Origin of the sequence: Marinobacter litoralis (assembly GCF_016427555.1) — a bacterium.
Lineage (GTDB): Bacteria > Pseudomonadota > Gammaproteobacteria > Pseudomonadales > Oleiphilaceae > Marinobacter > Marinobacter litoralis_A.
Window position 1 is genome coordinate 230,687 of the sequence record NZ_JAELVS010000003.1, and the last position, 115,343, is coordinate 346,029.

Sequence of the window (115,343 nt, forward strand, 5' to 3'; positions counted from 1 at the left end):
GAACACCCTTAACTTTCGCCAGATCTTTCAATCGATCGGCCGCTACCGGCGCTGCCAAAACCGACAGCAGCGTAAAAAATACACAAAGTTTGCGGATCATAACGGCCACCACTCACTGTTGAAGAAGCGGGCCAGCCAGCCCATCTGATTGGCTTGATCGAAGTCGCCCGTGCCACCATAGGCAAACCGTGCATCCGCAATTCGGTTTGAGGCCACGGTATTATCCGGGGCGATATCCTGCGGACGAACCATACCGGTCAGGCGGATATACTCATCCCCATTGGTCAGCGACAGCCACTTCTCGCCACGGATGCGCAGCACTCCGTTGGGCAACACTTCGGTTACCGTTACCGTGATGCTCCCTGCCAGGCTATTACTTTGGTCCGCCTCGGCGGCGCCCTGGAAATCCCGCTCAAGATTGGCTGAAGCATTCAGGCCAATGTTGTTCTTACCAAAGAGATTCGGCTCCGGCAGGCTTAGCTCCTGATCTTTGGTGATCTTGGTTTCAGCATTTTTGCTGGCGCGAGTGGACTCTTCCAGCAAAACCGTCAACACGTCGCCGACATTCAATGCTTTCGTATCACCGTAAATGTTGTAGTTTCGGGACACCTGATAGATAGAACCGGAATCCGGATCACGCTGCATCATCGCCTGGGCGCGCACAGGCGCATAAGCCGGATCATCCGGCACAGCACGGGGGCGGGTCATGGCGGTACAACCCTGCAGAATGACGAGGCCTCCCACCAATACCAGTGTGGCCACACGCTTTGCTGTCCAGGTTTGATGGTTGCGTTTCATAACTTACCCAATATTGTTGGTAATGAACTGAAGCATTTGGTCTGTGGTGGAAACCACCTTGGAGTTCATTTCGTAAGCTCGCTGAGTGGTGATCATGTTGACCAACTCTTCCACCACTTCCACGTTCGAAGACTCAACAGTGCCTTGCTCGATGGTGCCAATTCCCGCCAGCCCCGGCTCACCTTCCTGAGGATCGCCACTGGCATTGGTTTCCTTGAACAGGTTGTTACCAATCGCCTGCAACCCTTGCGGGTTGATAAAGTTCACCAACGTAATCTGACCAAGATTGACCGGTGCGGCTTGGTCGTCAGTCACCGCGGTAACCGTGCCATCACGACCGATAGTTACATTGGTGGTGTCTTCCGGCACGTTGATGTTTGGCTCCAGCGGATAACCATCTGGCGTTACCACATCGCCATCGGAATTCAACTGGAACTGGCCGTCCCGGGTGTAAGCAATCTGGCCATCAGGCATGGCGATCTGGAAGAAACCGCGACCGTTCACCGCCATATCCAGCGGTTGCTCGGTAATCTGCAGATTGCCTTGGCTGAACTGTTTTGCCGTACCGACCACTCGTACACCCGTACCCAGCTGCAGGCCGGACGGCAGTTCGGTATTCTCGGTGCTCATGCCACCGGGCTGCCGGTTGATCTGATACAGCAGATCCTGAAACACCGCGCGGTCCCGCTTGAACCCGGTGGTGTTTACGTTTGCCAGGTTGTTGGAGATGGTGGACAGGTTGGTGTCCTGTGCGCTTAACCCGGTTTTACTGACCCATAGTGCTGGATGCATGTTTTTACTCCTTACCTAGCCGGCTGCGAAGGCGGCCATTATTTGCCGCTTAATGCCGGCCGGTGATGCTTAATTCAGCGTTATCAGAGGTTCTGCAACAGCCGTGCCGTCGCCTCGGAATTCTCGTTCGCGGTGGACATGACTTTCACCTGCATTTCGTACTGGCGAGAAAGCTGCAAGTTCGAGATCATCTCTTCCACCGCATTCACGTTGGAACTTTCCAGAAAGCCGGTGGCAACGCGCATGTTTGCGTCTGCAGGTTCAACTCCACCAATGCCTTGCCCCGGCTTGCGGCGAATAAATCCATCCAAACCTTTCTCCAAAGAATCCGCCGGCGGGTTCACCAGTTTAAGGCGATCAACCTCTACTAACTGGTCTGGCGGCCCACCCACGGGAACAACGGAAACCGTGCCGTCAGCTCCGATCAACAGATCATCAAACGGCGGCAATGCAACCGGGCCGCCATTGCCCAGCATCAACTCGCCACTGGGCATTCGAACCAGACCGTTCACATCGACCTGAAGACTGCCACTGCGGGTGAAGACTTCTTCGCCTTGGTTGTTCTGAACCGCCAGCCAACCGTCGCCTTCAACCGCGACATCGAGCTTTCGGCCGGTATCCATTAAAGCGCCAGCGGATAGATCAGTACCCGGGCGCTCCGTCATTGCATAGGCACGGGTGGGATGATGCTCACCAAACACCGGCATGCTGCGGGCCTGAGCAAAATCCTTCTTGAACCCCGTGGTGTTCACGTTAGCGAGGTTATTAGCGTGGGCACGCTGGGCCAGCATGTTCTGCTTGGCGCCAGACATTCCAATGTAGAGGGCTTTGTCCATGGGCAAACTCCTGCCGGAATTTTGACTGTTTCCAGTCTTCCTGCAGGAGTCATGCCATGTTTACACGGAAGGGTTAGCGGAGGTTGATGATGGTCTGGGTGACCGCATCCGAGGTTTCAATGGTCTTGGCGTTCGCCTGATAGTTGCGCTGGGCAATGATCAAATTGACGAGTTCTGCCGAAAGATCAACGTTGGATTCTTCAACCGAACTTGCCTTGATTGAACCCAGGGTTCCGGTATCCGGAGCGCCGATGACGGGCTGGCCAGATTCGAACGATTCAACCCAGGTGGTATCGCCTACGGGCGACAGACCATTGGTATTATTAAAGGCTGCCAGCGCAACCTGCCCCAACGACTTGGACTGGCCATTAGTGTAACGGGCAAAAATTACCCCTTCACCCGACACATCCAGCCCCGACAAGCGTCCAGTTGTGTAGCCGTTTTGCCGCTGGTCATTCACACCAAAAGATGCACCGTACTGAGTAGCTGAACTCAAATCGATGACGAACGCCGAGCTTTGCAAGGGTTCAGGTATCGGACTCACGACATCGTCCGGATTAAGCGGCACTCCCGCCGCCCCATTTGGCTCACCGTTAGGGTCTTTCGGCACCCAGTCCGTGACAATAATTTCGCCAGTATTCCCGACTCGTCCGGCACCATTGCCTGCACTGATAGACTCCAGCTGGCCATCTTGGTTAAACGTTGCGGTATACGGACTGTTTCCGGTTCCACCGACAAACTCTCCATCCACCTGCAGATATATCGACCACTGGCTTTCCCCCACGCCGGTGCGGGACGATGGCTCTTTTACAAAAAATTGGGTCATCTCGTGAGTGTTGCCCAAGCTGTCATAGATCTTTGTCGAAGTGGCGTGGTTGTATGTGCGCTGGTCTATGGGGTTGAAGGCATTGATTTTATCAACGGGAACGTTAAACGCATTATTGATATCGGCCGAAGCATTATCCAATCCGGCGACATCGCCATCAGTAATCACAAACACTGTCCCGGGGTAATCGACAGGTGCGCCGTTATCGTAAGACACCCTAAGCGTTTCGCCACCGCTATGCTGAATCCGAAGCTCCCCACCCGTGTACGACGCTGATATCGAAGTATCATCTATACTGTCTATTCGGGCCGCCAATTCAGAAAGATCTGTAACCCCTGTCAAATCAATTGCCCGCTCTGGCGGAGTATCGCCAACCACTTCAAGCGTAAACGACTCGAAGTCAGTGATGACTGGACTGCCAAGATTCGCAGAAGTCGATGCAGAAGCCGACACACCCGGCGCTGCAGCCAATTCTTCTGCGACCGAGCGCGCAGAAACGCCAGACGCGAATGGGCCAACAGGATAGTCTGGCGAACCGTCTGAATATTGAAATGCAAAACTTTGGTTTTCGAAATCAGCAGGAGCCAAACCGTTCCAGTTTCGCACAGTACTTGCCAACACCGGCTGCCGCGAATCAAGGTTCAAATCCGTGACCAGATTCGTGGTTCTTCGCGGCGCAAGGTTTCCGGTCTCAATCGCCAGATCCCCACGTACACCAGACAGATTCCCGTCATCATCCGCCGTGTAACCCTGCACCTTCATGTTCTGGTTATTCACCACGAATCCATCTTTATCAATCCCGAACTGGCCAGCGCGGGAGTAACGGGTTTCGCCGTTATTGCTCAGAATGAAGAAACCGTCACCGCTGATGGCCATGTCCAGCCCACTATCGGTGAAGCTGATATTGCCTTGGCCAAACGATTGCTTTACGTCCTGCACCCGAACACCGTCGCCGATCGGGTTCGTTCCGCCACTCAAAAAGCCGTTCGCGTACAAGTCGCCGAACTGCACTTTACTGCCTTTGAAGCCGACGGTACTGGCGTTAGCAATGTTGTTGCCGGTTACATCCAGATCCACCGATGCGGCCCGCAGACCACTTAATCCTGTATTAAATGCCATGACTTATACCTCCTGGTCCGACACCGGTTCAGTTAATTTGTTTGACGTCAGACAGAGCAATCGAGCCCATGCCAGCAAGATTCAATGTGATAGAGCCGCCATTGTTCAGAGACACACTGTCTACGTTCGCACTGACCATGGTGCCTAACTGTTGCGGTCCGGACGGATAACTACCCTGTGCAACAATCTGGTACGGGCCGGGCGGCAAGGCATTGCCGTTGCCGTCTTGACCATCCCAACGGAAAGACACCACACCAGCCTGGCTGCTACCCATATCAATCTGCCGAACAAGCTCGCCTGACTGGTTCATAACCGACAACCGCAATCCACCTGTGGAAGCAGGAACTTCAATCGTGCCGGTCACTTCGCCCTCTGCGCCCAGAATGCCAACACTGGAGGGCACAAGAACGGTCTTACCCACCATGGCCGACGCCTGCAGCGCCTGACTAGAGCGGAACTGGCCGGCCACTTCGCCTACAGTGCCAGTCAGATTCTGCATTTCTTCCAAAGAACTGAACTGAGCCAGCTGAGAAATGAAATCACCGTTGTCCTGCGGCTCCAGCGGGTTCTGATTTTTCATCTGCGCCAGCATCAACTCCATGAAGGCATCCTTACCTAGCTCGCTGCCTCCCTGAGCCTTACTGTCTTGCTGAACTCGATACTGGCTCAGCACATCGGCGGCAGACGCGGTATTTACTGCACTCATCACTTTCTCCTCGCCCTATTACTGCTGACCCAGCGTCAAGATACGCTGCATCATGGATTTCGCGGTGTTCATCACATCGACATTCATCTGAAAGCTACGCGATGACGACATCATGTCTGCCATTTCTTCAACCACGTTGACGTTCGGGTAAAACACGTAACCGTCTTCGTTTGCGGCCGGATGATTAGGCTCATACCGCATTTGCAGCTCGGCGTCGCTTTCTACGATGCCTTCAACCCGAACGCCAGCACCCGCGCCTTCTTGCGGGTTGGTACCGAAGGCTTGTTGCTCCGGGTTCAGCATGGACTGCTGAATTGCCGCAAACACCGGCTTACGCGCGCGGTAGGTGCCTTCGGTGCTGGAACTGGCGGTTTCGGCATTAGCGATGTTCGAGGCGGTCGTGTTCAGCCGCAGGGACTGCGCGGTCATGCCGGAACCCGCGATGTCGAATATGTTACCCAGTGACATGACTGTCTCCTTCAATCAAAAATGGCTGCGGCTTACTCGCCTTTCAGGGCTTTGGTCAGCCCTGAAAACTTGCTGCTGAGAAACTGAAAGCTGGCTTGGTAGTCCATGGCATTGCGCATAAAGCGAGTTTGTTCCTGCTGCGCATCCACGGTATTACCATCAACCGAGGGTTGGTGAGGCGTGCGGTACAACAATTCACCATCGGCCCCGGTACCTGAGGCATCCATGTGCGTACTGTGGGTGGTGGTCATCTGAACACCGCTCATTTCATTCTGCGCTTTCTGCATCATGGCTCGGAAGTCAATGTCCCGCGCTTTGTAGCCCGGGGTGTCCGCATTTGCCAGGTTATTTGCCAGCACTTCTGCACGCTTGACCCGGCCTTGGAGTGCCTGCTCATGAATACCCAATGCGCTATCGAATGAAATTGCCATCACTGCCTCCAGAAAATCTGCACCGGCTTAGTGATTACTCAGTGATTGCCGGTTTTGCGTTCTGATAGTGACAAAGCAAACGGAATGCCAAAAAAGAAAAAGCCTGCAGAAATGCAGGCTTCAAGGGGTATTAAACGGTAATCGGCTAACGATTGAACCGGCAATTCGGGTGGGAATGAGAAACAGGCGGCAAGCTGTTTCCTCACCTTGCCACCTTACGTTCACACACTCCAGGGCCGGAATGCTTCAGGCCCTGTCCACTCCTCAACAAATTCCCCGCTCGACGGCCGTGGAACGGGAGGCTTGCGGGAAGACACGGTGCCGGTATAAAGAAAACCTGTAATGATCTCATCCTCTGCCAAACCCAACCCTTCCCGTATTACGGGATCATACGCAAACGCACCCGAGCGCCACATGATGCCGTAACCGGCATCAGAGAGCGCCAGCGACAGGAACGACATTCCGGATGCCGCAGACATAATCTGTTCGACATCCGGTACTTTTTTATGCGGCTTTGGCGAGGCAATACCCACGATCACCATCGGCGCACGGAGCGGCGCTTTTCTGGCATTTTCGCGGGCCTTATCAGTGGCATCTACACAACCGGAGCGCGCGAACAGTTCTCCAAGCGCAGCCAATGCTTCGCCTTCGATAACGAGATACCGCCAAGGGCGCAGCAACGCATGGTCTGGCGCACGAGCCGCGCACTGTAGCGCCAGATCAACCACATCGCGGGGCGGAGCCGGAGCCTCTAGTCGAGGTTCCGACGAGCGCTCCATAAGAAACCGGGTAATAGAACTCATATACTCTCGCTATTCATACAAGTGTGTGCAAAATCGTCGTTTCTGTTGACCTGGGTTAATTGTGGGTAATACGTAATACTGTTAACCTTTAGTCGCAGATACTACCAATAAAAACTTTTGGCACTCATCATGAGCCACACTCAACTAAACCACAGCGCTGACAAACAGGACGTGATTACGTTCAGCGTGGCCGTATGGGTGCGCCGGTAAGATGATGAGTGCTCCGGCAGAGCTTCGCAACGTTTCCGCCAGCTCCGGAAAGGTTTTGTTAAACGATGCCTACGATAACACAGTCGTTATTCCTCCCATGCCGGACTACAGTGGGCGCATTCTGGCTTACGCGTCGTCCTCGGTCATCACGGTGACTGGCGTTATTCAGGGCATTTTTCCGCAATGGTTTTTATGGTTGGTGGCAATCGCCATGGTTTGGCCGCACCTGGCCCACGTAATCACCCGGCGTACCTTCCTGAGAAACTCACCCCGCATCCGCCAAAAAATGCTTTTGCTGGACTGTGTGTTTGGTGGCGCACTGATCGGCGCGATCGGATTGGTTGCCATTCCTTCCACCGCCATCGTTTTAATGATGATGTTCAGCTGCCTGATTGTCGGCGGTGTACGCCAATGGCTGTTTGGCACCGCATTAACCGGCGCCTCTCTTGCTGCGTCCATCGCCATTCACGGCACCGCGGACAACCTGCAAGCCCCGCTTATGACCAGTGTTGTAGCCGTGCTCGCAACCGGCATTTACATCTGCGTGACCGCGTATTACTCCCACGTTCAGGCTAGAGCTCTGCTCTATGCAAAAACCCAAATCCAGAATCAGCGAGAGCAATCCATTGCACTCTCTCATAAGCTGTCAAAATATCTCTCACCACAGGTGTGGCAATCCATCTTTACCGGCGAACGCGATGTTCGGTTGGAAACCCAGCGTAAAAAACTGGCGGTATTTTTCTCCGACATCAAAGGCTTTACCGAGCTGTCTGAAGAGATGGAGCCCGAAGCGCTTACCGAGCTACTGAATCACTACTTTAATGAAATGTCGCAAGTCGCGCTGCGCTATGGTGGCACCATCGACAAGTTTGTGGGCGACTCCATCATGGTATTTTTCGGCGACCCGACCAGTCGCGGCCAGCGCGAAGACGCGTTTGCCTGCGTATCGATGGCCATCGACATGCGCAAACACATGAAGATCATGCGGCAGAAATGGCGCAGCCAGGGTATTAAAACCCCACTGGAAATACGCATGGGCATCAGCACCGGCTACACCACCGTCGGTAACTTCGGCGCCGAAAACCGTATGGATTACACCATTATTGGCAAGGAAGTGAATCTGGCCAGCCGGCTTGAGTCACTGGCCGAGGCTGGCGAGATTCTGATTTCCTACGAGACTTTTTCGCTGATCAAAGACCGCATCATGTGCCGGGACAAAGGCGAAATTACCGTAAAAGGCTTTGGTAAACCGGTGCCGATTTACGAGGTGGTCGATTTCCGCCGCGACATGGGGCCAAACCGAAGCTTCCTCGAGCACGAACACAGTGGCTTTGCCATGTATCTGGATTCGGACAAGATTACCGAACGTGAGCGCAGAGCGATTCTGACCGCGCTCGAAGATGCTGCCGATCGCCTTCGCCAGGAAGACGACGCGGACTGACCTACCTATTGGCGCACCAACCTCGGGCCCAGGCCATCCTCGGGACGGGTACTCCGCCAAGGATTGATATCCAACCCACCTCTGCGGGTATACCGGGCACACACCATTAAATCTGTTGGCTTACAGCGCGCCATCAGATCTATAAACACGGTTTCTACACAGTGCTCGTGGAAGTCCTGCTTCTGGCGGAAGCTCACGATGTACCGTAACAGCCCTGCCCAGTCGATAGCCGGGCCGGTATAACGGATGAAAATTGTCGCCCAATCTGGCTGGCCCGTCACCGGGCAATTGCTCTTCAGCAAATGGGAGCACAGCCCCTCAGACACTTCTGAACCACTCGCTATCAGGGAATCCGGCGCGTATTCATACACAACGTCTTCCACGACCTCGTCGTCTATCAACTCATAGGCGTTTGGCCGACCCACCGCCTCGGCGGTTTCATCGACACTGCGCATCTGCACATGAACGGCACCGCCACATACTTTCGAGAGATCTTGCGTAATCGTCTCAGCCACCTGAGATTCAGATGAAAATACATGCTGATTCAGGGAGTTGAGATACAGTTTTAAGGATTTACTCTCAACAATCGAGGGTGACGCAGCCGGGAAACGAATCTCCGCCCAGGCCACAGCCGGAATACCACCGGGGCGCAACCAGGACAGCTCCCATGCCTGCCACATGTCTTCACCAAACCAGGGCCAACGCCCATCCTCTAGGCCAATGCGTCTCCGATTCTCTTCCCGGGCCACTGGAAACAACAACGAGGGATCATACTGATCCGGGTAGTCGCTGGATTTGCCCAGCGGAGCATTATCAAGTGCCATGAGTATTACCGGAGCCCAAATTAGTGACGAATGCCTTTGCCACGCGCCAGCATGCGCAGCGCAATGGCCGAGAGCAGAACAATAAAGACCACAATCATACCAAGCGAAGCGAATGGATTGACATCCGAAACACCCAGTATGCCGTAGCGAAAACCGTTCACCATGTACAGAATCGGGTTAGCCAACGACACGTTCTGCCAAAAGGTAGGCAACAAATCGATGCTGTAAAACACCCCGCCAAGGTAGGTTAAAGGTGTAAGCACAAACGTTGGCACAATCGAGATGTCATCAAACTTGGTGGCCAGCATGGCATTGATAAAGCCACCAAGGGAGAACAGCGCCGAGGTCAGGAACACGGTAATGATCACCATCGGCAGGTTATGAATTGCAAGCTGGGTGAAGGCCAGCGACAACAGGGTTACGATCAGCCCGATAATCAGGCCTCGTGACATACCGCCAACAACATAGCCGGCCAGAATCGTCCAGTTTGGCACCGGCGACACCAACAGCTCCTCAATGCTGCGCTGGAACTTCATCGAGAAAAATGACGACACCACGTTGGCATATGAGTTGGTAATGACTGCCATCATGATCAACCCGGGGACAATAAACTGCATATAGTCAAAGCCGCCCATATCGCCAATGCGAGAGCCGATCAAACTGCCGAAAATGATGAAATACAGCGTCATGGTGACAGCAGGTGGCAGCAGGGTCTGCGGCCAGATCCGGGTAAACCGTCGAATTTCTCGCAGAACGATGGTCTGAAACGCGGTCCACAATGCCAGAGGTGTCATTTCGCACCCTCCTTCGCCTTTTTTGCGTCCGCGGCATTCTCTTCCACCATCCGCACAAACAACTCTTCCAGGCGATTGGCCTTGGTTCGCATGCTGCTTACCTTAATATCGTGTTTTTCCAGCTCTTTGAACAGTGCGTTCAGCCCCTGCCCTTTTGCCACCTCAACTTCCAGCGCACCGTCACCGTTAATCACGCAATTGAAGCCGTCCAGCTCCGGTGCGGTATCCAGCGCTTGTTCGGTATCCAGAACAAAAGCCTCAACACTCAGCTGCTGAAGCAACTCACGCTTGCTTGTGTGGCGGATGATCTCGCCATGATCAATGATGGCGATATTCCGGCACAAAGCTTCCGCTTCTTCCAAGTAGTGGGTGGTCAGGATAATGGTGGTGCCCAGCCGGTTGATCTCTTCGAGGAACTGCCACATGGAGCGGCGGAGCTCGATATCGACGCCAGCCGTAGGCTCATCCAGAATCAACAACCGGGGCTCATGCACCAGTGCCCGTGCGATCATAAGGCGCCGCTTCATGCCACCAGACAACATTCGGGCGGGCGTCTCTCGCTTGTCCCACAGCCCCAGTTTTTTCAGATACTTCTCTGCAGACGCGCGTGCCTTCTTCAGGGGAATCCCGTAGTAACCCGCCTGAGTGGTAACAATATCAAACACCTTTTCGAACTGATTGAAATTGAATTCCTGAGGCACCACACCGAGATTAAGCTTTGCATCTGACAACTCGGTATCAATATCCTTCCCGAATACACGCACCTTGCCCGCAGACTTGTTCACCAGCGAAGAGACAATCCCCAGAGTGGTCGATTTGCCTGCGCCATTGGGCCCCAGCAATGCAAAAAAATCCCCCTCAGCGACCTGAAGATCGATTCCTTTAAGGGCATAAAAGCCATCGCCATACCGTTTCTCAAGTTCTTCAATTTCCAATGCATAGGTCATAAATGGAACCGTTGTTAATGAATGCACCGCACAAACGGAAAATATGTAGTGCGCTATGTGATTGAGGCATTCCGCCAAATTTCAAGCCGGTGCGCGACATTCATCCGCCGCGCAGGAAACATCCAAACTGCGACAGGTTTCCCGATATAGACGAACGGCCCTCCTTATAATGCCGTTACAACAACTTACAAAGCCTGTCACTACCTCTGGTTAATCAGGTGACCGCGAAGGGATTGTACGACATACCATGGAACTCGTTCATCTGCGCCATCTACTACTGACACTCTCCACGGCCGTTCTGCTGTCCGCATGCTCTGACGGAGGCGGCTCCGGTTCTGACGACACCCTCACCGGTCAAATCCAAAGCCACGGCATAGGCGGCCTGACGTACACCACCAACTCCCGCCAAAACACCACCGATGCCCAAGGCAGGTTTGAGTACTACCCCGGTGAAACCCTGTCACTGAAAGTCGGTGAGCTCCCTATCGCGCAAAATGTGCCAGCAAAAGCATTTGTCAGTTTTCTGGACTTTCAACCCGAGCTTCGTGACGCGCTGAAAACGGCCAAGGTAGACAGCCAAAATCTCAGCAATCACGCGATCACCGAGTCTTCGCTGCTCACCAACCAGGAACTGCTCAACCGCACTCGCTTTTTAATGGCACTGAACTGGACCGAGGTCATTCAAGACGGCAAAGGTATCGACATCCGCCCCCGGGTGATCAATCAGCTTAACGCCGCTATCAACAATCCGGACCTCCCCTCGGAAGTAGATTTTTCTATACCCGGCACCGAGTTTGAAGCACCAGAATCTGCCGCAAACCAGTTGTTGGCCAGCATCTGTTTTTATGAAGAAGGCGACCGGTTGTGCGAACAACCACCGACGCTAGCAGACATTGAAAATGCGCCAGAAAGGCCCGAGAACGACGAGGCGATAAACCCTGATACAACCTACAAGCAGGACCTCAAATCATTGCGAGAGCGTATATTACAATCCGTTCGAAGCATCGAAGACATCGATACCCAGGGTGCCAAGGAATATCTAACTAAAGAGTTAGCAGGCATTACCAATGCAATCGGCAGACAATACTATCTTTCTGGCCATGTGGCCTCACACCCGGCAAGCGACACCGCTTTAAAAAACATCTCGATTCGAAAAGTAGGCGGTGATATTGCCCTTGCAAAGAACGGCGTTGAAGCAATAAGTACGCGCCCTCAAAACGTTGCCGTTCATACCTGGAGCTGGCAAGAAGCGAACGCTGAATATTTCGTAGACGGTGCCGCTGGTGGGGAGTCGGAAATCCTGATCAACTTCAAACCGGAAAAAGACTATCGCTGGATTCGAAAGTCGCTGCGGGTTCTTGTTACCGAGTAAAAATCTTGCCGAGCGACCAGCGGGGCTCGTTGGTCGCATCCAGAGCCATTAGGTCCAGCCCCGCCGTACCGTGCGGCAGACACTCCCGGACCGCCAGAACTTCACCTTGCGTTTTCGCTTCGTTATGAACAGCAAGATCAACCACCTTGCCGCTTTTCAACGAGCTTTTCCCGCTCGGCTGCAACACCATAACGCTGGGCCAGAGCCGCCGCTCGGAACTGTGCGATACAACCGCTCCGCGGCTACCATCGCTCAGTTCAACCAAGGTCCCTGCGGGGTATACGCCGACAGCCTGGATAAACGCCTCGACCAAATCTTTCTGGAATTCGATATTACGTAACTCGTAGAGCAATCCCACAGCCTTTGCCGGTGTCATGGGTTCTTGCTCCCCTCGGGGCGCGATTAATGACTCGAAGAACTCGGCAATGCCTGCCACCTTTGCCAGCAAGGGAATCTTTTCGCCACCCAACCCCAATGGGAATCCGGAGCCGTTATGGCGCTCTCGGTGTCCCTGGACGACGCTAAGCACAGCTTTGGATACGCCACACGGCTTCAAAACCTCAACGCCCCGCTGTACATACGTCTTGAATATTTCGAAATCGTCCGCAGACAAGTGCTGCTCGTGCTCGACAATCCCGGCTGGCAATGTGGTTTTACCAACCTGAGACAACAAACAGCCTGTGCCCAGGTGGTGTAAAAGCCCCTCGTTCAGTCCGAGTTGACGCCCCACGACCAAGGCCCATACCGATGTATTCAAGGCATGGCGATATACAAAGTCATCGTATTGACGGGTTCGGCTTAACCACAACAGCGCACTGGGCTGCCGACAGACGCTTTTCACCATTTTCTTGGTGACGTCCGCGACCAGCCGGGTATCTACACCCCCCTCCGAACGAACCGAGCCGAACATTCTATCAAGCGCAATCTCGGCATCACCCAACAGTTTTCTGGATGTCCTGATTTCTTTTTTCAGGGTGGTCGTGACTCTGTGGTGAACCGGTTCACGAATGCTCAGCGGCGGTAACTCGATCTCTTCTCGCCCCTTGGCCCTTTGCCTTGCGCGCGCTCGGAACCCCACCACATGCGGCACATCCACACCCGCCGAGTCTCGGGTTTCCGGCTCGTCAACCATCACCCATTTACAGTGGGAGACGAGCGCTCGCACGTCTTGTTGAGAGCGAATGTAAAAACCCTGAATCGGGAAAGGAGTTTCATGCCACGGTCGATCCAGATCTGACACGAACATGCCGATCTCCAGATCATGAACCGCTAGCTTTCGTTGCTGAACCCCCACCGCTTTCCCCTCAGATACAGATGTCTCAGAGTACTTAGTGTGGCATGTCGGTGCATAGCTACCATTACCATTTTGTAGAGAACGGTCACGAAAACCGGCTCAACGGTAACTCTGCACGACAATTTGCAACGGATTGTAGGGATGAGACTCAATGCTCAAACAGGAAACCCACTGGATCAATCTGCTTTACACACCGATTCATCAAACTCTGGCAAGCGGGCGCTGAGCGAGCCACGAGGGACTTTGCGTGCGTATACTGTATAGGCTACTGATGAAGCGCGAAGGTAATCCATATTCACCACCTCACCACCTTTTGACACTTCGGGGGCTATCGGCCGGCACGACACAGATAACCGGAACTTCGCGCCGATATCCGCGATGCGTTCCACGGAATCTGGCCCAACCACCTGCATACAGGCTGTTTCGCTGACTGGACCGTTCTTGACCACGTTCTTATCCTGGCTTTCGTCGCCGCACGCCCGAACACCCGCGCCACAACTGCCAGCCTGCTCATGACTGTCGTCAGCAAGCCGCCAGACCCGATCACTACACTGGGTTTCAATCTTCATGGTGGTCGATTGGTCGCGCATGAAGGACCACCCGGGGTAGTCTGCGGTCTGCCACGACACTCTTATCTGGCGTGACTCTCCCGACGAAGTCTCACCGGGGAACATAGCGTAATGGGTGTAATAACTGGCACATCCCTGGAGCCCAAGAAACAAAAAACCAATACCAAACAGCTTTGTACGAGCGCTATTCATAGACAACATGAAAACAAGCCTTCCCAAGCACATGAATTCTTCCTTTTCCGGCAAGCGTAGGGCTACTCACTGTCTAACGCGAATTGCAGCCCGTACCCGTCGTCGGTCTTTCGTACCACGACCATATTCAATATTGGCGCAGGTACCGGCAAACCCTGCACCTGCACAATCACTTTGTCCCCCAACTCGGGCGCAAAGGAAGCGTCTTCCAGTGCAATGAAAATTCCACCATCGGAAATATCACGGGTGGGGAAAACATGCTCACCCAACTCTTCGTGGATGACCTTTACTCTTGCACTCATCGCCGTGCGACAGTGTTCCCTGCGATCAGCTGTGGACATTCGGGGATCCCTAAGAAGTAACGTCTTTTTATAGTGTTAAGAAGCATACCATCATTTTTATAACAATATGCCAAGAGAGTTGTTGACTCAGAACGCACCATGAATGAGAATGCTTGTCGTTTTGATATGCCGTTGATACCCAATCACAGCACGCATTTACAAACAGCAAAATTAAAGGAAAGCACACATGCGAATGAAACTAGCCGCAACCGCCGCAATGGCACTCGCAGCCATGCCGCTCAGCGCTTCAGCCGATGGCGAAGTTAACATTTATTCTTATCGCCAAGCATACCTGCTCGAACCTTTGCTGAACGCGTTCACTGAAGAAACCGGTATTGAAGCCAACGTCGTTTTTGCCAAGCAAGGCCTGGCAGAACGCCTTGAGCGCGAAGGCCGCAACAGCCCAGCTGACGTTGTGATGACCGTAGACATCTCACGCATCAACGAGCTGGTTGAAAGAGACCTGGTCCAGGGTATCGAAACAGATACTTTGTCCGAAAACATTCCTGAAAACCTGCGTCACCCTGAAGGAAAATGGTACGCCCTGACTACCCGTGGCCGTCTGATCTTCGCCTCCAAAGACCGAGTTAAAGAAGGCGAGATCACCAGCTACGAAGAGCTGGCCGATCCTAAGTGGGAAGATCGCATCTGCACCCGCAGTGGTAAGCACCCTTACAACATTGCCCTGATTTCTTCCATGATCGCTCATCACGGCGAAGCAGAAACCGAAGCGTGGCTGAAAGGCGTTAAAAACAATCTCGCTCGCAAGCCACAGGGCGGCGACCGCGATCAGATCAAGGCGATTGCTGAGGGCGAGTGCGACCTGTCCATCGGCAACAGCTACTACTACGGCAACATGTTGAAAGATGAAAACCAGCGCCCAATTGCTGAACAGGTGAACCTGGTCTTCCCGAACGCTGAAGGTCGCGGCACACACGTAAACATCAGTGGAATCTCGCTGACCAAGAGCGCCCCGAACAAAGACAACGCCATTAAACTGATGGAGTTCTTGTCGTCGCCAGAAGCCCAGCGCATCTACGCTGAAGCCAACACCGAGTACCCGGCTAACCCAGAGGTGAAGCCAACCGGTATGGTTGCAGAGTGGGGCGAAATCAACCCGGACGACCTGTCGCTGCAGGAAATTGCTGAAAACCGCAATGCAGCTGTCAAACTGGTCGATCGAGTCGACTACGACAGCTAAGTATCGTCGTTCATTCAGATGATGCGGAAGGGTGCATGTTTAATGCACCCTTTTTTCGTTATTGACGCTCAACAAGATGACTGGAGTCATTGCAGGGAGCCTACTCAGTAACTAAAATCGCAACACTTCTCATCACCACTTTCAAAGACAGGAACGCCATGACTGAGGTTGTTAGCAGTGCCGACCCAGGGCTATCACAACCCCTATTGGCAAAACGCACCTCAAAACGCTGGCTTTTAAGCGCCATCATCACTACCGCGATTGTCGCGCTACCTGTTCTTGCCGTTATTTTTCTCGCCCTGTTTCCCGAAGAAAATATCTGGCCGCACTTGATCAGCACCACCCTGCCCCGCTACCTCACCACCACAATTCAGCTCATGATAGGCGTTGGCGCACTGACATTGATCATCGGCCTGTCAACCGCGTGGGCGGTTACCATGTGCGACTTTCCGGGCAGAAAGTTTTTCGAGTGGGCGTTACTGCTGCCCTTCGCCGTGCCGGCCTATGTAATCGCCTACGTGTACACCAGCTTGCTCGACTACGCAGGACCGGTCCAAAGAGCACTACGCGAGTGGTTTGGCTGGCAAAATGCCAGCGAATATTGGTTTCCTGAGATCCGCAGCCTGGAAGGCGCAACGCTGATGATCGGGCTAGTGCTTTACCCCTATGTGTACCTCTTGGGGCGTGCTGCGTTCCTGGAGCAATCACCGTCACTTTTTGCCGTCAGCCGCAGCCTTGGTCACTCCGCTTTGAGTACATTCTTTAAAGTGGTGCTGCCCATCGCGCGACCGGCCATCGCCGTTGGTCTTTCGCTGGTTTTGATGGAAACGCTGAATGATTTTGGCACGGTTGATTTCTTCGCAGTACAAACACTCACCCGCGGCCTGTTCGATACCTGGATGAACCTCGGCAACCTTGGCGGCGCGGCGCAAATTGCGACCACCATGCTCATCTTCGTCGTGATCCTTGTAACCTTGGAACGATACTCACGCCGCCGGCAGCAGCAGTTTGCCGCGCGGGATAACCGGGACCCGATCCGCCGCTTCAGCATGTCGTTTCCCCGCCAGATGATCTGTGTGGTGGTTTGCGCCATACCGTTGATCTTCGGCTTTCTGATTCCCGGCGCCACACTTGGTTACTACGCCTGGGAATACTTCGACGTCAGCTGGAACCCAAATTTCGTGCGCAACACTCTGAACAGCCTGTTCCTTTCAGGAACAGCCGCATTAACCACCCTGATCATCGGTGTCACGCTCGCATACAGTCGGCGCCTTCATAACACCAAAGGCATGAAAGTCTTAATGCGCTTGTCCAGTCTCGGGTACGCGATGCCAGGAGCGGTGCTTGCTGTTGGCGTGATCGTTCCACTTGCCGGTTTCGACAACTGGCTCGATTCGTTGATGCGGGATTACCTGGGCGTTAGTACCGGCCTGCTCCTGAGCGGCTCAGCGTTCGCCCTGGTGTTCGCTTACACGGTGCGATTCCTGGCGGTATCCGCCGGTAGTGTCGAAAGCGCCTTGCAAAAAATCACGCCCAGCATGGATATGGCGTCGCGTTCACTGGGCCACAGCCCCGGCAAAACACTGCTCAACGTTCACCTGCCTATGCTACGCGGGACCCTGTTGACCGCCGCACTCGTTGTTTTCGTAGACTGCATGAAGGAACTGCCAGCGACATTGATTCTAAGACCCTTCAACTACGAAACTCTGGCAACTTATGTATACCAGTTTGCCTCTGATGAGCAGCTTTACCACAGCGCCCTGCCCGCTTTGATTATTGTGCTGGCAGGCATTATCCCGATCATCCTGATGAGCCGGTCCATTTCAAACTCCCGCGCCATGAGCTGACCCCCAACCTCTCACCAGACACAAAAAAGGCCCGACATTGTCGGGCCTTCCTGATTAAGTGCTTGGCCGGGAACTTACTGCCAAATCACCTTCTGCTTCTGGGCATACCAACCATCAACTTTCGCCTGGTAGGCATCTTCAACCACATTACGCTTAAGCTTGAGCGTTGGAGTCAGGAAGCTGTTCTCAATCGACCACTCATCGCTGACAACGGTGATGAAAGCCAATTGCTCGTGAGGATCAACCGTCTTGTTGACCTGCTCGATCAGGCTCTTGAAGCTCTCTTCGATCTCCGCACGGAAGGCCGCATCGGCGGATTTAGGGCGAATCTCTTCGGACAACACCACCAGAGCGTGCGGCTGAGTCTGGTTTGCGCCAGACACACACACCATCTCGATCGCGTCGTGAGACATCAAGCTGTTTTCGATGGGCGCCGGAGCGATGTACTTGCCTTTGCTGGTCTTAAAGATTTCCTTGATTCGACCGGTCAGCTTCAAGCGACCCATCTCATCAATTTCACCCTTATCACCCGTCCGAAGGAAACCGTCTTCAGTGAAGGCTTCGGCGGTTTTCTCTTCGTCTTTGTAATAGCCCATCATCGTAGCCGGGCTCTTCACCAGAATCTCGCCGATTTCGCTGATCTTGGTTTCAACACCGGGCAATGCCTCACCAACATATCCGGTGCGAGTGCGGCCCGGCTTATTCATGTGAGAATAGGCAAAGTTTTCAGACATGCCGTAACCTTCAAGCAGCTCCAGGCCAAGGTTGCGATACCAGTCCAGAACGTCGTGAGACAAAGGTGCAGACCCGGAACCGGCCAGCTTCACTTTGCTCAAACCAAGCCCTTTGAGCACTTTCTTCTTGATAACCTTGTTGAGCAGCGGCACTTTGAGCAAACGCTCCAGCTTCTTCTTTGGAAGCTTCTGCAGAACACCGTGCTGGAACTTCACCCACAGACGAGGCACCGACAGGAACAAGGTCGGCTCGGCTCGCTGCAGATCGGCAACAAACGTATCAAGGGATTCTGCAAAGTACAGCTCGAAACCGGCATACAAAGAACCCAACTCTACGAAGGTGCGCTCGAATACGTGAGCCAAAGGCAGGTAGGACAACATCCGCTCGTTCGGCCCCACCCCAAGAGTTTGCGTACCACCAACAGCAGCAAATGCCATGTTCTCGAAGCTAAGCATGACCCCCTTCGGACGACCGGTACTGCCGGAGGTGTAGACAATCGTAGCCAGTTCACTGGCTTCGCGCTGCGGCTTGCCTTCCAGCGGCGGGTACTTGGCAACAATATCGTCCCAGGTTTCAAAATTATTAGACGGGCTAAGCGGGTAAGAAATACAACGCACGGAGTCTGGCACGCCAGGCTTCATCATTTCCCAGTCGTCCAGCTTACCAACAAACAACACGTCACATTCTGCGTGGCCAAGAATGTAGTTAACGGTGTCGGCGTTCAGCGTTGGATACAACGGCACTGAAATATGCCCGGCCAACCAAATTGCCCAATCGGTCATTACCCAATGAGCACAATTCTTGGAAATCAAGCCGATTCGGCTCTTTTCCGGCAAGTTGAGAGATTTCAGGTACGCCGCCATCCGACGAGCTTCGTCGATCGCGCGCCCCCACGTATATTCAACAACCTGACCGTTTCCGATTGGCTGTGTCATGTAGAGTGCGCTGGCGTTCGTGGCCTCCCAGTGGTAGACCATATCGAGTGGGAGTTTCTGGTTGGAGTCCATGGATCTTCCTGTCTTTTCTTTATAGTTGGATGACTTGCGTATTATTAGACTTTAGTCGTGCTTTGCAACATGTGAGTGTATATCCAAATGTTATGAATACGAAACCTTTTCAATTCATCAGAGCTTTGCCACTTTAAACCCGAAAACTGTCGATAGTCACTACCCTCAATGCCGTAAGCCTGTGTTAAACTGGCCAACTTTGAGTTTTCAACCCTGCACACAAGGGAAAACAACCCCAAAAACCGGAGATGGGCATATGGCCAAAAAGACCCTGCGCACCCTGCTTGCCGCGTCCTTGCTGGCGGCTGCGAGCCTGGTACAGGCTGAAGACACCCGCGTTGTAGCCATCACGCAAATTGTTGAACATCCTGCTCTAGACGCTGCTCACCAAGGCGTAAAAGACGAACTTGCCGAGCACGGATATGTCGACGGCGAAAACCTGCGCCTCATGCACGAGAGTGCTCAGGGCAACTCCGCCATCGCGACCCAGATCGCCCGTAAATTTGTGGGTGAAAGCCCGGATGTGATCGTCGCCATCGCGACACCTTCCGCTCAAACCGTTGCAGCCGCTGCACGCAAGACCCCTGTCGTGTTTTCGGCGGTAACGGATCCAGTTGTCGCCAAGCTGGTTAAAAGCTGGGAAGAGCCAGGCGCGAACATCACAGGTGTCAGCGACATGCTTCCCATTGAGAAGCACATCGACCTGCTTCAGCGCGTTATGCCGGATGCCAAGAAAATCGGTACCGTTTACAATCCCGGCGAAGCCAACGCAGTTGCTCTGATCGAGCTTCTGGAAGAGCGTCTCGCAGCCCGCGGGCTGGAGCTGGTTAAAGGTGCCGCCACCAAAACATCAGAAGTACTGGGCGCAGCTCGTTCTCTGGTTGGAAAAGCTGACGCGATTTATCTGACCACCGATAATACCGTTATCAGCGCAGCAGAAGCCGTGGTCTCTGTGGGTGAGCGCTCTGACATTCCGGTATTTGCTGCCGATACAGCGACCGTCTCCCGAGGTGCTGTAGCCGCACTTGGCTTTGATTATTACAAGCACGGCCGTCAGACCGGTGCCATGGTTGTTCGCATCCTGGAAGGTGCAGAGACAGCCAACATGCCTGTAGAAACCATGGAAGAACTCGACCTGTTTGTGAACCCGGCCGCCGGAGAGCGCATGGGTATCACACTGTCTGATGATGTTATCAAGGACGCCAAAGAAGTCGTCAACAGCGACAAATAATGCCTGACCAACACGGGCGAGCCTCACAAGGGCCCGCCCGTTTTCTTTCTCGGTGACTTATTACCCATGTTAAGCGAAATCGCATTCTACGGTGCTCTTGAAACCGGCCTCATCTACGGCCTGGTTGCCTTTGGTATCTATCTTTCTTTCCGTGTTCTGGATTTTCCGGATCTAACAGTCGACGGCAGCTTTCCTTTAGGTGCTGCCGTGGCGGCTGTTCTCATTATTTCTGGCTGGAACCCGTGGCTGGCTACCGGTATGGCTGTCATCGCAGGCATGGCGGCTGGTGCCGTAACCGCCATTTTGAATGTTAAACTCAACATTCTGAACCTGCTCGCCTCCATCCTGACCATGATCGCACTCTATTCCGTTAACCTGCGCATCATGGGCCGACCAAACCTGGCACTACTGACCGAAGACACAGTGTTGACCCCGTGGTACGACATTGAGTTTCTCGAATTCCATCAGGTATCGGTTGTACTGTTTGCTATTGTTGTCATCGTCTCACTCATACTCCTGTGGCGATTCATGAAGTCTGAAACCGGTCTTGCGATGCGCGCAACCGGCGCCAATGCACGCATGGCTCGCGCCCAAGGGATAGCAACCGGTGGCATGATCATTTTCGGTGTTGCGCTTTCAAACGGTCTGGTGGGTCTTGCAGGCGCACTGTTCGCCCAGAGCCAAGGTGCCGCTGACGTCACCATGGGCGTGGGCGTGATCGTTATCGGGCTAGCATCTCTTATCGGTGGCGAGGCTGTTATTACGCCCTCATCGGTGATGCGGGCACTGATTGCCTGCGTCATTGGCGCGATCATTTACCGGCTGGCCATCGCCTTCGCGCTGAATGCTGATGTACTCGGGCTTCAGGCGCAGGATCTCAACCTGATCACTGCCGTTCTGGTAACCCTGGCGATTGTGTTGCCGGGCGTGCGCACCAACCTTACAAACCGCTTTAGCCGCAAGAAAGCCTGAGGAGGCCCTATGATCAGCGCAACCGATCTTAAGCTCACCTTTGGCAAGGGAACGCCTCTGGAGAATCCCGCCTTGCGAGGCATGAGCCTGACCGTGAATCAGGGCGAATTTGTGACCGTAATCGGCAGTAACGGTGCCGGTAAATCGACATTCCTGAATGCCCTGTCCGGCGAGGTAATGGTCGATAGCGGTAAAATCGTCGTCGACAATCTGGATGTGACCAAGCTACCCACCCACAAACGGGCTGGCCGCGTGGCACGCGTATTTCAGGACCCGCTGGCCGGCACCTGCGAAGGTTTAAGCATTGAAGAAAACCTGGCACTTGCTATCAAACGCGGCCAACGCCGTGGCCTGACCAGCGCCGTCAAACGCCAATACCTTGCTCAGTTCCGGGAGAGCCTGTCCACACTGAAGCTGGGCTTGGAAAATCGACTTGGCGACAAGATGGGATTGTTGTCAGGCGGCCAACGTCAGGCCGTTAGCCTGCTGATGGCAAGCCTAACCCCCTCTTCTATCCTGCTGCTGGACGAGCACACCGCCGCGCTGGACCCGAAAACGGCAGCATTCGTGCTGGAGTTAACCACCAAGATCATTGAAGAGCAGAAGCTGACCGCCTTGATGGTAACTCACAGCATGAAACAGGCGCTGGAGGTGGGTACTCGCACCGTAATGCTGCACCAAGGCCAGGTGGTGTTCGACATTAAAGGTAAAGAACGTGAAGGCCTGGAAGTAAAAGACCTCCTCGAGTTGTTCGAAAAACAACGGGGAATCACCGTGGATGACGACAGCCTGTTACTAGGCTGATAAAGAACGGGAGCCTGAATGGCTCCCGTTCTTACATCGGCCGATGCCGGAAATTAATGGCCATAAATCAGCATTGACGTATTACTGATGGTCAGATCATCCAAAGCAAGCGAGCCGATTGAGGTTCCCCCAACAATCACACCACCTATCCGCACATCAGCTTCAAACGTTTGCAAGTCAAGAGCGAGGCTCTGCGCACCCCGCGAGTTTGCGGCCTTGTAGATATCCAGTTCGACAGGGGCAAACACTCTTAGCGGCTGAGGCGCCTGCAAATCATAATCTGCACCGGTTAATTCAAAATCCCGTATACCCAACGCCAGGAAAGGTACATCGAAATCCATATCGTCAATAGCGATATCTGTTTTAAAGTTCAGCGTGTCTGTCGCGGTATCAATGCGAATCGTACCGGAGCCGATCAACGCATCCATGTTGAAGTTATCGAGAATGACCGTGGAACCGCCGCTACCGGTCAGGTTCCAAGCGCCCGTGGACACTCTGAAATCCACCGCATTGAAGGCAAGAGGCAGCAAATTGATGATGGCATCGCCATCGCGCGCCACATCAATATTGACCCGGACGTTATCCAAACGATCCGTGGCCGCCCCGTTCATATTCAGCCCCATATCTGAAAACATATCCGTACGATTGGCACCCCCAACGAATATATCGTTGACCTCCAGCGATCCTTCATCGGTATAGATAAAACGGTCGATATTCAGCTTCGTCTCAAGCTCGATGGTTACACCGGCCTGCCCGGTGATATTTCCCATCGAAGCCTCATCCAGCGGCTGAACGCCGGTACCTGCAAAAGCCAGCGTCGGCGCTCCGCTCACGAACAGCGCTAATAATGTTGGTTTCAGGCCTTTCATTATTTTTTTCCTTGTATAGTATTAGCCAATTCCTATGGGCCACTGCAGACTTACGACACCACCACTCCAGTTTACCGATACGTCGCTATACAAGACGTGCAATGCTCACATATTCCTCAACTTGTTCAGTTATAAATCAGCGCATGGATTCGCGGAAATCGGCCGATTTTTTACAGAGCAAGCCACCAGCACAGGCCCCGCATGGTGTTGCGAACTTTCAAGTGTTTTTTCATTGAATTTCTTTGCTCGCGCCCCTCGATTCATAGGTTATCCCTTATTCACAAAACACTATATCCTGTTATACTCATCGAAAATTAACCCATATATAGGGTTATAGACGAGAAGACAGTTATTAAAAAAGCAGAGGGTGGCAATGAACGCTAAGGCACAGGCAGTGATCACAACGATTCCCATGCAGGAAGCTTCGCTCGACATCTGGGCCAGCAAATATCAGCTGAAAACCAAGACCGGCGAGTCCGTCGATAAAGACATTAATGCAACCTACGAGCGGGTCGCCAAAGCCCTGGCTGAAGTGGAAAAAAAGAATGTACGCGACAAGTACATGAAGGAATTCTTGTGGGCTCTGCAGAACGGTGCAATTCCCGCTGGCCGGATCACGTCGAATGCGGGTGCCGAAGCACACAAACCGGCGACCTCGACTATTAACTGCACGGTTTCCGGCAACATCCATGACTCCATGAACGATATTCTGGAGAAAAACCACGAAGCCGGCCTAACCCTCAAGGCGGGCTGTGGTATTGGTTATGAGTTTTCCACTCTGCGTCCCCGTGGTGCCTACGTGGCTGGCGCTGGTGCAACAACCTCTGGCCCGCTTTCGTTCATGGATATCTTTGATCGCATGTGCTTCACCGTCTCCTCTGCCGGCGGTCGTCGCGGTGCGCAAATGGCCACCTTTGACGTTCACCACCCGGACGTCATCGAGTTTATTCAAGCCAAGCGCGAAGACGGTCGCTTGCGTCAGTTCAACCTGTCACTGCTGATCACCGAGGATTTCATCGAAGCCGTGCGCAATGGCGCCGATTGGCACCTGTCGTTCCCGGTCAGCCAGAAAGAAGTCGAGCAAGAAGAGCTCGACCTGACCGACACCAGCAAATTCCTCTACCGCGATTTCCCGGTGCAGGACAGCTATGTAGTTAACGATGAAGGCAAAGTGGCCTGCCGCATCTATAAAACGGTAAAGGCCCAGTTCATCTGGGACACCATCATGACCAGCACCTATGACTATGCCGAGCCAGGATTCATCCTGATCGACAAGGTCAACCAGATGAACAACAACTGGTTCTGCGAAGACATTCGTGCCACCAACCCTTGTGGTGAACAGCCTCTCCCTCCTTACGGAAGCTGCCTGCTGGGCTCTGTAAACCTTACTAAGTTCGTGGACTACCCGTTCACTGACAAAGCCAGCTTCAACTACGAAAAGTACCGCAAGGTTGTAGGCACCTTCACCCGCATGCTCGACAACGTAGTAGAAATCAACGGCCTGCCGCTGGAAGAGCAGCGCCATGAGATCACCTACAAGCGCCGTCACGGCATGGGCATTTTGGGGCTGGGCTCCACGCTTGCCATGCTACGCATGCCCTACGGTTCCGATGAGTCCGTCGCCTTTACCGAAGAAGTGGTTCGCGAGATGGCCGTTGAAGGCTGGCGCCAGTCCTTGGCGCTTGCGGAAGAAAAAGGCGCAGCTCCCATCATGGACGACGAGTTTGAAGTAACGCCAAAGATGCTGTCCAAATGCCCTGAACTGGCGAAAGACGGCCACAAAGTTGGCGACAAGCTGAAAGGTAAAGTACTGCACGCCAAATACAGCCGCTACATGCAGAAGATTGGCGAAGTTGAACCGGAGCTGATTGAAAAGCTGGCAGAGAAAGGCGGGCGATTCACTCACCATACTTCGATCGCGCCTACTGGAACCATCAGCCTGTCGTTGGCTAACAACGCCAGTAACGGTATTGAACCGAGCTTCTCGCACCATTACGCTCGAAACATCATCCGTGAAGGCCGCAAGACCAAAGAGAAAGTGGATGTTTTCTCGTTCGAGTTGCTGGCATACCGTCATCTGGTAAATCCGGGTGCCATGCCGTTCTCCGCTGACGAAGACAAAAAACTGCCAAGCTACTTCACGACATCCGACGATGTCACGCCGAAGCAGCACGTAGACATCCAGGCCGCCGCGCAGAAATGGGTAGATTCCTCCATTTCCAAAACCGCGAACGTGCCTCAAGATTTCGCATATCAGGACTTCAAGGGCATTTATCTGTACGCCTACGATCAAGGCTTGAAAGGTTGCACCACCTTCCGTTTCAACCCGGAAGCCTTCCAGGGCGTACTGGTTAAAGAGAAAGACCTAGAAAACACTCTGTACGAGTTTACCCTGGACGACGGCAGCAAAGTCACCTTGAAGGGCAATGAACAGGTAGAATACGACGGTGAAATTCATACGGCCGCAAACCTGTTTGACGCGCTCAAAGAAGGCACTTACGGCAAGTATTGATCCCGGAACCCGACAGATAGGACAACGAAAATGACAGTTAAAATCAGCAACCAGATTGTCGGCTACCGAGTGAAAAAAGCCGACACAGAAGCCAGCACCGAAAGCCCGGCCGCCGCGCAGCCGGATACCAAGCCCGTTCAGATGAACGAATACATCGAGCGGCCTGACTTCTTGCTGGGCACCACCTACAAGATCAAACCGCCGGTGGCGGAGCACGCGATGTACATTACGATCAATGACATCCTGCTGAACGAAGACACCGACCATGAAAGCCGCCAGCCGTACGAAGTGTTCATCAACTCCAAGTCGATGGAACACTTCCAGTGGGTTATCGCGCTGACCCGGGTTATCTCGGCAGTCTTCCGCAAAGGCGGGGATCTTACCTTCCTCGTTGAGGAACTTCGCAGCGTTTACGATCCCAATGGTGGTTACTTCAAGAAAGGCGGTGTGTTCATGCCGTCGCTGGTGGCCGAAATTGGCGCCGTCATCGAGAAACACCTGAAGGCCATCGGTCTTTTGGAAAGCGACGAGATGAGCGAAACTACCAAGCGCATTCTGGCTGAAAAACGTGCTGAATTTGAAGCATCACACAGCACGGCCACTAACGATGACACCAGCAGCGATTACCCTGCCAACGCCACTATGTGCGGCAAGTGCAGCACCAAAGCGGTTATTGTCATGGACGGATGCGCAACGTGCTTGTCTTGTGGTGACAGCAAGTGTGGCTGAGTTGACTCCAGCACAATAATGAAAGCCCGGTTACGTGAGTTGCCGGGCTTTTTGTTTGTTGGTGAACATGCCCCCTCCCTACCCATTCTTGACGGTACACAGTCATGGCAAAATCCCTAGCGCTCACCTCTCTTCTTGCGGTTTTGGCAGGCCTGATCGCTTTTCAGTATTACATTACCTCGGTGCCAAGCCTCAGCGACCCGATCACCGCCACAAACGCCCACTACGCTGATAACGAAAATTCGTTACTGGTTTCCATGACCGGAAGTGACGGCCAAACATTCACATTCGGACTGCGTGGCGAAATCATCGATAAACCGGACGAGGCCGCCCTATTCTTCATCAGCTATCCCGAGTTTGTCCCCTACGTATACTGGCCAGGTTTACGCAGTAACGACGAAAAGCGTGTGGCAAATCTACTAGGCCGCTGGGCCCAGAGCCTCGATAACCCGGCAGCCGTCGAGGCCCGCTTTGTCCAGGCAGAGCAAACGAACACTACCCCGGATGCGGATGCCGCGGCGTATCAAATCTACTCGGTGTTGCAGAGCAGGAACTGACGCCTCGCCCAAAGGCTGGATTTTCCCGCAGTTGTCGGTATGCTTCAAAGAGCGGTCAACGACTTGGCCATCAACCTGCTTTCTCACACAGGTGGATACTGAAACGATATGACTACAGCCCCTTCGATCACCATTCGCAAATATCGAATTAAAGACCTGAGCCCGGTGGTTCGTCTGTTTACGGATTCTGTTCACGAGCTGACGGCAGCTGCTTACGACGAAACCCAGCGTTATGCGTGGGCCTCACGAACTCCAAACCTGGACACTTGGCAAGACCGTTTGGCCACACTGGAAACTCTCGTCGCCGAGGACGGCGATGCGCTTGCCGGCTTTATCTCGTATGAACCAAGCGGCGCAATCGATCTAGTCTTTACCGGCCCCAACTACGCCCGCCAAGGCATTGCATCGGCGCTTTACCAGGAAGCCGAACAGCAGCTCCTGGCCAAAGGCGTTAAAGAACTGGAAACCGAAGCCAGCGTTATTGCCCGCCCGTTCTTTGAAAAACACGGGTTTGAAGTCCTCGAAGAACAGCACGTCACCATGAAGGGGACTCAGTTCCTGCGCTTCAAAATGCGCAAAGAACTGCAGGGCTGAGAAAGTGATGTACTATGGCATTGCTCACAGCGCCCTGGGTTGGGCGCTTGTGGTTTGGAGCGATCGAGGCCTGCTTTCAGTCGATTTGAGCGATCAAAAGGAGCCGCTCGATAGCTTGATAGCAGAGCGTTTTCCTTCTCAAGCAATATCACCGGCAGACGAGCAAGACACGGTGTTGCTGACAAACATTATTACGGTGCTGGAAGATCCGGAAACCCCGCTCGACCTTCCGTTAGCTTTAGAGGGCACCGCCTTTCAAAAAAAGGTCTGGCAAGCTCTTCAGGGCATTCCCCCGGGACAAACAATCACCTATTCGGAGTTGGCAATCCATCTGGGCAAACCGAAAGCCGTACGCGCGGTGGCAAATGCCTGTGGGGCAAATCAATTGGCCGTCATAGTACCCTGCCACCGTGTTGTCCGGTCGGATGGCGGATTAGGTGGCTACCGCTGGGGTATCGAACGCAAAAAAGCTTTGCTCAATCGCGAAGCGAAGCTGGCAGCCATCGTTTCTTAGCCTTGTCGAGCAGGTGTCGAACATCGTTATTCCATGGGTGGAAGTTAGGGCTGTAGTAACGCAGATACGAAGGAATCATCTTGCGGAAGATTCCCGGCTTTACCCACATATACTTCAGCGCGGCCGCCCAGGATTTGAGGTTGGCGAGCTCACCCTCTTCTCTCATCAACTGAACCAAATGCAGTGAAGTGTAAAAAGGAAACATCACACTCACATACATCATCTCAGTCACGCGAACGAACTCGCTGCCACCCACCGACCGGTACACGTCGAACGCGACGGCTTTATGCTCTGACTCTTCAATCGCGTGCCAGGCCCAAACCGGCGCAATACGAGGATCCATTTCCTCCAGCGCGTCGAATTTGAGCAAAAACTCTTCCGCCATCATCGCGGTGAAGTGTTCGACCGCGACCGTATGCGCCAATTGCCGCTCAGGACTCAGGTTCTTTCGCATCCAATCCATGAACCACTGGATTTCACGTTCGATGCGGGCCAGGCCCACCCCTTTTTCCTCCAGGCAGCCATTCATCAATTTGTGCTCTTTCGAATGATGGGCTTCCTGGCCAATAAAGGCACGAATCGACTGCTGCAGTTCCGGATCTGAAATCTGATCCTGATAATAACGCACCGAATCGATAAAGAAGCGCTCGCCCGGAGGGAAGCTGGCCGACAACGCAGCCAACAAGAGTGTCTTGGCCGGATCGTTATCCCACCAATATTTCGGCAAGTCCTCAGACAACTCGAAATCCGGACTGCGAACCACCGGTTGAAAACCTTTCGGCGTCAACGACCGATAAACTTTCTTTCCGGCAGCCTTAACGGTGTTCGTGGCCATGTTCATAACAAACCTCCAGCCCTAATCCAGTTGACTTACTCTCAGGCTAGTCCTCCTGATACCTATAGGGCAGGTGTAAAGAGGCCAATTTCGTCTCATGACTATGGCAATTACCGGCTAAACTCACTGAAGACCTATGATTCAAGGAGGCATCATGAGCACCGCCGATGAACTGCAAACTACCATCAACGATCTGATCCACCCCGACAAAGGCATACTTGCGGCGGACGAAAGCGCGCCCACCATCGCCAAACGATTTTCAGCTATTGGCGTGCAATCAACGGAAGCGTCCCGGCGGGAGTACCGGAGTCTAATCTTCTCAACGCCCGATCTCGGCGAGCACATCAGTGGCGTTATTCTGTTTGAAGAAACCTTAGGCCAATTGAGTCTTGATGATGTGCCGATACCAAAACTGCTTGAGTCCCGAGGCATCGTGCCCGGTATAAAAGTGGATGCGGGTAAAGGCCCTTTAGTGAATGCACCTGGCGATGAAATAACCTTCGGGTTAGACGGGCTGGGTTCCCGGCTGGAACACTACAAGGCACTCGGTGCCCGCTTTGCCAAGTGGCGAAGTGTCTTTCATGTGTCGGATACCCTGCCCTCCCATCAGGCCATTGAAGCCAATGCCGAAGTTTTGGCTCGCTACGCCGCGGAGTGCCAGGCGCTGGGCATTGTGCCCATTGTCGAGCCCGAAGTATTGATCGATGGCGACCACCCGATCGAGCGAACGGCGGAGGTGAGTGAAAACGTCCTGAACAGGGTTTTTGGTGCTTTGCACCGGCATCATGTCCGGTATGAGTGGATGGTACTGAAACCCAGTATGGTGACACCCGGCAAAGATGCGGATAAAGCGTCACCCGAACAAATCGCAGCGGCCACTCTTCGTGTGTTTCGACGCTCCGTGCCGGCTGCTGTGCCCGGCATCATGTTTCTATCGGGCGGGCAATCACCGGAAGAATCGACAGCCAACCTCAATGCGATGAATAGCTTGGGATCACAACCGTGGGAGTTAAGTTTTTCTTATGGTCGGGCACTGCAGGAGCCCGCCCAGAAAGCCTGGGCTGGCGAACGAAGTAACGCAGAGAAAACCCAGGCCGCTCTCAAAAAACGCGCACATCTGAACGGCTTGGCGCGCTCCGGGAGCTATTCGCCGGCACTCGAACACGAAGACTGACACGGATTGCCTCAGGCAGCGGCTGTGTCTCCAGTGGGCGCAGTGGCCGCCTGACTAAGGCAGTCCAACATAGGCGCCACGTCACGCAGTTTGCGTGCATCCGGCCAGAGCAATTCCGCTTCCGGGAAGCCTTGTCTCAAAAAGTTAAGCCACTGTTTAATGCGGCCGGTAACGAACCGGTCTTCCAAGCGGGTCTGCAAAGCCTCGGCATATTCTCGCACCAGAGCCACGGCTTCGGGCCAGGTCATTGGCTCCAATGATTCTCCGCGCTGGGACGCTTTGATTTGGGCTGCCAAGTCCGGACGGGCAATCAAGCCGCGGCCAATCATCACATCCTCGCAGCCTGAGACTTCACGGCAACGCCAGTAGTCATCAACAGTCCAGATTTCACCGTTAGCAATCACATGGCTGTTGACCGCTTCTCGCACCTTGGCAATCTCTTCCCAGTAGGCCGGTGGTTTATAACCATCCACCTTGCTACGGGCATGAATGACAATTTCCGATGCGCCGGCCGCCTCCAGAGCTTGCCCGCAGGCAACGCCCATGGACCGGTCGTCGTACCCCAAGCGCATCTTGGCGGTAACGGGAATATCGGCAGGAACGGCTTTACGAACGCCAGCGGCAATCTCGTACATCAGCTCCGGCTCTCGCATCAGCACACAACCACCTTTGTGCCGATTCACGGTTTTCGCGGGGCAACCGAAGTTGATATCGACCTGTGTAGCCCCCAATTCAGCAGCTTTCGCACCATGTCGCCCCATCATTTCGGGGTCTGACCCCAATAGCTGAACCGCTACCGGAACACCCGCCTGAGTCAGGGATTGATTATGCAGCTCCGGAGCGTACTTGTAGAAAATACGAGGTGGCAACATGCCCTGAGTCACACGAACAAATTCGGTAACACACCGGTCAATGCCACCGACCTTGGTCAGGGTTTCGCGGATGGGTGCATCGACCAGCCCTTCCATCGGGGCAAGGATGATTCGCATGAAAACTCCAGAGGCAATATAAGGACGTTCGGAATAAGACTGCTCAGAAAGCAAGCGGAGGGGATTGTAAGGAATTTACCTGAAAGTTGATAGCAGGATACTCCCCTATCGGAGCATCCTGCCGGCTGGTGTCGGTTTAACCCTGCAGATCAAATCGATCGGCATTCATAACCTTGGCCCAAGCCCGGACAAAATCATTTACAAATTTCTGCTGATTGTCATCCTGGGCGTATACCTCAGCGTACGAACGTAGAATGGAGTTAGAACCGAACACCAGGTCAACCCGTGTCGCAGTCCATTTCACCTCACCGGTTTTGCGGTCGCGAATCTCATAGAGATTACTGCCAACCGATTTCCACGTATAAGCCATGTCGGTCAGGTGAACGAAAAAGTCGTTGCTCAAGACCCCGACACGATCCGTCAATACCCCCGCACCACTATCTCCGTGATTGGTACCGAGCATGCGCATCCCGCCAATCAACACCGTCATTTCTGGCGCCGTCAGACCCATCAATTGCGCACGATCCAGCATCAGTTCCTCGGGCTTGACCGCGTAATCTTTCTTCAACCAGTTCCGGAATGCATCCGCCACCGGCTCTAGTGGCTCGAAAGATTCTGCGTCGGTCATTTCATCCGTCGCATCGCCCCGCCCTTTCAGGAAGGGTACGCGGACCGTGTAACCGGCCGCCTTGGCCGCGCGCTCGATACCGACACTCCCGCCCAACACAATCACATCGGCGATACTGGCTCCGGTATCCGCAGAGATCTGCTCATAAACCTTGAGCACTTTCGACAAACGGTCCGGTTCGTTGCCCTCCCAACGGTTCTGGGGAGCCAAGCGAATCCGCGCACCGTTCGCGCCACCGCGCAAGTCGGAGCCTCGGAAGGTGCGTGCGCTGTCCCAGGCCGTGCTGACCATCTCACCAATGCTCAAATCACTTGCCGCTAGCTGCTGTTTAACGACTTCTTCACTGTAATCGAGGTTTCCGGCTGGTACTGGATCCTGCCAAATCAGCTCTTCAGCAGGCACATCGGGGCCTATGTAACGGCTTTTCGGCCCTAAATCTCGATGCGTCAATTTGAACCAAGCCCTGGCAAAGGTATCGCGGAAATACTCGGGATCTGCCATAAACTTCTCGCAGATCGCGCGATACTTGGGATCCATTTTCATCGCCATATCGGCATCGGTCATAATCGGATTGTGACGCACCGACGGATCGCTGGCATCGACCGGTTTATCCTCTTCCTTAATATCGATGGGTTCCCACTGCCAGGCACCGGCCGGGCTCTTTTTCAGCTCCCACTCGTAACCAAACAGTAGCTTGAAGTACCCCATATCGAATTGGGTCGGGTTCGTGGTCCAAGCGCCTTCAATACCAGAGCTTACCGCGCGACTGGCCAGACCGTTCATATTCGGGTTGTCCCAACCGAGCCCTTGATGTTCAAGATCAGCCGCCTCTGGATCAACTCCCAACACCGAGGCATCACCATTACCATGACACTTACCCACGGTGTGCCCGCCTGCTGTCAACGCCGCCGTTTCCTCATCGTTCATCGCCATCCGGGCAAAGGTTTCGCGTACTTGTTCTCCAGTCTTCAGCGGGTCGGGTTGGCCGTTCACACCCTCTGGGTTCACATAAATCAGTCCCATTTGCACAGCAGCCAATGGATTTTCCATGCTGTCTGGCTTGCTGATGTCTTCATAGCGCTCATCAGACGGAGCCAACCACTCTTTCTCTGAGCCCCAATAGACGTCTTTTTCCGGATGCCAGATGTCCTCACGGCCGAAGGAGAAACCGTAAGACGGCAGCCCCATCGATTCATAAGCGACGGTGCCGGCAAGTACCAATAAATCGGCCCAACTTATTTTGTTGCCATACTTTTTCTTGATCGGCCACAGCAAGCGGCGCGCTTTGTCGAGACTGACGTTATCGGGCCAGGAGCTTAACGGTGCAAAACGCTGATTACCGCTGCTTGCGCCTCCACGGCCATCGGCCAGGCGATAGGTTCCCGCTGCGTGCCAGGACATCCGGATCATCAGCCCCCCGTAGTGGCCCCAATCCGCAGGCCACCATTCCTGGCTTTGCGTCATCAGATCGTGCAGGTCTTTTTTGATACCGTCGAAGTCGAGTGTTTTTACCTCTTCCCGGTAATTGAAGTCGTCGCCCATCGGATTCGTTTTTTGGTCATGCTGATGCAAAATATCCAGATTCAATCCCTCGGGCCACCAGTCCATCACATTACGACTTGCGGTCGAGTTTGCACCATGCATCACTGGACACTTGGCACCCGGGTTATTCTGAGCCATATACTTCTCCTTCACTGCATTGTTTCGTGAAATTGGCTTTGATCCTGATTACCGGAGCAGCCATGGATCGTACGCTTATTGAGCCATCGCATAGTTCTGCCAGTAATCAAACATCACACTGGAGACATCGCCCCAAATCGGAAGCTGACGAATCTTTGGTATTTGCATAGCTTCACCCCCGACTCCAGTTTAGACCAAGTCAGAGTACACACAGCCAGACAATATGAACAATTAATTCAGAATAGAAAAGCCAAAGCTTTTAGCTATCAATCGAGCACAAATTCAAGAAAAGGGCATTACAGCCTTTCAATAGAGGAGAACTTTCCGGAGTCGTCAAACAGAATACGAAAACTGCCTCGTACTCCGTCACGAAGGTAGAACTTGGAGAGAATACGCGCCGGGAAGCGGACGGTACGCCCGTCCCGGCTCGTAGCGTGAACATCGGTCGCTACGCCCTGGTAGAACTTGATCCATTCCTCAGGGCTGATGGCGATGTCCACAGTAATTTGCTGCATTCAGCTACTAACTCAGTTAGCCAGTTCAAGCAGCAAACGGTTCAAGCGGCTCACATACGAGCCTGGGTCTTTCAGCTGTTCACCGCTGGCCAGTGTGGCTTGATCGAACAACACCGCCGATAGCTCGGCAAAACGCTCTTCGCCCTGCTCACTTTCCAAACGCTGAACCAGCGGGTGATCCACATTGATTTCGAAGATCGGCTTGCTGTCCGGTACCGCCTGGCCAGCTGCTTCCATGATCTTCTTCATCTGTGCGCCCATGTCGAACTCACCGGTCACCAAGCAAGCCGGGGAATCGGTCAGGCGGTTGGTTACCCGCACTTCCTGAACACTGTCTTCCAGAGCCTTCTTGATGCGCTCCGTCAGCTCTTTGTGCTCTTTCGCTGCTTCTTCCTGTTGCTTCTTATCTTCCTCGGTTTCTACTTCACCCAAGTCGAGATCACCACGAGCAACATCCTGGAACTGCTTGCTGTCGTATTCGTTGAGGTAACCCATCATCCACTCGTCGATACGGTCAGACAGGATCAATACCTCAATGCCCTTCTTGCGGAAAACTTCAAGATGCGGGCTACTCTTGGCGGCTACGAAGTTATCAGCGGTGATGTAGTAGATCTTTTTCTGACCTTCCTTCATCCGGCTGATGTAGTCATCCAAAGACACGTTCTGGGTTTCTTCGCCGGTGTGGGTAGAGGCAAAGCGCAGCAGCCCGGCAATCTTCTCTTTGTTGCTGAAGTCTTCAGCCGGGCCTTCTTTCAGCACCGTACCGAATTCATTCCAGAAGCTCTGGTACTCGTCAGCATCTTTCTTGGCCAGCTTGGACAGCATATCCAGCACACGCTTGGTCATGGCGGTGCGAATGCTTTCAACAGTGCTGTCGTTCTGCAAAATTTCACGGGATACGTTCAGAGACAGATCGTTGGAATCGATCACACCCTTGGTGAAGCGCAGATACAGCGGCAGGAACTGCTCGGCGTCGTCCATGATGAACACACGCTGCACGTACAGCTTCAGGCCACGCGGCGCCTCACGGTTGTACAGGTCAAACGGTGCACGTTTGGGGATGTACAGCAGGCTGGTGTAGTCCAGCTTGCCTTCCACTTTGTTGTGGGACCACGTCAGCGGATCTTCAAAGTCGTGGGCGATGTGCTTGTAGAATTCTTTGTACTCTTCGTCCTTGATCTCGGTACGCGGCAGAGTCCACAGAGCGGTCGCATCGTTGATGGTTTCGTCTTCGCCCTTCTTGTCCTCTTCCTCGCTCTCCGACTTCATAACAACGGGGAAGGAGATGTGGTCAGAGTATTTCTTAACCAGACTGCGCAGCTTCCAGCCATCGGCAAATTCGGTGGCATCGGGCTTCAGGTGCAGGACAATCTCGGTGCCACGCTTTTCGCGGCTAACCGGCTCAATCGTAAACTCACCGTCGCCTTTAGACGACCAATGTACACCCTCTTCAACCGGAGTGCCCGCGCGGCGGGTAAATACATCAACTTTGTCAGCAACGATAAAGGCAGAATAGAAACCTACACCAAACTGGCCAATCAGCGCGCTGTCTTTCTTTTCATCACCGGACAACTGCTTGAGGAATTCCGCGGTGCCCGAACGTGCGATGGTGCCCAGGTTGGCAATCACGTCATCACGGTTCATGCCGATACCGTTATCAGTCAGGGTGATGGTGCCGGCATCTTTGTCGTAGTCCAGACGGATTTTCAGATCCGAATCGCCTTCAAACAAGGCGTCGTCTTTCAGGGCGGCAAAGCGCAGTTTGTCTTCGGCGTCTGATGCGTTGGAAATCAGCTCACGAAGGAAGATTTCCTTATTGGAATACAGAGAGTGGATCATCAGCTGAAGCAGCTGCTTCACTTCAGTCTGGAATCCCAGGGTCTCTTTATTGGTTTCTACCGTCATGTTTTTTCTCGTCTCCTGCTCGTTACTTAGGAGGAGTGGCGGGGTCAGCTGGTGTCTTCCAAAACACGCTGTGGATACGTCCATGTACGCTCTGCTTCGCCATCCATGGCTACGCAAGGTTTTGGAAGACACCAGCTGACCCCGCCACCCAACTATGGAATTGGGTTCCGGTTCAGCACAGTGTCGGAGCGAGCGGCCGGTATGGCTTTCTGGAACCGTGCGGAGCCATGGATGGCGGAGCCCGAGCCGAACAAGGACGTCTCGAGGCGTGTTTCAGAAAGCCATACCGGCCGCTCGCTTACACCATTACTAAGAATCTGAACTCAGAGATGGGGCTAAGCCGAGGCATTTCAACCCCGGCAAAAGCAAAATCAGTCTTCGAGCAGGAAGTGGGCGCGAGCGGTGGCAATGGGCTGGGAACGGGACTTTTGCCAGGCGGTAATCATCACATTAGCAACCCGGTTACCCTGACGGGTCAGGTGGCATTCTGCGTAGGTTTCGCGATTGAGACCCGCTCGCAGATAATCCAGAGAAAAGTCGATAATCCTGGGCATGCGCAAAGTATCTTGCGACATCATCAGGTAGATGGCGGCGGACATTTCCATGAACCCACCAATCACACCCCCATGAATCGCCGGCAAAATGGGATTGCCCAGATTTTCTTCTTTTACCGGAAGGCGAAAGATCAAATCATCCCCGAACCGATCACACTGCAACCCGATCCACTTCGCATAGGGAACGCTGTCCAGCATGCGGGAAAAATCACCGGTTTGCTGGGTGTATTTCAAAATCTCCGGACTGGTCATTCCTCGCCTCCGGTAATCAGGTCACGATACGATTTCGGGCTGGCTTCTTTACCGATGCGCATGAACGTGCCCACACAGTTCGCGATAATTTCGCCGCCTTCCTGATAGGCAACACAACGGGTAAAGATGATGTTACGGGTTACCTTGTAGGTTTCAGCACGGGCGAACACCGGCTTTCTCGGTTCCGCAGGGCGCATGTAATCCACGCGCAAATCCAGAGTTGGGCACAATTCAAACTCATCCAGTGCGCAAATCATCACCGAGCCAGACGTGGTGTCCATCAGCGTGGTAATCGCGCCACCGTGAATCACACCGGTATCGGGGTTGCCAATGATCTGATCACTGTAAGGCAGCTCCATAACCAGATAACCATCACCCACCTCTTTCGGTGCCAGGCCCAACGCTTTCGCCTGGTTCAAGGTACTTAAAAACCGGGTGACCCGGTCGATTCGGGTTTCATCATTCATTCAGGAAGGTCCAGCAGATCAGTTTTTCGGTTTTGCAGTCGCATTTTTCGGAGCCGGCCGGGCTTCGTTGAACACTTTGCCGTCTCGAAGCGCGCTTAAAGCATCAGAATGGAATTCGCGGCGATACAACACGATCACCACCAGAGTTGAAGCCGCAATAAACACCAAGGGGTGGATGAAGCCAACAATGACCGCCAGCGCGTAATAGTAAGAACGAAGCCCCAGGTTGAAGGCATCGCCCGCCAGATTACAGATGTGCCCGGCATTACGGGCAAAATCTTCACGCGCCGCCGGGCTGGTTTTACTGTCGCTGGCCAACGGAGCACTACCGATCATCACGGCAACAAAATTGTACATCCGCATAGCCCAGGTAAATTTAAAGAAGGCATAAACGAACACCACCAGCAACACAACAAGCCTCAACTCCCACACTTCGCGAGTGGGTGCAAAGCTGAAAGGCATGGTAGAGAACACCTCCATGGCCTCACTGGTATACCCCAGTGCAGTAAGAAGCCCCGCCAGAATCAAAAGGCAGCTGGACGCAAAAAAAGCGCCGTTTCGTTCAAGGTTTCCAACCGCCGATGTGTCTGCGATACGGTTTTCACGTTTGAGCATCACCCGCATCCAATCTTCACGGTACAGATCGAGCGAATTCGACAAACAGGAGTGAGTGACGGCTCTTTTTTTCGAGTACCAGGTATAGCCACCCCAACAAACCAGGAACCAGAGCAACGCCAGAAGGTCTAGGTAATGTGTCATTGACTAATCGGTATCCAGGCCAGCAGATATGCGGTTAAAACGTTTCCATATAATACGGTAAGCCGACTTGGCGAGCCACCTTATAGCAACCGCTTATGCATCATACGGCCGCGATTGTGCTATAAACTTCGGTCTTATCACCGGTTTTTAGCTGAGAATAATCAAACATACGCAATATGAAGGAGCCATGCGTGAAATCAGGAATCTTGCCCGGTCTGCTCATTGTTCTGGCCATGCTCTCGACCCTCACCGGATGCGCCGTCAATCCGGTAACCGGCGAGCGCCAATTGGCGCTGATCCCCGAAAGCCAGGAGTTGTCTTTGGGGGCTGAACAGTACGTACCAACCCAGCAAACTCAGGGTGGGCGCTTCTATCTGGACCCCGAGCTCACCGTGTATGTGCGTGAGGTGGGTATGAAGATGGCCCGGGTAAGCGACCGGCCCGACCTACCATACGAATTCGTCGTGCTGAACAGTAGCGTACCCAATGCCTGGGCCCTGCCTGGCGGCAAGATCGCAATCAACCGTGGTCTGCTGGCGAAGCTGGATGATGAAGCTCAGCTGGCTTCTGTACTGGGCCATGAGATCGTTCACGCTGCTGCGCGGCACAGCGTGCAACGCATGCAGCAAGGCATGTTGATCAGCGCCGGCATGGCGGGTATCGGCATGGCCATCTCCGACAATGAATGGGCAGGTCTGATCATGGGGGGAGCGGCTGTCGGTGCTCAACTGGCTTTGGCGCAATATGGCCAGGGAGATGAACTGGAATCCGATGCCTACGGGATAAAGTACATGAAAGCCGCCGGTTACGACCCACAAGCAGCCGTTGAACTGCAGGAGCTGTTCTTGTCGTTATCCGAGGGCAACCAAACCAGCTGGCTGAACGGTCTGTTTGCCAGCCATCCCCCCTCGGCGAAGCGGGTACAAGCCAATCAGGAACTCGTGCAGAAAATCGGCGCAGGGGGCTATCGGGGGGCTGAGACCTATCAGCGCAGGATCTCGATGATCAAGAAGCTCCAGCCCGCCTATGACGCACACGACAAAGCCATGAAGCTGGCGGCCGAAGACAAGATGAGCGAAGCGCTGGCCTCGATCAACAAGGCCATCAAAATTGAGCCGCGGGAAGCCATGTTTTTTGCTTTGCGTGGGCGCATCTATAAAAGTCAGGACCAACTTAAGAAGGCCCGTGCCGACTTCGATAAAGCCGTATCTTTGTACCCGGAAATGTTTCAATACCAACTTCACAACGGCTTGAACGAATTGGCTCTGAACAATCTGAGCAAAGCCCGAACTCACCTGGAACGCGCAAACGAAGTGGTACCAACGTCCATTGCTTATCTTCGCTTGGGCGACATATCCAAACTGCAGGGGCGCCGCGATGAAGCCATACGCTACTATTCGACAGCGGCCGAAGCGGGTGGAGACATCGGCGAGGAAGCCAAACGCAAATTGGCCGCAATGACCAACTGAGCAACCGCAAATCAGCTGCAAAAACCGGAGGTTAACCACCTCCGGTTTTTTTATGGGCGCCCTCATTGCCCGTTTGACGCGATACACCCGTCAATGATTACATTGACTTCTAGAGCAATAACTCTAAAAATCGGATAACCCAATAACAAACGGACAACCAACATGCTCTCAAAACGAATGCAGCCGCTGACATCCCAAGCGCGGCGATCCTATGTCGAGTTAATGTTCCAAGTCATGGGCCGCGCATTGCAAGCGATTAGCGAAGTGGACGAGGTAGCACGCGACGAGATCAAGCGCCTGCCCGATGGTTTTCTCTTTGAGATGCAGGTTATGCCTGCCGGCCCAAAGCTGATCGTGGAGCACACGGGCGATGGTCGCCTTCGTTTTCTTGGCGATGAGGCACCGCGGCCTATAGACCTGTCTATTCAGTTCAAACACATCGCACACGCGTTTCTGGTGTTGTCATTCCAGGAAAAAACATCCGTAGCGTTTGCAAACGACCGCATGCTGGTGGATGGCGATGTTAGCCTCGCCATCCGTATGACGCGGGTTCTGAACCGTTTGGAAGCGTTTATCCTGCCCAAGCTGGTTGCGGAACGCGCGGTGAAGGAATACCCGGACCACATCAATTTTCCGAATAAACTCATCAGCGCTGCCCGTATTTACCTGAGAGTAGCCACCAACCTTGTCGAGACAGCGAGAGCATAATGACCAACAAATATTACGAGTTCTTCTGCCCGGTAAAAGTGATCGCAGGCAAAGCCGCCTTGGAACACATTCCGTTTGAACTGACCAGCCTGGCCGCAAAGCGCCCGATGATCATCACCGACAAAGGCGTGCGAGCAGCCGGCCTGCTCGACCCGGTCATCGCTGCGTGCGAAGAAAGCGGCCTGGACATTGTTTCGATTTACGATGACGTTCCGCCGGATTCGTCAACAACCGTGGTGGCCACAATCGCCAAGGTTTATCGCAAGGAAAAATGCGATTCGATCATCGCTGTAGGCGGTGGGTCTGCCATCGACACCGGCAAAGCCGTGAATATTCTGGTTTCAGAAGGTGGTGACGACATCGCCGAATACAGTGGTGCAGGCATCCTAAAACACCCGCTGAAGCCCTTTTTCGTGGTTCCAACCACCGCAGGTACGGGTTCGGAAGTCACTTCTGTGGCCGTTATCACCGATGAAAAACGAGGCGTAAAGCTGCCCTACTCGTCGCCATTCCTGCTGCCGAATGCCGCCATTATCGACCCCCGAATGACCCTAACGTTGCCGCCGCACATCACCGCGGCCACGGCGATGGACGCACTTACCCACGCCACGGAAGCTTTCACGTGCATGGGCAAGAACCCGTTGAGCGACGCTTACGCAACGGCCGCGGTTAAAAAGGTCAGCCAGTCACTGCTGAAAGTGATGGACACCCCCAAAGACGAAGAAGGTCGTCTCGATCTGGCCCAAGCCTCTACCATGGCCGGCATCGCCTTCTCCAATTCAATGGTTGGCCTTGTTCACGCACTTGGGCACGCCACCGGCGCGATTGTTCACCTGCCACACGGGCTGTGCATGAGTTTGTACCTGCCCTACGTGCTGGAGTTCAATCTGGAAAGCATTCGCGAGCCTCTGGGCGAGTTGTTGCTCCATCTGGAAGGCCCCGAAGTGTATTCGGCAACGCCGGCAGCCCGTCGCGCCGAAGCCAGCATTTCCTCTATTCGCAAGCTTCGCGATGAACTCTACAAGCGCTGTAAGCTGCCACGAACCTTGAAGGAAACCGAGAAAGTCACCGAGGATCAACTGGAAGCCATTGCCACAATGGCTTTGGACGACGGCTCGATCATGTTCAACCCGAAAGAAGTGTCGCTTGACGATGCGATGACGATCCTGCGTAGAGCCTGGGCTTAACCCCCCCCTCGATAATAAATTGCTACCCGGCAGCAGTCGGGTAGCAATTTGCTACATAAACAGCATTTCACATCCACCATTAAAAAGGTACTATTCTGTTAGCATTCCGCCTCGGTGTAAGCTGGAAAGCTTTTTAATAGCTTCATCTACCCGGCCGTCAGGGTTTCTTCCATGTATTTTGAACGCATCTGCACACTTCGCGTTTTAGCCAAACTCCTGGCCTTTTCGCTTGTACTTTCGACCGCCGGCGCCAGCGCTTCTGAAAGCGTTGCTGAGTCTCCAAAAACTTTCCGTCTCAACGTCTCTCCTCACGGATACCCTCCCTATCTGATTGTTGATAATGACCAGCCGTCTGGCATCCTATGGGACGTAATGGAAACCATTGCCCCGCGCTTGGGCTACCAGCTGATACCCAGAAAAATTCCGCGAAAACGGGTAGACGGCATGCTGATGGACGGTTACATCGACGGCACGCTGAGAGCTATTGAATGGACAGAAAACCCCGAAAATTTTCTGTTCACTCAAGCGGTGGTAAATGTCGAAGAAGTACTGTTCGTCGAGCAGGATTCAAAAATCGTATTCTCGCACCCCTCCGATCTGTTCGGGCACACCGTCGTTGCGCATTTAGGGTATAAATATCCGCTTCTTGCTCCTTACTTCGAGCAAAATAAAATCAAACGATTCAACGTGTCCAACGACAAAGATCTGTTCCGGTATGTCTTGTTGGGGGACCGCTTTGACGCAGCCTTGGCCGACCGACTGGTAGGCCAATGGATCTTGCGCAACGAGGGGCTTTCGAACCGGTTACGGGCTTCAACGGTCAATATCAGCGAATATGGTTACCGCCTGATGCTCCGAAAGGATTGGACGGATTTCGCGCAAGGCTTCAACCGCGAACTGTCGGCCATGCGCGAGAATGGCGAACTGGACGCCATTCTCGCGAATTACCGTTAACTGCAAGGCAAGGAAGCATCACTCCAACCGACGCAGAAGCAGCATCGGTGAAACGCTCAAGACCGGACGCAACTGCCAGCGACCGAACATCGCCAATAACAAGGCGCTAACAGCCGGAACGGTTAATACCACCTGCCAGTGCCAGCGAAACTCGCCTTCAAACGCACGTGCCTGGAGCGCATAAACCGCGGTCTCAGCGGCCAGAACACCCAGCACTCCCGCAAAAATGCCCAGCAAGGCAAACTCGAGCATCGTGCTTCGTACCAACAACAACTGTTGGCCGCCCAAAGTTCGCAACAAAGCACCTTCCCGCTGCCGATCACGAAGCGTCGCATTCACGACCGCAGCCATGACCACCAGCGCTGCCGCAAGAATCAAAGCCAGTATCGCTTCGATGGCTTGTGTTACTTGCTGAACAATCTCCTGAATACGCTTGATGATGTGATCAATCTCCAAGACCGACACCGTCGGGTAGTCACGGGAAAACTCGTTCAACATGAGCTTGTTGCTTTCATCCAGATGAAAGCTGGTGATCCATGTGGCGGGCATGTCGGCCAGTCCGCCACCCGGTGGAAACGCCATGTAAAAGTTGGGTTTCATGCTATCCCATTGAACACTTCGTATGCTGGCGACCGGCTCCGTGACTTTCTCGGAGCCAATGGTGAACGTTAATTGGTCCCCCAGCTTTAAGCCCAGTTTGCTGGCTAATTCGGCTTCAACCGACACACCCTTCGCATTGTCGCCCGCGAACCAGTCGCCTTCGAGAATCCGGTTATCGGCGGGAAGCTGCTCCATCCAGGTCAGGTTTAATTCCCGGTTGAGGGCATTGATTCGTTCATCCTTACTCACGGTTTCTTTGACGGGCTGCCCATTGAGTTCCGTCAGCCGCCCCCGAACCATCGGGTAAACCGTGTCCAAGGGCACACCTCGTTCGGCCCAAAAGGCTTCAACCGATGCGACATCGTCGGGCGCAATGTTGATCAGAAAGTGATTGGGCGTATCTTCCGGCAACTGTGCTTGCCAGTCCTCCAACAGTGATGAACGGACCAACACCAAAGTGGCAGCCAGCATCAGGGTCAGCGCAAACACAGCCATTTGCGACATGCTGGCCTGACGATGCCGATACAGCCCGACAAGGGCGAGGCGCCATGCGTTTCCACCTCCGCGTATTCGGCGCAGCACGGATACCATCAGCCATCCTACGAGCGCCAGCACCGTTAACAGGATCGCCAAACCACCCAGTAACGAAACCACTAGGGAGAGCTCGCCAGCGTAAAACCAAACCAAGCCAAAAACCGCGACCAGCGCGATAAGGATATCGGGCAGCACTTCCCTTCCGGTTTCACCCGGCTGAGCCCGCAACACTCTCATGGCCGGGACATTTTTCAGGCGGCGAATGGGAGGATAGGCGAACGCAAATAACGAAATCAGGGCGGTCAATAACGCCGGAGTGAGTGCCTCGGGGGCCAGGTAAAGATCAATCGGGCGTTCCAGCAAGTCGCTCAACATGCGTACAAGCAACCAAAACAGAGGCAATGCAACCGTCAGCCCGCCCGCGATACCGATGACGCCCCACACCGCCAGGCGGCGCAAGTACAACCGGCCAATGCCCGCACCTGTTAGCCCCAAGGTTTTTAGCAGTGCAACGGTATCGCGCTGAGAAAGTGCATACTGGCGGCTCGCCACCGCAACCGCTACAGCCGCCAGCAACACCGCGAGACTGCCACCCAGCAGCAGGAAGCGCTCGGCACGCTCCAATGAGCGTGAGAACGTTTCACCATCCCGCACGCCTTCCCACTCGTGACTGGGCTGTAATTGCGGCTCCAGCCACTGGTAATAGTTCTCAAGCAGACGCTCATCGCCGGCAAACAGGTAAACGAACTCCACCCGGCTACCTTCCTGCAGCACACCGGTCGCCGCTACATCATCCACGTGCATCATCACTCGCGGCGCCAGGGACGACAGCCGGAAACCACCATCCGGCTCACGAATCAGCAAATTCGAAACGGTCAGTTTAAGATTCCCGAGTTCCAGGCTGTCGCCAATCTCGAGCTCCAATAACTTAAGCAACCTCGGGTTGATCCAAATCTCTCCCGGCCTTGGCCCCGCATCAACCGTCATTCGTGAAGATTGCGCGTTTGCCTGCACGTCGATGTCGCCCCGCAGCGGATATTCGTCGCTAACGGCTTTCACCGAAACCAGCTGGAATCCGCTTTCGCCGAACACCATGGTTGAGAACTTGATCATCTGCCCGGTTTCCAGGCCTCGGCTTTGCGCCTCATCGATCCACCCCGCTGGCACCGGCTTCCCGTTCTCTGCTTCAAGCTGGCGGTCTGCCGCTAAAAATGAGCTGGCGGAAGACACCAAGGTTCGCTGAAGCTGGTTTGCGAAGAGCGCAATGGTCGCGACCGTTGCCACGGCAATCATCAGGGCAACCAACACAACCCGAACATCCCGCTCGCGCCAGTCTCGACTTACGGACATTAATTTTTTTGCGGCAGCCATCAGTCAGCCGACTCCCGAGCGGCATTGGGCTCGCTCAAAACACCGGCCTCGATATGAAACGTACGATTACAGCGAGCGGCCAGTTTTTCATCATGGGTCACCATGACAAGGGTGGCCCCCTGTTCCCGGTTCAAATCCATCAGCAAATCGGAAACCGATTGGCCGGTTCGGTTGTCCAAATTCCCTGTGGGCTCATCCGCGAACAGAATACTGGGTTCGGAGGCGAAAGCGCGGGCGATGGCTACGCGTTGTTGCTCCCCTCCTGATAGCTGCCTCGGGGTATGGTTCAGGCGCTCGCCCAATCCGACGCGTTCAAGCAATTCCCGAGCGCGTTGATGAGGCGCTTCTATTCCAGCCAGCTCAAGGGGTAACATGACGTTCTCCAACGCACTTAGCGCCGGAAGCAATTGAAAAGACTGAAAAACAAAGCCGACTCGCCGTGCGCGAAGCTTTGCACGTTCGTCTTCGGTAAGGCGACTGATCACGGCACCATCCAGTTCGACGGTGCCTTCGCTTGGGGTATCCAGCCCTGCCAGCAGGCCCAGCAGGGTGGTCTTGCCGGAACCGGAACGACCGACAATGGCTACGGATTCACCGCGATTGATTTCCAGGTTTACGCCCTGCAAGATCGTCAGCGTATCGGTTTCCAGACTGACTTGGTGGGTCAATCCGGTTACTCGCAGCATGGGGCTAGGTTCTTTTTTTGTCAGATCCGTCATTTGATTCACGGTTGCTCCGTTAGCTGGCGTTCAATGTTTTCGTTTTTAAGGGTACACGAATCTATTATGCATAAGGCACTTACGTTCGTTTGGTCGTTTTTTCTCTTTGTCGGTTTCATGCTGTCCTCGCCCGCCATGGCGAATCAGTCCACGTTGCTGGTTGTTGGCGACAGTTTGAGTGCCGCTTACGGGGTTCCTTCCGAGACCGCTTGGGTGGCTCTGCTGCGTGACCGCCTGGAGCGTGAGGGGCTGCCGTGGCGGGTGGTTAATGCCAGCATCAGCGGCGAGACAACAGATGGCGGTTTGCGCCGGTTGCCTCGTTTGCTGGAGCAGAATGAGCCGGAGGTTGTGATCATTGAGTTAGGCGGTAATGATGGCCTGCGCGGGTTTCCTCCGAATGTGATTGAGTCGAATTTGGCCCGGATGATTGAGCTGACGTTGAACGCTGACGCAACGCCAATCCTTGTCGGTATGCAGATTCCGCCGAATTACGGTCAGCGTTATACGCAGATGTTTTCCGATATCTTTCCAGCGTTGTCTGACCGCTATGAGCTGGGGTTGGTTCCGTTCTTTTTGGAGGGAATCTACGATCAGGAGGGGTTGATGCAGGGGGATGGCATTCATCCTACTGAGGAGGCCCAGCCTTTGTTGCTGGAGAATATTTGGCCTGAGCTGAAGCCTTTGATTCAGTGAACGCCTTGGCCACGGCCTGTACTTTCGTGCAGGTCGGCTGAGCACGGTATCCTCTCCTGAAACCGCTACAAGCACATCCGTGTGCGCTTCTCTTCGGCCATCCATGGCCTACGACATTTCAGGAGAGGATACCGTGCTCACCCGCCCCGAAATTTTGCGAAGGACGCTGACATAACGCTCTACACGCCCTGGTTAAGAAAAGTTTCCGACGAAATCCAACACCCGCCTTTCCGACCAGTAGTAGCCATCTTTTGCATGCTCAACAAAGCCAACGTGGCCGCCCCACCGGGGCGCTTCAACTTTCACGTACCGGCCTAATACCTTTTTCGATTCCGGGTAGCATGCGGCAGACAAGAACGGGTCGTCGGCGGCGTTGACCATCAGTGCCGGCACTCGAATGTCTTTTAAGCGGTATAACGCTGAACATTGGGCCCAGTAGTCTTTTGCGTCTTTAAAACCGTGCAGTGGCGCTGTGTATCGGTTGTCGAACTGGTGAAAGTTTCGGATCTTTTTGAAGTCGCTGATATCAATCAATTCGGGAAAGCGTTCAGCTTTCTCCTGCATCTTTCCGTATAAATCGTTCAGGAATCTCTGCATGTAGATCTTTCGGCTTGGCAAGGCCAGCATGTCGGCACTGCCGGCCAGGTCTGCCGGTACTGAGTAGGTCACAGCGCCACTAATTCGGCTGTCGAGCTGTTCGCTTTGCTGGCCCAGGTACAGCAAGGTGAGGTTGCCGCCCATGCTGAAACCGGATAAGAACAGGTTTTTATAACTTTCACCCAGCGCTCGGGTGACGACGGTGTGGAGGTCTTCGGTGGCGCCGCTGTGGTAGAACCTAGGTTGGTGGTTCATGTTTCCGCCGCAGGAGCGGAAGTTCCAGGCGAGTACGTCCCAGCCTTCGGCCATGAGCGCTTTGGCCAGGCCCAGCACGTAGGGCCTGCGGCTGTGGCCTTCCAGTCCGTGTGAGATCACGGCGATCCGGTCGCTGTTTTGACGGTACCAATCCAGGTGCAGTTCGTCGTTATCCGGAGTGGCTAGCACTTCCGTTTGGGGCGCGGGTATTTTCACGTTTCGAAACAGGGTGGGCCATATAGACTGCACGTGCCCGTTACGTAACCAAACCGGGGGCCGATACGGATACTGCATCCGTCTGTGCAAATTTTGACCTTTTAATTCAGGGGGTTGACGAACCAAATCAAAGTCCTTAATATGCGCCGCACATTGATGCTGTTCCCCGATAGCTCAGTTGGTAGAGCAACGGACTGTTAATCCGTTTGTCGCTGGTTCGAGCCCAGCTCGGGGAGCCACTTCTTTTTAAAAGCCGCTGATTGTTTCAATCAGCGGCTTTTTTCTTTCTACGTCAAAGCACTTCTTTCCGCTGCATGAATTCTTTCAGAACCTGGTACAGGGTGAAGCCATCCTGCACGCCAATGAGTTCTCGAATGGAATGCATCGCAAACTGCGGCACCCCGATATCCAGCGTGGTTACACCCAGGCTTGCAGCGGTCAGTGGCCCGATGGTGCTTCCACACCCCATGTCACTGCGTACTACGAAGGTTTGGTGCGGCAACCCAAGCTCATCGCTGATGTGGCGATACAAGGCAGCAGAGCGGCTGTTGGTTGCATAACGCTGGTTGTGGTTTACCTTGATCACTGGCCCCTGATTCAGTATCGGCCCGTGATTTTCGTCGTGCTTGTCCATGAAGTTGGGGTGAATGCCGTGCGCATTGTCGGCGGAGATCATCATGGACCGGGCAATCGCCCTGCCCTTTCCGGCGCCGCACCAGCGCTCCAATACATCACCCAGAAACGACCCTTGTGCGCCCTCGGCAGACACACTGCCGACTTCTTCGTGATCGTTGCACACCAACAACGCAGGCTCGTCACCCGAGGTGTCGAGAAGCGATTGCAGCCCGATGTAACAACTCAGAAGATTGTCCAGGCGGGCGGAGGCCAGAAAGTCTTCTCGCAGGCCGACCAAGGATGCATCCTGGGCATCGTAAAAGCTGAGCTCGTACCCTAACACCTTACCGGCTTTCAGGCCGGCCTCACTGGCAATCTGCTCTTTCAGCAAGTCATCGAATGTTTCCGCCCCGGATGATTGCATCAGGATGGGTGGAAGGTCCGTCTGGGCGTTGACCGAGCGGTTGCTGTTGGCTTCTCGGTCGAGATGAATCGCCAGGCTCGGGATGATGGCCACCGGCTTTTTGAAATCGACCAAAACATCTTTAACGTTTCCGTCTTCATCCAGCACGGTTACCCGGCCTGCCAACGAGAGGTCACGGTCAAACCATGGGTTCAGCAGCACACCGCCGTACACTTCAACACCTAGCTGCAAATACCCTTTGCGGCGCACTTCAGGATTAGGCTTTACTTTCAGGCAGGGACTGTCGGTATGCGCGCCCACCATTCGGATACCAGCGTTCTCCGCGCCGTTTTTACCGGTACGAAACGCAATGATGGATGAGCCATTGCGAATCGCGTAATAGCTTTTGCCTTGCTCCAGCGCCCATTCGTCGCGTTCATCCAGCTGTTCGAAACCAGACGCATCAAGGCGCTCTTTCATCACATTGACTGCATGCCAAGGCGTGGGCGAGGCATTCAGAAACTGCAACAAGTCGTTATTAAATTCAGTGTGTTCCATGATCTTCCTGATTGCATGATAATGGCCGCTACAGTATGGCATGAAGCCGCTGACTCGCCTACAGGCTAGCGGCTTGTCCGTATTAGCAACCCAACGATTCAACCCGGAGTTCACTGTGTCGATACCTCGTTTTTTGGACATCGAATACTGCCAAACCGACGATGCTCTCTTCCCGACAGCCATTGCATGGTCTTTGGAAGACGGGCAGATGAAATCGGTGGTCATCGCTCCCGATGAAGCCTGGATCCCGGATGGCGCTGATTTGGGCGACATCGATCTGTTCTACCTCGAGGAGCAAGGTGTACCCATTCTTGAGCTGGTCCGGGAGCTTCACGAAGATTTGCCCGGCCAGACCGTTTACGTTGACGGGATCGATCCCGATGAAACTCTGGCTGACCTTATTTTCGAAGCGGTCAAGCAAGAAGCACCTTTTGAAATTGCGCCAATCGCTGATCTGGTTACGGACTTAGACGCAGGCACATTGGAAGACCGCCGGCGTGAGTTGATGTTTGAAGAAGGGCTGGAACCCCAGCTTCCGGAAAACGGCGTTTACGCGCTGCTGTTGATCGCCCGCGAGTCCGGACTATTGGACGACCTACTCAGCTGAGTGTCAGAGGCGGCGAACTGTGACCGGTGTCTGCGTAACAGGGCGTTACACAAGGCAGAATCTGGCGTCAGCACCGTTACTGACAGGAAGCCAGATAATAATGAATAAGGTCGCAACCCGTTTCCTCACCGCCAGCACGATGTCCTTGTGCCTGTTTTCCGGAGCTACACAGGCTCAGGAAACACCCCGCTCAGACAAGCACTACGTGGGCCTGCTCGCGACCACCATTGAGCACCGCTCTATCGGTGAAATCTCCAAAGAAGATGCCTGGAGCCAAGCCGGTACTCTGGTGATTGGTGGTCACCTGAACGACCTCATTCATGCCGAAGTTCGTTTGGGCGGTGGCTATAAAGATGCCGAGATCAATAGCGATTTCACACTTGCCATCGATTATTACGGCAGCTGGTATATGGGGCTGCACTATCCAGTCGGCGAGCTGGGCAATGTATATGCGCAGGCCGGTTTTACCCACATCAGCGGTGAAGCCACATTGGAAAACCCGGACGAACGCCAAAACCGGCAGTTTCAGAAGTTTGGTGACGACTATCCGAGCAGCAGCTTCAGTTTCAGCTGGATAGCGGGTATCGATTTCGAGTTAATCGATAACATGTATCTGGTACTGGAAGGCGGGAAGTTGTTCGAAGATACCGATACCAGCGCGAATGCCTTCCAGTTTTCTTCGGGGATTCGTTACGAGTTCTAACTCCTTGCTAAACGAAGGCTGCGCAAAGGTTCGGTGAGGCAGGCGAGGGCCGCTTCCCTGAAATGTCGTAGGCCATGGATGGCCGAAGAGAAGCGCACATGGATGTGCTTGTAGCGGTTTCAGGGAAGCGGCCCTCGCCTGCCTCTTCCCCCCTCAAACTCAGACCTTGTGCTGAATATGCCAACACTGGTGAATCTTCTGATTCCGCTGGAAATCCTTATCCAAAGTGCTCGCCGTCACCTCTTTCACATCAAACTCCGCAGCCAGATCGTCATCCAGCTTAAACTTCCGGAAATTGTTGGAGAAAATCAGCAGACCATCGGAGGACAACCGCTCCATGCACTGGCGAACCATCACACCATGATCCCGCTGTATGTCCAATACACCCGCCATACGGGCTGAGTTGGAGAAGGTCGGCGGGTCCATGAAGATCAGGTCAAAGGTTTGGTTCGCCGTGCGCTTGTCTGCCAACCACGCCAGGCAGTCAGCCTGCTCAACCACGTGCTTACGCGGGTCTGCGCCGTTCAGGGACAGGTTGTCCATCGCCCAGTTTACGTAGGTTTTCGACATATCCAGACTCAGTGAACGACTGGCACCGCCTACAGCGGCATGTACCGTTGCCGCGCCGGTGTAGCAGAACAAGTTCAGGAACCGCTGACCTTGCGCATGTTGCTGAATCCAATGGCGCACAGGACGGTGATCCAGGAACAAACCGGTATCGAGATAGTCTTTCAGGTTAACCTTCAGCGTGCAGTTGTGTTCTTGCACATTGAAGTATTCGCCAGTTGCCGCTTGCTTCTCATATTGCTTGGTACCGGTCTGACGCTGGCGCTGTTTGCAGACCATGTCCTTCGGGTCGATATCCAGCACGTCCGGAATGATCGCCAAAGCTTCAGCCAAGCGCTCCCGGGCGGCTCTTTCATCGATCGATTTCGGCGCCAGATATTCCTGAACGTGCACCCTGCCTTCATAAATATCGATCGCCAGCGCGTATTCGGGCATATCGGCATCGTACAGGCGGTAGCAGCCAATATTCTGCTTTCTGACCCATTGCCCGATGGACTTCATGTTCTTCTTCAAGCGGTTCCGAAGCATTTCCGCCCGCTCCGCATTGACGATTCGCGGAACCACTTGGCCAGCGGCTGCTGGATCTCGCGGGGTTCTTGCGTTTTCAGTATTCACTTCAAACAACAGCAATTGCGCCGGCAATTTTCCGTTAAAGAGTTTGTATTGCTTGAAGCTTCTAAGTCCCACAGACTTACCGAATTCCGGCGCGCCGGTGAACACACCCAGGCGCCATCCAGCCAGTTCACGCAGCGACACTTCGCCCAGGCTTTGGTAAAGCGCCGCAAGCACATTCCGCTCACTCAAACGCTCACCGTATGGGGGGTTCGTCAAAATCAGGCCCGTCTCCGCCCAGTCGTCGTGGCGCGCAAAGTCGCTCAACGAGCGTGGTTCAACCATTACGATACCTTCAAGTCCCGCCCGCTGAACGTTTCTCTGGGCGGTATCCAATACCCGGCTGTCCTGATCAAACCCGGCGAATGCGGGCACACGGCCCTGCTTCCCTTCGTGTGCACGGCGCTCCGCCTCTTGGCGAATGCCCAGCCACAGCTCGGGCTGGTGACCGGGCCACTTTTCGAACCCGAAACGCTCCTGGCGACGGCCCGGCGCAATATCCAGCGCCATCAAAGCGGCTTCGATCAACAGCGTGCCGGAACCACACATCGGATCGACAAAATCTCCGCCTGCTTCGGCGATCTCAGGCCAGCCAGCTCGCAACAGAACGGCGGCGGCCAGGTTCTCTTTTAAGGGGGCCAAGCCCTGCTCTGTACGATAGCCCCGCATATGAAGGCTGTGACCACTGAGATCAATGCCAACCGCCAAACGGCCACGGTTGAGCCGAGCCGAAATGGTCACATCCGGGTCTTTCTGGGCCACCGCCGGCCTTGGTGCACCAGCGCCACGAATGCTGTCTACGATCCCGTCTTTAACTTTCTGAGCGCCGAATTGGGTGTTTCTGAGCGCTTCATTCTGACCAAGAAAATTCACCCGGAAGCTGCCACCCGCAGGAATATGAGCCTGCCAATCCATTCTCACGATGCCGTCGTAGAGTTCTTCCGCACTGCGAGCGTCCACCTCATCGATATGCAGGATCACCCTGTTGGCCAGCCGGGACCACATACAAGCCCGATATCCGGCTTCCAGCTCACCCTCAACCCAGACACCCGCTGGTGCATTGCGCACAAGTGTGAGACCAAAAGCCTCCAACTCATCACCCAGGAGATACTCAACGCCCTTCGGGCAGGTTACAAAAAAGACATACTTGGACAAAATCAACTCCTGGTTTTCGAGATAAAGCTGGTAAGCCGCTGGATTCGCAGCGAAAGCAAAAATGGCCTGCCATCAATAGTTCACAAAACTATAAAAAAGCATTCATATAGACGAAATCGTTAGTGTACTTCTCGGCAAGGTTCGTCTTACCTTGTACCTGACGCGTCGTTCTGGAAGCAACATTTAAAGCTTCCATCAACAGGATCCTGACTGCTCTGACCCAAGCTGGCAATAGTGGGTTGTCCCGGATGGGCACCAACGCCATGGTCACTGCAGATGTGTACACGCTTGTTCTGTTAATCCATAGTGAGGAACGGCATGAAAAGACAGAAGAGAGACGTTTACGCTCGTGCATTCAAGCGAGGATACCTCGCTGGCGTGTCCGGAAAATCCAAAGACAGCTGCCCAGTCGATCAACCAGAAGCGCGCCAGGAATGGTTGAACGGGTGGCGAGAAGGCCGCACAGATAACTGGGAGGGCATGACCGGCGTTTCCGGCATCCACAAGTTAGCCAACGTAACTGCAACGTAATTGCGGTGTTGGCCGATCTCAGTTAGCTAGATCTGTTTTTTTTCACACTTTACCACGACAATTTGACGCAGTATTCCGAGCAACCAAAACGAGGCCACCCGCCTCGTACCATGCGAAGAAGCGCCACGGGGTTCATTTCCCGCAAAGGGCCCGCTAAGCGGGCCCTACCATTTTATGCCTGCCGCGCTTTACGAACAGCCTCTACCGCATCACCAATCAGCTTCGGCCCTTTATAGATAAACCCGGTGTAGATTTGCACCAGTTTAGCGCCCGCCCGGATTTTCTCAGCGGCACTCTCGGCATCTGTGATTCCACCCACTCCGATGATGGGGATACGGTCGCCCAGTTCCGCGTACAGTCCTGCGATCACTCTGACCGACGATTCACGCACCGGCGCCCCACTCAAACCACCAGCCTCTTGCTCGTGCTCATGGCCTTTAACCGCATCCCGGCTAATGGTCGTGTTGGTTGCAATCACGCCATCCAGCCCAGACTCCAGAAGCGCCGAAGCCACAAACCGCACACCTTCATCATCCATGTCCGGAGCAATCTTCACCGCTATCGGCACGTAACGTCCGCTCGATTGATGACGGCGCGTTTGCTCGTCTTTGATTGCGTGCAACAACTGTTTTAACGAATCACCGAACTGAAGGTCGCGCAGGCCTGGCGTGTTGGGTGACGACACATTCACCGTAATGTAATCCGCGTAGTCATAAACCGCTGCAATCCCCTTGCGATAGTCAGACTCAGACTGCTCGTTGGGCGTGTCTTTGTTTTTGCCGACGTTGATTCCAAGAATACCGTTGTAGCGCCGATTCCGAACATTGCCAATCAAATGCTCGAGGCCTTCGTTATTGAAGCCCATCCGGTTAATAATGGCCTGGTGCTCCGGCAACCGAAACATCCGCGGTGTCGGGTTACCCGGTTGCGCTAACGGCGTGACAGTTCCCACTTCGATGAACCCGAACCCCAAAGCTCCCAATGCGTCCAAATGGTCCGCATTTTTGTCGAGCCCGGCAGCAAGGCCTACCGGATTTGGGAAGTCCAGCCCCATCACATTGATCGGGCATGGATCGGGTTGGCGTGTGAACAGGTACAGCGCGCCCACTTTCTTGGCAACGTCAAGGCCCTTCAAGGCCACGTTGTGTGCCTGTTCTGGCGGTAACCGAAACAACAGATTTCTAAGAACGGGGTACATCAGAAAACTCCTTGCAAGCGGTGGCAGGAGTATACCGGAAGTTTTCCACACCATCTCCCCGAACCGGCAAATGTCGCCAAAAGCCGCATGCTGTCGAGGCTTCCGAGGTTTTCCACGAAATCTGTGGATAACTCTGTTGATAAGCGCGGGGCAAACGTTTCCAAGCCTTGATTACTGCGCCAGCCTACAAATTGATCATTTTTTGACCAGCATTTTAATCCTTTATTTTCAACTAGTTACAAATATTGAAATAGGAATTGACTAAAAGCGTAACCTAATGGTAGCTAACGATACATATTTCAATGTGTGCATAAAACAGAAGGACATTTCGAGTTTTGCAAGCCCTTTTTTTAATTTTTGGGGCTATACTGGCGCCAAGCATTGCTATGGAGCCCACGCGAATGGATACCACTTCAATAGGCCAGCCGAACCCTGAGCGCGACCTCGAAGCCGAAAAGCACGCGGCCTCCAAAGTCACTCTCATTGGCATGGTCCTCGACGGCTTTCTCGGGCTGATCAAAGTTATCGCCGGTATCCTGTTCCACTCCCATGCCTTGGTGGTCGATGGCATTCACTCGTTTACAGATGTTGCATCAGACTGGGTGGTGCTTATCGTTATGCGCTTGTCGCGCAAAGGTCCCGATGACGACCACCCTTACGGCCATCAACGAATAGAAACCCTCGGCACACTGGTATTGGGAAGTTTATTGATCGCCGTAGGGGCTGCGCTGGCTTGGGAAAACATACTGCGCTTGGTAGAGCAGGAAGAGCTTTACGTACCGGGGTGGCCAGTACTGGTTGCGGCAACCGTCTCGGTGTTGAGCAAAGAATGGATTTTCCGCTATACCCGGCACGTTGGTCTCGCTATTCGTTCCGATTTAATCGTCGCCAATGCCTGGCACAGCCGCACCGACGCTATTTCATCGGTGGTCGTGTTGCTTTCAACCGCCGGAGCAATGCTCGGGGTGGTCTGGCTTGACACAGTCGCGGCGGTCGCCGTCGCGATCATCATTATCCACATCGGCTGGAAATTCACCTGGGACAGCGTCAAAGAACTGATCGATACCGGCTTATCCAAAGAAGATACCGAAAAACTCCGCGCCATCGCCCTGGCAACGCCCGGCGTTAGAAATGTCCATGAATTGCGAAGCCGACGCATGGGCCAGGACATTCTGCTCGATATTGATCTGGTGGTACGCCCTGAAATCAGCGTCTCCGAAGGCCATCAAATCGGCCTCAAGGTCGTGACTAATATGCGCGAAGCGGTCGACAACATCCAGGACATCAACTTTCACATTGATGCCGAGAACGACGAGGCGATCCCCTCATTAAATGAACCGGGACTGCCATCAAGGGAAGAAATACGTTCGCTACTTACCGAAGCCTTGGGTGAGCTGCCGCCCCATAGCCGGCTGGGGCTACACTACCTGGAAAAAAAGGTTCATCTTGAGATCTTTCTGGACGAAGAACAGCCCGTTCCCGAGCTGACCCCGCAAGGGGTTCAGACCGCTCTTTCGAATGCGCCCTGGCTGGGCAGTGTCCGGATTTGGATGGCGGCCGAATCCGGGTAAAGTTCCTACCGACGCCGCTTTGCTTCCATACGGGACAGGAATTCCTGCATGACCAATGTATAGAGTTCGCCCCCGAGAAACTTGTCCTCAACCCCGGAATCGATACTGGGGTTATCGTTCACCTCGATCACCGCAACCCGGTTGCCGGCCTGTTTGATATCGACGCCATAGAGACCGTTCCCAATCAGGCGAGTCGCATTCAGAGCAGCTTGAATGACATTTCTGGGCACCTCATAGGTCGGCATCGTCTCGAAATCGCCACTTTCAACCGCGGCACCGCCATGCTGATAAATTTGCCAATGCCCTTTCACCATCATGTACTTGCAAGCATAGATTGCACGGCCTCCCAATACGCCTATACGCCAGTCGTAGTCGGTATAGAAATACTCTTGGGCCAACACCAATGCTGACTGCCTGAACAATTCTTTCAAACCAGCTTTTAACTCCGCTTCATCTTTGGCTTTGGCGACACCGCGCGAGAACGCGCCATCGGGAATTTTTATGACCACCGGGAAGCCTAATTCACTTACTACCTGCTCGGCCGCATCCGTCTGGCCTTTGGAAAGAATCAGCGTCTTGGGTGTCGGTACTTTGTTGTTTTTCAGCAAGTCCGCGAGGAACACTTTATTGGTGCAGCGCAGAATAGACACGGGATCATCGATCACCACCAAACCTTCGGCCTCCGCCTTTCGCGCAAAGCGGTAGGTGTGATGATCAATCGCTGTGGTTTCCCGAATAAACAAGCCATCGAATTCCGGAAGCCGCATATAGTCCCGGCGAGTAATTCGTTCAACATTAATACCCAGTTTACGCCCTGCACTCTCGAACCTTTTAAGCGCAGCTTCATCGCTCGGCGGCATTTCCTCATCAGGATTGACTAACATGGCAAGATCAAAACGATAGTGCCGACGGGTTTTCGGTTTGCGCCACACCATGCTGCTAAACCGATCCAAAGCTGCGGCAAACAGATCCTGCTCGCGGTCACTCAGATCCGCGGGGCAAGCCGGCTTCATGGATTCGATTTGCCACTGCTTTCGATGACGGAATACCACTTCGAGAATGGGACAAGGTAAACGCTCAAACAGAGCACGAGCGGCGGGCTTGAGCTCTGCATGTTCGGCCTGTCCAAAGTACGTGCGCACCCGAACTTCGTGGGTCGCCGCCCGCTCATCTGTCGCCGGATCGATCTCCTGAGCTTCGTTTTCCAGCCACTGAATAACACTGGAGTCCAACTCTCCGAGCTCAAGGGAAAACAAGCCTTTCCGCCCCAGATCGTTCAACGTCATTACAGACGGCACCACGTGGTGCCCCCGGGCTTCCGCCAACAAAGAACAGTAATAACCCCGGCTCAGATACCGGGCACTCTGGCACAGGTTGATTACCCGCACCCGGCTGTTAGAAGGAGCGGCAAATTTCAGGTACTGCTCAAAGGTGAGCACATCTTCACTCGGATAGTAGGGTGCCCAATCTTTCTCACGATCCACAACAATCAACAAACGGGACATAGCAGGCTTTCCTCCCTGAAGGTTCAGCCGGATAATTAGCGCAACAATACGCCGCTGCAGGGTCCCCCACAATCATCCATTGATGAGTGCTTTTACGCATCCTTCCGCGCTACCCGATGCCCCCTGTCTCTACCATAATAGCTGCAGAGGGAGCCCTTCTGGCCTCCCGGTCTTTTGTGCGCCCCGGGACACAACCATCATGCAAGATGTACTGCTAAGACAAGCCGTCGCAGGCGACCTGAAAAACCTTGTCGAGCTTGAAAACCGTTGCTTTACCGAAGACCGTATTTCCCGGCGGAGTTTCCGGCGTTTTCTGGAAGTACCCCGAGACCGACTGATCGTTGCGGAGCTGGGTTCCGATCTGGCGGGCTACTGCCTGGTTCTGATGAATGCCGCGACCCGTCTCGCCAGAATCTATTCCATTGCGGTTTCTCCGAATGCCCGGGGAAAAGGTGTCGGAGAAAAACTGATCAAAGCGGCAGAAAAAGAAGCGTCCGATGCCGACCGCATTATCATGCGTCTTGAGGTGCGGGAAGATAACACCGGTGCCATCAACCTCTATCGACGCCTGGGTTACCGACAGTTCGGCACATACCGCGATTACTATGAAGATCATGGCACCGCGCTGCGATTTGAGCGACGTATTCTTTACTACGAGCCTGCCCGGGAGATTCTACCGGTGCCTTATTACCCGCAGACTACCGAATTTACCTGCGGTCCATCGGCGCTGATGATGGCTCTGTCGGCGCTGGATGAGCGTCAGCCGTTAACCACCCTTGAAGAGCTGAAAATCTGGCGCGAAGCCACCATGATTTTCATGCTCTCGGGTCATGGTGGCTGTGGCCCCCACGGCCTCGCACTGTCCGCCTGGAACCGCGGCTTTCAAGCCAGCGCCTGGATCAGTCAGGAGGGCGCTCTGTTCAAAGACACCGTACGTAACGACGATAAAAAGCGGGTACTGGAACTGGTGCATGAGGGGTTTCTGCACGACATAGGGCAAACCGGCATCCAGATTCACCACAACCCGCTAACGCTAGAGGCGATGGAAGATGCCCTACTCAGAGGCGAGATACCGGTCATTCTCATCAGCACCTGGCAACTGAACCGTAGCCGAGTACCTCACTGGGTGACTGTTTGCGCCATCGATGAGGATTTCGTGTATCTGCACGACCCGGAGATCGACATAGAGGAAGGCGAAACTGTGGCCGACAAGCAATATTTACCAATCGACAAACGGGTGTTTAGCAAGATCTCGCGTTACGGCCGCAACCAGCCGCTGCAAGCAGCGGTGATTGTCGGCCCGCCAAGAGCATAATCAACCATTGCGGATAGCAGCTTCCTTCAATTCGGATATCCGGTCCCGCAAACGGGCTGCTGCTTCAAAATCCAGGTCAGCGGCGGCCTTGTACATCTCGTCTTCGAGTATCGCCACTTCTTTAAGAAGCTCCTGCGGTGACCGTTTGCCGGCTGCAACCCGATAATCTTCCGCCTGCTCTGCCGCTTTCTGGCCGGGCCGTTCAGGTTTGCGGCGACCACGCCCTGCACCGGGAGCCCCCTCCATTATGTCGGCGATTTTCTTGGTGAGACCCGTCGGGGTAATGCCATGCTCTTCGTTATGAGCCTGCTGCTTGGCACGGCGACGTTCGGTTTCACCCAAAGCCCGCTGCATCGAGCCGGTAATCCTGTCGCCATACAGAATGGCTTTGCCGTTCACGTTCCGAGCTGCGCGGCCGATGGTCTGAATCAACGAGCGCTCGCTGCGCAGGAAGCCCTCTTTATCAGCATCCAGAATCGCCACCAGTGATACCTCGGGCATATCCAGCCCTTCTCGCAACAGGTTGATGCCAACCAGCACATCGAACTCACCCCTTCGCAGATCACGGATAATTTCGACCCGCTCCACCGTATCAATGTCCGAATGCAGATAACGCACACGAATATCGTGCTCCATCAGGAAGTCGGTTAAATCCTCCGCCATCCGTTTGGTTAGCGTGGTGACCAGAACACGCTCCTTTTCCTCGACACGCGCGTGAATCTCCGAGAGCAGGTCGTCCACCTGGGTAGACGCAGGACGAACCTCAATCTCCGGATCCAGCAACCCGGTCGGCCGAACTACCTGCTCTACCACCTGCCCGGCGTGTTCAGCTTCGTAATTACCGGGTGTCGCCGACACGAAGATCATCTGTGGCGCAATCCGCTCCCACTCTTCGAAACGCATGGGCCGGTTGTCCAGTGCCGATGGCAGACGGAAACCATATTCAACCAAAGTTTCTTTGCGCGAGCGGTCGCCTTTGTACATGGCCCCGATTTGCGAAATCGTCACGTGAGATTCGTCCACCACCAACAACGCGTTCGGTGGCAGGTAATCGAACAATGTGGGTGGTGGTGCGCCCGGATCCCGCCCCGACAGATAACGGGAATAGTTTTCGATGCCGTTGCAGTAGCCCAGTTCCAGCATCATCTCAATATCGTAACGGGTTCGCTCTTCTAACCGCTGCGCTTCAACCAAGCGATGGTTGTCACGCAATTGCTTCAACCGCTCATCCAGTTCCACTTTAATGTTTTCAACCGCATCCAGAACTTTCTGGCGTGGCGTGACATAGTGAGACTTGGGGTAGATGGTTACGCGTGGCACCCGACGCAGCACTTCACCGGTCAGTGGGTCGAAATAACTTAACTGCTCGACCTCATCGTCGAACAATTCAATTCGAATGGCCTCGCGTTCGGATTCGGCCGGGAAAACATCAATCACATCACCGCGAACCCGGTAATTGGCGCGATGAAATTCCACGTCGTTCCGGGTGTACTGCAGCTCGGCCAAGCGCCGAAGGATGTCCCGCTGCTCAACCGGATCACCCCGATCCAAATGCAGCATCATCTTCATGTAGGATTCGGGGTCACCCAAGCCATAGATTGACGACACGGAAGCAACGATGATTGCATCCGGCCGCTCCAACAGCGCCTTGGTCGCCGACAAGCGCATCTGTTCGATATGCTCGTTAATAGACGCATCTTTCTCGATAAACGTATCGGAAGAAGGTACGTAGGCTTCTGGCTGATAATAATCGTAGTACGAAACGAAATACTCCACCGCGTTGTCCGGGAAGAATTCTTTGAATTCACCGTACAACTGGGCTGCCAGGGTTTTGTTATGCGCCATCACAATGGTTGGCCGCTGAACTTCCTGAATCACATTGGCAATCGTGAAGGTTTTTCCCGAGCCAGTAACACCCAGCAAGGTCTGATGGGCCAGGCCAGAATGGATACCGTCTACAAGCCCGGCAATGGCCGTGGGCTGGTCCCCGGCTGGCTGATAAGGCGAATCGACACGAAAAACACCCTCTTTCGAGGCACGAGTTGATTGACTAGCCATAATTGGCGAAGAACCTCCAGTCGTCAGTGGCAACCATCACGGCTACTACTTACAAGAAATTTAGCGATACCGTCGCTTCATGATACCATCAGCCCGATCGACGGCCGTGTAAAATACAGCCGGGGCATCGAACTCCCCTTGCTACCACGCCGGTCGCAGCCCATAAGACGCAGCTTTAAGGAGCTCAAGTTTGGACCTTCAACTTTCCAGCCGTGTACAGGCTATCAAGCCATCCCCAACCCTCGCCGTTACCAACAAAGCAGCCGAGCTTCGCGCTGCTGGCCAAGACATTATTGGCTTGGGTGCCGGCGAGCCGGACTTCGACACCCCAGAGCACATCAAACAGGCCGCTATTGAAGCCATTACCAACGGTCAGACCAAGTACACCGCCGTTGATGGTACGCCTGCTCTGAAAAAAGCGATCATTGCGAAGTTCAAACGCGACAACGGACTGGAATACGAAGCCAACCAGATTCTGGTATCCAGTGGCGGCAAGCAAAGCTTTTTCAACCTGGCACTGGCCATTTTGAATCCGGGCGACGAAGCCATTATCCCTGCTCCTTACTGGGTATCTTACCCGGACATGGTGCTGGTTGCAGAGGGTAAGCCGGTTATCATCGAGACATCCGTCAATACCCGCTTCAAGATCACCCCGGAGCAGCTGGAAAACGCGATCACCGATCGTACCCGTCTGTTCGTGATCAACAGCCCGTCCAACCCGAGCGGCATGGCATACTCGATGGAGGAGCTGAAGGCGATTGGTGAAGTTCTGAAGAAGCACCCCAACATCATGATCGCCACCGACGACATGTATGAGCCGATCCTGTGGACCGGCAAGCCGTTCTGCAACATCGTGAACGCTTGCCCTGAACTGTACGAGCGCACCTTCGTGCTGAACGGTGTTTCCAAAGCCTACTCCATGACAGGCTGGCGCATCGGTTATGCAGCAGGACCGGCGAAGATCATCGGCGCCATGAAGAAGATTCAGTCCCAGAGCACCTCTAACCCCTGCTCGATCTCTCAGGCAGCCGCTACCGCCGCTCTCGACGGTGATCAGGCCTGCGTAGGCGAGATGGTTAAGTCGTTCAAAAAACGTCACGACTGGCTGGTTGATGCCTTGAACAAGCTGCCGGGTGTTGAGTGCCCTTACGGCGACGGCACCTTCTATGTGTTCCCAAGCTTCCAGGGCGCAATCGATGCAACCGACGGCGTAAGCACAGACGTTGAGTTCGCTGAAAAACTTCTGAGCGAAGCCGGTGTTGCGTTGGTTCCTGGCTCCGCGTTCGGTAGCCCGGGCCACATGCGGTTGAGCTTTGCGACCAGTATGGACAACCTCGAGAAGGCAATTGAGCGTTTGCAGAAAGCTCTTGGCTAATTTTTTTAGCTAAGGGGTTGACGAGGCGGTAAGGTCACACTAATATACGCGCCTCGTCACATGACGATGTTCCCCGATAGCTCAGTTGGTAGAGCAACGGACTGTTAATCCGTTTGTCGCTGGTTCGAGCCCAGCTCGGGGAGCCACTATTTCGAAAGCCCGCTAGTTCTATGAATTAGCGGGCTTTTTTGTGGGCACTTGTTTTACCTGACGCTTTCGGAGATTGCGGATCAACACCTGACCCCAGCTTGTCTGTTTGGGTGGAATGGCGTGGTGGAACCCTTCTTCCAAAAACCGCTCCTTCGGCACGTCCATGTGACGCTTCTGCTCCGCCATCCATGGCTCCGCACATTTTTGGAAGAAGGGTTCCACCACACCGATCAGGCTGCATCAGAGTATCCGAAAAGGCTAAAGCCAGCTCAGGATTAAATATCAAAACCAGAATCAAATCGCTATACGACGACCACTCCAAAGGTTGAACGCCGAGGATGGAGGCCGCTCCCGAAAATTTCGGAGGCCATGGATGGCCGGAGAGAAGCGCACATGGATGTGCTCGTAGCGGTTTTCGGGAGCGGCCTCCATCCTTGGCGCCACACCCAAAATAAAAGGCTAGAATCGGAAACGAACCAGCCGCCGCAGTTTAAGCGCCTTGCACCTCAGCATGAATCGCCTCAAGCGCCGCCAGCGGGTCGTCAGCCTTGGTAATCGGGCGACCAATAACCAGGTAGTCAGAACCCGCTTTCAGGGCATCTGTGGGGGTCATGATACGTTGCTGATCGCCCTTATCAGCAGTCAACGGGCGAATGCCCGGAGTGATGAGCTGGAAATCAGCACCCTGCTCTGCTTTCAGGCGCGGCGCTTCCTGCGCGGAGCACACTACGCCATCCAATCCACAATTCCTGGTTAGCGCTGCGAGGCGCGACACCTGCACTTCCGGCAAATCGGTAATACCGATACCCGACAAGTCATCGCCTGACATACTGGTCAGAACCGTAACAGCGATCAGCAACGGCTTATCCGCACCAAACGACTCCAGACGCTCTCGACAGGCGACCATCATCTTCTCGCCACCTGACGCATGAACATTCACCATCCACACACCAAGGTCCGCTGCGGCAGCAACGGCCGACGAGGTAGTGTTCGGAATATCGTGGAACTTCAGATCCAGAAAGACATCAAAGCCACGGTTCTGCAGCGCCTTAACCAGCTCCGGGCCGGAGCGGGTAAACAACTCTTTGCCAACCTTCAAACGACACTTGCCCGGATCGAGCTGATCAACAAGCGCAAGCGCCGGATCCTGAGAGGGAAAGTCTAAAGCTACAATGATTTTCGGGTCGTTGGGGTTTTGCACGTTCGATTTTCCCAGTCAGTAAATTAAAACGTTATTCGGCTTCCACACCTTGAATCGGCCTCACAGTTTCCCACTGCTTACAACTCGGGCACAACCAATGCAGCTGCTGGCCATCGAAGCCACAATTCACACAACGATAGATCGGACGGTTAGCCAGTATCAGATGACCAATACGACTCACCAGACGCCCCTCGTCGGTCGTCATCCCCTTCTCGTAGCCCGCAAGCTCAACAAGCCGCAAAAGGCCTCGCATTGAAGGGCGGACCTCCAGCTCCTGACGCAACAGATCAATCGCTGCCGGGCGACTGGAAGAGCGCTCCACTGATTCTACCAGTGCAAGCAACAAACTGGTGCTCGGATGTTGCTCGTAGAGCTTTTTCAGTTTCTTGAACAAACGCCCCACATCACCATGGTCACGCTCGAGCTGCATCAACCGATCGACGGCCTCGGGGCCAAATTGAGGGTTTTGTTCAAATACCTTCAGTCCCTGCTTACTGGCTTCACGATAATTGCCTTGGCGAACCTGAAGCTTCATCAACAACAGAGTGGCCCGCACACATGAAGGATCGTATTCCAAGGCTTCTCGGAACAACTTCTTTGCGGTCCAGCGATCGTCATCTTTGAGCGCCAAATCAGCCAGCTCACAGGTAATGTAGGCAAGTGTTTTGAACATAACCGGATCGGATTCTGTTCGGGTCAAGGTTTTTGCCACCTGCCCGGCTTTCTCCCATTCCTTCTCCTGCTGATACAGCTCGATGAGCTCACTGGCAGCCCGGCGCCCGTAATCACGATCTCCCATTAACTCCTGAAACAAAGCCTCAGCCCTGTCTAACAAACCGGCTCCCAGATAATCCATGGCCAGCTCTAGGGTTACTTTCGGAGTATAACGAGCGGGCAACTCGGGGCGAGCAAGTAGATTCTGGTGAATCAATGTGGCGCGGTCGGTTTCGCCTTTATTGCGAAAATGACTGCCAATGGATAAATGAAGGCTGACCGTGTCTTTGTTAACCGGCAAAGACTGCACAAAGTTTTCAACGGCTTGGTCAGAATAATTGGTAAAGAGGAATTGCAGACGATCTTTAACGGAGTCTACGTCAGATATGGTTTTACGCGAACGGCGGTAGGAAGCGCCATACCGACCCACTAACCAGCCAGCGGCAACAGCAACCGTTAGAAGCAGCCAGTTGAACACTAATTCCATTAAAGTGCCTGGTCGTTATCAGCCCTGGATTTTTCTAGCGCCTGCTCCGTACGTTCAAGCCGCTTTTTGAGGTTGCGGCGTGATACTGAAGAGCGGAAAGAGCCGATCAACATCAACAAAACGCCGACCAATGCACCCAACACAAAAGACAAGATAATCCAGACTGCGACACCGTGTGGCTGAGTTTCGAACAGCAGGAAATTAAGAGACACCGCCATCTGATTATTCAACGAGAACACCAGAGCAACGACTATCAGAATTACAACCAAGACAATTAAGAGAATCTTCTGTAGTGCTGCCATCTCGTACACGCTCCAGACGGGAAATTTTCGATCTTATGTTGCTGAAAGATTCACGTGCGTCAGGATCAGAATCCTTTCTTCAAGCTATCGTTAACCTGCTCTCGAAGCTCTTTCCCGGGCTTGAAATGCGGAACATATTTCGCAGGCAACTGCACCGCCTCTCCGGTTTTTGGATTTCGGCCAACACGCGCTTCGCGGTGATGTAAAGAAAAGCTGCCAAACCCTCGAATCTCGATACGCTGACCATCCGCCAACGCCTGAGACATGTGTTCAATAATGGTCTTAACCGCCAGCTCAACATCCTTTACCGAGAGCTGCGTCTGTTTTGATGCTACCAGTTCAACCAGTTCGGACTTCGTCATGAGGCACTTTCCTCTGTCATTATTATTCCGCACTTAAATGCTGGATTCCAATGACTCTAGTTTAGCCAAACCAGAAAAAAACACAAAAAAAACGGGCTCTTAGAGCCCGTTTTTTTCACTACCAACCAGACAATTAGTCTTTGTTGGCGTTTTGCTGCTGCATCTGTTCCTTGATCAGGTCACCGATAGTGGTGGCGCCTGAGGTTTCTGCAGCCTTACTGCGTACGCTATCCAGAGCCTGCTTGTCGTCTTCTACGTCTTTAGACTTAACAGACAGGTTGATCACGCGGTTCTTGCGATCGATGCTGATGATCTTCGCTTCTACTTCTTCGCCTTCTTTCAGAACGTTACGCGCATCTTCAACGCGGTCACGGCTGATTTCGGAGGCCTTCAGTACCGCTTCAACTTCTTCGTTCAGGGCAATAGTAGCGCCTTTTGCGTCTACTGCAGAAACAGTACCCTTAACGATGGACCCTTTGTCGTTCAGCTGTACAAATTCGGCGAACGGATCGCTTTCCAGCTGCTTGATACCCAGGGAGATACGCTCACGCTCTGGATCAACAGACAGGATAACGGTTTCAACTTCGTCGCCCTTCTTGTATTCGCGAACGGCTTCTTCACCGGTTTCGTTCCAGCTGATGTCAGACAGGTGAACCAGACCGTCGATTCCGCCATCCAGACCGATGAAGATACCGAAGTCAGTGATTGACTTGATCTTACCGGAGATGCGATCGCCTTTGTTGAAGTTGCCAGAGAAGTCTTCCCAAGGGTTAGACACACACTGCTTGATACCCAGGGAAATACGACGACGCTCTTCGTCGATATCCAGGATCATCACTTCAACTTCGTCACCTACCTGAACAACCTTGGACGGGTGGATGTTCTTGTTGGTCCAATCCATTTCGGAAACGTGAACCAGGCCTTCAACACCCTCTTCCAGCTCAGCGAAGCAGCCGTAGTCGGTCAGGTTGGTTACACGAGCCGTTACACGAGCGCTTTCTGGGTAACGAGCCTTGATATCTACCCAAGGATCTTCGCCCAACTGCTTCAGACCCAGAGAAACACGGTTACGCTCACGGTCGAACTTCAGGACCTTAACATTGATTTCGTCGCCCACATTCACGATTTCGCTCGGGTGCTTGATGCGTTTCCAAGCCATATCAGTGATGTGCAGCAGGCCGTCAACACCGCCCAGATCTACGAACGCGCCGTAGTCGGTCAGGTTCTTGACGATACCTTTGATTTCCAGACCTTCGGTCAGGGTTTCCAGCAGAGCTTCACGCTGCTCGCTGTTTTCAGCTTCCAGAACGGCGCGGCGAGAAACAACCACGTTGTTACGCTTCTGGTCCAGCTTGATAACCTTGAACTCAAGTTCTTTGTTTTCCAGGTGCGCAGTGTCGCGAACCGGACGAACGTCTACCAGAGAACCCGGCAAGAAGGCACGGATACCAGCCAGATCAACAGTGAAACCACCTTTGACCTTGCCGTTGATGATACCTTTAACCACTTCTTCAGCTTCGAAGGACTTCTCGAGAACCTTCCAAGCTTCGGCGCGCTTCGCCTTCTCACGAGACAGACGGGTTTCACCGAAACCGTCTTCAACAGCGTCGAGAGCTACGTCGACTACGTCGCCGATTTGAACTTCCAACTCGCCTTTTTCGTTGAGGAACTGGGAGGCGGGGATAACGCCTTCGGACTTCAGTCCAGCGTTAACGGTGACCCAGTCGCTATCAACATCAACAACGGTTCCCTGAACAATGGAACCTGGCTGCATGTCGATTTCTTTTAAACTTTCTTCGAATAAATCCGCAAAGCTCTCGCTCATTATGTGCCCTATATGATCAACGCAAGTATGCTCCGTGCCGCCAGCAACACGGTCTGTTAATGATTTCCGGATTCAGCCTGTGGCTGGCAATATTCCGCTGACTCCGGCATTCCAACGACAAAAAGGTGTAGTCAGGCCTGACCTGCTGCGGCCATACACCTGTCTAACACCTCTTCTATACTCAAACCTGTAGAATCAATGACTTGCGCATCATCCGCAGGCTTAAGAGGGGCCGCTGACCGGTTCATATCCCGATCGTCACGTACCCGAATCTCGTCTAAAACGGCGTCAATAGTAACATCGACCCCGGCGTCCTTCAACTGATTATAGCGGCGCCGCGCGCGCTCTTCGGCACTCGCGGTCAGGAAAATTTTCACTGGTGCATCGGGAAAAACAACCGTTCCCATGTCTCGCCCGTCCGCGACTACTCCGGGCGCTTTCTGGAAATCCCTTTGGCGCTGCAAGAGTGCATCCCGAACCGGCTGCATAACGGCCACTTTTGACGCGTTGTTGCCGCATGTTTCGGTACGGATTTCGGACGTGACATCCTGCCCGGACAAAAGCACTCGCACCGGCTGGCCAACTTCTCCCGGCTCAAATTCCACGTCCAGAGTGGCCGCCACTTCAACCAGACCTGGCTCATCATCCAGAGCCACCCCCTGCCGGGTTGCCGCCAGAGCGGTCAGGCGGTACAAAGCACCACTATCAAGCAAGTGCCACCCTAGTTTGCGAGCCAACATCTGGGTAATCGTTCCTTTACCCGCACCACCAGGGCCGTCCACTGTAATGACCGGGGCCTTGCTGTCTGCCATTAAGAAGCACCTTCTGTTCTGATATTGAAACCTGTCTGTTTGGCCAGCTCAACGAAGTCCGGGAACGAGGTTGTTACGTTCGAACAATCGTTAATGGTAATTGGCCCGGTTGCCCGCAAAGAGGCCACCGCGAATGACATCGAAATACGGTGGTCTTCATGACTCTCGACCGTACCAGAGCCGATCGTCTGGCCACCCTCAATAATAATCCCGTCCGGGGTAACGGTTGTTTCAACACCGAGCTCGGCCAGCCCGTCAGCCATCACCTGGATGCGATCACTCTCTTTGACCCGCAACTCTTCAGCACCACGAAGCACAGTGCGGCCTTTGGCGCAGGTCGCTGCGACAAACAGAACCGGGAATTCATCGATGGCCAGCGGCACCTGATCTTCGGGAATTTCAATACCGTGCAACTCAGCCGAGCGCACTCGCAGATCAGCCACTGGCTCGCCGCCAATAACCCGCTCTTCGAGAATTTCAATATTCGCACCCATCTGGCACAAAATATTGATGACACCTACGCGTGTCGGGTTCATGCCCACGTGGCGCAGTGTCAGATCCGAGTCCGGTGCGATGGAGGCCGCTACCAGGAAGAATGCCGCGGATGAAATATCAGCAGGCACATCAATAACTCCGGCTTCGAGCTTACCGCCACCAACCACTTTTGCGGTTGCGCCATCACGCTGCACGTCATAACCAAAACCTTGCAGCATGCGCTCGGTGTGGTCACGGGTAGGCGCCGGCTCCGTCACTGAGGTGACGCCGTTCGCGTAGAGCCCCGCCAACAACAGGCATGATTTCACCTGCGCACTGGCAACAGGCATATCGTAGTGAATGCCGTTCAGCGATTGCCCGCCTTTGATCTTCAATGGCGGACGACCGCCTTCCGCCGTGTCGATTACGGCCCCCATGGAGCGCAGCGGGTCGGCAACCCGCCCCATCGGGCGCTTAGACAAACTGGTGTCACCAGAAAGCTCGGAATCGAAGGGCTGTGCTGCTAGCAATCCAGCAAACAATCGCATGCCAGTGCCGGAATTGCCCAAATACAGAGGCCCGCGTGGTGCCTGCAAGCCATGCAGCCCAACACCGTGAATCCGGACCAAACCATTCTCCGGACCTTCAATGGTTACACCCATATCGCGGAATGCCTGCAGGGTGGCAAGACTGTCTTCGCCTTCAAGAAAGCCTTTTACCTCTGTCACGCCTTCGGCCAGAGCTCCCAGCATGATGGAGCGGTGTGAAATGGATTTATCTCCCGGCACACGGATGTCACCGCGGACAGATCCTCCCGGCTGCATTTGAAAGACAACTTGCTGATTACTGTTATTAGTCACGTACGCCTGCCCTGAAAGCATCTTTGTAAAATGTTCGCGCGCCGCCTTGGCGCGACTGAAAACCCGAAGCAAAGTAGCCCCATCGCCTTCGGCAATGGCGCCCCGGAGCTCACCCAAATCGTGGGTAAAATGGTCAATCACGCGCAGCACTGCATCGCGATTTGACAAGAAAATGTCGTGCCACATCACGGGATCACTGGCAGCAATTCGAGTGAAATCCCGAAAACCTCCGGCAGCGTACCGAAAGATATCCAGATTCTCATCTTCGCCGGCCAACGTATCCACCAGCGAGAAGGCTATCAGGTGCGGCAGATGACTGGTCGCCGCCAGCACTTCATCATGGTACGCCACCGACATGGTCAGCACCGTGGCTCCCGCGCCTTCCCAAAGCCGTGTCAGACGCGCCAGACACGCTGAATCGGTATTATCCGCCGGAGTCAGGATCACTTTATGATTGGCAAAAAGATCGGGGTTAGCCGCCCGGATGCCACTCTTTTCCGAGCCGGCAATGGGGTGTCCCGGAATGATGTTCGGTGGAATCGCACCAAAAACTGCTTCTACGTCGGCGGCAAAACTGGTTTTCGTGCTGCCCACGTCTGTCAGCACCGCATCTTTACTCAACCAGGGTTTGATCTGTTCCAACACACCGCGCGTGGCTCGCACAGGCACCGCCAGAACCACCAGGTCACTCCCCTCAACAGCCGATTGTAAGCTGATCGCGGCCTGATCGATCACGCCCAGCTCTTCACCCAACTCAAGCTCATCGGCGCGCTGGTCGAACCCGACCACATAATCAGCCAGCTGATGCTTGCGAATCGCACTGGCAAGAGAACCACCAATCAGCCCAAGCCCGATAATGGCTACCCGTTGAAAAGAAGGCGTGCTCCCACTCACGTTAGCGCCCTTCCCGAACGGTCTGTAAAGCGCCAGACAGCGCTTCCAGAAAACGCTCGTTTTCTTCGGGAAGTCCTACAGATACACGCAAGTGATTGGGCATACCGTAACCTGCAACCGGACGAACAATGACGCCGCTCCGCAGCAATGCCTGATAAACCTCAGCCGCCTGCTCACCCACATCGACCGCTATAAAATTACCAACCGATGGAATGAACGGTACATCCAACTGTTCAAAGCCCGCAGCGAGCTGACGTAAACCGGCTTCATTCACAGCGCGCGAACGGCTTAGATATTCATCATCTTCAAGCACGGCAGCGGCCGCAGCCAAGGCAATAGAGTTAACGTTGAACGGCTGGCGCACCCGGTTAAGCACATCCGCGATAGCAGGCGAACTAAAGGCGTAACCCACTCGCATCGCCGCCAGCCCCCAGGCTTTCGAGAAGGTGCGGCAAACGACGAGGTTGGGGAAACGCTCAAGAAGCTGAACTCCGTCAGCGTAATCACCTCCCGCCAGGTACTCGCAGTAGGCTTCATCCAGAACAACAAGAACGCGCTCCGGAATGCGCTGCAAAAACCCTTCAATGGCATCGGCCGTGTGAACCGTACCGGTGGGGTTGTTAGGATTGGCAACAAAGATCAGTTTGGTGTGTTCATTAACCGCTTCCGCCATGGCATCAAGGTCGTGCCCCCAAGCTTTGGCTGGAACCGACACGCCGGTGGCACCAATCGCCTGAGTCACTATCGGGTAAACCGCGAAGGCATACTGGGAGAACACCACTTCATCACCCGGCCCGGCAAAGCAACGGGCAATTACTTCCAGAACATCATTGGAGCCGTTGCCCAGAGTAATCTGATTCATCGCAACGCCAAACCGGCTCACCAGAGCCTGCTTTAGCGCAAAGCCGTTCCCGTCCGGATACAAGCAAGATTCATCAAGAGCCTTGCGAGCCGCTGCCATGGCCTTCTCACTCGGGCCCAGAGGGTTCTCGTTACTTGCCAGCTTAATGATCTCTTCCGGGTTCAGCCCGAGCTCTCGCGCCAGTTCTTCGATCGGCTTTCCGGGCTGATACGGAGACAGAGCCTGAACACCTTTTACCGCAAGACTCTGATAATCCACTGACATTCAACTTTCCTCCGGGTTAATGCAATCTGAACTTAAAGCACGCCAATCGGGTAAGAACCCAAGCGCTTCAATTCCACGGCTTCTTCATCAATCTCGGCCAACACTTTGCGAGCAAGCCCGTCGTCCATGTGCCCTTCAAAATCGATGTAAAACACATAGGCCCATGTGCCGCTTGGCGATGGACGCGTTTCGATACGGGTCAGACTGATGCCTTCCCGATGGAAGGGCTCCAGCAGCTGATACAAGGCACCCGGCTTGTTGCGCATGGACACCAGAATGGAGGATTTATCCTGACCGCTGGCCTCAACCTCTTCCCGCCCGATAATCAGGAACCGGGTGGTGTTGTCCGGGCGATCTTCGATGCTGCTTGCCAACACTTCCAAACCGTAAAGTTCCGCAGCCATATCACCTGCGATCGCCGCCGAACCGGGCTCTTCCGAAGCACGGCGCGCGGCTTCTGCATTACTCGACACGGTAATACGTTCGATCCCGGCGCGGTGAGAATCCAACCACTGCCGGCACTGAGCAAACGACTGCTGGTGAGAGTATATACGGGTGATTTCCTGATCTTTGAACTGAGGCGATACCATCAGATGATGATGGATTCGAAGTTGCACCTCACCACAAATTTTCAGCGGCGAAGACATGAACATATCAAGGGTGTGGTTCACCATACCCTCGGTTGAATTCTCCACTGGCACCACACCGTAATGAGCGGAGCCGGATTCAACTTCGCGGAATACTTCATCAATCGCCGGCATCGGCACGCTGATAACCGAATGGCCAAAATGCTTGAGCGCTGCCGCCTGTGTGAACGTACCAAGCGGCCCCAGAAACGCGATATGCATCGGCTTTTCCAGCGCCAGACACGCCGACATAATTTCCCGAAACAGTCGCGCCATTTCCTCAGCCGGCAATGGCCCCGGATTCTCTTCTTTTATCCGGCGCAGCACCTGAGCTTCCCGCTCCGGGCGGTAGAAAAACACATCTTGTCCGGGATTGGCCGCCATTTTTACATGGGCGACTTCCTGCGCGCAGGCGGCTCTGGCGCTGATCAGTTTCATGATCTGCTGATCAAGGCTGTCGATTTCGTCCCGAAGTTCGCTCAGGCGGGCCTTCTCGTCGGTCATGATCAGCCCCGCTCCTTCTCGAATTCCGCCATGTACTCAATCAACGCATCCACGCCGGCTTCCGGCATGGCGTTGTACAAACTGGCACGCATACCGCCAACGGAGCGATGACCAGCAAGGTTGAGCAAGCCGCGGGCATTTGCCCCCTTGAGGAACTCACCGTTCAGGGCATCGTCACCCAAGGTAAACGGAATATTCATCCAGGAACGGAAACGCCGGTCAATCGGGTTGGCGTAAAAGTCACTGTCATCAATAAAGCCGTACAGTTTGCTGGCTTTACGGGCGTTGATCTCACCCATCGCCTGAACACCACCCTGTTCTTTCAGCCACTTGAATACCAATCCTGCCAGATACCAGGAATAAGTGGCCGGGGTGTTGTACATCGAACCGTTATCCGCGATGACCTGGTAATTCATCATTGTCGGCGTTTCTTTGCGGGCTTTACCCAGCAGGTCCTTCCGAACAATCACAACAACCAGGCCGGATGGGCCGATGTTCTTCTGAGCACCAGCGTAAATCAGGCCGAACTTCGAAACATCCAGCGGACGCGACAGAATCGTGGAGGACATATCCGCCACCAAAGGAACGGAACCACTGTCCGGTACGAAGTCGTATTCCAGGCCGCCAATGGTTTCATTGGGCGTGTAATGCAGGTACGCCGCATCGGCAGACGTTGCCCAGCTGGACTGATCCGGAATGGTGGTAAACCCGCTGTCTTCCGAGCTCGCCGCCACATTGATATTGCCGAAGCGCTTGGCTTCCGCAATGGCTTTTTTGGACCAGATACCGGTGCTTACGTAATCTGCAGTAGCGTTCTCACCCAGCAAGTTCAGCGGGATGCTGGCAAACTGACTGGAGGCGCCACCTTGCATGAACAACACGGCGTAATCATCTGAAATGCCTGCCAGTTCTCGCAGATCCTTCTCGGCGGTTTCCGCAATGGAGACAAACTCGTCACTGCGATGGCTCATTTCCATCACCGACATACCGGTGCCGCGCCAATTCAACAGCTCAGTTTCTGCCTGTTTCAGCACGGCTTCCGGCAATGTCGCCGGGCCGGCACAGAAGTTAAACGCCCTACTCATTCTTCAGTTTCCTCGCCTGCGGCACCTTCATCGGCACCTGACTCTGTATTCCCTTCTACGCTTGCGGTGGCTTCATCCTCGTCATCGGATTCCGCAATACGCTCAACACCGACTAGCCGCTCGTCTTCCTGCGCCAAACGAATCAAACGCACACCCTGCGTGTTCCGGCTGAGAATAGAAACCTCATCGGTGCGGGTACGCACCAGCGTGCCCTTGTCAGAGATCAGCATCATCTCGTCGCCTTCGAACAACTGAAGCGCCGTCACCAGGTTACCGTTACGCTCAGAACACTGCATGGCAATAACGCCCTGACTGCCACGGCTGTAGGCCGGGAACTCGTCGATGGCGGTCCGCTTACCGTAACCGTGCTCACTGGCCGTCAACAACACGCCGCCTTCCTGAGGAATAATCAGCGACACCACCTGATGACCTTCCGGCATTTTGATACCGCGAACACCACGGGCGGTCCGGCTCATCGGGCGAACCTGCTCTTCGTTGAAACGCACCGCTTTACCTGCCGAGGAGAACAGCATCACTTCGGCATCGCCGTTGGTGATGGCGGCACCAATCAGGGTATCGCCTTCGTCCAGATTCAGCGCAATCAAACCGCTGCTACGTGGGCGGGAGAAGTTCGGCAGAGGCGTCTTCTTGACGACACCCGCAGAGGTCGCCATCAATACAAACTGGTCTTCCGGATAGTCTCGTACCGGCAGGAACGTGGTAATCCGCTCATCCTCGTCCAACGGCAAAATATTCACCATCGGGCGGCCACGGGAGCCTCGGCTGCCACGAGGAATCTCAAACACACGCAGCCAGTACACCTTGCCACGGTTGGAGAAGCACAAAATGGTGTCGTGGGAGTTCGCCACCAAGAGCTTCTCGATAAAGTCTTCGTCTTTCATCGCCGTTGCGGCTTTGCCGCGGCCACCACGACGCTGGGCCTGATAGTCTTCTACCGCCTGGGTTTTGGCGTAGCCGGTGTGAGAAATGGTTACCACCAGGTCTTCTTCATCAATCAGGTCGGCAATGGTCAAATCACGCTGTGAACTGGTGATTTCAGTACGGCGCTCGTCACCGAATTCGGCAACAACGGCTTCCAGCTCTTCACGGATAACCGACATCAAACGCTCAGGATCGCCAAGAATGTCCAGCAGATCCGCGATCTTCTCCAGAATTTCTTTGTACTCGTTCTGAAGCTTTTCGGTTTCCAGACCGGTCAGACGGTGCAGACGCATGTCCAGAATCGCCTGAGTCTGCTCAGGAGACATGTAATACAGACCGTCACGCAGACCGTAGATTTCTGGCAGGTCATCTGGGCGGCACGCGTCCTGACCGGCGCGTTCCAGCATGGCCAATACATCACCAGGCGCCCAGCCACGACTCATCAACTTCTCTTTCGCCTCAACCGAAGTCGGAGAGGCTTTGATCAATTCGATCATCTCGTCGATGTTGGCCAGAGCGACCGTCAAACCTTCCAGAATATGACCGCGCTCACGGGCTTTACGCAGCTCGAAGATGGTCCGGCGTGTCACCACTTCGCGGCGATGGCGCACGAACGCATCCAGCATTTCTTTCAGGTTCAGTGTCTTGGGTTCGCCATTGATCAGAGCAACCATGTTGATACCAAACACGGTCTGGAGCTGAGTCTGGGCAAAGAGGTTGTTCACCACGACTTCCGGGTTTTCGCCGCGGCGAAGCTCAATAACAACCCGGATACCTTCCTTGTTGGACTCGTCACGCAACTCGGTGATGCCCTCAAGGCGCTTCTCTTTAACCAGCTCCGCAATCTTCTCGATCAGACGCGATTTATTTAGCTGATAAGGCAGCTCAGTGATGATGATGGCATCACGCTTGGTCTTGGCATCGTGCTCTACTTCGTGACGGGCACGAATGTAAATTCGGCCGCGGCCCGTGCGATAGGCTTCAACAATGCCCGCACGGCCATTGATAATGCCGTGAGTCGGGAAATCCGGGCCCGGGATGTGCTCCATCAACTCATCGACGGTCAGATCCGGGTTTTCAATCAAGGCCAGACAGCCATTGACCACTTCACTCAAGTTGTGTGGCGGGATATTAGTTGCCATACCCACAGCAATACCGGAAGAGCCGTTCACCAGCAGGTTCGGCACTCGGGTTGGCATTACTTCCGGGATACGCTCAGAACCGTCGTAGTTATCAACGAAATCGACCGTTTCTTTCTCGAGATCCGCCAACAGTGAATGCGCCACCTTTTCCATGCGGATTTCGGTGTAACGCATGGCGGCCGCGTTGTCGCCGTCAATGGAACCGAAGTTACCCTGACCATCCACCAGCGGGTACCGGAGCGAGAACGGCTGCGCCATACGAACAATGGTGTCGTAGACAGCAGAGTCACCGTGTGGGTGATACTTACCGATCACATCACCTACCACACGGGCAGATTTCTTGTACGCCTTGTTCCAGTCATTGCCCAATTCGGACATGGCGAACAGCACCCTACGATGCACAGGCTTGAGGCCATCCCTTACATCCGGCAATGCTCGACCTACAATTACACTCATGGCGTAATCGAGGTAGGACTGTTTCAACTCGTCTTCAATATTGACCGGCAGGATCTCTTTGGCTAAATCACCCATCGAGAAAGGTTCCTTTGCGTTATCTGGAAGTCGTCTCGGAGCCGTGTCCCGGCTCCGTCTTTATTCTTCAACAAGCCGCTCAGCATACCACAGACCTGACTGGGCCGGGGCAGCAGCAACGGGTTAATCAAACACTACCGTCTTGTTTTCGAAGGTAATCACGCGATCTTCAATATGAGAGCGAAGCCCCCGCGCCAAAACGTTCTTTTCAACGTCCTTACCCAGGCGGACCATGTCTTCAATCGAATCTCTGTGGCTGATACGAATCACGTCTTGCTCAATGATCGGGCCTTCATCCAGATCCTGAGTCACGTAATGGCAGGTCGCTCCGATCAGTTTCACACCGCGGCTGTACGCCTGGTGGTAAGGGCGCGCTCCAGCGAAAGACGGCAAGAAGCTATGGTGGATGTTAATCACCTTGCCGGCGTATTTTTCACACAAATCGGCTGGCAGTATTTGCATGTATCGTGCGAGCACGACCACATCGGCTTCATACTTATCGAGCAGCTCTTCGATGTGCTCGAACGCCTCGGCCTTATTCTCTTTGCTCACCGGGACGTGGTGATAAGGAATATCGTGCCATTCCACCATGCGCCGCAAATCGTCGTGGTTAGAGATAACAGCCGCCATTTCGGCGTTCAACTCTTTGCTGTGCCAGCGATGAAGCAGGTCCGCCAAACAATGGGACTCTTTACTGCACATCAGCACCACACGCTTCGGACGCGCCGAATCGGCAATGTGCCAACGCATATTGAACTCACGGGCAATCGGCTCAAACGCGGCGCGGAATTGATCCAGGCCGAACGGAATTGATTCGGCTTTAATCTGATGTCTCATGAAGAACCAGCCAGACTGAGTGTCTGAGTGATGACTCGCCTCGGTAATCCAGCCGTTATAGGTGGACAGAAAATTACTCACCTTGGCAACAATTCCCGTCCTGTCCGGACAGGAAATAACAAGACGATAGGTATGCTCCATTAAGCCATTCCTTAACTAGAATCCGGGGAAAGCGAATGCGTTAGAAAACCACCAGCGATGACGCACGAGGAACTATCAACACGCACCTATAAAAATGACCAGCTATGATAGCGTATATGACCGCCAGAAACGAGGATTCCCCATGCACGACACTTACCCCAGCCTCAACATCAAACTCCGCTCCAGGCTCCTGTGGAGCCTGACAGCATCCATTGTGCTCAGTTTGCTGTCATTTTCATCGTTCGCCAGCAATCAGGCGATTCTCGAAGGCGAGCGATTTCACCCTAACCAGGGCAAGCAGGGTATGGTGGCCACCAGCCATACCCTTGCAACCGACGTGGCGCTTGAGGTTTTGAAAAATGGCGGCAATGCCGTGGACGCGGCAGTCACCGCCGGTTTTGCGCTTGCCGTCACCCAACCGCGATCCGGCAATATCGGCGGTGGCGGATTCTTGCTGTACTCACCCGGAGACGGCAAAGCCCCGGAAGCCATTGATTATCGGGAAACCGCGCCCGCCGCGGCGACAGAAACCATGTTTCAGGACAGCGACGGTAACGTGGTGAAAGAGCGCAGTCGTTTCAGCCATCTTGCAGCGGGCGTACCCGGCACGGTCGCGGGTCTGGCGCTCGCGTTGGAACGCCATGGCACAATTTCACTGAGTGAAGCACTGGCGCCAGCCATTCGCTTGGCGAAAGACGGATTTATCGTGCCACATCGATTCACGATTGGCCTGGAGCGAGCCGGCAACCGGCTGAAACGCTGGCCGGCCACAAAAGCCACTTTTTACAAAGACGATGGTTCAGCGCCCCAACCCGGCGACCGGTTCAAACAACCCGAGCTGGCGGCCACCCTGCAGCGCATTGCCGATCAGGGCATCAAAGGCTTTTATGAGGGCGAAACGGCGCGTCTGATCGTTGAAGAAATGGAACGCAACGAGGGCCTGATCACGCTTGAAGACCTGAAAAACTACCGACCAGCCATCCGCCAGCCCGTACACGGCACCTACCGCGGGTACGATATCTTCTCGATGTCGCCACCCTCCTCCGGCGGCACCCACATTGTGCAGATTCTGAACATTCTGGAAGATTTTCCGATCGGTGACATGGGCCACAATTCCGCGGCCACCATTCATCACATGGCCGAAGCCATGAAACTGGCCTATGCAGACCGGGCCCAATACCTTGGCGACACCGATTTCGTTGACGTCCCTCTTAAAGGGCTCACCAGCAAGGAATACGCTTCGGAACTGCGAAAAACCATCTCACCGGACAAAGCCCGGCCTTCCAGCGACATCGGGCATGGTAAGCCTGCGGACTGGGAAAGCCCGGAAACCACACACTTTTCGGTTGTGGACCGGTGGGGCAACGCCGTATCGAACACCTACACCATTAACTTCAGTTACGGCTCCGGCATTACCGTAGCGGGTGCGGGATTTCTGCTAAACAACGAAATGGATGATTTCAGCGCCAAACCAGGCGTGCCGAATGCCTACGGTCTGATCGGCGGTGAAGCCAATAAGGTGGAACCGGGGAAACGCATGCTCAGTTCCATGTCGCCCACCATCGTTCGCAAAGGCAACAAGAACCATTTGGTGACCGGCAGCCCCGGCGGTTCTCGGATCATCACCACAACCCTGCAAGTGCTGATGAACGTGATCGATCACAAGATGAATATCCAGACCGCCGTGAACGCACCGCGCATTCATCACCAGTGGTTTCCGGATGAAATCCGTATCGAGCAAGGCATCAGTCCGGACACCATCAGCCTACTTGAAGCCAAAGGCCACACGGTGACAACCAACACCGCCATGGGCGCCATTCAAAGCATCATGATTGGCGAAGACGGCACGCTCTATGGCGGCGCGGATGCCCGGCGCAGCACGTCTTCTGCCAAAGGCTTCTAAGAGCGCGGTTAGCTGCTTTCGTTATTCACCGGACTCAAGCTTATCTTGAGTTCGGTGTTCGAAATCGCTGGCGTCGTGGCGCTCATGCAGCTGAGACGACAAATCGCCCCAAGCCTTATTGACCATCCGCCCCCGCCTTACCGCGGGGCGCTTCGCCACTTCTTCCGCCCAACGCACAACATTGGTGTAAGTGTGGGCTTCCAGAAATTCAGCCGCTTCGTACACCATGTTTTTCACCAGTGCGCCATACCATGGCCAGATCGCCATGTCGGCAATACTGTATTCATCGCCAGCAATATAACGATTGTCCGCCAGCTGACGATCCAATACGTCCAACTGCCGCTTCACCTCCATCGTGTAACGGTTGATGGGGTACTCATACTTTTCCGGAGCATACGCATAGAAGTGGCCAAAACCGCCACCCAGGAACGGTGCGCTGCCCATCTGCCAGAACAGCCAATTGAGAGTTTCGGCTCGCTGGGCAGGATCTTTCGACAAGAAGCGTCCGAACTTCTCGGCCAGATACAACAAAATAGAGCCAGATTCAAAGACCCGAACGGCCGGGTCAGCACTGCGGTCCATCAACGCCGGAATTTTGGAGTTTGGATTCACGCCCACGAAACCACTACTGAACTGATCGCCCTCCATGATGTTGATGATCCACGCATCGTATTCGGCTTCCTGTATTCCCAGCTCAAGCAACTCCTCGAACATGATGGTTGCTTTCACCCCGTTCGGGGTCGCCAGAGAATACAGCTGAAAAGGATGCTCCCCCACGGGCAATTCTTTGTCATGGGTGGGGCCGGCAACCGGACGGTTAATATTCGAAAACTTACTTTCACCTTCCTGGTGCCACTTCCACACTTTTGGCGGGGTGTAGGTAGGATCGCTCATCAAAAACTCCTGCAATTGATAAAGATGCATTCACCGTAACAGCAACCGACAAGACTCGCCATAATCTGTGCATTACCCATTACGGCGGTTATAAACCATACTGACAATCTTGCACCACCGGTTATACGTATAACAAAAACCAGAGGTACAGCCCGTGTCTGAGGATTCCGTTTTCATCGGCAAAGGCAACCACACTCAACGCCTACTGCTGCGTCGCGCCAATCGTCACGGCCTGATTGCTGGCGCCACCGGCACAGGCAAAACAGTGACCTTACAGATTCTTGCCGAAGGCTTCTCTGCTCAAGGCGTGCCGGTGTTTATGGCAGATGTGAAAGGCGACCTATCCGGCATTTCTCAAGCGGGAACCACCAAACCGTTCCTAACCAAACGCGCGGAACAGGTGGGGCTTGAACCCTACACCTTCGAAGGTTTCCCGACAGTATTCTGGGATGTTTTGGGCAAACAGGGCCACCCCATGCGAGCGACTATTTCCGATATGGGGCCCTTGCTGCTGTCACGCCTGCTCGAACTTAACGACACTCAGGAAGGCGTCATCAATATTGCCTTCAAACTGGCCGATGATCACGGCATGGCCTTGCTGGACCTGAAAGATCTTCGGGCGCTGATGGCGTTTGTGGCGGAACAATCCAAGGAGCTTTCTGCGCTCTACGGGAACGTCAGCAAAGCCTCCGTCGGCGCGATACAACGTCGCTTGTTACAACTTGAACAACAAGGCGGCGATCTTTTTTTTGGGGAGCCCGCACTGGAGCTGGCTGATCTGATGCGTTGCGATTCGGCCGGGCGCGGACACATCAATTTGTTGGTGGCCAATCAATTGATTGAACGGCCAAGACTGTATGCCACCATCCTGCTCTGGCTGCTGGCAGAACTGTTCGAAGAGTTGCCCGAAGTCGGAGACCCCGACAAACCGAAGCTAATATTCTTTTTCGATGAAGCCCACCTGCTGTTTAACGATGCCCCCAAGGCATTACTACAGAAAGTCGAACAGGTGGTCCGCCTGATACGCTCCAAAGGCGTTGGCGTCTATTTTGTTTCCCAGAATCCCACCGACATCCCCGACAAAATACTGGGGCAACTCGGCAATCGGGTGCAGCACGCATTGCGGGCGTTTACCTCACGCGACCAAAAGGCCGTTCGAGCCGCCGCCTCCACCTTCCGGAAAAACCCGAATCTGGACACTGAGAAAGTCATTACTGAACTGGGCGTTGGCGAAGCACTTGTGTCTACCCTTGACGACAAAGGCACACCCTCAATGGTGGATCAAACACTGATCCGTCCGCCCTCTTCTCGTCTGGGACCAGCGACAGCCAAAGAGCGAAAAACCATCCTCGATACGAGTGAATTTGGCGCACGCTACAATGAAGTGATTGATCGGGATTCTGCGTTCGAAAAGCTGCAAAGGCGCGCTGAAGAGGCAGCGAAGGAAGCCGAGCAAGCCTCCGTTGCTAAAGAAAGAGTCTACGAAGCACCAGCGAAGGCAAGCAAAAAGCCGGCACCCAAGCGACGCTCATCCCGCCAGAGCGTATTCGAAACCCTGGCGAAAAGCATTGCCCGCACTATGGGCCGTGAAATGACGCGAGGTTTTTTGAGAGGGCTGTTAGGCTCACTCTTTAAGGGGCGTTAAAGCGCGCTGCAGCTCTCGATAATATCGCCAGAGCTTCCGCCCGCCCGATGCTTAAGCAAAAGACCTTCAGAGTCTGGACCGGAGCCCTTCACCCACCACTCTACGCCGCCACCAACGTATCGCGCGCCACTGGCAGAGGCTGCGATGTCCATATCGTAGCGAGTCCCCTGGTAGTAGACGGCGGCGGAGTCTGGAGCCTCATAGTTAACCGCTACCCTTTCGCCGCTCTCACACTCGTATCTCTTGGCGAACGCATCACCTTGCTGAAAACCTGAACAGGCTGAGAGCAAAAACACCGATGACAACGCAACTGAAACAAAAAACTTCATTCAGAACTCCATTTTCGATAATCAGACCGCAGCGGCACAGCAACTACTATTTATGGCTATGGCGCTGCTCGTAACGCTGAGCTGCAAGCAACCCGGCAGCTCTTCCGTGCCTTCGATAATAGCTTTTCCCACAGAGATTCTGCTGGTGCCAATACGCTTTCATTAGCAAAGCATGATCAGGAAGCCAGAATCGATCCGCAATTTCCTCTGTTTCGGGCACGGAACCGACATCCACATCCGACACAACAATGCCAGGCCCCTCGCTTGTCCTGCGCTGGGCCAGAACCTGACCCCGCCCATCGACGATCTGGGTACACCCGACATAATGCGTCTCATAAGGCACCGAAGCTGAAAAGCCTGGGGCCAGCATGAACCCACCCGAAAACGCCCCACAGTGGGAGGCCTGAACAACCGGGGCTCCAATACGCCTGGCCAACTCGCTTGGGGCTTGCTCCGACAGGTACCGGTTATACTGCCCTAACGCCGCCAGTCCACGGTTTACCAGCCTGCCCCAATTCGCTGGCAGGGTCCACCAGTGAGTGCCACTCATGACTAAACCAACCCGGTCCTTCAAGCGTTTGGCGGTTTGATGTCGAATCAATTCCCAACAGACTGCCGCACCTACACCACCCAAAGCTGTTTGAAATACACCGTCATCCTTACCAGGGCCATAGAATGCGTTCTCCCACATGGTGGGCAAATCTTTATCATGAGTATGCATCTGCCCATCAGGCTCGACGAAGTAATAACGGTTATATATTTCCTCGTCCTCAGCAATCAACATGGAACCACCAATCCAGCAGCCATACTGCTTCGCCAGACTCACGAGCAAATCTACCGCCTCATTGTCAGGAGGCAAAACGGCATCGTGCACACGCTGGTCAAAAGCGATACGCGATGTAAAGAATTCAGGAAGCGCCACTACGTCAGCCCCTGCCGTCAAGGCCTCTTTGGCAAGCTGTTCAACGCGCTCCAGATTCACAGACACATCGCCAAGTTCCGCTTCAAGCTGAACTGCCGCAATGCGCCGTGTCGCGTTCTGCATTACTTTTTTCATGAATTTTCACCAGAAAGTGTGCAAGATTTAACCCCACCATCCCGAAGCCTTCTTCCCCACAACAAACAACACAGCAAGCACAGCCAACACACTGAGAGCCGCGGCAGGATAGGCCAGACTTTCGGGAACGCCAACCGCCCACACTAGCGTAAATACCAAACCTTGGAATGCCTCAACGGGCCACTGATGCACAGGCAGGTTCGAACTCGCAGTGAACAAGAAAATAAGGCCGATCAAACCAAGAATGGACGAGCAAATACCGAAGAGAATCGATCGGTTCATTCGGGGGCTACCGCAAAGAAGAAGGGTCATGACCGAGGCTAACATACCGGGTGTTGTTATATGTTAAATCTCCGTAAGCGCAGCCGAAGTTGTTTCTCCGTTTCAATGACAGCCAAAAGCATGATGCCCACACATACAATAATGACACCGTCCCGAAAAGGAACCGCGACAGTTTCAAACAACGATTGCAGAGGTGGCAGATACGTAATGGCGAATTGGGCAAGAGTGACAACGATCACTGTCGCCCAGACCACCTTCGTTCCTCTGATAGCTTTCCAGGTCAGCGAAGTGCCGAAAATATTGCGGATGAAAAACAGATGGAACACCTCCATCACTACCAGCGTATTGAGCGCGACGGTACGCGCTAATTCAACGGAATAGCCCTGATCCATTGCGTAGGCATACATGCCAAACACGCCCCCCAGAAACAGGGCTGACACAAACACAATATGCCACGCAAGCTCCCCCGTCAGTAGCGCCTCGTTTCTGGAGCGCGGTGGCCGGCGCATACTGTTGGCTTCGCACGGCTCGAACGCAAGCGCCATACCAAGCGTGACCGAGGTAATCAGGTTGATCCAAAGAATCTGTATCGGAGTAATCGGGAGCGTCATCCCAAACAGCAATGCCACAACAATGGTCATGGCCTCCCCGGCATTGGTCGGTAAGGTCCAACTTATAACCTTTTTGATATTATCGTAAACCGTTCGCCCTTCCCTGACTGCGGCCACGATGGTCGCGAAATTGTCATCCGCCAGAACGAACTCAGACGCTTCTTTGGCTGCCTCACTGCCTTTTAGGCCCATTGCGATACCCGCATCCGCGCGCTTGAGCGCAGGGGCGTCATTCACGCCATCCCCAGTCATGGCAACGGTCATACCCTGTGATTGCAAGGCCATCACCAAACGTAACTTGTGCTCCGGGCTGGTGCGGGCAAATACATCCACATCCAGAACGGCCTCGGCGAGCGCGCGCTCATCCATGCCATCAAGCTCGCGCCCGGTTAACACCCTATCGGGATTCTGCAATCCGACTTGCTTTCCGATAGCGGCGGCTGTTCCCTTGTGGTCCCCGGTGACCATCTTCACGCGGATGCCTGCACCCTGACTCTCTGCAATGGCAGACACGGCCTCGGGGCGCGGCGGGTCAATCAGTCCCACCAATCCAATCAGCGTCAGCCCCTGCTTTACGTCTGAAAATTCCAGAACCGTGTGTTCCGGCGCCACCGGTTGTACGGCAAACGCCAGCACCCGCTGCCCCAGAGCCGCGATTTCCCCGGCCATCGTATCCCAATAGGTTGCATCGAGTGGCTCCGCACTACCGCCAACCTTGCGCTGCTGGCTACACATCGACAATATCTGTTCAGGCGCGCCCTTCACGGAGACATAGGCCCGATTGTCATGGTTGTGTTCAAGCGTGGCCATGAAACGGTGCTTGGCATCAAAGGGAATCACATCGGTGCGGGTCCAGCCAGAAAACTTCTTATGGAAATCGATGCCAATCTTGCCAGACAGCGCCAGCAAAGCGCCTTCCATGGGATCGCCCTCTACCACCCAGGTACCGTCTCTGTGTTGCAGCGACGCGTCGTTACACAGCGCTGATACACGTCCAAGCTCGCACAAGGCCTCATGTTCCTGAGCGTTTACGGAGACATCGTTAAGTTTGATATTCCCCTTGGGCTCATACCCAACGCCCTCGAGCGAGAAAACCTCCGAGCTTGTTACCACCGAAGCGACCATCATCTCATTTCGAGTCAAGGTGCCGGTCTTATCGGTACAGATGACCGATATCGACCCCAACGTCTCAATAACCGGCAAGCGACGAACAATCGCATTACGCCGCGCCATTGCCTGAACTCCAACCGCCAGTGCGATGGTCAAAACCGCGGGCAAACCTTCAGGAATGGCGGCGACGAAAAGACCGACCACAGCCATAAACATGACCGAGAAATCGAAATGCTGGACGAAGTAACCGAACATCAAAAGCGCTGCAGCAACAAGCACGATCAGTGCTGTGAGCCAGCGGGAAAACACGTTCATTTGCCGAATCAACGGGGTTGTCAGCACCTCCACCGACGACAGCAAACCACTGATACGACCGATTTCGGTATTCGAGCCCGTGGCGACCACCACTCCCTGCCCCAAACCACTGGTGACGAGCGTCCCGCTGTACGCCATACAGGTTCTGTCTCCAAGGGGCGCGGCAGCACTAACGGCCTGGATGCATTTTTCAACCGGGACAGACTCTCCGGTGAGAATCGATTCCTGAATTTGAAGTGCGTTCACGTCCAAGAGGCGCAGGTCGGCGGGCACCTTGTCGCCAGCTTCCAACAAAACAATATCACCGGGTACCAGCGCTTCGCCTTCCACCGAGCAGCGAACGCCTTCGCGCAGCACCGATGCCTTCAAGGCCAACATCCGGCGAAGGGCACCCATCGCTTTTTCCGCCTTGCCCTCCTGAAAAAAACCGATCCCCGCATTGGCAACCACAACCGCCAGTATTACCAGTGTATCGGCCAGGTGCCCCAAAGCTGCGGTAATCGCAGCGGCTCCGAGCAAAACGTAAATGAGGATATTGTTGAAGTGGGACGAAAAGCGAATTAGCAGGCTTCGTTTCGCTGCTTCCGGAAGCCGATTTGGCCCGTATAGACGAAAGCGCTTTGCCACCTCTTCGGATGACAGGCCGTGTGTATTGGCTTCCAGAGCGTCAATCGCGCTCTCCGGTCCCCGTTCATGCCACGCGCTCTGTGCGTCCATGGCATCAAATCTCTACACGCATCATTTTCTCGCGCCCATTCACCGAACTTAGATTCAGTTTATAGCCACCGCTTGGCTTCGGCTATGACCGTTTCCATTCTTTTTTGGAGTGGTCTGTGGCGAAGGGAGCAAAGATAAAGCGTCTCCCTCACCGGCTGGGCCAGTTGATGGACCTTGATGAGATCCTGCCTCGGGAAAGCCTCAACCGCATGAGCCGGCAACACGGTAAAACCCAACCCTCGGCTCACCGGCTCGAGGATCAAACCAATCTGATTTGAAAACCCCTTCTTCGTGAACAAGTTACTGTGCTGAAATTCGCGGTAGTTCGCGCCAAGTAGCAGGTTAGCGTGATGACTGCCATCCGGATGGTCGATAAAACCAAGCGCCATCAACGTTTCCCACTCCGGGTGTTCAGTGGCTGCAGGCGTGACCAAAAGCAGGGACTCCTCAGCAACGGGCGTACAATCGACCTCGGGCAGTGTGGATTTTGCGGTCATGAACCCGATATCTACATCAGAACCTGCGATTGCGTGTTCCACATCGGTGTTAGGCGCAAACCGGTAATCGATGATGAGCTTCGGGTGTTTCTGCTGCAAAGTCAGCAGTTGAGGATATACCTTAAGCCCTACGCTACCCGGCGACATAATCCGGATGCTGCCCTCGTAAGGTGGATCCTCGGCGGCTACTTGTTCCAAATTCGACAAAGCGAGAAGAACACTCTGAGCTTCTTTATATAGCCGTTCACCGGCACCCGACAGCGAAAACTGCTTGCCTTGCCGCAACAGCAATTCTGTGCCGAGCTGCTCCTCTAATTTGCGCACGTGCTGACTCACCCCTGACTGGGTCATATGGAGACGCTCCGCCGTGCGAGTGAAATGTCCCTCCTCGGCGAGCGTGCAAAAACTGCGCAACCAATGAACGTTAATCATCACAAACCCTAATCAAAATAATGACAAAGGATAATTTTACGTTATCAAGAAGGCTATGTAACCTATTCTCAAGTTCACAATAGGAGCACAAGCAATGAGCAACGTTTACCCAAGAAACTTTTCACACATCGGGATATCCGTACCGGATCTTGAGCAGGCCGTTAAGTTCTACACGGACGTTCTGGGCTGGTACCTGATTATGAAACCGACCGAGATCGAAGAAGACGACAGTGCCATTGGCGAGATGTGTACGGAAGTGTTCGGCAAAGGCTGGGGAAGTTTCCGGATCGCCCACCTGTCTACCGGCGATCGAATTGGTGTTGAGCTATTTCAGTTCAGAAATCAAACCAATCCTGAAGATAACTTTGAGTATTGGAAGACCGGCATTTTCCACTTCTGCGTACAAGATCCGAACGTAGAAGAGCTCGCAGAACGCATCGTGGACGCTGGTGGCAAACGACGCATGGAGAAACCACGCTACTACTATCCGGGCGAAAAGCCCTACCGCATGATCTATATGGAAGATCCGTTCGGCAACATTCTGGAAATCTATAGCCACAGCTATGAGCTGATCTACAGTGAGGGCGCGTACTGACTCGCTGCCCCGCAGGGAATCTGGAGCGGCCAGCGTCGGCCGCTCCAGAACAAACCCTTTATGGTGCGTCGATCAGCGTTCCCTCCAGCAGCGGAAGCTGCACGGTCCCTGACACATTTACAAAGGGAACCAGCGCATCCCGCGACCAGCTGGCCGGGTACTGTAAATGGTATCCGGTTACCAACAACGCCAACTCGTCACCGGGCGCCAAAGATTCAGCTACACCGACCAACTGAATAACAGCGTCATTTTTCAAACCACGAACCGGCATCACCTGGTCGTCAATCAGATCCCAGCGACTCTCGCCTTCCGCACGCTTACCCAATCCGACAAACACAATCGGATCGCAGCCCGGAGCGTAGGGGCCCAACTCGCTGTCACACGACGTTTTACCCGCAAGATCCGACATCGTCAGCTGCATGGTCGGTATGCCGCCCAATACCCCACCGTCTTCGCCAACTTTACCCAGGAATAGAGCTTGAGGAGGCTGAGTTACGGTGGCAGCGGCCTCGTATCCGGATGCTACAGGTTGATCCGACGCAAACGCCCGCTCAACAGCATAGCGCCCTGTCAGCAACTGATCTTCACTGGCTGGCGCAGGGAAGCTGTCCATGGGAACCAACACCGACTGATCATCCTCGAGCGACAAACACACGTTGGTTTCGGTGCCATTAAAGTAACCGGCAAGTGGCTTGCCCTGCAGATGGTGCTCCAGCCAGTTCAGCGTGGCATCGGCAATCGAAATGCTGCCACAATGAAACTTGCCAGCGGCTCCCTGAAAGCCCGGAATTTCAAGCAAGCCCGCGGCTGGATCAATGTAAGTGCCCGGCTGCGCATCGTCCGGTGCCTCGACGGGAAGCACGTGCCCCGTCTGGTGAGTGAGCAATCGAATATCGCCGTCCGTTTGTGCCGACAAGCATGAGAAGTTGCGCCACGCTTCATTGAAGTTAAACAGCGTATCTTTCATGCCCTGAGTCAACAACACATCAACGTTATTGAAGGGGGTCGGTGGAACATCGAAGGCCGGTGGATTCATTTGGTAGGAAACCAGATCCGTATCCTCTGACACAGATAACGCGGTGCCCGCGCAGCGATAAGCCGGGCTGTGGTAATAGACGAAGTCCAGGCCTGCCTCTGGGAAACGGTTCAAGGAGGCCCCCTGTGCCAGAACCTCTTTCATGATCGGATCCAAGCCGCTGTTTCCATTACGGTATGAGCCACTCTCACCAATCCCCACCAGCACCAGATCCCACCCCGTCTTTATCACGTCACCGGGATTCAGGCTATAACGCAGATCATTCCACGTCATATCCGGCACCAAGGCATCGAGCCGCTGTTTCGGATCCAGACCATGAAGCAGGAATTGGAAGCCGCCGCCGTAACTGCCGCCGATAGCACCCGCCACCAGATTTGGATTCAACGCTTCGGGAAGGTCGGCCTCGTTTCGAAATTGCAGGTAATCCAGATTAGCTTCCGCCCAGTCAAGAATCTGCACCAGGTCTTGCCCCTCAAATTCCGGATCCATGACCCTCACAGTTCCCGTACTTTGCCCAAACCCCCGTTGGTCGATGGAGATGACTGCAAAGCCCGCTTCGCGGTAACTAGCGAAGCCATCGGTGCTGCGCGATCCACCGAAACCGTGTCCTTGCAAAACGAGCGGATGCCCAGCTTCGCAGTCTATTCCACCCGCAGGCTCAAGTACCTGGAAGGTAATGGTTTCATTGCTGGCAGAGCTAAGAGAAACCGAATAACTTCGCCCGCCTTCACGGGGCGATCCCTCAGCGCAGGAAACTAAAACGGGGTTAGGTAGTTTGCACTGCGGTGCCTGGCTATTGCCGGGGTTTTCGCAGGCCTGATCGGCGGAATTTCGCTGTTCTGTGGCTTGATCGGAACCGCCACTTCCCGAACCGGAATCGATACAGCCGGTGACAGCGAATGCTAAAGCGATGGGCGCCAACGCAAAGCGAGCAGAAAGAAATGAGAAACGGGAGGGCATCGATTGTTCTCCTTATTGTGTTTTGAAAACCCAATAAGGAGCACGTAGCGCAGACAAACTCGTTCCGCTACACAGAAACAAAGGCCCAACATGACATTATGACGCCACGTTCATTAATTATAAAACGGTGGTCGCACGAGTGCGTTCAGACACCCGCCAACCACCGGCTTGTGTGCTACTTGACCGTGATGGTGATTTTGTCGGAGACCACAGGCGTGCTATGAGGCACGTGGGCATGGTTACCCAATAATAACTGCAAGGTATGAGTACCGGGGGCAAGTTCGATTTCGGTTTCCGTCTGGCCGCCGCCAAAGTGCTTGATCTTATCGGTGGCTGGCAACGGCTTACTCAAATCAGCCGGCACGTCGGTATCAATCAAAAGGTGATGATGCCCGGTATTTTTCTTATCAACACCGGCCGGCGCAACGCCCATATTGCGAAGACCAAAAACCACTTTAATGGTTTGCCCAACCGTGGCCCCATCGGTGGGCTGAACAAAATACACTTCCGCGTTGTCCGGAGCTTCCGACATCATGCTTCCCGCGAAAGTCATCATCGGTGCAACCAGCAAAGCCGACAACAAAGTCATTGTGCTTTTCTTCATGCTGCCCTCCCCTATCTCCGATTATTAACCGCTGCGTGATACAGACCACACAGTCTGACTGACAACATAACAAGGCTAGACCAAGATCAGCACCACTGCCTCCCCAAAGGCAAGTTACTCTGGATCAGCCAATAAAGCGTCAGTTTTGGCGGCCATAATAAAATCATTCCGGTGCAGTCCGCCGATAGCGTGGGTCCACCAGCTGACCGTCACTTTGCCGTACTCCAGAAGAATCGCAGGATGGTGGTTTTCCGCCTCAGCCAGATCACCTACTTGATTAGCGAATGCCTGAGCCTGGGCGAAGTTTTTGAACTTAAAAACCTTTTTGAGCTTCTCTTCGCTCTGTGCATCCACAAGGCGCCAGTCCGGGACTTTCCCGCACAAAAGCTCCTTCTCATCGCCGGTCACCGTGGGCGCACCTTTACGGCACGCCTCGCAGTGTTGCTCAGCCAATTCACTCATCGCTGCTCTCCCTAAATGTCGTTCGCTTATCGGTTCGCGATCGCGTAACCAATTCCCGCGCACACGGCAGCAACCTGTGCCGCATTGCACTGATCAGGTGTCGCTCTTGGGCTGTCGGGATAAACCTCGGTTGTGGTCCGGTATGGGGCGTTCGTGATACCTGCACACAACCCGAGCTGTTGAAGCGGATACTGGATAACACCGCGCGAAGCGACAGGCGAGCCGAAGATCTCCCCTTTATCATCAGCAGGTGCGATATGCGTTACCTGCTCCACCGCTTCTATGATGGCCTGCTGAAATTCCGGCTGCGGATTTTCACTATCATCGACCAAATAGAAACCGTCTGGTATGTCGCCCGGCTCAAACGACTTACCGTCCCGGGCAGCCAGTGCGGGGCGAAACTCGGTTTCATCGGTATCCGTGGTTTCGTGCAAGTCCATATGCAACAGCGCACGATTGCGGATGGGCGTTACCAATCGCATAAGAGCTGCCGATTCCCCCGCGGGGCTGTTTTCGTGGAAAGAGCGGTTGGGATCGATCGCGTCTGCGTTCCAGCGATGGATACGCTCGTATGCCCAAGGGCTGACACACGGTGCAACCAAAAGGTTCACACGATCCGCGTAATCCGAGGCATACTGCTCAACGAACTGCAGTGCGCCATGCACACCGCTGGTTTCATAGCCATGCACCCCGCCCGTAATCAGCACAATCGGCAGATCGTCATTCCAGTCGCGACTGCGAATCGCCATCAGCGGATAGCGATCAGAGCCATACTCCAAACACCCATATTCTTCTACGTCAAAATCCGGTTTCAGGCGTTCGATAACGCTCAACACTTCGGATTCATAGCTGCGCTGCCGGGACTGTTGTGACAACCACTCAGTGCGCTCTGCGGCCCCCCACGCGGTGCCGGGTATGCCGATTGGGTAGGGGCTGGGAGCGGTGTTCATAATACGGTTCTCCAGAAATGTGCGGAACATGCGGATATTCTAGCATTTGCGATCCAGCCTGAGCCCCCATCCCAATCACAGCGCCGGGCTCATGAACACTCCACCAGAGTTTGGGGTTTAAGTAGCGGCAATGCTAATATCGCAGCGCAGGCGGAAACCGTGGCTCTGCGCTGTGGAATGCTCATTTCACAGGTCATTATCAACCGGGACGGGCCGGCTCTTCAGTTGTCAAAGGGCCAAGAAAAGCCCTATGGAGTTTCTGTTGATATCACTCAGCCCCATTAAACGTCGTCTTCTTTACGTCGCACTGTTCGAATTTTTCGGCATCCTGTTCAGTACGGTCATTCTTATGGCCCTAAGTAAGGGTGATGCACACGAGTCATTACCCGTAGCGATCATCGTTTCCAGCGCAGCCGTCATCTGGAACTTCATCTACAACACCGGCTTCGAGTTTTGGGAAGTGCGCAGACAGATTACCGTCCGCACTTTTGCAATACGCTGTATGCACGCAACGGGCTTTGAGGTGGGCTTATTCATCATTTGCCTGCCACTTTACATGTATTGGTACGATGTCGGGCTCTGGACCGCCGCAACCATGGAGGCTGCGATTTTGATCTTTTTCTTGGTCTACACCTTCATTTTTACCCTGATGTTTGATCAAGTATTTACTCGTCATTCAAGCGAGGAAAAGCGCGATTCAAGTCGCAGGAGGCGACCGCCGGCTCCATCCTCAAGCAACCATAGCGCACCTTCAGGCCCGACTTCTACCTCTCGGATACGCGCACCCATGGCGAAACGCTCGGCTTCTTCAGCCTCCTGACCGTTGATTCGGATTCGTAACAGAGACTCTGACCGCAGGCCGCCGATAAAGGCCTGGCCCTGCCACTCAGGAAACATAGCACCGTCGTATAGAGCCAGGCCAGAAGGGGCCACCGTTGGCACCCAGTAGATCGCCGGCGCTTTGAACTCAGGGCGCGTGTCATGATCGGGAATGGGAAAGCCGGAGTAATGATCCCCCCAGGAAACCAAAGGCCAACCGTAATTCTCGCCGGCCACTGTCAGGTTCAACTCGTCGCCGTGCCTGGGGCCCATTTCGTGGGTCCAAAGCTGCCCCTGTTTGTCGAATGCAATGCCGAGTACATTGCGATGCCCGAGCGACCAAAAGGATTTTGCGAGCTCGCCTTGATCCTGAAACGGATTATCCTTTGGAATGGAGCCGTCCGGGTTAATCCGGATCACCTTGCCCAGGTTCTGATCCCAATGCTGAGCCGGCTCGAGTTTTTGCCGGTCACCCGAGGTGATAAACAAATGCCCTTCAGGCCTAAATGCCAGCCGGTGGGAGTAATGCCCTGCGCCAGAAACCTTCGGAGTCTGGCGCCAGATAACCTGGAGATTTTCGAGAGATGGTGGGTCTGCCGCGATATTCAGCTCGGCTCGAGCAACCACGGCTCCTTTTTTCCGCCAGGAACCCTGCTCTGCATACGACAGATAAATCCAGTGGTTATCCGGATAACTCGGATGAAGAACAACGTCCCCCAAGCCACCCTGGCCGCCATAGGCCACCTCTGGCATGCCTTGAACCGCCAATTTACTGCGATCTTCCAAGCGAACCAGATACAGCGTTCCTGATTTTTCAGTGACAAGGAGCTGTCCATTCGGGAGAAAGGTCATGGCCCAAGGTTCATCAAATTCGCCATAGCTTTCAGCGATAAGAGTCGAACCTGAATTACCGTGAACCAAGTTTTCCACTCGCTTGCCGTAGGTGTTGCCGCACAACCCAACGCCGATAAGGAATAGGCATAAGATGACTTGCGATGTTTTCATCATTCGCCCCACGTCAGCAGCAAGCATTTATCCAGAGTATAGGCTAAAGCGCACCCCGCATCGCACACGCAGTTGACCCAAGCTGTCAGACTTAAACCCTCAACTTGAACCAGGAAAAAACCGACCGGGCTGGTGCCGGGCGCACCTTCCGCTATTATCAAGATAGGATCCCGTTTAAGGCGAATTTGCTGTGGGACTGTCGATCAAAAAATCGGAATTTACCGAAGAAGAGTTTGAACAATTTTCTGCAAAGGTCCGAACGGACCTGACAGCACTCTCTTGCCTTCTAGAACGACCGGGCTTTGGCGAAGGCGAGAGCTCGATTGGCGCCGAGGTAGAGTTCTACATCGTCAACTCTGACCTGCACGTTCAACCCATTAACACTGAAATCGCCGCCAGCGTTCAAGATCCCCAACTGACGCTAGAGCTAAACCGATTCAATCTCGAATACAACCTCAGCCCCCAAGCCTTCAAAGGCACTCCATTTACCAAAACGGAGCAAGAACTGCTCGCTGCCATCCAACGCATCGATGAGCACGCCGCGCCATTAGGTGGGAAATTGGTACCGATCGGCATTTTGCCCACGCTCCGCCCGTCCGATACCGGACCGGACGCGATGACAGACGAACCCCGCTACCACGTCCTATCCAAAGCGCTGGTGAAGCAGCGAGGGGAACCATTCAGCATCCATATTCGTGGCGAAGATGCTATCAACGTAACAACCGACGACGTCACCATGGAAGGGGCGAACACCTCCTTCCAGCTACACTGGCGTGTTCCGGCTCATCGTTTTGCCGATTATTTCAATGCCGTCCAACTGGTGACGCCGATAGCCTTGGCTCTGGCCTGCAACTCGCCCAGTCTGTTTGGCCACGGCCTCTGGGACGAGACCCGCATTGCTCTGTTCAAGCAATCCATTGATAGCCGTTCCTCCAGTTTTAAATCCTGGCGCCATCCACCCAGGGTCTATTTCGGCAGCGGTTGGGCACGCAGCGCCTGGGAATTATTTGCGGCTTCCGCCTCACTGTATCCCCCCATCATCCCCCTGATGTCAGAGGAAGATCCTATGGCTGTGCTGGCTCGAGGCGAGGTGCCGAAACTGGCCGAACTGCGCCTGCACCATGGCACCACCTGGCCTTGGAACCGGGCCATCTTTGATCCCTCAGAGGGTGGCCATCTGCGCATCGAGCTTCGCTTCATGCCCGCTGGCCCGACACCAGTGGACATGTGTGCAAACGGGTTGTTCGTGATTGGGGCTGCACTAGCCGTTCTCGAGGACATTCATCATCTGACGTCGATCCTTCCGTTCAACTACGCCGAGCACAATTTCTACCGTGCCGCAAAATATGGCCTGGACGCAGACATCGTTTGGCCGCACAAAGATCAGGTTCAGCTGCAGGCTTCCCCCCTGTTAACGGTGGCCCGTGAGCTCTTGTCGCGCGCCCGGGAAGAATTGAAAAAAACAGCGGTAGACGAGACCGAAATCACCCTCTTACTGGGAATTATCGAAGGCCGAGTTGTAAATGCCATGACGGGCGCCCAATGGCAGCGCCACATTACCGATTCCTTCCTAAAAACCCTGAGCCCCGATGAGGCGTTCCGAAGCATGCTGTCGCTTTACATGACCAACCAAAATAAAAACACGCCGGTCCATGAATGGTCCCTGTCACCATGAGCAAATCAAACCTGCTTGATTATTTGAATGACCCATCTCCCCGAACGCTGGGGCGCTCTCCACTAGAGTGGCTGGACCGATTACACCGGCCCACAGTTATTCATGTTGCCGGTCGTGACCGCTCTCGGACCCGTGCCATGGCCACACTGCTTCACGGAAATGAGCCTTCGGGTCTGTTTGCGCTTCACCGGTGGCTGCTTGAGCAGCACACGCCTAGAGTCAACATGCTGTTCCTTTTGGGAGGCGTCTATCCCGCAAAGCGGCCGCCCACACTGTCGTACCGTCAGCTACCTAACGGTCGAGATCTGAACCGGTGCTTCCAAAAACCCTTTAAGGGTATAGAGGGAGCGATTGCCGAGGCCCTTCTGGCCGAACTTCACAAGGCCCAACCCGAGTGCCTGCTAGACGTGCACAACACTTCAGGCACAGGGCCGGCCTTTGCGGTAACCATCACGAATGATGCTGCTCATCAAGCCCTGGCATCACTGTTTACCGATCGGCTCATCATGACGGACCTTCGCTTGGGAGCACTGATGGAATATTCGGAACAGGAGGTTCCCACGATTACCATCGAGTGTGGAGGGTCCCAGGATGAACAGGCTCACCAGCTCGCGTACGAGGGGCTCGTGCGCTACACCTCGAAACCAGACGTGTTGTCACTGGACAATGCGGATTGGAACGTCGCAGTACTGCGCAATCCCATTCGGGTGGAGCTAGCCTCTGACGCAACCATAGAGTATCGCATGGAGCCCAGCGGTCAGGCCGACCTTACGTTTCCGCCAGACATCGAACGGCGCAATTTCGGAACTGTTTCACCGGATGAACCCCTAGGATGGGTTGGGCAGAAAGATTTGGGTATGCTCACCGCGATCGGCCATAACCGGACCGAGAATATGGAAAAAGTCCTGAAGATAAAGAACGGGAAAATTTACCCCGTCCAGGCCATCAAACTCTTTATGATCACCACCAACCCGATAATTGCAAAGAGTGACTGCCTGTTCTACGCCGTCAAAGAAACTGGCGAACCCATTTTCTGAGAGTTAACGAGTAAAGCTGCGATCCAGTAAATTACTGATGATGTGCTTTCGGACGGAACTGGCTCATATGCCCAGCATATACATTAGGCTTATAATGGGGCTCGAAGCCAGACCCAGTCTACGTTTAAATTCAAAGCCCCGGGCCGATTACTGTGAACTCTCTTCAGCGAAGAAAAAACCAAGGCAAACCTGTTCGCAAGAATCTGCACCCGAGAAACCTGCACAACCAAGGCTACGATTTCCCGGCCCTGATAAAAAAGCACCCGGCGCTAGAAGCTCATGTAAAACCGAACGCTCACGGTAACCTATCCATCGACTTCGCAGACCCGTTGGCGGTAAAAACCCTCAACGCCGCGCTATTAAACCGATACTACAACATTGCCAACTGGGATATTCCAGAGGGAGCGCTCTGCCCTCCCATACCGGGCAGAGCGGACTACATCCATCACGTGGCTGATTTGCCGGGATTAGAAAGCCCAAGCATCAGGATGCTCGACATCGGAACCGGGGCGAACGGAATCTACCCGCTACTGGCCTGCCAAATATACGATTGGCAGTGTGTCGGTAGTGACATCAACCCTCAGTCACTGGAAAACGTTGCCAGGATCATCGCCAATAATCCCGCGCTCAAAAGCCGTTTCACGTTGCGTAGACAGCCTGATAGAAACCATATTTTCGAAGGGATTATTCAGCCTGGGGAGTTCTTTGACGTAAGCGTATGCAACCCACCTTTTCATGCCTCGCTCGATGAAGCAGTCAAAGGTAGCCAGCGTAAACTCAAGAACCTTGCCCGTAGTCGCGGCGAGCAGAAAGGACAAAGCAAATCCCCTACCTTGAACTTTGGGGGCCTGGGTGCAGAGCTTTGGTGCAAGGGAGGCGAGCAGCTGTTTCTCAAAAAGCTCATCAAAGAAAGCCAAGCGTATTCAAGCCAATGCCGCTGGTTTACCAGTCTGGTCTCCAAAGCCGACAACGTTAAGCCCGCAAAAAAGTGGATCCTCAAGCTCGGCGCGGTTGATATTCGCGAGATAGAGATGAAACAGGGAAACAAGGTTACACGGGTGCTGGCCTGGACATTCATCTAAGCCCAGCCAGAGACATGAAGATCAAAATCGGTAGCTAAGCTCGATCATGTGGAAATCCGCCCCGGTGGTATCTGATCCATTAACGCTGGCGTCGGAATAATGCAGGAAGCGATACCCCAGCCCCAGATTTCTAAAAAGCGGAAAAGTGACGCCCGAGGTCAAGGCAAACTGAAAAGGCCCACCAAAATCCTGGGTACCAAAACGCCACCTGCTGAACAAAGCACCTCCTGCGCCCAGGTCCAGGACAAAACGACCGTTCTCACTGCCTAACGTCAATTCCGGAATGAGCGACACAACAAGCGCATTTTTGCCCGCTCCCCGCAAAAGTCCCCCGCTCGCCATCAAGCGGCTACCTACCCCCCAGCCTGACGCGAAATAGCTTTGCCAGGGTAAAGGGAACACTGCCGACACATCGTATTCCTTAAAGTCTTCCGGTGCGTCTTCTCCAAGCAAGGTTTTCTCTGAAACCCGTGCACGCACACTGAGACTCTGCAACTCCAGATCTCCAGCATAGCTCGGGGCTGAATGAAGTAACCAGCAGATGACCAATGGCAGCACGAAACGAAAGAAATGGCGACAAGAAACCATTGCTGGCAGCCCCCGCTGAGTATGAATAAGGGTTGTGCCTCACGCCCTATACAGACGTTTGTTATTGCTTAGTTTCCAGCTTGGCTTTTGCAGCCATATAGTCGGGTGTGCGCCCCACATCTTCGTAAATGGGATTACCCTCTTCAACGCGAATCACCTTATCGCCAGCCACATAGGGCATTTGCTCTTCTATTTGCAGCAACGCGGTGCTGATTATGTTAGCAAGCAAATCACCGGCAGGTAATTTATAAGTCTCGGCAAGTGCTTCAACCTTAATCAGGTCTGTCTTATTCAGAACAACCTTGGTACTGACCTGCTCTTTGACATGGGTTGAACGTAGCTCCCAATCATCGAGCATCTTCTTGATCAAGCGGCTGGTCATATTGGACTCCTGTTCGATTTATAAGAAACCTTTGATTGAGTCAGGGTTTTCCAAGGAATCAGGACGTACCGTGCTTACTCGAGCATAAACACAGCCCCCTGAGATAGTCAAACGCTGACCAGAGGCAAATCTGAAGTTCTCAGTGCTATCAACAAAACATTTTAGAACAAAACAATCGCACCACTTTGTTGAAATTCTACCCTCTTAAGAATACTGTATATATAAACAGTATTGAGAGAATTTCCCCATGAGCGAATTGCTGAGCAGCCTTCTTCAAGATGCCCGCGTTTGGCAGGGCCACCAGCATAAGAAGACCACCCAGCCTGCGGAACCAACAGGATACCAGTCCCTGGACAATCAACTCGGCGGGCTTGGCTGGCCTAAGGGCGCATTGAGTGAATGTTTGCTGGATAGCTGCGGTATTGGCGAACTGCATCTTGTGTTGCCACTCATGCAGCGAGTGTCCAATGAAGGTAAGACCATCTTCTGGCTGAACCCGCCGCACACGCCCTATGCGCCGGCTTTGGCCCGGGAGGGGGTTAATCTGGATCATGTGGTAATGGTCACAACTCAAGATCAGAACGACTTTTTGTGGACGCTCGAAAACTGCCTTCGTTCACCGGTTACCGGGTTGGTTTTAGCCTGGCCGGGCACGCTGGCCAGCCGCGATGTTCGCCGGTTGCAGTTAGCCTCGGAAGCCGGCGGTAATGTGTGTGTGCTTTTTCGTAGCCGCCGCCATGTTGAACAAAATTCTCCGGCCGCATTACGGCTGGAGCTTGTTCCGGATGAGCACCAGAAACTCAAGATCAACATCATAAAGCGCCGAGGCAGCTGGCCCGGCCAGCGCTGCTCTCTGGCCATCGGGCACCGAGCCAACCTTGCCAGCCAGGATTCCACCCGCGTGATTCAAGGGCCTTGGGCTGAGGCTGTTCGGTAAACTTATGCTTTGGTTATATCTGCACTTCCCTCACCTGTTGCTGGACCACATCCAACGTAATCAAGATGCGACGGGCGCTCTTGTGATTGTGGATGGCTCAGGACAAGCCGTTACGCAAGCCTGTGCCACTGCTCAGGAATTAGGCGTTGAGGTAGGCATGCGCCTGAAAACCGCACTTGGCCTGGCGCCTGACCTGCACATTATGCAAGCCAACCCGAAGCAGGAAGTCTGGCTTCTTGAAGACCAGGCGCGCTGGCTATATCACTACGCTGCACACATCACCCTGGCGCCACCCGATGGTCTTTGGGCTGAAGTCAGTAGTCTGCAAAAATTGTATGGTGGGCTCCCCGCCATCTGGCAAACCCTGGAACAAGCGTTAACCGAGCGCCAGCTCACCGCCTGGATCGCCATCGGCCACACGCCACAGACCGCTCGCTTGTTGGCGCTCACGGGCAAAGGCGAATGTACTGATGACAAAGGCCGCATCATGACGGCACTAGGCAACCTGCCGCTGCAGGCCGCTGGTTTCGATAAGAAGGCCTGCTCTCGCCTGCAACGATTGGGGCTGAGCACGCTCGCGGATGTATTCGCCCTACCCGCTCCTGAGTTAGCTCGGAGGCTATCACCCGAACTACTCAGCACGGTGCAGAAAATTCAGGGAACCCGCGCAGACCCGAAAACACCTTGGCAGCCACCTCATACATTCCGACATCGGGCGGATTTCATTCAGGAGGTGGAGCATACTCAAGGACTCTTATTTTCATTGCAGCGAATTCTGTCAGAACTGGAGGAAGACCTCTGCTGGCGCCAGCAAGATACCGACACCCTTCAGATCTCACTGCAACACCGCCACCAGGAATCGACACGACTTCTCATCCGAACCACGGGGCCCGAGCATCGTGCAGAGGTGTTTTTAAAGCTGATTCGCCTGAAGCTTGACCAGCAGCCCTTGAGTGCGCCGGTCACTGCGCTGACGCTCACCGTCAAACGGTTTGCCGGCCGGGCGGCGCCAACCGGGCAGGATTTGCTGGGCGAATCACAGGATCTGAACGAAGCCTGGCACACCCTGATCAGCCGGCTTCAGGCCCGACTGGGGGATCAGGCACTGAAACAACTGGCACCGTCCGAAGACCATCGGCCAGAATGCGCCTGGTCCGCTAATGCAGTGCGCAAACCCACAAAACAGCCTGAAACGGAGCCAGCCCCACTCCCCCACCGCCCATTATGGTTGCTTAAAGGCCCTCAGTCTCTGGACCAAACGCCCACACATTGGCTATCCGGCCCGGAGCGCATAAGCAGTGGTTGGTGGGATGGCCAGCGGGTTCACCGGGATTATTACATCGCCCAGCTACCGGGTGGTGAGCTGGCGTGGGTATTCCGTGATCATCAGGATGGGTGGTTCATCCACGGGTGGTTTGGCTAATGGCGACGGGTTATGCAGAACTTTTCTGCTTCAGCAATTTCACCTTTCTGACCGGCGCTTCGCACCCCCACGAGCTAGCCGAACGGGCATTGGAACTAGGCTATAACGCCATCGCAATCACCGATGCGTGTTCAGTAGCCGGCATCCCCAGAGCTTGGGCCGCATTGAAAGACAGCCCCGTGAAGCTGATTACCGGCAGTTGGTTCGAATTGAATGATGCTCCCAGCAGCTCCATTGCCCCTCGATTCATCCTGTTGGCGAAAGACCGGCAGGGTTATGCTCAGCTGTGCAAGCTGATCACTACCGGCCGGCGCCGTGCCGAAAAAGGCCGCTATCAGCTTTTCGCACGGGATATCGAAACCCACGAACTGGACCGCTGTTTTTGCTTATGGTTACCTCCCTCAACGGAGCACGCCACACTCCCTCAAACCATCGCTTGCGGTGAATGGCTGTTGCGGCTATTTGAGCAGCGATTGCGGGTTGCCGCCAGCCGTTCTCTGGAGGTCGGAGAGGAACTGCAACTGGCCCGGATTCGCGAATTGGCCGACCATTTACGCATTCCGGTGGTCGCCACCGGCGAAGTGCACATGCACAGCCGGGACCGGCAGCCATTACAAGACGTTCTCACGGCCCTGCGCAATCACAAAACCCTGGAAAACGCCGGGCACTGCCTGTTTCAGAATGGAGAGCGATACCTTCGCCCTCTTTCTGTGCTGCAAAAACTCTTTCCGGAAAGCTGGATACGCGAAACCATCCAGATCGCCAACGCCTGTCAGTTCGAACCCGGCAGCCTCCGTTACGAATACCCGCCCGATCTAGTGCCATCTGGTGAAACACCGGCCGGCCTATTGAAGCGCCTGACACAAGAAGGCGAACGCCGTCGATATCCCAGCGGCACGCCATTGAAAGTTCAGGCGTTGATTCGCAAAGAGCTGGGGCTGATTTCGGAGATGAAATATGAGCACTACTTTCTGACCATTCACGACATAGTCGCGTTTGCCCGAAGCCAAGGCATCTTGTGCCAGGGGCGAGGCTCGGCCGCTAACTCGGCAGTCTGTTACTGCCTGGGTATTACGGAAGTAAACCCCACCAAAGTCGAACTGCTGTTTGAACGCTTTATCTCGAAGGATAGGAACGAGCCGCCCGATATCGATGTGGATTTCGAGCACCAACGGCGTGAAGAGGTCATCCAGTATATCTACCAACGTTACGGCCGCGAGCGAGCTGCGCTAGCCGCAACGGTGATCCGGTACCGGCCCCGCAGTGCCATTCGGGATGTTGGTAAAGCACTGGGCTTCGATGCTGCTTTAGTCGAGAAACTGCTGGATGGCATCGACTGGCGCGACAAATCCACCAACTGGCACCAACAGATTCTCGACAAAGGGCTGACTCAGAATCCGCAAATGGCCAACCAGTTTTTCACACTGGTGAACACCTTGCTGGGTTTCCCCCGACATTTGTCCCAACACGTTGGCGGCTTCGTCATCAGCGCCGGCCCACTCTCGGAACTGGTGCCGGTTGAAAATGCCGCCATGCAAGACCGCACCGTTATCCAGTGGGATAAGGACGACCTGGAAAGCCTCGGTTTGATGAAGGTGGATGTTCTCGCCCTTGGTATGCTGACCGCCATCCGAAAGGCCCTGGAACTGATCAGCACAGAAAAAGGTACACCCTTTACCATTCAGGATATCCCTCAAGAAGACCCCGACACCTACGCCATGCTGCAAAAAGGCGACAGCATTGGCGTGTTTCAGGTGGAGTCTCGTGCTCAGATCAACATGCTGCCCCGGCTAAAGCCCGAGACCTACTACGACCTGGTCATTGAAGTGGCCATTGTGCGCCCGGGTCCGATTCAGGGCGACATGGTGCACCCCTACCTTCGCCGGAAACACGGACTGGAGCCGGTCGAGTTCCCCAACGATGCCATTCGACAGGTACTGGAGCGAACTTTAGGTGTGCCCATCTTCCAGGAGCAGGTGATCAAACTCGCCATGGTGGCCGCCGGCTTTAGTGCTGGTGAAGCCGACAAACTCCGCCGCGCCATGGCGGCTTGGAAATCACACGGCGACCTCACTCCGTTCCGGGACAAACTGATCAGCGGCATGCTGGAACGGGGTCATAACCAGGACTTCGCCGAGCGCTTATATCAGCAAATATGCGGGTTTGGCGGTTACGGTTTCCCAGAATCTCACGCTGCCAGTTTTGCTCTTCTGGTGTATGTATCCGCTTGGATCAAGCGCCATCATCCGGCGGCATTTTACTGCGCCTTGCTCAACAGTCAGCCTATGGGATTCTATTCGCCAAGCCAACTGGTACAAGACGCCCGCCGGCATGACGTAACCGTGCTGCCGCCAGACGTAAACTTCAGTCAATGGGAGCACACACTGGAGGGACCAACCCACCAGCTGCGCTTGGGGTTGCGAATTGTTCAGGGCCTATCAAGGCATGGCGGCCAGCGCATCTACGAAAATCGTCCAAGGCAAGGCTATCGCTCCGCCAGCGAACTGCGCACCGGCGCCAGCCTCAACCAGCGTGACATGGAGTTACTCGCGGGCGCCAATGCCATGGCCGGTTTTACCGCAGACCGCCATCAAGCCTATTGGCAGCTGTTGGACTACGAAGAACCTTCCGCGTTGTTTGCCCAAGAAACCGAAACGGATTACCAGTCCGAGCCTTGCAAACAGTTACCTCAGCCTACCGAGGGCCAAAACGTACTGGCAGACTACCGCAGCCAAGGCCTGACTCTGCAACGACATCCACTGGCGCTGCTCCGAGAGCAAGGCCATCTTCAACACTGCCTAACCGCCGAACAACTGAGAACCACCCGCCCCGGCATCCCCGTGCAAGTGGCCGGCCTGGTTACGGGTCGGCAGAGGCCAGGATCTGCGGCTGGCGTTACCTTTGTCACTCTTGAAGATGAAACGGGCAACGTAAACGTGGTTGTTTGGTTGGCAACCGCCCGCCAGCAACGCAAGCCGCTTCTTACGGCGCGGCTGCTACACGTAAAGGGGGTGATCGAAAAAGAGGGCGACATCGTGCACGTAATGGCAGGAAAACTTTCAGACTTGAGCCACCTGATAAATACGTTACCGGTCAGTTCACGAGATTTTCACTGACCACAAAAAACCCCGCCGAAGCGGGGTTTTTCTCACTACAGCTAGATAGCAACGATCAGCTCAACAGCTTGATCATCACACCTGCCGCAACCGCAGAGCCGATTACACCAGCCACGTTCGGGCCCATAGCGTGCATCAGCAAGAAGTTCTGCGGATTAGCCTCGAGACCAACCTTGTTGGATACCCGCGCCGCCATTGGCACCGCAGATACACCGGCAGAACCGATCAGCGGGTTGATGGGGTCTTTGCTGACTTTGTTCATCAGCTTCGCCATCAGAACACCTGAGGCTGTGCCCACACCAAACGCGACAACACCCAAGCCCAGAATACCCAGAGTCTGAGCATCCAGGAACTTGTCAGCCATCAGCTTGGAACCAACAGACAAGCCCAGGAAGATGGTTACGATGTTGATCAGTGCGTTCTGGGCCGTATCGCTCAAACGCTCTACTACGCCACATTCACGCATCAGGTTACCGAAGCAGAACATACCCAGCAGCGGCGCTGCATCTGGCAGGAACAGAACCACAGCGATCAGGACAACCAGCGGGAAAACAATCTTTTCCTTCTTGCTGACCGGACGCAGCTGGCTCATTTTGATTGCCCGCTCTTTCTCGTTGGTCAGTGCCTTCATGATTGGCGGCTGAATCATCGGAACCATCGCCATGTAAGCGTAAGCAGATACGGCAATAGCACCCAGAAGATGCGGAGCCAATACGCTGGCCACATAGATCGACGTAGGACCGTCTGCGCCACCGATGATACCGATGGCAGCCGCTTCAAGAATGTTGAATTCCAGAACGCCAGTCCAGTCCAGCAGCGCGGCACCAATGACGGTACCGAAGATGCCAAACTGAGCGGCTGCGCCCAGCAGCATGGTCTTCGGGTTTGCAAGCAGAGGACCGAAATCGGTCATCGCGCCAACGCCCATGAAGATCAGAAGGGGCCCAATGGTGCTGCCGATAACAACTGAGTAGAAGTTATACAACATACCGTTGCCGTAACCGAAGTCTTGAGCAAGGGAGTTCGCCATCGCCATTTCAGAATAGCTGGCTTCTTTCACCGCGACTTTGAAAGCTTCCTTCAGTTCTGGTGTAACCGCCTGTCCAGCCTGGTATGCAACATCCAGGGGCACAGCCAGCGCGGCCAGAATCTGGGTAGCGTCGCTCTTCAGTGCGAAGTGAATCGCATTCTCCGCCGCAGTCAGGGCCAGCCCTGCCTCCGGGATGTTCGCCAGAATACCACCGAAGCCGATTGGCACCAGCAGCAGTGGCTCAAAGCCCTTGCGAATTGCAAGGAACAGCAGCACCAGGCCGATGGCGATCATCACCACCTGACCAAACTCTATGTTAAACAGACCACTGCCTGTCCAGAGTGTCATTATCTTATCCATGGAATGCTGGCCCTTATGCGATTGTCAGCATTTCATCATCAACAGAGACGGCGTCACCGACTTTGATGAAGACTTCACCGATGGTTCCGGCCTTGGGTGCGCGAATCTCGGTTTCCATTTTCATGGCTTCGAGAATGATCAGCACATCACCTTCTTCAACCGTGTCTCCCGGAGAAACCAGAACCTTCCAGATGTTACCGCTCAATGGCGCGCCAACAGGCTCACCGCCACCGGCAGGCACTGGAGCAGCAGCCGCAGGAGCAGTACTGGAACCGCCCTGGCCTTCAATCTGGCTGATTTCACCGCCTTCAGTAACCGCAACAACGTACTTCTGGCCGTTCACTTCAACGGTGTAGTTCTCAGGACCGGAAGCTTTCTTCGCCGGAGCAACGTCGTCAGCACTTGGGACTGGCTCGAAGGCGTCCGGATTACCACGGTTCTCGAGGAACTTCAGACCAATCTGCGGGAACAACGCGTAAGTCAGAACGTCGTCCACTTCCTGCTCTGCCAGCTTGATGCCTTTCTCGTCAGCCAGGCCTTTGAGCTCTGCAGTCAACTTGTCCATTTCTGGCTCAATGTTGTCTGCCGGACGGCAGGTAATCGCCTCGGCTCCATCCAGAACGCGCGCCTGCAGCTCTTTGTTGAACGGAGCTGGTGCCGCACCGTACTCGCCTTTGAGGATTGCAGAGGTTTCTTTGGAGATAGACTTGTAGCGCTCACCGGTCAGTACGTTCAGAACCGCCTGAGTACCAACAATCTGGGATGTCGGTGTTACCAGCGGGATGTAACCCAGGTCTTCGCGAACTTTCGGGATTTCGGCAAGAACTTCGTCGAACTTGTCAGTCGCGTTTTGTTCACGCAGCTGGTTTTCCATGTTGGTCAACATGCCGCCGGGCACCTGAGCAATCAGGATACGTGAGTCGGTGCCACGCAGGCTGCCTTCAAACTTCGCGTACTTTTTGCGCACTTCACGGAAGTAAGAGGCAATTTCTTCAAGCAGATTCAGGTCCAGACCGGTATCACGATCGGTGCCTTCCAGAATCGCAACCACCGCTTCCGTGGGCGAGTGACCGTAAGTCATACTCATGGAAGAGATCGCGGTATCAACGTTGTCGATACCCGCTTCGGCCGCTTTGATGGCCGTCGCCGTAGACATACCAGTGGTGGCGTGGCACTGCATGTGAATCGGAATATCCAATTCTTTCTTCAGACGACTAACCAGATCGTAAGCAACGTAAGGCTTCAGGATACCGGCCATGTCTTTGATGGCGATGGAGTCTGCGCCCATGTCGGCGACTTCTTTCGCCAACTCAACCCACATATCAATGGTGTGCACCGGGCTGGTGGTGTAAGAAATGGTGCCCTGTGCATGTTTACCTGTTTTGCGAACTGCTTTGATTGCAGTTGCCAGGTTGCGAGGATCGTTCATCGCATCGAAGATACGGAACACATCAACGCCGTTTTCGGCAGCACGATCTACAAAACGCTCTACCACATCATCCGCGTAGTGACGGTAGCCCAGCAGGTTCTGGCCACGCAGCAACATTTGCTGTGGCGTGTTAGGCATTACTTTCTTCAGTTCGCGGATACGCTCCCATGGGTCTTCACCCAGGTAACGAATGCAGGAGTCAAAGGTAGCACCACCCCAAGATTCCAGAGACCAGAAACCCACTTGGTCGAGTTTCTCGGCAATTGGCAGCATGTCGTCAAGACGCATGCGGGTGGCAAGCAGGGATTGGTGGGCGTCACGTAGAATTACGTCCGTAATCCCCAGCGGTTTTTTCGTGTCAGTCATCGTGTCAGCCTTCTGTTAAAAGGTTCTAATCCGTTCCCGGGTCACTTCTTGTGGCGTGACCGGTGTTGTGCAATCGCCTTCTTAATGGCCTCGGCGGTGTCAGGGTCAACCGACGTTGGCGCCTTCGGCTTGGCACGTGGCGTTCTGGCCGGGGTTGCCGGCTCTGGCGGAGCAAGCCGCAGAATGATTTTCGACATCAGGCCTGTTGCGAATACCAGAATAACCAGAAACGCGAACACAAAGCCCATACCGGCGATCATCAAATCTACGGCGTGTGACATCAGCTCATTCATAGTGAACAGCTACCTGTATTGGTTTGTGATTTCCCCGTCTCTATCACCCTCTCCCAGACAAAAGTCTAATAGCTGGCAAAATCAAAACGGGAGGCAAAATCCTGCGTAATTTACCGGTTTCATTGTTCTGGAGCAACAAAAAGGAGGTTTTTCTATAGGGATTTCCCGAGCGCGCACTTGTACAAAGTGTTCTAAACACCCGGAAGAACCAGCCTATTCAGACATAACGCACACGAATTTTCCGACCCTTTACTTTCCCTTGCTCTAGCCGAGAAAGCGCTTTGCCCGCCCAAGCAACATCAACTGCCACATAACACTGAAAATCAAACAGATCGATCTTGCCGACTGCCGAACCCGGTATACCGGCCTCGCCCGTCAGAGCACCCAGCACGTCACCACGGCGAACCTTCTCTTTGCGCCCTCCAGCCAGGCACAGCGTCTTCATCGGTGGGGCAACAGGCGATACAGGCTCTGCCAGCAGCTGATCGGTATCACCCCATTCAGCTTTCATACCGCGAGCACTTTCCAGTCGAGAAATTTTATGCCCCTGCTTCGGGGTACACAGGGTCACTGCATGCCCCTGCTCACCGGCGCGTCCAGTACGACCAATCCGGTGCGTATAGACTTCAGGATCCCGGGCGGGCTCAGCATTGATAACCAGTGGCAGGCCTTTAATATCCAAACCACGAGCTGCCACATCGGTTGCCACCAAAACCGTGCAACTCTGATTCGCAAACTGCACCAAGGTGCTGTCGCGCTCCCGCTGCTCCAGATCACCGTGCAAGGCCGACGCAGCGAAGCCTCTCTGTCTTAGAGCGGCCGCGAGGTCATCGCAATCACGTTTGGTTGTGCAAAAAACCAAACTAGCCGTCGGCTGGAAGCGCGACAGCAATCCAACAACAGCCTCCACTTCCTGACCGGGGGAAATTTCATAGAACTGCTCTTCTATTGTCGCTGTTGTATCGTTCACTTCGATTCGAACATCTTCCGGGTCTACCTGAAAACGCTCACTCAGGGTCCGGATAGGCACGGGCCAGGTAGCAGAAAACAACAATGTCTGCCGGGATGAAGGTGTTTGCGCAAAAATGCCTGCCACCACATCCTCAAACCCCATATCGAGCATACGATCCGCTTCATCGAGCACCAGCGTGTTCAAATACTCCAACGACAAAGTACCTTTACGCAGATGATCATCGATCCGGCCTGGTGTCCCCACAATGATGTGAGCACCATGACTGAGCGAGCCAATCTGAGGCCCAATGGGAACACCACCGCACAACGTCAACACCTTTACGTTCTCTTTGGCGCGCGCCAGCTCTCGCAACGCTTTAGCGACCTGATCGGCCAGCTCACGGGTGGGACAAAGCACCAACGCCTGAACCGCAAAGCGCTTCGGCTTGAGTTTTTCGATCAATGGTATTCCGAACGCAGCCGTTTTGCCGCTCCCAGTTTGAGCCATGGCAATGACATCTTTGCCAGCCAAAGCCGGCGGCAAAGCTTTTACCTGAATACCGGTAGGCCGCTTGAAACCCAGCTGCTCAAGGTTAGCCAGCATGGTCGTAGAAAGGCCAAGCTCTTTAAAAGAAGACATAGAAAAATCCGTGGGGTGAGTAATCGTGGGTGATTGAGTGCGCTCTGACGGCGTATACTAGAGATAATTTGGTTAAGTTTATCACGAATCTACGGAGTCACTGATGGCGTCTTTGCAGGACCAATTACTAAAAGCCGGGCTCGCGGATGAAAAGAAAGCCCGCACCATTCGCTCTGAAAAGCGCAAACAACGTAAACAGCAGCCAAAAGGTGCCACTCAAGTTAACGAAGTGGAAGAAAGGGCCCGCAAGGCTCGCGAGGAGCAGGCCGAACGAGACCGGCAGCTGAACCTTGAGCGAAAGAAAGAGGCCGACAAGAAAGCTATCCAAGCCCAGATTCGCCAACTGGTGCAAACCAACAAACTCGAACGCAGCCGGGGCGAAACGTCCTACCAGTTCGTGCACGAGAAAAAAATCAAAAAGATTTTCGTTGATGACCAAATGGTAGACCAACTATCGCGAGGCCGGCTGGCAGTCGTTTTTGTTAACGGCGAGTACGAACTGGTCGCCGAGGGTGTTGCTCGCAAAATCATGGAGCGGGACGAAACGGCGGTGGTGGTTCTGCACGACCGGAAGGCAGAAGATCAGGGAGAGGACGACCCCTATGCCGGCTACGAAATACCCGATGATCTAATGTGGTGACACTCCCCAGCCCCGCTCCATGCGGGGCTTTTTTTTTGCACACGATTTTCTCCCCCCAGATAAATACACATCTGCTCCAGTCAAATTGACCAACTCACCTGTTATTATTACATTGGGTAATGTCCCAATAACAAAAGAGCTATACGCATGACCGAAAACAGCCAATTCATCAAGAATGAAGGGCTTCGACTCCATGTACGTGAGTGGAACAAAAATGACGATACGACCATCGTGCTTGTGCACGGGTACCCCGACTGCAGCCATATTTGGGACACCACAATAACGGAGCTTGCAACGCGCTTTCATGTCGTTGCGTACGACGTTCGTGGCGCCGGGAAATCCGACGCCCCGCATCGCACCAAAGACTATGCTCTAGAGCATCTGACGACTGATTTTCGTGCCGTTCTCGACGCAGTTAGCCCCGAAAAACCGGTGCACCTTGTCGGCCATGACTGGGGCTCAATACAAAGCTGGGAATTTGTCACCAACCCCGACTTTCAAGAGCGCATCAAGTCATACACCTCCATCTCCGGGCCTAGCCTGGATCATGTCGGCTTTTGGTTTAAACAGAACCTGAAAAGCGCAAAACCGGCAGATATTAAAGATATAGCCAAACAAGCAGCCCACTCATGGTATATCGCTGCATTTCACCTCCCGATCGTGGCACCTGCGTTATGGAAATCGGGACTGGACAAACTTTGGCCCCACGTGCTGCAACACCTTGAGGGCATCGAAGATTGCTCGCCATCTGCCAGCCAGAAAAAAAATGGCGCTACAGGTGTTCGTCTCTATCGCGCGAACGTAATCCCGAGAATTCTCTCGCCACAAGAAAAAAACACTCAGCTCCCTGTACAACTTCTCGTGCCCAAAGGGGATAGCTTTGTCACCCCAACGCTATTCGACAACTTGCTCCAATGGGCCCCGCGACTTTGGCGCGAAGACATCGATGCCGGCCACTGGATACAGGTTAGCCACCCTGAAGTTGTCGCGAATCGCATTGCTCGCTTCGTTGATTTCATTGAGTCCGGCGAAGCCTGGACAGGCGTGAAAAAAGGAGATTAATCTTGGCAACAATCGCTGATTAGAGAGCCAGATTCTTTATCGCTCGTCCTGTAAATTCTCTATAACAGCAGAGAGGCGATCGCCCAGGAAGTTACGCAAGGAGCGATTTAGAGCAAGCTCAGCTTCAGCGCGGATTGTTTGATGAGCGAGCGGACGAAGCTGCCAAATCAGCTGTGAAAGCTCACGGATGGTCTCTGACGGCGGCAGCTCATCTCCGAATTCGTCGAAACGGGCCACCGCAATCTTAACCAGACCGTCCGCGGCACGCTGTACATTCCCCCGCAAGAGGCGCAAGAGATCGAGGATTTCTTCAAAGGGCATTCCCAGCTTTATCAGCTGAGCACCGGACTCAATGAGCCTAGGGCTTGCTGCCACAAACTTCGTACCCTTGCGCTCTATCAGGCCCAGCTTTACCGCCTCATCAATCATGCTCTTGCTACGACTATTGAGGCCGAACATCTTGACCAGATCTGCAAGACTATACTCACGAGGCGCTTCAGATGAGAAAGCAAGCGTGATCGCTTTCTCCAGCCCCAGAATGTCCTCCAGATTCCGTCCGTCGGTCCATGCAGCGAGCAACTCACGAATATTATCAATGGAATACCCGCGATCTAGCAGGTTATTGATAATATCGAGCCGAGCGGCATGCGAATCGAAATACACACCCAACCGCCCACGCTTTTCCGGAGGCTCGAGAATACCCCGGTCTTGGTAAGCTCTGATATTACGCACGGTGGTACTGCAACGGCGCGCGAGATCATCGATGGTGTACTCGCCATCGGCCAACTGGCGTTGAGTTGTTTTGCGTCCGCGACGATTGCTGGTGGGATTATTCATGGCCCGCATTATATAACAGACGTGTTCATTGGCAACTAACGCCCCTGAGGCAATCAATAAATTTCAGGCACAAAAAAGCCCAGCACTTGGGCTGGGCTTTTGAGTTGTTTCTCAACAACTTAATATGGCGCGGCTGGGAGGATTCGAACCTCCGACCGCCTGGTTCGTAGCCAGGTACTCTATCCAGCTGAGCTACAGCCGCACATCTCATCGCATGTGGTTGAAAGCAACTTCAACCTGTTCTCACTCTCCCGAAAGAAAATGGCGGAGAGGGAGGGATTCGAACCCTCGGTACGATTTCTCGTACGGTTCCTTAGCAGGGAACTGGTTTCAGCCACTCACCCACCTCTCCTTGAGAACGGTGCGTATACTACCACAACTTTTCTGTTTTCATAGGGTTGACACGATATTTTTCTAATCAATTTGCCCTAAAATTAAAAAAGCCGCTCAAGTGACCCCTGAACGGCTTTTTTCTGATCAACTATTGCCCGGTTCTGGCTCGTCAGAGCCTTTTTCGGACTGAATACGCTGATAGATCTCTTCACGGTGAACCGCTACGTCTTTCGGAGCATTCACCCCAATACGAACCTGATTCCCCTTAACCCCCAGAACGGTGACGGTTACCTCATCACCGATCATCAGAGTTTCGCCAACACGGCGAGTTAAAATAAGCATGTTCCATACTCCCTATTGCAAAGCTACCTGTTCCGACTGTCACTACTTTTTACTTATTGCTTTTATAAAAGGATCACCTATCAAACTATAGACGCAATAACACTTATGCCAACATAGTTCCTGATAGAAATAACCAATGATCCCCATTTCCGCTCTCCAGCATCCCGCTTCAAGCGTTTTCGTCTACCTCGGCATTTTCTAACCCGAACGTGCTATGGAGCGCACGAACGGCCAGCTCAAGGTACTTTTCATCGATCACCACCGAAACTTTGATTTCGGATGTGGAGATCATCTGAATATTAATCCCTTCTTTCGACAGCGCTTCGAACATTTGAGTGGCAACGCCCGCATGGGAACGCATACCTACACCAACAATGCTGACCTTGGCAATTTTGCTGTCGCCAACAACTTCACCAGCACCTATGTCATCTGAAATCTGGCGCAGAATATCTTGAGCGCGCTTCAGATCGGGGCGATTCACCGTGAACGTGAAGGCAGTCTTGTTATCCTGACCCACGTTCTGAACAATCATGTCCACTTCAATGTTGGCATCGCTGATGGGCTTCAGAATCCCCAATGCACTGCCCGGGGTATCCGGCACGCCGGAGATAGTCAGCTTGGCTTCATCACGATTAAAAGCAATGCCGGAAACAACCGGTTGTTCCATGGCGGTATCATCCTCAAAAGTGATCAGGGTTCCTTCGCCTTCTTCGAAGCTGGAAAGCACCCTTAACGGAACATTGTATTTACCTGCAAACTCAACGGCGCGGATCTGAAGAACCTTCGAACCCAGACTCGCCATTTCGAGCATTTCTTCAAATGTAATACGATCCAATCGGCGCGCGCTGTCTACAACACGCGGATCGGTTGTATAAACACCGTCTACATCGGTGTAGATCTGACACTCATCCGCCTTCAACGCGGCCGCCAAAGCAACAGCGGTTGTATCGGAGCCACCACGCCCCAGTGTCGTGATATTTCCATGCTCGTCCACACCCTGGAATCCCGCCACAACGATCACGCGACCTGCATCGAGATCTGCCTGCATGCGATGGGCATCAATATCTTTGATGCGAGCTTTATTGTGGCTGGTGTCCGTCAAAATGCGAACCTGACCGCCCGTATACGAACGAGCGTCGCAACCACGCTTTTGAAGCGCCATGGACAACAGGGCAATGGTGACCTGCTCACCAGTGGACACCAGCACGTCCATTTCCCTCGGCGTCGGCTCTTCCATAATTTCGCCGGCTAGCGCAATCAGGCGATTGGTTTCGCCGCTCATGGCTGAAACCACAACCACCACATCGTGCCCTTCTTTACGGAACCGACAAACCTTATCGGCCACCGCCTCAATCCGCTCGGTTGTGCCGACGGATGTACCTCCAAACTTTTGAACCAACAGAGCCATGTTTTGCCAAACTCCGAACCGGGGACCCAAAGCGGAGCCAACAGGCTCCGCCATCGTATTAAGCGGGCGAATTATAAACCTGCGCCCGCCTAAGAAAACAGCATCTTACTGGATATTTCCTTCAACCCAGGCAGGCACACTCGCCAGAGCATCGGCCAGCTTCGACGCGTCGTTTCCTCCTCCCTGCGCCATGTCCGGACGACCACCGCCTTTTCCGTCAACCTGCGCGCACAAATGCTTCATTAGATCACCGGCCTTGATCTTGCCGGTAGCGGACTTGGTTACACCTGCAACCAATACAACCTTTCCGCCTTCAACAGTGGCCAGCACAACCACGCCCTCGCACAATTTATTCTTGAGCTGGTCCGCGGTTTCCATCAATGATTTACGATCAGTCCCTTCCATCTGCGCGGCGACTACTTTCAGGTCACCAACCTGTACAGCAGACGTTGCTAAATCACTACCGGCAGAGCTGGCCAGTTTCGCTTTCATCGCGGCGATTTCTTTCTCCAGCTGGCGGTTACGGTCCAGTGTTTGCTGCACTTTATCGACCACGGTTTCGCGGGTTGCCTTCACCAGCTTGGCCGTTTCCCGCAGGGTGCTGTCGGTTTCATCCACCCACTCCAGCGCACCAAAACCGGTGACTGCTTCAATACGACGAACTCCCGAAGAAATGCCGCTTTCGGAGGTAATACGCATCATGCCGATATCCCCAGTACGTGACACGTGCGTTCCGCCACAAAGTTCCACGGAATATCGGTCAGACCCCATGCTCAGCACCCGGACCACATCACCGTACTTTTCACCAAACAATGCCATGGCGCCCTTTTCCTGAGCGGTTTCCATGTCGGTAACGTCAATTTCAACCGGCGTATTCTGAAGCACCTGCTCATTCACCTGGCGCTCGATTTCTTTCAACTGCTCTGGGGTAACCGCTTCAAAATGAGAAAAGTCGAAGCGCAGCTTATCCGGATCAACCAATGAACCCTTCTGATTGACGTGTTCGCCCAGCACTTTGCGCAGTGCAGCATGCAGCAGGTGGGTGGCAGAGTGATTGCGCTTTGTGCGCTCGCGGCGGTCATGATCAATGCGGGCATCCACTTCTTGTCCCGCGCTCAACTCACCCTCAACCAGCTTGCCGATGTGCAGGTGGTTGTCGCCATCTTTACGCGTGTCTGCCACCTCGAAACGGCCGCCATTCCAGGTCAACAGCCCGGTATCACCCACCTGGCCACCAGACTCTGCATAAAACGGTGTGCGCTCAAGGACAACGACACAATCATCACCAGCAACCGCCTTACGCTCTTCGCCATCAACCAGCACCACGCGTACGCGCTCTTTACCATCGATGTGATCGTAACCGGTAAACTCGGTTTCACCCTCAATGCTGAGGCCTTCGGCGTTGTAATCAATTCCGAATTTGCTGGCCGCCCTCGCCCGTTCACGCTGAGCTTCCATCGCTTTTTCATAACCGGCGTAGTCCAGAGTCAGACCACGCTCACGAGCGATGTCGTTGGTGAGGTCTACCGGGAAACCGTAGGTGTCATAAAGCGTGAACACGGTTTCACCAGGAATCTCGTTACCTTTAAGCTCGGCAATGTCTTGCTCGAGCAAACGCAGACCTTTGTCGAGCGTTTTAGCGAACTGCTCTTCCTCTTGCAGCAGCACCTTCTCGATCTGCTTCAAACTGCTGACCAATTGCGGGAAGGCATCGCCCATCAGATCCGCCAGAGGCTTGGCCAGTTTATGGAAGAAAGGCCCGTTGGCACCCAACTTGTTACCGTGGCGCGCGGCACGACGGATAATCCGGCGCAGTACAAAGCCACGACCTTCGTTCGAGGGCATCACACCGTCTGCAATCAGGAACGAACAGGAACGGATATGGTCTGCAACCACACGAAGTGATGCTTCGGTGGTTTCAGCGCCGCCGAGCACGTCGGATGCGGCCTTCAACAGATCCTGGAACAGATCGATTTCATAGTTACTGTGTACGCCCTGCAACACC

At 54.1% G+C, this 115,343-nt stretch carries 101 protein-coding genes, 4 tRNA genes and 2 pseudogenes (2 of these 107 running past the window's edge); 38 read left to right on the forward strand and 69 right to left on the reverse strand.

What is annotated here, in order from left to right; all coding sequences use genetic code 11:
• The 9 genes from JAO79_RS11110 to JAO79_RS11150 form a co-directional block, all read right to left on the reverse strand.
• On the reverse strand, positions 1–100 hold the 5' portion of the coding sequence (locus JAO79_RS11110) for a flagellar basal body P-ring protein FlgI (protein WP_199007326.1). It extends 995 nt beyond the left edge of the window; the window shows 100 of its 1,095 coding nt (coding positions 1–100); its start codon is at positions 98–100; the stop codon falls past the left edge of the window.
• The gene (gene flgH, locus JAO79_RS11115; RefSeq protein WP_199007327.1) at positions 97–798 is read right to left on the reverse strand and encodes a flagellar basal body L-ring protein FlgH; all 702 of its coding nucleotides are present in this window, start codon (positions 796–798) and stop codon (positions 97–99) included. Before flgH ends, JAO79_RS11110 begins: the two co-directional genes overlap by 4 nt.
• Before the next feature lie 3 nt (positions 799–801).
• Complete coding sequence (gene flgG / locus JAO79_RS11120) at positions 802–1,590, reverse strand: flagellar basal-body rod protein FlgG (protein WP_199007328.1); 789 nt, start codon at positions 1,588–1,590, stop codon at positions 802–804.
• An 83-nt stretch (positions 1,591–1,673) separates the two neighbouring features.
• Complete coding sequence (locus tag JAO79_RS11125; RefSeq protein ID WP_199007329.1) at positions 1,674–2,426, reverse strand: flagellar basal body rod protein FlgF; 753 nt, start codon at positions 2,424–2,426, stop codon at positions 1,674–1,676.
• A gap of 73 nt (positions 2,427–2,499) precedes the next feature.
• On the reverse strand, positions 2,500–4,371 hold the full coding sequence (locus tag JAO79_RS11130; RefSeq protein WP_199007330.1) for a flagellar hook protein FlgE: 1,872 nt from the start codon (positions 4,369–4,371) through the stop codon (positions 2,500–2,502).
• A gap of 28 nt (positions 4,372–4,399) precedes the next feature.
• Positions 4,400–5,077 carry a flagellar hook assembly protein FlgD gene (locus tag JAO79_RS11135; RefSeq protein WP_199007331.1) on the reverse strand — a complete coding sequence of 226 codons (678 nt, stop codon included), beginning with the start codon at positions 5,075–5,077 and terminating at the stop codon, positions 4,400–4,402.
• A gap of 18 nt (positions 5,078–5,095) precedes the next feature.
• Positions 5,096–5,545, reverse strand: coding sequence for a flagellar basal body rod protein FlgC (gene flgC, locus JAO79_RS11140; protein WP_199007332.1), 450 nt, complete (start codon positions 5,543–5,545; stop codon positions 5,096–5,098).
• 32 nt (positions 5,546–5,577) lie between these two features.
• Positions 5,578–5,976, reverse strand: a complete 399-nt coding sequence (gene flgB / locus JAO79_RS11145; protein WP_199007333.1) for a flagellar basal body rod protein FlgB — start codon at positions 5,974–5,976, stop codon at positions 5,578–5,580.
• A gap of 221 nt (positions 5,977–6,197) precedes the next feature.
• Complete coding sequence (locus tag JAO79_RS11150; RefSeq protein ID WP_199007334.1) at positions 6,198–6,779, reverse strand: nitroreductase; 582 nt, start codon at positions 6,777–6,779, stop codon at positions 6,198–6,200.
• A gap of 211 nt (positions 6,780–6,990) precedes the next feature.
• Here JAO79_RS11150 and JAO79_RS11155 point away from each other — a divergent pair, with 211 nt between their 5' ends.
• Positions 6,991–8,430, forward strand: coding sequence for an adenylate/guanylate cyclase domain-containing protein (locus JAO79_RS11155; protein WP_199007335.1), 1,440 nt, complete (start codon positions 6,991–6,993; stop codon positions 8,428–8,430).
• A gap of 5 nt (positions 8,431–8,435) precedes the next feature.
• Here JAO79_RS11155 and queF read toward each other — a convergent pair whose 3' ends face one another.
• Genes queF through JAO79_RS11170 form a run of 3 tightly spaced genes read right to left on the reverse strand, consistent with a single transcriptional unit; the run spans position 8,436 to position 10,995 of the window.
• Positions 8,436–9,254 (reverse strand): NADPH-dependent 7-cyano-7-deazaguanine reductase QueF, encoded by an 819-nt coding sequence (queF, locus tag JAO79_RS11160; protein WP_199007336.1) that lies wholly within the window; start codon positions 9,252–9,254, stop codon positions 8,436–8,438.
• A gap of 20 nt (positions 9,255–9,274) precedes the next feature.
• A complete protein-coding gene (locus JAO79_RS11165) occupies positions 9,275–10,048 on the reverse strand; it encodes an ABC transporter permease (RefSeq protein WP_199007337.1) in 774 nt (257 codons plus the stop codon).
• Positions 10,045–10,995: an ABC transporter ATP-binding protein gene (locus JAO79_RS11170; RefSeq protein ID WP_199007338.1), complete on the reverse strand. Its 951-nt coding sequence runs from the start codon at positions 10,993–10,995 to the stop codon at positions 10,045–10,047. Before JAO79_RS11170 ends, JAO79_RS11165 begins: the two co-directional genes overlap by 4 nt.
• Positions 10,996–11,242: 247 nt before the next feature.
• On the opposite strand from JAO79_RS11170, the gene JAO79_RS11175 reads away from it, so the two are divergent.
• Complete coding sequence (locus JAO79_RS11175; RefSeq protein WP_199007339.1) at positions 11,243–12,367, forward strand: organic solvent ABC transporter permease; 1,125 nt, start codon at positions 11,243–11,245, stop codon at positions 12,365–12,367.
• On the opposite strand, the gene JAO79_RS11180 is transcribed toward JAO79_RS11175, so the two are convergent.
• From JAO79_RS11180 to JAO79_RS11190, 3 genes are all read right to left on the reverse strand, one after another.
• Entirely contained in the window at positions 12,357–13,661 is a 1,305-nt protein-coding gene (locus JAO79_RS11180) for an HD-GYP domain-containing protein (protein ID WP_199007340.1), read from the reverse strand. The two genes, JAO79_RS11175 and JAO79_RS11180, sit on opposite strands and share 11 nt — an antisense overlap.
• Positions 13,662–13,837: 176 nt before the next feature.
• Complete coding sequence (locus tag JAO79_RS11185) at positions 13,838–14,431, reverse strand: hypothetical protein (protein ID WP_227664557.1); 594 nt, start codon at positions 14,429–14,431, stop codon at positions 13,838–13,840.
• Positions 14,432–14,484: 53 nt separating this feature from the next.
• Positions 14,485–14,763, reverse strand: coding sequence for a PilZ domain-containing protein (locus JAO79_RS11190; protein ID WP_199007341.1), 279 nt, complete (start codon positions 14,761–14,763; stop codon positions 14,485–14,487).
• A 187-nt stretch (positions 14,764–14,950) separates the two neighbouring features.
• Between JAO79_RS11190 and JAO79_RS11195 the strand changes: the two genes are divergently transcribed.
• Positions 14,951–15,964, forward strand: coding sequence for a Fe(3+) ABC transporter substrate-binding protein (locus JAO79_RS11195; RefSeq protein WP_199007342.1), 1,014 nt, complete (start codon positions 14,951–14,953; stop codon positions 15,962–15,964).
• Positions 15,965–16,122: 158 nt separating this feature from the next.
• Positions 16,123–17,811: an ABC transporter permease gene (locus tag JAO79_RS11200; protein WP_199007343.1), complete on the forward strand. Its 1,689-nt coding sequence runs from the start codon at positions 16,123–16,125 to the stop codon at positions 17,809–17,811.
• A 74-nt stretch (positions 17,812–17,885) separates the two neighbouring features.
• Here JAO79_RS11200 and JAO79_RS11205 read toward each other — a convergent pair whose 3' ends face one another.
• Complete coding sequence (locus JAO79_RS11205; protein ID WP_199007344.1) at positions 17,886–19,553, reverse strand: AMP-binding protein; 1,668 nt, start codon at positions 19,551–19,553, stop codon at positions 17,886–17,888.
• A 256-nt stretch (positions 19,554–19,809) separates the two neighbouring features.
• Here JAO79_RS11205 and JAO79_RS11210 point away from each other — a divergent pair, with 256 nt between their 5' ends.
• The 3 genes from JAO79_RS11210 to JAO79_RS11220 all read left to right on the forward strand — a co-directional run bounded on the left by JAO79_RS11210 (position 19,810) and on the right by JAO79_RS11220 (position 22,560).
• Complete coding sequence (locus JAO79_RS11210; protein WP_199007345.1) at positions 19,810–20,784, forward strand: ABC transporter substrate-binding protein; 975 nt, start codon at positions 19,810–19,812, stop codon at positions 20,782–20,784.
• Positions 20,785–20,850: 66 nt separating this feature from the next.
• Complete coding sequence (locus JAO79_RS11215) at positions 20,851–21,756, forward strand: ABC transporter permease (RefSeq protein WP_199007346.1); 906 nt, start codon at positions 20,851–20,853, stop codon at positions 21,754–21,756.
• A 9-nt stretch (positions 21,757–21,765) separates the two neighbouring features.
• Complete coding sequence (locus JAO79_RS11220; protein ID WP_199007347.1) at positions 21,766–22,560, forward strand: ABC transporter ATP-binding protein; 795 nt, start codon at positions 21,766–21,768, stop codon at positions 22,558–22,560.
• Positions 22,561–22,613: 53 nt separating this feature from the next.
• Here the strand turns inward: JAO79_RS11220 and JAO79_RS11225 are convergent, their stop codons facing one another.
• A complete protein-coding gene (locus tag JAO79_RS11225; RefSeq protein WP_199007348.1) occupies positions 22,614–23,429 on the reverse strand; it encodes a DUF6160 family protein in 816 nt (271 codons plus the stop codon).
• Between the two features lie 373 nt (positions 23,430–23,802).
• Between JAO79_RS11225 and JAO79_RS11230 the strand changes: the two genes are divergently transcribed.
• From JAO79_RS11230 to JAO79_RS16565, 5 genes and pseudogenes are all read left to right on the forward strand, one after another.
• Complete coding sequence (locus tag JAO79_RS11230) at positions 23,803–25,941, forward strand: adenosylcobalamin-dependent ribonucleoside-diphosphate reductase (RefSeq protein ID WP_199007349.1); 2,139 nt, start codon at positions 23,803–23,805, stop codon at positions 25,939–25,941.
• A 30-nt stretch (positions 25,942–25,971) separates the two neighbouring features.
• The gene (locus JAO79_RS11235) at positions 25,972–26,670 is read left to right on the forward strand and encodes an NrdJb (protein ID WP_199007350.1); all 699 of its coding nucleotides are present in this window, start codon (positions 25,972–25,974) and stop codon (positions 26,668–26,670) included.
• 104 nt (positions 26,671–26,774) lie between these two features.
• A complete protein-coding gene (locus tag JAO79_RS11240; RefSeq protein WP_199007351.1) occupies positions 26,775–27,227 on the forward strand; it encodes a hypothetical protein in 453 nt (150 codons plus the stop codon).
• A gap of 108 nt (positions 27,228–27,335) precedes the next feature.
• Positions 27,336–27,821 carry a GNAT family N-acetyltransferase gene (locus JAO79_RS11245; RefSeq protein ID WP_199007352.1) on the forward strand — a complete coding sequence of 162 codons (486 nt, stop codon included), beginning with the start codon at positions 27,336–27,338 and terminating at the stop codon, positions 27,819–27,821.
• A gap of 202 nt (positions 27,822–28,023) precedes the next feature.
• Positions 28,024–28,335, forward strand: a pseudogene (locus JAO79_RS16565) (methylated-DNA--[protein]-cysteine S-methyltransferase); the annotation flags it as partial.
• On the opposite strand, the gene JAO79_RS11255 reads toward JAO79_RS16565, so the two are convergent.
• The gene (locus tag JAO79_RS11255) at positions 28,298–29,176 is read right to left on the reverse strand and encodes a metal-dependent hydrolase (protein WP_227664558.1); all 879 of its coding nucleotides are present in this window, start codon (positions 29,174–29,176) and stop codon (positions 28,298–28,300) included. The pseudogene JAO79_RS16565 and the gene JAO79_RS11255 sit on opposite strands and share 38 nt — an antisense overlap.
• Positions 29,177–29,324: 148 nt before the next feature.
• Between JAO79_RS11255 and JAO79_RS11260 the strand changes: the two genes are divergently transcribed.
• Positions 29,325–30,344, forward strand: coding sequence for a class I fructose-bisphosphate aldolase (locus tag JAO79_RS11260; RefSeq protein ID WP_199007354.1), 1,020 nt, complete (start codon positions 29,325–29,327; stop codon positions 30,342–30,344).
• Between the two features lie 11 nt (positions 30,345–30,355).
• Here the strand turns inward: JAO79_RS11260 and JAO79_RS11265 are convergent, their stop codons facing one another.
• The 7 genes from JAO79_RS11265 to JAO79_RS11295 form a co-directional block, all read right to left on the reverse strand.
• The gene (locus tag JAO79_RS11265; protein ID WP_199007355.1) at positions 30,356–31,333 is read right to left on the reverse strand and encodes a tRNA dihydrouridine synthase; all 978 of its coding nucleotides are present in this window, start codon (positions 31,331–31,333) and stop codon (positions 30,356–30,358) included.
• A gap of 136 nt (positions 31,334–31,469) precedes the next feature.
• Positions 31,470–33,641 (reverse strand): catalase/peroxidase HPI, encoded by a 2,172-nt coding sequence (gene katG, locus JAO79_RS11270; RefSeq protein ID WP_199007356.1) that lies wholly within the window; start codon positions 33,639–33,641, stop codon positions 31,470–31,472.
• 296 nt (positions 33,642–33,937) lie between these two features.
• Entirely contained in the window at positions 33,938–34,156 is a 219-nt protein-coding gene (locus tag JAO79_RS11275) for a DUF2835 domain-containing protein (protein WP_199007357.1), read from the reverse strand.
• 12 nt (positions 34,157–34,168) lie between these two features.
• The gene (gene htpG, locus JAO79_RS11280; RefSeq protein ID WP_199007358.1) at positions 34,169–36,061 is read right to left on the reverse strand and encodes a molecular chaperone HtpG; all 1,893 of its coding nucleotides are present in this window, start codon (positions 36,059–36,061) and stop codon (positions 34,169–34,171) included.
• Positions 36,062–36,432: 371 nt separating this feature from the next.
• Complete coding sequence (locus JAO79_RS11285) at positions 36,433–36,867, reverse strand: PaaI family thioesterase (RefSeq protein WP_199007359.1); 435 nt, start codon at positions 36,865–36,867, stop codon at positions 36,433–36,435.
• Positions 36,864–37,334, reverse strand: a complete 471-nt coding sequence (locus JAO79_RS11290; RefSeq protein WP_199007360.1) for a PaaI family thioesterase — start codon at positions 37,332–37,334, stop codon at positions 36,864–36,866. Before JAO79_RS11290 ends, JAO79_RS11285 begins: the two co-directional genes overlap by 4 nt.
• A gap of 18 nt (positions 37,335–37,352) precedes the next feature.
• Positions 37,353–38,093, reverse strand: coding sequence for a DUF599 domain-containing protein (locus JAO79_RS11295; RefSeq protein WP_199007361.1), 741 nt, complete (start codon positions 38,091–38,093; stop codon positions 37,353–37,355).
• A gap of 233 nt (positions 38,094–38,326) precedes the next feature.
• Here JAO79_RS11295 and JAO79_RS11300 point away from each other — a divergent pair, with 233 nt between their 5' ends.
• The 4 genes from JAO79_RS11300 (at position 38,327) to JAO79_RS11315 (ending at position 42,411) form a co-directional block, all read left to right on the forward strand.
• Positions 38,327–39,562 (forward strand): M48 family metalloprotease, encoded by a 1,236-nt coding sequence (locus JAO79_RS11300; RefSeq protein WP_227664578.1) that lies wholly within the window; start codon positions 38,327–38,329, stop codon positions 39,560–39,562.
• A gap of 162 nt (positions 39,563–39,724) precedes the next feature.
• Entirely contained in the window at positions 39,725–40,270 is a 546-nt protein-coding gene (locus JAO79_RS11305; RefSeq protein ID WP_199007363.1) for a hypothetical protein, read from the forward strand.
• Positions 40,270–41,457: an iron-containing alcohol dehydrogenase gene (locus JAO79_RS11310; RefSeq protein ID WP_199007364.1), complete on the forward strand. Its 1,188-nt coding sequence runs from the start codon at positions 40,270–40,272 to the stop codon at positions 41,455–41,457. Before JAO79_RS11305 ends, JAO79_RS11310 begins: the two co-directional genes overlap by 1 nt.
• A gap of 171 nt (positions 41,458–41,628) precedes the next feature.
• Positions 41,629–42,411: a substrate-binding periplasmic protein gene (locus JAO79_RS11315; RefSeq protein ID WP_199007365.1), complete on the forward strand. Its 783-nt coding sequence runs from the start codon at positions 41,629–41,631 to the stop codon at positions 42,409–42,411.
• Positions 42,412–42,429: 18 nt separating this feature from the next.
• On the opposite strand, the gene JAO79_RS11320 is transcribed toward JAO79_RS11315, so the two are convergent.
• On the reverse strand, positions 42,430–44,916 hold the full coding sequence (locus tag JAO79_RS11320) for an ABC transporter permease (protein ID WP_199007366.1): 2,487 nt from the start codon (positions 44,914–44,916) through the stop codon (positions 42,430–42,432).
• A complete protein-coding gene (locus JAO79_RS11325) occupies positions 44,916–45,635 on the reverse strand; it encodes an ABC transporter ATP-binding protein (RefSeq protein WP_199007367.1) in 720 nt (239 codons plus the stop codon). The genes JAO79_RS11320 and JAO79_RS11325 overlap by 1 nt, the downstream gene beginning before the upstream one ends.
• Positions 45,636–45,701: 66 nt before the next feature.
• Here JAO79_RS11325 and JAO79_RS11330 point away from each other — a divergent pair, with 66 nt between their 5' ends.
• The gene (locus JAO79_RS11330) at positions 45,702–46,328 is read left to right on the forward strand and encodes an arylesterase (RefSeq protein WP_199007368.1); all 627 of its coding nucleotides are present in this window, start codon (positions 45,702–45,704) and stop codon (positions 46,326–46,328) included.
• A gap of 192 nt (positions 46,329–46,520) precedes the next feature.
• On the opposite strand, the gene JAO79_RS11335 is transcribed toward JAO79_RS11330, so the two are convergent.
• Positions 46,521–47,429, reverse strand: a complete 909-nt coding sequence (locus tag JAO79_RS11335; protein WP_320158958.1) for a YheT family hydrolase — start codon at positions 47,427–47,429, stop codon at positions 46,521–46,523.
• Positions 47,430–47,559: 130 nt separating this feature from the next.
• On the opposite strand from JAO79_RS11335, the gene JAO79_RS11340 reads away from it, so the two are divergent.
• Positions 47,560–47,635, forward strand: a tRNA-Asn gene (locus JAO79_RS11340).
• Positions 47,636–47,688: 53 nt separating this feature from the next.
• Here JAO79_RS11340 and JAO79_RS11345 read toward each other — a convergent pair.
• On the reverse strand, positions 47,689–48,972 hold the full coding sequence (locus JAO79_RS11345) for a M18 family aminopeptidase (RefSeq protein WP_199007370.1): 1,284 nt from the start codon (positions 48,970–48,972) through the stop codon (positions 47,689–47,691).
• Positions 48,973–49,087: 115 nt separating this feature from the next.
• On the opposite strand from JAO79_RS11345, the gene JAO79_RS11350 reads away from it, so the two are divergent.
• Positions 49,088–49,579, forward strand: a complete 492-nt coding sequence (locus JAO79_RS11350; protein ID WP_199007497.1) for a hypothetical protein — start codon at positions 49,088–49,090, stop codon at positions 49,577–49,579.
• 100 nt (positions 49,580–49,679) lie between these two features.
• On the forward strand, positions 49,680–50,282 hold the full coding sequence (locus JAO79_RS11355) for an outer membrane beta-barrel protein (protein ID WP_199007371.1): 603 nt from the start codon (positions 49,680–49,682) through the stop codon (positions 50,280–50,282).
• Between the two features lie 159 nt (positions 50,283–50,441).
• Here JAO79_RS11355 and rlmKL read toward each other — a convergent pair whose 3' ends face one another.
• Positions 50,442–52,616, reverse strand: a complete 2,175-nt coding sequence (gene rlmKL / locus JAO79_RS11360; protein ID WP_199007372.1) for a bifunctional 23S rRNA (guanine(2069)-N(7))-methyltransferase RlmK/23S rRNA (guanine(2445)-N(2))-methyltransferase RlmL — start codon at positions 52,614–52,616, stop codon at positions 50,442–50,444.
• Between the two features lie 318 nt (positions 52,617–52,934).
• Here rlmKL and rmf point away from each other — a divergent pair, with 318 nt between their 5' ends.
• Complete coding sequence (gene rmf / locus JAO79_RS11365; RefSeq protein ID WP_199007373.1) at positions 52,935–53,147, forward strand: ribosome modulation factor; 213 nt, start codon at positions 52,935–52,937, stop codon at positions 53,145–53,147.
• 172 nt (positions 53,148–53,319) lie between these two features.
• Here rmf and JAO79_RS11370 read toward each other — a convergent pair whose 3' ends face one another.
• Positions 53,320–54,345 carry a quinone-dependent dihydroorotate dehydrogenase gene (locus JAO79_RS11370; RefSeq protein WP_199007374.1) on the reverse strand — a complete coding sequence of 342 codons (1,026 nt, stop codon included), beginning with the start codon at positions 54,343–54,345 and terminating at the stop codon, positions 53,320–53,322.
• A 401-nt stretch (positions 54,346–54,746) separates the two neighbouring features.
• On the opposite strand from JAO79_RS11370, the gene JAO79_RS11375 reads away from it, so the two are divergent.
• Positions 54,747–55,916: a cation diffusion facilitator family transporter gene (locus tag JAO79_RS11375; RefSeq protein WP_199007375.1), complete on the forward strand. Its 1,170-nt coding sequence runs from the start codon at positions 54,747–54,749 to the stop codon at positions 55,914–55,916.
• 5 nt (positions 55,917–55,921) lie between these two features.
• Here the strand turns inward: JAO79_RS11375 and JAO79_RS11380 are convergent, their stop codons facing one another.
• Entirely contained in the window at positions 55,922–57,421 is a 1,500-nt protein-coding gene (locus JAO79_RS11380) for a RimK family protein (RefSeq protein WP_199007376.1), read from the reverse strand.
• Positions 57,422–57,620: 199 nt separating this feature from the next.
• On the opposite strand from JAO79_RS11380, the gene rimI reads away from it, so the two are divergent.
• On the forward strand, positions 57,621–58,736 hold the full coding sequence (rimI, locus tag JAO79_RS11385; RefSeq protein WP_199007377.1) for a ribosomal protein S18-alanine N-acetyltransferase: 1,116 nt from the start codon (positions 57,621–57,623) through the stop codon (positions 58,734–58,736).
• Here the strand turns inward: rimI and uvrB are convergent, their stop codons facing one another.
• Entirely contained in the window at positions 58,737–60,794 is a 2,058-nt protein-coding gene (gene uvrB, locus JAO79_RS11390; RefSeq protein ID WP_199007378.1) for an excinuclease ABC subunit UvrB, read from the reverse strand.
• Positions 60,795–60,984: 190 nt separating this feature from the next.
• Here uvrB and JAO79_RS11395 point away from each other — a divergent pair, with 190 nt between their 5' ends.
• Positions 60,985–62,169 carry a pyridoxal phosphate-dependent aminotransferase gene (locus tag JAO79_RS11395; RefSeq protein ID WP_199007379.1) on the forward strand — a complete coding sequence of 395 codons (1,185 nt, stop codon included), beginning with the start codon at positions 60,985–60,987 and terminating at the stop codon, positions 62,167–62,169.
• A gap of 70 nt (positions 62,170–62,239) precedes the next feature.
• Positions 62,240–62,315, forward strand: a tRNA-Asn gene (locus JAO79_RS11400).
• 22 nt (positions 62,316–62,337) lie between these two features.
• Here JAO79_RS11400 and JAO79_RS11405 read toward each other — a convergent pair.
• The 13 genes from JAO79_RS11405 to purU form a co-directional block, all read right to left on the reverse strand.
• Positions 62,338–62,505 carry a hypothetical protein gene (locus JAO79_RS11405; protein WP_199007380.1) on the reverse strand — a complete coding sequence of 56 codons (168 nt, stop codon included), beginning with the start codon at positions 62,503–62,505 and terminating at the stop codon, positions 62,338–62,340.
• A 304-nt stretch (positions 62,506–62,809) separates the two neighbouring features.
• Complete coding sequence (gene pyrF / locus JAO79_RS11410) at positions 62,810–63,520, reverse strand: orotidine-5'-phosphate decarboxylase (protein ID WP_199007381.1); 711 nt, start codon at positions 63,518–63,520, stop codon at positions 62,810–62,812.
• A gap of 31 nt (positions 63,521–63,551) precedes the next feature.
• Complete coding sequence (gene lapB / locus JAO79_RS11415; protein ID WP_199007382.1) at positions 63,552–64,721, reverse strand: lipopolysaccharide assembly protein LapB; 1,170 nt, start codon at positions 64,719–64,721, stop codon at positions 63,552–63,554.
• Positions 64,721–65,023 (reverse strand): LapA family protein, encoded by a 303-nt coding sequence (locus tag JAO79_RS11420; protein WP_199007383.1) that lies wholly within the window; start codon positions 65,021–65,023, stop codon positions 64,721–64,723. The genes lapB and JAO79_RS11420 overlap by 1 nt, the downstream gene beginning before the upstream one ends.
• A 65-nt stretch (positions 65,024–65,088) precedes the next feature.
• Entirely contained in the window at positions 65,089–65,385 is a 297-nt protein-coding gene (locus tag JAO79_RS11425) for an integration host factor subunit beta (RefSeq protein WP_114335658.1), read from the reverse strand.
• Positions 65,386–65,518: 133 nt separating this feature from the next.
• A complete protein-coding gene (rpsA, locus tag JAO79_RS11430) occupies positions 65,519–67,210 on the reverse strand; it encodes a 30S ribosomal protein S1 (RefSeq protein ID WP_199007384.1) in 1,692 nt (563 codons plus the stop codon).
• 131 nt (positions 67,211–67,341) lie between these two features.
• On the reverse strand, positions 67,342–68,022 hold the full coding sequence (gene cmk / locus JAO79_RS11435) for a (d)CMP kinase (protein WP_199007385.1): 681 nt from the start codon (positions 68,020–68,022) through the stop codon (positions 67,342–67,344).
• Positions 68,022–70,250, reverse strand: coding sequence for a bifunctional prephenate dehydrogenase/3-phosphoshikimate 1-carboxyvinyltransferase (locus tag JAO79_RS11440; protein WP_199007386.1), 2,229 nt, complete (start codon positions 70,248–70,250; stop codon positions 68,022–68,024). The genes cmk and JAO79_RS11440 overlap by 1 nt, the downstream gene beginning before the upstream one ends.
• Position 70,251: 1 nt before the next feature.
• Positions 70,252–71,376: a histidinol-phosphate transaminase gene (gene hisC, locus JAO79_RS11445; protein ID WP_199007387.1), complete on the reverse strand. Its 1,125-nt coding sequence runs from the start codon at positions 71,374–71,376 to the stop codon at positions 70,252–70,254.
• A 32-nt stretch (positions 71,377–71,408) separates the two neighbouring features.
• Positions 71,409–72,506 carry a prephenate dehydratase gene (gene pheA / locus JAO79_RS11450; RefSeq protein ID WP_199007388.1) on the reverse strand — a complete coding sequence of 366 codons (1,098 nt, stop codon included), beginning with the start codon at positions 72,504–72,506 and terminating at the stop codon, positions 71,409–71,411.
• Between the two features lie 2 nt (positions 72,507–72,508).
• Positions 72,509–73,591: a 3-phosphoserine/phosphohydroxythreonine transaminase gene (gene serC / locus JAO79_RS11455; RefSeq protein WP_199007389.1), complete on the reverse strand. Its 1,083-nt coding sequence runs from the start codon at positions 73,589–73,591 to the stop codon at positions 72,509–72,511.
• Positions 73,588–76,206, reverse strand: coding sequence for a DNA gyrase subunit A (gene gyrA, locus JAO79_RS11460; protein ID WP_199007390.1), 2,619 nt, complete (start codon positions 76,204–76,206; stop codon positions 73,588–73,590). Before gyrA ends, serC begins: the two co-directional genes overlap by 4 nt.
• A gap of 123 nt (positions 76,207–76,329) precedes the next feature.
• Positions 76,330–77,184 (reverse strand): formyltetrahydrofolate deformylase, encoded by an 855-nt coding sequence (gene purU / locus JAO79_RS11465; RefSeq protein WP_199007391.1) that lies wholly within the window; start codon positions 77,182–77,184, stop codon positions 76,330–76,332.
• Between the two features lie 142 nt (positions 77,185–77,326).
• On the opposite strand from purU, the gene ggt reads away from it, so the two are divergent.
• Entirely contained in the window at positions 77,327–79,087 is a 1,761-nt protein-coding gene (gene ggt / locus JAO79_RS11470) for a gamma-glutamyltransferase (protein WP_199007392.1), read from the forward strand.
• Between the two features lie 21 nt (positions 79,088–79,108).
• On the opposite strand, the gene yghU is transcribed toward ggt, so the two are convergent.
• A complete protein-coding gene (gene yghU / locus JAO79_RS11475; RefSeq protein WP_199007393.1) occupies positions 79,109–79,981 on the reverse strand; it encodes a glutathione-dependent disulfide-bond oxidoreductase in 873 nt (290 codons plus the stop codon).
• A gap of 154 nt (positions 79,982–80,135) precedes the next feature.
• On the opposite strand from yghU, the gene JAO79_RS11480 reads away from it, so the two are divergent.
• Positions 80,136–81,626 (forward strand): helicase HerA-like domain-containing protein, encoded by a 1,491-nt coding sequence (locus JAO79_RS11480; protein ID WP_199007394.1) that lies wholly within the window; start codon positions 80,136–80,138, stop codon positions 81,624–81,626.
• Here JAO79_RS11480 and JAO79_RS11485 read toward each other — a convergent pair.
• Genes JAO79_RS11485 through JAO79_RS11505 form a run of 5 tightly spaced genes read right to left on the reverse strand, consistent with a single transcriptional unit; the run spans position 81,623 to position 86,976 of the window.
• Positions 81,623–81,955: an MliC family protein gene (locus JAO79_RS11485; protein WP_199007395.1), complete on the reverse strand. Its 333-nt coding sequence runs from the start codon at positions 81,953–81,955 to the stop codon at positions 81,623–81,625. The two genes, JAO79_RS11480 and JAO79_RS11485, sit on opposite strands and share 4 nt — an antisense overlap.
• Before the next feature lie 46 nt (positions 81,956–82,001).
• A complete protein-coding gene (locus tag JAO79_RS11490; RefSeq protein WP_199007396.1) occupies positions 82,002–83,012 on the reverse strand; it encodes a carbon-nitrogen hydrolase family protein in 1,011 nt (336 codons plus the stop codon).
• A gap of 27 nt (positions 83,013–83,039) precedes the next feature.
• Positions 83,040–83,294, reverse strand: coding sequence for a hypothetical protein (locus tag JAO79_RS11495; RefSeq protein WP_199007397.1), 255 nt, complete (start codon positions 83,292–83,294; stop codon positions 83,040–83,042).
• A gap of 56 nt (positions 83,295–83,350) precedes the next feature.
• Complete coding sequence (locus tag JAO79_RS11500; RefSeq protein WP_199007398.1) at positions 83,351–86,047, reverse strand: cation-transporting P-type ATPase; 2,697 nt, start codon at positions 86,045–86,047, stop codon at positions 83,351–83,353.
• Positions 86,048–86,106: 59 nt separating this feature from the next.
• The gene (locus tag JAO79_RS11505; RefSeq protein WP_199007399.1) at positions 86,107–86,976 is read right to left on the reverse strand and encodes a LysR family transcriptional regulator; all 870 of its coding nucleotides are present in this window, start codon (positions 86,974–86,976) and stop codon (positions 86,107–86,109) included.
• A 94-nt stretch (positions 86,977–87,070) separates the two neighbouring features.
• Here JAO79_RS11505 and JAO79_RS11510 point away from each other — a divergent pair, with 94 nt between their 5' ends.
• Positions 87,071–87,571: a lactoylglutathione lyase family protein gene (locus JAO79_RS11510; RefSeq protein ID WP_199007400.1), complete on the forward strand. Its 501-nt coding sequence runs from the start codon at positions 87,071–87,073 to the stop codon at positions 87,569–87,571.
• 58 nt (positions 87,572–87,629) lie between these two features.
• On the opposite strand, the gene JAO79_RS11515 is transcribed toward JAO79_RS11510, so the two are convergent.
• From JAO79_RS11515 to JAO79_RS11530, 4 genes are all read right to left on the reverse strand, one after another.
• Positions 87,630–89,567, reverse strand: a complete 1,938-nt coding sequence (locus tag JAO79_RS11515) for a CocE/NonD family hydrolase (RefSeq protein ID WP_199007401.1) — start codon at positions 89,565–89,567, stop codon at positions 87,630–87,632.
• A gap of 175 nt (positions 89,568–89,742) precedes the next feature.
• Positions 89,743–90,171, reverse strand: a complete 429-nt coding sequence (locus JAO79_RS11520; protein ID WP_199007402.1) for a DUF4399 domain-containing protein — start codon at positions 90,169–90,171, stop codon at positions 89,743–89,745.
• 114 nt (positions 90,172–90,285) lie between these two features.
• The gene (locus tag JAO79_RS11525) at positions 90,286–90,633 is read right to left on the reverse strand and encodes a 4a-hydroxytetrahydrobiopterin dehydratase (RefSeq protein ID WP_199007403.1); all 348 of its coding nucleotides are present in this window, start codon (positions 90,631–90,633) and stop codon (positions 90,286–90,288) included.
• 26 nt (positions 90,634–90,659) lie between these two features.
• A complete protein-coding gene (locus JAO79_RS11530; RefSeq protein WP_199007404.1) occupies positions 90,660–91,583 on the reverse strand; it encodes a M14 family metallocarboxypeptidase in 924 nt (307 codons plus the stop codon).
• A gap of 250 nt (positions 91,584–91,833) precedes the next feature.
• On the opposite strand from JAO79_RS11530, the pseudogene JAO79_RS16570 reads away from it, so the two are divergent.
• Positions 91,834–92,244: pseudogene (locus tag JAO79_RS16570) on the forward strand (PACE efflux transporter); the annotation flags it as partial.
• Between the two features lie 11 nt (positions 92,245–92,255).
• On the opposite strand, the gene JAO79_RS11535 reads toward JAO79_RS16570, so the two are convergent.
• Entirely contained in the window at positions 92,256–93,407 is a 1,152-nt protein-coding gene (locus JAO79_RS11535) for a PQQ-dependent sugar dehydrogenase (RefSeq protein WP_227664561.1), read from the reverse strand.
• Positions 93,408–93,597: 190 nt separating this feature from the next.
• Here JAO79_RS11535 and JAO79_RS11540 point away from each other — a divergent pair, with 190 nt between their 5' ends.
• From JAO79_RS11540 to rlmF, 3 genes are all read left to right on the forward strand, one after another.
• The gene (locus JAO79_RS11540; protein WP_199007406.1) at positions 93,598–95,082 is read left to right on the forward strand and encodes a hypothetical protein; all 1,485 of its coding nucleotides are present in this window, start codon (positions 93,598–93,600) and stop codon (positions 95,080–95,082) included.
• Complete coding sequence (locus JAO79_RS11545; protein WP_227664562.1) at positions 95,079–96,119, forward strand: succinylglutamate desuccinylase/aspartoacylase family protein; 1,041 nt, start codon at positions 95,079–95,081, stop codon at positions 96,117–96,119. The genes JAO79_RS11540 and JAO79_RS11545 overlap by 4 nt, the downstream gene beginning before the upstream one ends.
• A 152-nt stretch (positions 96,120–96,271) precedes the next feature.
• Positions 96,272–97,201, forward strand: a complete 930-nt coding sequence (gene rlmF, locus JAO79_RS11550) for a 23S rRNA (adenine(1618)-N(6))-methyltransferase RlmF (RefSeq protein ID WP_199007408.1) — start codon at positions 96,272–96,274, stop codon at positions 97,199–97,201.
• Between the two features lie 21 nt (positions 97,202–97,222).
• Here rlmF and JAO79_RS11555 read toward each other — a convergent pair whose 3' ends face one another.
• Together JAO79_RS11555 and JAO79_RS11560 are read right to left on the reverse strand one after the other, a co-directional pair.
• The gene (locus tag JAO79_RS11555; RefSeq protein ID WP_199007409.1) at positions 97,223–97,696 is read right to left on the reverse strand and encodes an acyloxyacyl hydrolase; all 474 of its coding nucleotides are present in this window, start codon (positions 97,694–97,696) and stop codon (positions 97,223–97,225) included.
• A 154-nt stretch (positions 97,697–97,850) separates the two neighbouring features.
• Positions 97,851–98,171: a hypothetical protein gene (locus JAO79_RS11560; RefSeq protein ID WP_199007410.1), complete on the reverse strand. Its 321-nt coding sequence runs from the start codon at positions 98,169–98,171 to the stop codon at positions 97,851–97,853.
• Positions 98,172–98,418: 247 nt separating this feature from the next.
• Between JAO79_RS11560 and imuA the strand changes: the two genes are divergently transcribed.
• From imuA to JAO79_RS11575, 3 genes are read left to right on the forward strand one after another with little or no spacing between them, the layout of a single operon-like run.
• Positions 98,419–99,108 (forward strand): translesion DNA synthesis-associated protein ImuA, encoded by a 690-nt coding sequence (imuA, locus tag JAO79_RS11565; protein ID WP_199007411.1) that lies wholly within the window; start codon positions 98,419–98,421, stop codon positions 99,106–99,108.
• Between the two features lie 4 nt (positions 99,109–99,112).
• On the forward strand, positions 99,113–100,531 hold the full coding sequence (locus JAO79_RS11570; RefSeq protein WP_199007412.1) for a Y-family DNA polymerase: 1,419 nt from the start codon (positions 99,113–99,115) through the stop codon (positions 100,529–100,531).
• Complete coding sequence (locus JAO79_RS11575; RefSeq protein WP_199007413.1) at positions 100,531–103,647, forward strand: error-prone DNA polymerase; 3,117 nt, start codon at positions 100,531–100,533, stop codon at positions 103,645–103,647. The genes JAO79_RS11570 and JAO79_RS11575 overlap by 1 nt, the downstream gene beginning before the upstream one ends.
• A 55-nt stretch (positions 103,648–103,702) precedes the next feature.
• Here JAO79_RS11575 and JAO79_RS11580 read toward each other — a convergent pair whose 3' ends face one another.
• From JAO79_RS11580 to dbpA, 4 genes are all read right to left on the reverse strand, one after another.
• Entirely contained in the window at positions 103,703–105,037 is a 1,335-nt protein-coding gene (locus tag JAO79_RS11580; protein ID WP_320158959.1) for a sodium ion-translocating decarboxylase subunit beta, read from the reverse strand.
• A 13-nt stretch (positions 105,038–105,050) separates the two neighbouring features.
• A complete protein-coding gene (gene oadA / locus JAO79_RS11585) occupies positions 105,051–106,832 on the reverse strand; it encodes a sodium-extruding oxaloacetate decarboxylase subunit alpha (RefSeq protein WP_199007415.1) in 1,782 nt (593 codons plus the stop codon).
• A 41-nt stretch (positions 106,833–106,873) separates the two neighbouring features.
• On the reverse strand, positions 106,874–107,125 hold the full coding sequence (locus tag JAO79_RS11590; RefSeq protein WP_199007416.1) for an OadG family protein: 252 nt from the start codon (positions 107,123–107,125) through the stop codon (positions 106,874–106,876).
• A gap of 217 nt (positions 107,126–107,342) precedes the next feature.
• Complete coding sequence (gene dbpA / locus JAO79_RS11595) at positions 107,343–108,716, reverse strand: ATP-dependent RNA helicase DbpA (protein WP_199007417.1); 1,374 nt, start codon at positions 108,714–108,716, stop codon at positions 107,343–107,345.
• Positions 108,717–108,819: 103 nt separating this feature from the next.
• Between dbpA and JAO79_RS11600 the strand changes: the two genes are divergently transcribed.
• Positions 108,820–109,356: a DUF2058 domain-containing protein gene (locus JAO79_RS11600; protein ID WP_199007418.1), complete on the forward strand. Its 537-nt coding sequence runs from the start codon at positions 108,820–108,822 to the stop codon at positions 109,354–109,356.
• Positions 109,357–109,503: 147 nt separating this feature from the next.
• Entirely contained in the window at positions 109,504–110,418 is a 915-nt protein-coding gene (locus JAO79_RS11605; RefSeq protein WP_199007419.1) for an alpha/beta fold hydrolase, read from the forward strand.
• Positions 110,419–110,454: 36 nt separating this feature from the next.
• Here JAO79_RS11605 and JAO79_RS11610 read toward each other — a convergent pair whose 3' ends face one another.
• The 6 genes from JAO79_RS11610 to alaS form a co-directional block, all read right to left on the reverse strand.
• A complete protein-coding gene (locus JAO79_RS11610) occupies positions 110,455–111,255 on the reverse strand; it encodes a MerR family transcriptional regulator (RefSeq protein ID WP_199007420.1) in 801 nt (266 codons plus the stop codon).
• Between the two features lie 125 nt (positions 111,256–111,380).
• Positions 111,381–111,457: transfer RNA gene (locus JAO79_RS11615), tRNA-Arg, on the reverse strand.
• A gap of 60 nt (positions 111,458–111,517) precedes the next feature.
• A tRNA-Ser gene (locus tag JAO79_RS11620) sits at positions 111,518–111,607 on the reverse strand.
• A 125-nt stretch (positions 111,608–111,732) separates the two neighbouring features.
• Entirely contained in the window at positions 111,733–111,930 is a 198-nt protein-coding gene (csrA, locus tag JAO79_RS11625) for a carbon storage regulator CsrA (RefSeq protein ID WP_133005221.1), read from the reverse strand.
• A 169-nt stretch (positions 111,931–112,099) separates the two neighbouring features.
• The gene (locus tag JAO79_RS11630) at positions 112,100–113,338 is read right to left on the reverse strand and encodes an aspartate kinase (RefSeq protein WP_199007421.1); all 1,239 of its coding nucleotides are present in this window, start codon (positions 113,336–113,338) and stop codon (positions 112,100–112,102) included.
• Positions 113,339–113,443: 105 nt separating this feature from the next.
• Positions 113,444–115,343: the 3' portion of an alanine--tRNA ligase gene (gene alaS, locus JAO79_RS11635; protein ID WP_199007422.1), read on the reverse strand. 731 nt of this gene lie beyond the right edge of the window; only the last 1,900 of its 2,631 coding nucleotides appear in the window; its start codon lies beyond the right edge, outside the window; the stop codon is at positions 113,444–113,446.

Excerpts from the sequence above, each read along its gene's own strand:
- flgH (WP_199007327.1), bottom strand. The coding sequence starts at position 798 with ATGAAACGCAACCATCAAACCTGGACAGCAAAGCGTGTGGCCACACTG.
- flgG (WP_199007328.1), bottom strand. The coding sequence starts at position 1,590 with ATGCATCCAGCACTATGGGTCAGTAAAACCGGGTTAAGCGCACAGGAC.
- JAO79_RS11125 (WP_199007329.1), bottom strand. The coding sequence starts at position 2,426 with ATGGACAAAGCCCTCTACATTGGAATGTCTGGCGCCAAGCAGAACATG.
- JAO79_RS11130 (WP_199007330.1), bottom strand. The coding sequence starts at position 4,371 with ATGGCATTTAATACAGGATTAAGTGGTCTGCGGGCCGCATCGGTGGAT.
- JAO79_RS11135 (WP_199007331.1), bottom strand. The coding sequence starts at position 5,077 with ATGAGTGCAGTAAATACCGCGTCTGCCGCCGATGTGCTGAGCCAGTAT.
- flgC (WP_199007332.1), bottom strand. The coding sequence starts at position 5,545 with ATGTCACTGGGTAACATATTCGACATCGCGGGTTCCGGCATGACCGCG.
- flgB (WP_199007333.1), bottom strand. The coding sequence starts at position 5,976 with ATGGCAATTTCATTCGATAGCGCATTGGGTATTCATGAGCAGGCACTC.
- JAO79_RS11150 (WP_199007334.1), bottom strand. The coding sequence starts at position 6,779 with ATGAGTTCTATTACCCGGTTTCTTATGGAGCGCTCGTCGGAACCTCGA.
- JAO79_RS11155 (WP_199007335.1), top strand. The coding sequence starts at position 6,991 with ATGATGAGTGCTCCGGCAGAGCTTCGCAACGTTTCCGCCAGCTCCGGA.
- queF (WP_199007336.1), bottom strand. The coding sequence starts at position 9,254 with ATGGCACTTGATAATGCTCCGCTGGGCAAATCCAGCGACTACCCGGAT.
- JAO79_RS11165 (WP_199007337.1), bottom strand. The coding sequence starts at position 10,048 with ATGACACCTCTGGCATTGTGGACCGCGTTTCAGACCATCGTTCTGCGA.
- JAO79_RS11170 (WP_199007338.1), bottom strand. The coding sequence starts at position 10,995 with ATGACCTATGCATTGGAAATTGAAGAACTTGAGAAACGGTATGGCGAT.
- JAO79_RS11175 (WP_199007339.1), top strand. The coding sequence starts at position 11,243 with ATGGAACTCGTTCATCTGCGCCATCTACTACTGACACTCTCCACGGCC.
- JAO79_RS11185 (WP_227664557.1), bottom strand. The coding sequence starts at position 14,431 with ATGTTGTCTATGAATAGCGCTCGTACAAAGCTGTTTGGTATTGGTTTT.
- JAO79_RS11190 (WP_199007341.1), bottom strand. The coding sequence starts at position 14,763 with ATGTCCACAGCTGATCGCAGGGAACACTGTCGCACGGCGATGAGTGCA.
- JAO79_RS11195 (WP_199007342.1), top strand. The coding sequence starts at position 14,951 with ATGCGAATGAAACTAGCCGCAACCGCCGCAATGGCACTCGCAGCCATG.
- JAO79_RS11200 (WP_199007343.1), top strand. The coding sequence starts at position 16,123 with ATGACTGAGGTTGTTAGCAGTGCCGACCCAGGGCTATCACAACCCCTA.
- JAO79_RS11205 (WP_199007344.1), bottom strand. The coding sequence starts at position 19,553 with ATGGACTCCAACCAGAAACTCCCACTCGATATGGTCTACCACTGGGAG.
- JAO79_RS11210 (WP_199007345.1), top strand. The coding sequence starts at position 19,810 with ATGGCCAAAAAGACCCTGCGCACCCTGCTTGCCGCGTCCTTGCTGGCG.
- JAO79_RS11215 (WP_199007346.1), top strand. The coding sequence starts at position 20,851 with ATGTTAAGCGAAATCGCATTCTACGGTGCTCTTGAAACCGGCCTCATC.
- JAO79_RS11220 (WP_199007347.1), top strand. The coding sequence starts at position 21,766 with ATGATCAGCGCAACCGATCTTAAGCTCACCTTTGGCAAGGGAACGCCT.
- JAO79_RS11225 (WP_199007348.1), bottom strand. The coding sequence starts at position 23,429 with ATGAAAGGCCTGAAACCAACATTATTAGCGCTGTTCGTGAGCGGAGCG.
- JAO79_RS11230 (WP_199007349.1), top strand. The coding sequence starts at position 23,803 with ATGAACGCTAAGGCACAGGCAGTGATCACAACGATTCCCATGCAGGAA.
- JAO79_RS11235 (WP_199007350.1), top strand. The coding sequence starts at position 25,972 with ATGACAGTTAAAATCAGCAACCAGATTGTCGGCTACCGAGTGAAAAAA.
- JAO79_RS11240 (WP_199007351.1), top strand. The coding sequence starts at position 26,775 with ATGGCAAAATCCCTAGCGCTCACCTCTCTTCTTGCGGTTTTGGCAGGC.
- JAO79_RS11245 (WP_199007352.1), top strand. The coding sequence starts at position 27,336 with ATGACTACAGCCCCTTCGATCACCATTCGCAAATATCGAATTAAAGAC.
- JAO79_RS11255 (WP_227664558.1), bottom strand. The coding sequence starts at position 29,176 with ATGAACATGGCCACGAACACCGTTAAGGCTGCCGGAAAGAAAGTTTAT.
- JAO79_RS11260 (WP_199007354.1), top strand. The coding sequence starts at position 29,325 with ATGAGCACCGCCGATGAACTGCAAACTACCATCAACGATCTGATCCAC.
- JAO79_RS11265 (WP_199007355.1), bottom strand. The coding sequence starts at position 31,333 with ATGCGAATCATCCTTGCCCCGATGGAAGGGCTGGTCGATGCACCCATC.
- katG (WP_199007356.1), bottom strand. The coding sequence starts at position 33,641 with ATGGCTCAGAATAACCCGGGTGCCAAGTGTCCAGTGATGCATGGTGCA.
- JAO79_RS11275 (WP_199007357.1), bottom strand. The coding sequence starts at position 34,156 with ATGCAGCAAATTACTGTGGACATCGCCATCAGCCCTGAGGAATGGATC.
- htpG (WP_199007358.1), bottom strand. The coding sequence starts at position 36,061 with ATGACGGTAGAAACCAATAAAGAGACCCTGGGATTCCAGACTGAAGTG.
- JAO79_RS11285 (WP_199007359.1), bottom strand. The coding sequence starts at position 36,867 with ATGACCAGTCCGGAGATTTTGAAATACACCCAGCAAACCGGTGATTTT.
- JAO79_RS11290 (WP_199007360.1), bottom strand. The coding sequence starts at position 37,334 with ATGAATGATGAAACCCGAATCGACCGGGTCACCCGGTTTTTAAGTACC.
- JAO79_RS11295 (WP_199007361.1), bottom strand. The coding sequence starts at position 38,093 with ATGACACATTACCTAGACCTTCTGGCGTTGCTCTGGTTCCTGGTTTGT.
- JAO79_RS11300 (WP_227664578.1), top strand. The coding sequence starts at position 38,327 with ATGCTCTCGACCCTCACCGGATGCGCCGTCAATCCGGTAACCGGCGAG.
- JAO79_RS11305 (WP_199007363.1), top strand. The coding sequence starts at position 39,725 with ATGCTCTCAAAACGAATGCAGCCGCTGACATCCCAAGCGCGGCGATCC.
- JAO79_RS11310 (WP_199007364.1), top strand. The coding sequence starts at position 40,270 with ATGACCAACAAATATTACGAGTTCTTCTGCCCGGTAAAAGTGATCGCA.
- JAO79_RS11315 (WP_199007365.1), top strand. The coding sequence starts at position 41,629 with ATGTATTTTGAACGCATCTGCACACTTCGCGTTTTAGCCAAACTCCTG.
- JAO79_RS11320 (WP_199007366.1), bottom strand. The coding sequence starts at position 44,916 with ATGGCTGCCGCAAAAAAATTAATGTCCGTAAGTCGAGACTGGCGCGAG.
- JAO79_RS11325 (WP_199007367.1), bottom strand. The coding sequence starts at position 45,635 with ATGACGGATCTGACAAAAAAAGAACCTAGCCCCATGCTGCGAGTAACC.
- JAO79_RS11330 (WP_199007368.1), top strand. The coding sequence starts at position 45,702 with ATGCATAAGGCACTTACGTTCGTTTGGTCGTTTTTTCTCTTTGTCGGT.
- JAO79_RS11345 (WP_199007370.1), bottom strand. The coding sequence starts at position 48,972 with ATGGAACACACTGAATTTAATAACGACTTGTTGCAGTTTCTGAATGCC.
- JAO79_RS11355 (WP_199007371.1), top strand. The coding sequence starts at position 49,680 with ATGAATAAGGTCGCAACCCGTTTCCTCACCGCCAGCACGATGTCCTTG.
- rmf (WP_199007373.1), top strand. The coding sequence starts at position 52,935 with ATGAAAAGACAGAAGAGAGACGTTTACGCTCGTGCATTCAAGCGAGGA.
- JAO79_RS11370 (WP_199007374.1), bottom strand. The coding sequence starts at position 54,345 with ATGTACCCCGTTCTTAGAAATCTGTTGTTTCGGTTACCGCCAGAACAG.
- JAO79_RS11375 (WP_199007375.1), top strand. The coding sequence starts at position 54,747 with ATGGATACCACTTCAATAGGCCAGCCGAACCCTGAGCGCGACCTCGAA.
- JAO79_RS11380 (WP_199007376.1), bottom strand. The coding sequence starts at position 57,421 with ATGTCCCGTTTGTTGATTGTTGTGGATCGTGAGAAAGATTGGGCACCC.
- rimI (WP_199007377.1), top strand. The coding sequence starts at position 57,621 with ATGCAAGATGTACTGCTAAGACAAGCCGTCGCAGGCGACCTGAAAAAC.
- uvrB (WP_199007378.1), bottom strand. The coding sequence starts at position 60,794 with ATGGCTAGTCAATCAACTCGTGCCTCGAAAGAGGGTGTTTTTCGTGTC.
- JAO79_RS11405 (WP_199007380.1), bottom strand. The coding sequence starts at position 62,505 with ATGGCGGAGCAGAAGCGTCACATGGACGTGCCGAAGGAGCGGTTTTTG.
- lapB (WP_199007382.1), bottom strand. The coding sequence starts at position 64,721 with ATGGAATTAGTGTTCAACTGGCTGCTTCTAACGGTTGCTGTTGCCGCT.
- JAO79_RS11420 (WP_199007383.1), bottom strand. The coding sequence starts at position 65,023 with ATGGCAGCACTACAGAAGATTCTCTTAATTGTCTTGGTTGTAATTCTG.
- JAO79_RS11425 (WP_114335658.1), bottom strand. The coding sequence starts at position 65,385 with ATGACGAAGTCCGAACTGGTTGAACTGGTAGCATCAAAACAGACGCAG.
- rpsA (WP_199007384.1), bottom strand. The coding sequence starts at position 67,210 with ATGAGCGAGAGCTTTGCGGATTTATTCGAAGAAAGTTTAAAAGAAATC.
- cmk (WP_199007385.1), bottom strand. The coding sequence starts at position 68,022 with ATGGCAGACAGCAAGGCCCCGGTCATTACAGTGGACGGCCCTGGTGGT.
- hisC (WP_199007387.1), bottom strand. The coding sequence starts at position 71,376 with ATGTCAGTGGATTATCAGAGTCTTGCGGTAAAAGGTGTTCAGGCTCTG.
- pheA (WP_199007388.1), bottom strand. The coding sequence starts at position 72,506 with ATGACCGACGAGAAGGCCCGCCTGAGCGAACTTCGGGACGAAATCGAC.
- serC (WP_199007389.1), bottom strand. The coding sequence starts at position 73,591 with ATGAGTAGGGCGTTTAACTTCTGTGCCGGCCCGGCGACATTGCCGGAA.
- gyrA (WP_199007390.1), bottom strand. The coding sequence starts at position 76,206 with ATGGGTGATTTAGCCAAAGAGATCCTGCCGGTCAATATTGAAGACGAG.
- purU (WP_199007391.1), bottom strand. The coding sequence starts at position 77,184 with ATGGAGCATACCTATCGTCTTGTTATTTCCTGTCCGGACAGGACGGGA.
- ggt (WP_199007392.1), top strand. The coding sequence starts at position 77,327 with ATGCACGACACTTACCCCAGCCTCAACATCAAACTCCGCTCCAGGCTC.
- yghU (WP_199007393.1), bottom strand. The coding sequence starts at position 79,981 with ATGAGCGATCCTACCTACACCCCGCCAAAAGTGTGGAAGTGGCACCAG.
- JAO79_RS11485 (WP_199007395.1), bottom strand. The coding sequence starts at position 81,955 with ATGAAGTTTTTTGTTTCAGTTGCGTTGTCATCGGTGTTTTTGCTCTCA.
- JAO79_RS11490 (WP_199007396.1), bottom strand. The coding sequence starts at position 83,012 with ATGAAAAAAGTAATGCAGAACGCGACACGGCGCATTGCGGCAGTTCAG.
- JAO79_RS11495 (WP_199007397.1), bottom strand. The coding sequence starts at position 83,294 with ATGAACCGATCGATTCTCTTCGGTATTTGCTCGTCCATTCTTGGTTTG.
- JAO79_RS11500 (WP_199007398.1), bottom strand. The coding sequence starts at position 86,047 with ATGGACGCACAGAGCGCGTGGCATGAACGGGGACCGGAGAGCGCGATT.
- JAO79_RS11505 (WP_199007399.1), bottom strand. The coding sequence starts at position 86,976 with ATGATTAACGTTCATTGGTTGCGCAGTTTTTGCACGCTCGCCGAGGAG.
- JAO79_RS11510 (WP_199007400.1), top strand. The coding sequence starts at position 87,071 with ATGAGCAACGTTTACCCAAGAAACTTTTCACACATCGGGATATCCGTA.
- JAO79_RS11515 (WP_199007401.1), bottom strand. The coding sequence starts at position 89,567 with ATGCCCTCCCGTTTCTCATTTCTTTCTGCTCGCTTTGCGTTGGCGCCC.
- JAO79_RS11520 (WP_199007402.1), bottom strand. The coding sequence starts at position 90,171 with ATGAAGAAAAGCACAATGACTTTGTTGTCGGCTTTGCTGGTTGCACCG.
- JAO79_RS11525 (WP_199007403.1), bottom strand. The coding sequence starts at position 90,633 with ATGAGTGAATTGGCTGAGCAACACTGCGAGGCGTGCCGTAAAGGTGCG.
- JAO79_RS11530 (WP_199007404.1), bottom strand. The coding sequence starts at position 91,583 with ATGAACACCGCTCCCAGCCCCTACCCAATCGGCATACCCGGCACCGCG.
- JAO79_RS11535 (WP_227664561.1), bottom strand. The coding sequence starts at position 93,407 with ATGAAAACATCGCAAGTCATCTTATGCCTATTCCTTATCGGCGTTGGG.
- JAO79_RS11545 (WP_227664562.1), top strand. The coding sequence starts at position 95,079 with ATGAGCAAATCAAACCTGCTTGATTATTTGAATGACCCATCTCCCCGA.
- JAO79_RS11560 (WP_199007410.1), bottom strand. The coding sequence starts at position 98,171 with ATGACCAGCCGCTTGATCAAGAAGATGCTCGATGATTGGGAGCTACGT.
- imuA (WP_199007411.1), top strand. The coding sequence starts at position 98,419 with ATGAGCGAATTGCTGAGCAGCCTTCTTCAAGATGCCCGCGTTTGGCAG.
- JAO79_RS11570 (WP_199007412.1), top strand. The coding sequence starts at position 99,113 with ATGCTTTGGTTATATCTGCACTTCCCTCACCTGTTGCTGGACCACATC.
- JAO79_RS11575 (WP_199007413.1), top strand. The coding sequence starts at position 100,531 with ATGGCGACGGGTTATGCAGAACTTTTCTGCTTCAGCAATTTCACCTTT.
- JAO79_RS11580 (WP_320158959.1), bottom strand. The coding sequence starts at position 105,037 with ATGGATAAGATAATGACACTCTGGACAGGCAGTGGTCTGTTTAACATA.
- oadA (WP_199007415.1), bottom strand. The coding sequence starts at position 106,832 with ATGACTGACACGAAAAAACCGCTGGGGATTACGGACGTAATTCTACGT.
- JAO79_RS11590 (WP_199007416.1), bottom strand. The coding sequence starts at position 107,125 with ATGAATGAGCTGATGTCACACGCCGTAGATTTGATGATCGCCGGTATG.
- dbpA (WP_199007417.1), bottom strand. The coding sequence starts at position 108,716 with ATGTCTTCTTTTAAAGAGCTTGGCCTTTCTACGACCATGCTGGCTAAC.
- JAO79_RS11600 (WP_199007418.1), top strand. The coding sequence starts at position 108,820 with ATGGCGTCTTTGCAGGACCAATTACTAAAAGCCGGGCTCGCGGATGAA.
- JAO79_RS11605 (WP_199007419.1), top strand. The coding sequence starts at position 109,504 with ATGACCGAAAACAGCCAATTCATCAAGAATGAAGGGCTTCGACTCCAT.
- JAO79_RS11610 (WP_199007420.1), bottom strand. The coding sequence starts at position 111,255 with ATGAATAATCCCACCAGCAATCGTCGCGGACGCAAAACAACTCAACGC.
- csrA (WP_133005221.1), bottom strand. The coding sequence starts at position 111,930 with ATGCTTATTTTAACTCGCCGTGTTGGCGAAACTCTGATGATCGGTGAT.
- JAO79_RS11630 (WP_199007421.1), bottom strand. The coding sequence starts at position 113,338 with ATGGCTCTGTTGGTTCAAAAGTTTGGAGGTACATCCGTCGGCACAACC.